Source organism: Kitasatospora sp. GAS204B (assembly GCF_029892155.1).
GTDB lineage: Bacteria > Actinomycetota > Actinomycetes > Streptomycetales > Streptomycetaceae > Kitasatospora.
This window is the reverse complement of record NZ_JARZAG010000011.1, coordinates 1-111,118: the sequence shown is the minus strand read 5'-3', so window position 1 is coordinate 111,118 and position 111,118 is coordinate 1. Positions and strand designations below refer to the sequence as shown.

104 protein-coding genes, 1 pseudogene and 1 riboswitch (1 of these 106 cut by a window edge) are annotated in these 111,118 nt (G+C 73.2%); of the genes and pseudogenes, 55 read left to right on the top strand and 50 right to left on the bottom strand.

Annotated features, from left to right (window positions below; genetic code table 11):
- Window positions 1-558 carry the 3' portion of an ATP/GTP-binding protein gene (locus tag P3T41_RS17170; protein WP_280690741.1) on the top strand. The gene continues 78 nt to the left of window position 1, outside the view, so 558 of the gene's 636 nt are visible here — the last part of the coding sequence; the start codon falls outside the window, past its left edge; its stop codon occupies window positions 556-558.
- A 12-nt stretch (window positions 559-570) separates the two neighbouring features.
- On the top strand, window positions 571-2,031 hold the full coding sequence (locus P3T41_RS17165) for a cytochrome P450 (protein WP_280690740.1): 1,461 nt from the start codon (window positions 571-573) through the stop codon (window positions 2,029-2,031).
- A gap of 6 nt (window positions 2,032-2,037) precedes the next feature.
- Here P3T41_RS17165 and P3T41_RS17160 read toward each other — a convergent pair whose 3' ends face one another.
- From P3T41_RS17160 to tdh, 4 genes are all read right to left on the bottom strand, one after another.
- The gene (locus P3T41_RS17160; protein ID WP_280690870.1) at window positions 2,038-2,928 is read right to left on the bottom strand and encodes a Gfo/Idh/MocA family oxidoreductase; all 891 of its coding nucleotides are present in this window, start codon (window positions 2,926-2,928) and stop codon (window positions 2,038-2,040) included.
- Window positions 2,929-2,983: 55 nt separating this feature from the next.
- A complete protein-coding gene (locus P3T41_RS17155) occupies window positions 2,984-3,895 on the bottom strand; it encodes a LysR family transcriptional regulator (protein WP_280690739.1) in 912 nt (303 codons plus the stop codon).
- 73 nt (window positions 3,896-3,968) lie between these two features.
- Window positions 3,969-5,162 carry a glycine C-acetyltransferase gene (locus tag P3T41_RS17150; RefSeq protein WP_280690738.1) on the bottom strand — a complete coding sequence of 398 codons (1,194 nt, stop codon included), beginning with the start codon at window positions 5,160-5,162 and terminating at the stop codon, window positions 3,969-3,971.
- An 8-nt stretch (window positions 5,163-5,170) separates the two neighbouring features.
- Window positions 5,171-6,202 (bottom strand): L-threonine 3-dehydrogenase, encoded by a 1,032-nt coding sequence (gene tdh / locus P3T41_RS17145; RefSeq protein ID WP_280690737.1) that lies wholly within the window; start codon window positions 6,200-6,202, stop codon window positions 5,171-5,173.
- Between the two features lie 234 nt (window positions 6,203-6,436).
- Between tdh and P3T41_RS17140 the strand changes: the two genes are divergently transcribed.
- Window positions 6,437-7,090: a GNAT family N-acetyltransferase gene (locus tag P3T41_RS17140; RefSeq protein WP_280690736.1), complete on the top strand. Its 654-nt coding sequence runs from the start codon at window positions 6,437-6,439 to the stop codon at window positions 7,088-7,090.
- Window positions 7,091-7,123: 33 nt separating this feature from the next.
- Here the strand turns inward: P3T41_RS17140 and P3T41_RS17135 are convergent, their stop codons facing one another.
- Window positions 7,124-7,897, bottom strand: coding sequence for an enoyl-CoA hydratase-related protein (locus P3T41_RS17135; protein ID WP_280690735.1), 774 nt, complete (start codon window positions 7,895-7,897; stop codon window positions 7,124-7,126).
- A 294-nt stretch (window positions 7,898-8,191) separates the two neighbouring features.
- Here P3T41_RS17135 and P3T41_RS17130 point away from each other — a divergent pair, with 294 nt between their 5' ends.
- Window positions 8,192-9,349 (top strand): MFS transporter, encoded by a 1,158-nt coding sequence (locus P3T41_RS17130; protein ID WP_280690734.1) that lies wholly within the window; start codon window positions 8,192-8,194, stop codon window positions 9,347-9,349.
- A gap of 478 nt (window positions 9,350-9,827) precedes the next feature.
- Here P3T41_RS17130 and P3T41_RS17125 read toward each other — a convergent pair whose 3' ends face one another.
- Complete coding sequence (locus P3T41_RS17125) at window positions 9,828-11,009, bottom strand: 8-amino-7-oxononanoate synthase (protein WP_280690733.1); 1,182 nt, start codon at window positions 11,007-11,009, stop codon at window positions 9,828-9,830.
- A gap of 106 nt (window positions 11,010-11,115) precedes the next feature.
- Between P3T41_RS17125 and P3T41_RS17120 the strand changes: the two genes are divergently transcribed.
- The gene (locus tag P3T41_RS17120) at window positions 11,116-13,611 is read left to right on the top strand and encodes a DEAD/DEAH box helicase (RefSeq protein WP_280690869.1); all 2,496 of its coding nucleotides are present in this window, start codon (window positions 11,116-11,118) and stop codon (window positions 13,609-13,611) included.
- Between the two features lie 50 nt (window positions 13,612-13,661).
- Here P3T41_RS17120 and P3T41_RS17115 read toward each other — a convergent pair whose 3' ends face one another.
- A complete protein-coding gene (locus P3T41_RS17115; protein ID WP_280690732.1) occupies window positions 13,662-14,531 on the bottom strand; it encodes a hypothetical protein in 870 nt (289 codons plus the stop codon).
- Window positions 14,532-14,793: 262 nt separating this feature from the next.
- Between P3T41_RS17115 and bioB the strand changes: the two genes are divergently transcribed.
- The 3 genes from bioB (at window position 14,794) to bioD (ending at window position 18,181) form a co-directional block, all read left to right on the top strand.
- Window positions 14,794-16,053, top strand: coding sequence for a biotin synthase BioB (gene bioB / locus P3T41_RS17110; RefSeq protein ID WP_280690731.1), 1,260 nt, complete (start codon window positions 14,794-14,796; stop codon window positions 16,051-16,053).
- Between the two features lie 8 nt (window positions 16,054-16,061).
- A complete protein-coding gene (locus P3T41_RS17105; RefSeq protein ID WP_280690730.1) occupies window positions 16,062-17,357 on the top strand; it encodes an adenosylmethionine--8-amino-7-oxononanoate transaminase in 1,296 nt (431 codons plus the stop codon).
- A gap of 86 nt (window positions 17,358-17,443) precedes the next feature.
- A complete protein-coding gene (gene bioD / locus P3T41_RS17100) occupies window positions 17,444-18,181 on the top strand; it encodes a dethiobiotin synthase (protein ID WP_280690729.1) in 738 nt (245 codons plus the stop codon).
- 24 nt (window positions 18,182-18,205) lie between these two features.
- Here the strand turns inward: bioD and P3T41_RS17095 are convergent, their stop codons facing one another.
- Window positions 18,206-18,631 (bottom strand): GNAT family N-acetyltransferase, encoded by a 426-nt coding sequence (locus P3T41_RS17095; RefSeq protein ID WP_280690728.1) that lies wholly within the window; start codon window positions 18,629-18,631, stop codon window positions 18,206-18,208.
- A 42-nt stretch (window positions 18,632-18,673) separates the two neighbouring features.
- The gene (locus tag P3T41_RS17090) at window positions 18,674-19,399 is read right to left on the bottom strand and encodes a 50S ribosomal protein L11 methyltransferase (protein WP_280690727.1); all 726 of its coding nucleotides are present in this window, start codon (window positions 19,397-19,399) and stop codon (window positions 18,674-18,676) included.
- Between the two features lie 335 nt (window positions 19,400-19,734).
- Between P3T41_RS17090 and P3T41_RS17085 the strand changes: the two genes are divergently transcribed.
- Entirely contained in the window at window positions 19,735-20,892 is a 1,158-nt protein-coding gene (locus tag P3T41_RS17085; RefSeq protein ID WP_280690726.1) for an ROK family protein, read from the top strand.
- Window positions 20,893-20,988: 96 nt separating this feature from the next.
- Here P3T41_RS17085 and P3T41_RS17080 read toward each other — a convergent pair whose 3' ends face one another.
- A complete protein-coding gene (locus P3T41_RS17080) occupies window positions 20,989-21,747 on the bottom strand; it encodes a GntR family transcriptional regulator (RefSeq protein ID WP_280690725.1) in 759 nt (252 codons plus the stop codon).
- A gap of 309 nt (window positions 21,748-22,056) precedes the next feature.
- On the opposite strand from P3T41_RS17080, the gene P3T41_RS17075 reads away from it, so the two are divergent.
- Complete coding sequence (locus P3T41_RS17075; protein WP_280690724.1) at window positions 22,057-22,872, top strand: exodeoxyribonuclease III; 816 nt, start codon at window positions 22,057-22,059, stop codon at window positions 22,870-22,872.
- An 86-nt stretch (window positions 22,873-22,958) separates the two neighbouring features.
- Here P3T41_RS17075 and P3T41_RS17070 read toward each other — a convergent pair whose 3' ends face one another.
- Window positions 22,959-23,516, bottom strand: a complete 558-nt coding sequence (locus P3T41_RS17070) for a MarR family winged helix-turn-helix transcriptional regulator (RefSeq protein ID WP_280690723.1) — start codon at window positions 23,514-23,516, stop codon at window positions 22,959-22,961.
- A gap of 89 nt (window positions 23,517-23,605) precedes the next feature.
- Between P3T41_RS17070 and P3T41_RS17065 the strand changes: the two genes are divergently transcribed.
- From P3T41_RS17065 to P3T41_RS17045, 5 genes and pseudogenes are all read left to right on the top strand, one after another.
- Entirely contained in the window at window positions 23,606-24,355 is a 750-nt protein-coding gene (locus P3T41_RS17065; RefSeq protein WP_280690722.1) for an SDR family oxidoreductase, read from the top strand.
- A gap of 75 nt (window positions 24,356-24,430) precedes the next feature.
- The gene (locus P3T41_RS17060; RefSeq protein ID WP_280690721.1) at window positions 24,431-25,342 is read left to right on the top strand and encodes an NADP-dependent oxidoreductase; all 912 of its coding nucleotides are present in this window, start codon (window positions 24,431-24,433) and stop codon (window positions 25,340-25,342) included.
- A 161-nt stretch (window positions 25,343-25,503) separates the two neighbouring features.
- Entirely contained in the window at window positions 25,504-26,490 is a 987-nt protein-coding gene (locus tag P3T41_RS17055; RefSeq protein ID WP_280690720.1) for an SDR family NAD(P)-dependent oxidoreductase, read from the top strand.
- Between the two features lie 62 nt (window positions 26,491-26,552).
- A complete protein-coding gene (locus P3T41_RS17050) occupies window positions 26,553-26,924 on the top strand; it encodes a nuclear transport factor 2 family protein (protein WP_280690719.1) in 372 nt (123 codons plus the stop codon).
- A gap of 76 nt (window positions 26,925-27,000) precedes the next feature.
- Window positions 27,001-27,096, top strand: a pseudogene (locus tag P3T41_RS17045) (EamA family transporter); the annotation flags it as partial.
- A 29-nt stretch (window positions 27,097-27,125) separates the two neighbouring features.
- On the opposite strand, the gene P3T41_RS17040 reads toward P3T41_RS17045, so the two are convergent.
- Entirely contained in the window at window positions 27,126-29,225 is a 2,100-nt protein-coding gene (locus P3T41_RS17040) for a SpoIIE family protein phosphatase (protein ID WP_280690718.1), read from the bottom strand.
- Between the two features lie 437 nt (window positions 29,226-29,662).
- Here P3T41_RS17040 and gdhA point away from each other — a divergent pair, with 437 nt between their 5' ends.
- The 4 genes from gdhA to P3T41_RS17020 all read left to right on the top strand — a co-directional run bounded on the left by gdhA (window position 29,663) and on the right by P3T41_RS17020 (window position 36,276).
- Complete coding sequence (gene gdhA / locus P3T41_RS17035) at window positions 29,663-31,021, top strand: NADP-specific glutamate dehydrogenase (RefSeq protein ID WP_280690717.1); 1,359 nt, start codon at window positions 29,663-29,665, stop codon at window positions 31,019-31,021.
- A 183-nt stretch (window positions 31,022-31,204) separates the two neighbouring features.
- Window positions 31,205-31,492, top strand: a complete 288-nt coding sequence (locus P3T41_RS17030) for a DUF3303 family protein (protein ID WP_280690716.1) — start codon at window positions 31,205-31,207, stop codon at window positions 31,490-31,492.
- A 95-nt stretch (window positions 31,493-31,587) separates the two neighbouring features.
- Window positions 31,588-32,406, top strand: a complete 819-nt coding sequence (locus P3T41_RS17025) for a methyltransferase domain-containing protein (protein WP_280690715.1) — start codon at window positions 31,588-31,590, stop codon at window positions 32,404-32,406.
- A gap of 372 nt (window positions 32,407-32,778) precedes the next feature.
- Complete coding sequence (locus P3T41_RS17020; RefSeq protein ID WP_348533665.1) at window positions 32,779-36,276, top strand: BTAD domain-containing putative transcriptional regulator; 3,498 nt, start codon at window positions 32,779-32,781, stop codon at window positions 36,274-36,276.
- On the opposite strand, the gene P3T41_RS17015 is transcribed toward P3T41_RS17020, so the two are convergent.
- The 7 genes from P3T41_RS17015 to P3T41_RS16985 all read right to left on the bottom strand — a co-directional run bounded on the left by P3T41_RS17015 (window position 36,233) and on the right by P3T41_RS16985 (window position 45,147).
- Window positions 36,233-36,943 (bottom strand): helix-turn-helix transcriptional regulator, encoded by a 711-nt coding sequence (locus tag P3T41_RS17015; protein ID WP_280690713.1) that lies wholly within the window; start codon window positions 36,941-36,943, stop codon window positions 36,233-36,235. The genes P3T41_RS17020 and P3T41_RS17015 overlap by 44 nt on opposite strands.
- A 57-nt stretch (window positions 36,944-37,000) precedes the next feature.
- Complete coding sequence (locus P3T41_RS17010; protein ID WP_280690712.1) at window positions 37,001-37,699, bottom strand: hypothetical protein; 699 nt, start codon at window positions 37,697-37,699, stop codon at window positions 37,001-37,003.
- On the bottom strand, window positions 37,696-38,466 hold the full coding sequence (locus P3T41_RS17005; protein WP_280690711.1) for a hypothetical protein: 771 nt from the start codon (window positions 38,464-38,466) through the stop codon (window positions 37,696-37,698). The genes P3T41_RS17010 and P3T41_RS17005 overlap by 4 nt, the downstream gene beginning before the upstream one ends.
- 14 nt (window positions 38,467-38,480) lie before the next feature.
- Window positions 38,481-39,983 (bottom strand): hypothetical protein, encoded by a 1,503-nt coding sequence (locus P3T41_RS17000; RefSeq protein ID WP_280690710.1) that lies wholly within the window; start codon window positions 39,981-39,983, stop codon window positions 38,481-38,483.
- Between the two features lie 37 nt (window positions 39,984-40,020).
- A complete protein-coding gene (locus tag P3T41_RS16995; protein WP_280690709.1) occupies window positions 40,021-40,299 on the bottom strand; it encodes a hypothetical protein in 279 nt (92 codons plus the stop codon).
- The gene (locus P3T41_RS16990) at window positions 40,299-44,750 is read right to left on the bottom strand and encodes an FtsK/SpoIIIE domain-containing protein (RefSeq protein ID WP_348533664.1); all 4,452 of its coding nucleotides are present in this window, start codon (window positions 44,748-44,750) and stop codon (window positions 40,299-40,301) included. Before P3T41_RS16990 ends, P3T41_RS16995 begins: the two co-directional genes overlap by 1 nt.
- A gap of 100 nt (window positions 44,751-44,850) precedes the next feature.
- Complete coding sequence (locus P3T41_RS16985) at window positions 44,851-45,147, bottom strand: WXG100 family type VII secretion target (RefSeq protein ID WP_280690707.1); 297 nt, start codon at window positions 45,145-45,147, stop codon at window positions 44,851-44,853.
- 416 nt (window positions 45,148-45,563) lie between these two features.
- Here P3T41_RS16985 and P3T41_RS16980 point away from each other — a divergent pair, with 416 nt between their 5' ends.
- The gene (locus P3T41_RS16980) at window positions 45,564-46,895 is read left to right on the top strand and encodes an RICIN domain-containing protein (RefSeq protein WP_280690706.1); all 1,332 of its coding nucleotides are present in this window, start codon (window positions 45,564-45,566) and stop codon (window positions 46,893-46,895) included.
- Window positions 46,896-47,222: 327 nt separating this feature from the next.
- Window positions 47,223-48,128 (top strand): class I SAM-dependent methyltransferase, encoded by a 906-nt coding sequence (locus P3T41_RS16975; protein ID WP_280690705.1) that lies wholly within the window; start codon window positions 47,223-47,225, stop codon window positions 48,126-48,128.
- Between the two features lie 6 nt (window positions 48,129-48,134).
- Here P3T41_RS16975 and P3T41_RS16970 read toward each other — a convergent pair whose 3' ends face one another.
- From P3T41_RS16970 to P3T41_RS16945, 6 genes are all read right to left on the bottom strand, one after another.
- Window positions 48,135-49,280: an NAD(P)-dependent alcohol dehydrogenase gene (locus tag P3T41_RS16970; RefSeq protein ID WP_280690704.1), complete on the bottom strand. Its 1,146-nt coding sequence runs from the start codon at window positions 49,278-49,280 to the stop codon at window positions 48,135-48,137.
- The gene (locus tag P3T41_RS16965; protein ID WP_280690703.1) at window positions 49,277-50,680 is read right to left on the bottom strand and encodes an aldehyde dehydrogenase family protein; all 1,404 of its coding nucleotides are present in this window, start codon (window positions 50,678-50,680) and stop codon (window positions 49,277-49,279) included. The genes P3T41_RS16970 and P3T41_RS16965 overlap by 4 nt, the downstream gene beginning before the upstream one ends.
- An 8-nt stretch (window positions 50,681-50,688) precedes the next feature.
- The gene (locus P3T41_RS16960; protein WP_280690702.1) at window positions 50,689-51,444 is read right to left on the bottom strand and encodes a (5-formylfuran-3-yl)methyl phosphate synthase; all 756 of its coding nucleotides are present in this window, start codon (window positions 51,442-51,444) and stop codon (window positions 50,689-50,691) included.
- A 367-nt stretch (window positions 51,445-51,811) separates the two neighbouring features.
- A complete protein-coding gene (locus tag P3T41_RS16955; protein ID WP_280690701.1) occupies window positions 51,812-51,940 on the bottom strand; it encodes a hypothetical protein in 129 nt (42 codons plus the stop codon).
- Between the two features lie 108 nt (window positions 51,941-52,048).
- Entirely contained in the window at window positions 52,049-52,411 is a 363-nt protein-coding gene (locus P3T41_RS16950) for a DoxX family protein (protein WP_280690700.1), read from the bottom strand.
- The gene (locus P3T41_RS16945) at window positions 52,408-52,896 is read right to left on the bottom strand and encodes a cupin domain-containing protein (protein WP_280690699.1); all 489 of its coding nucleotides are present in this window, start codon (window positions 52,894-52,896) and stop codon (window positions 52,408-52,410) included. The genes P3T41_RS16950 and P3T41_RS16945 overlap by 4 nt, the downstream gene beginning before the upstream one ends.
- An 81-nt stretch (window positions 52,897-52,977) precedes the next feature.
- Between P3T41_RS16945 and P3T41_RS16940 the strand changes: the two genes are divergently transcribed.
- Window positions 52,978-53,829, top strand: a complete 852-nt coding sequence (locus P3T41_RS16940) for a LysR substrate-binding domain-containing protein (protein ID WP_280690698.1) — start codon at window positions 52,978-52,980, stop codon at window positions 53,827-53,829.
- Window positions 53,830-53,883: 54 nt separating this feature from the next.
- Here the strand turns inward: P3T41_RS16940 and P3T41_RS16935 are convergent, their stop codons facing one another.
- Window positions 53,884-54,540, bottom strand: coding sequence for an NAD(P)H-binding protein (locus tag P3T41_RS16935; protein WP_280690697.1), 657 nt, complete (start codon window positions 54,538-54,540; stop codon window positions 53,884-53,886).
- A gap of 103 nt (window positions 54,541-54,643) precedes the next feature.
- On the opposite strand from P3T41_RS16935, the gene P3T41_RS16930 reads away from it, so the two are divergent.
- The 3 genes from P3T41_RS16930 to P3T41_RS16920 all read left to right on the top strand — a co-directional run bounded on the left by P3T41_RS16930 (window position 54,644) and on the right by P3T41_RS16920 (window position 57,724).
- Window positions 54,644-55,501 carry a methyltransferase domain-containing protein gene (locus P3T41_RS16930; RefSeq protein ID WP_280690696.1) on the top strand — a complete coding sequence of 286 codons (858 nt, stop codon included), beginning with the start codon at window positions 54,644-54,646 and terminating at the stop codon, window positions 55,499-55,501.
- Between the two features lie 85 nt (window positions 55,502-55,586).
- Complete coding sequence (locus P3T41_RS16925; RefSeq protein ID WP_280690695.1) at window positions 55,587-56,336, top strand: response regulator transcription factor; 750 nt, start codon at window positions 55,587-55,589, stop codon at window positions 56,334-56,336.
- The gene (locus P3T41_RS16920) at window positions 56,333-57,724 is read left to right on the top strand and encodes a HAMP domain-containing sensor histidine kinase (RefSeq protein ID WP_280690694.1); all 1,392 of its coding nucleotides are present in this window, start codon (window positions 56,333-56,335) and stop codon (window positions 57,722-57,724) included. The genes P3T41_RS16925 and P3T41_RS16920 overlap by 4 nt, the downstream gene beginning before the upstream one ends.
- A gap of 121 nt (window positions 57,725-57,845) precedes the next feature.
- On the opposite strand, the gene P3T41_RS16915 is transcribed toward P3T41_RS16920, so the two are convergent.
- Window positions 57,846-58,100: a hypothetical protein gene (locus P3T41_RS16915; protein WP_280690693.1), complete on the bottom strand. Its 255-nt coding sequence runs from the start codon at window positions 58,098-58,100 to the stop codon at window positions 57,846-57,848.
- A 219-nt stretch (window positions 58,101-58,319) separates the two neighbouring features.
- Between P3T41_RS16915 and P3T41_RS16910 the strand changes: the two genes are divergently transcribed.
- The 8 genes from P3T41_RS16910 (at window position 58,320) to P3T41_RS16875 (ending at window position 64,207) form a co-directional block, all read left to right on the top strand.
- Window positions 58,320-59,300, top strand: a complete 981-nt coding sequence (locus P3T41_RS16910) for an FAD:protein FMN transferase (RefSeq protein ID WP_280690692.1) — start codon at window positions 58,320-58,322, stop codon at window positions 59,298-59,300.
- Window positions 59,297-60,052: a ferric reductase-like transmembrane domain-containing protein gene (locus P3T41_RS16905; protein ID WP_280690691.1), complete on the top strand. Its 756-nt coding sequence runs from the start codon at window positions 59,297-59,299 to the stop codon at window positions 60,050-60,052. Before P3T41_RS16910 ends, P3T41_RS16905 begins: the two co-directional genes overlap by 4 nt.
- Entirely contained in the window at window positions 60,049-61,377 is a 1,329-nt protein-coding gene (locus tag P3T41_RS16900) for an NADH-ubiquinone oxidoreductase-F iron-sulfur binding region domain-containing protein (protein ID WP_280690690.1), read from the top strand. Before P3T41_RS16905 ends, P3T41_RS16900 begins: the two co-directional genes overlap by 4 nt.
- Window positions 61,374-61,607, top strand: coding sequence for a ferredoxin (locus P3T41_RS16895; protein ID WP_280690689.1), 234 nt, complete (start codon window positions 61,374-61,376; stop codon window positions 61,605-61,607). Before P3T41_RS16900 ends, P3T41_RS16895 begins: the two co-directional genes overlap by 4 nt.
- A 101-nt stretch (window positions 61,608-61,708) precedes the next feature.
- A complete protein-coding gene (locus tag P3T41_RS16890; protein ID WP_280690688.1) occupies window positions 61,709-62,422 on the top strand; it encodes a hypothetical protein in 714 nt (237 codons plus the stop codon).
- A 212-nt stretch (window positions 62,423-62,634) separates the two neighbouring features.
- The gene (locus P3T41_RS16885) at window positions 62,635-62,892 is read left to right on the top strand and encodes a hypothetical protein (protein ID WP_280690687.1); all 258 of its coding nucleotides are present in this window, start codon (window positions 62,635-62,637) and stop codon (window positions 62,890-62,892) included.
- A gap of 72 nt (window positions 62,893-62,964) precedes the next feature.
- Window positions 62,965-63,729 carry a Mut7-C RNAse domain-containing protein gene (locus tag P3T41_RS16880; RefSeq protein WP_280690686.1) on the top strand — a complete coding sequence of 255 codons (765 nt, stop codon included), beginning with the start codon at window positions 62,965-62,967 and terminating at the stop codon, window positions 63,727-63,729.
- A 97-nt stretch (window positions 63,730-63,826) separates the two neighbouring features.
- Window positions 63,827-64,207 carry a hypothetical protein gene (locus P3T41_RS16875; protein WP_280690685.1) on the top strand — a complete coding sequence of 127 codons (381 nt, stop codon included), beginning with the start codon at window positions 63,827-63,829 and terminating at the stop codon, window positions 64,205-64,207.
- Between the two features lie 37 nt (window positions 64,208-64,244).
- Here P3T41_RS16875 and P3T41_RS16870 read toward each other — a convergent pair whose 3' ends face one another.
- The 3 genes from P3T41_RS16870 to P3T41_RS16860 all read right to left on the bottom strand — a co-directional run bounded on the left by P3T41_RS16870 (window position 64,245) and on the right by P3T41_RS16860 (window position 69,192).
- Window positions 64,245-64,859 (bottom strand): 4'-phosphopantetheinyl transferase superfamily protein, encoded by a 615-nt coding sequence (locus tag P3T41_RS16870; RefSeq protein ID WP_280690684.1) that lies wholly within the window; start codon window positions 64,857-64,859, stop codon window positions 64,245-64,247.
- Between the two features lie 128 nt (window positions 64,860-64,987).
- Window positions 64,988-67,441, bottom strand: coding sequence for a SpoIIE family protein phosphatase (locus P3T41_RS16865; RefSeq protein WP_280690683.1), 2,454 nt, complete (start codon window positions 67,439-67,441; stop codon window positions 64,988-64,990).
- Between the two features lie 107 nt (window positions 67,442-67,548).
- Complete coding sequence (locus P3T41_RS16860; protein WP_280690682.1) at window positions 67,549-69,192, bottom strand: APC family permease; 1,644 nt, start codon at window positions 69,190-69,192, stop codon at window positions 67,549-67,551.
- A 165-nt stretch (window positions 69,193-69,357) separates the two neighbouring features.
- Between P3T41_RS16860 and P3T41_RS16855 the strand changes: the two genes are divergently transcribed.
- The 3 genes from P3T41_RS16855 to P3T41_RS16845 are packed head-to-tail and all read left to right on the top strand — an operon-like array spanning window position 69,358 to window position 72,160.
- Entirely contained in the window at window positions 69,358-69,825 is a 468-nt protein-coding gene (locus P3T41_RS16855; RefSeq protein WP_280690681.1) for a MarR family transcriptional regulator, read from the top strand.
- Entirely contained in the window at window positions 69,825-71,594 is a 1,770-nt protein-coding gene (locus P3T41_RS16850) for an MFS transporter (RefSeq protein WP_280690680.1), read from the top strand. Before P3T41_RS16855 ends, P3T41_RS16850 begins: the two co-directional genes overlap by 1 nt.
- Complete coding sequence (locus P3T41_RS16845; protein ID WP_280690679.1) at window positions 71,591-72,160, top strand: isochorismatase family cysteine hydrolase; 570 nt, start codon at window positions 71,591-71,593, stop codon at window positions 72,158-72,160. The genes P3T41_RS16850 and P3T41_RS16845 overlap by 4 nt, the downstream gene beginning before the upstream one ends.
- 56 nt (window positions 72,161-72,216) lie before the next feature.
- Here P3T41_RS16845 and P3T41_RS16840 read toward each other — a convergent pair whose 3' ends face one another.
- The 3 genes from P3T41_RS16840 to P3T41_RS16830 form a co-directional block, all read right to left on the bottom strand.
- On the bottom strand, window positions 72,217-73,479 hold the full coding sequence (locus P3T41_RS16840) for a hypothetical protein (protein ID WP_280690678.1): 1,263 nt from the start codon (window positions 73,477-73,479) through the stop codon (window positions 72,217-72,219).
- 161 nt (window positions 73,480-73,640) lie between these two features.
- Window positions 73,641-74,240: a hypothetical protein gene (locus P3T41_RS16835; protein ID WP_280690677.1), complete on the bottom strand. Its 600-nt coding sequence runs from the start codon at window positions 74,238-74,240 to the stop codon at window positions 73,641-73,643.
- Window positions 74,241-74,385: 145 nt separating this feature from the next.
- Complete coding sequence (locus tag P3T41_RS16830) at window positions 74,386-74,811, bottom strand: PPOX class F420-dependent oxidoreductase (RefSeq protein WP_280690676.1); 426 nt, start codon at window positions 74,809-74,811, stop codon at window positions 74,386-74,388.
- A gap of 245 nt (window positions 74,812-75,056) precedes the next feature.
- Window positions 75,057-75,223, top strand: a riboswitch (cyclic di-AMP (ydaO/yuaA leader).
- Window positions 75,224-75,225: 2 nt separating this feature from the next.
- On the opposite strand from P3T41_RS16830, the gene P3T41_RS16825 reads away from it, so the two are divergent.
- From P3T41_RS16825 to P3T41_RS16810, 4 genes are all read left to right on the top strand, one after another.
- Window positions 75,226-76,251 carry a transglycosylase family protein gene (locus P3T41_RS16825; RefSeq protein ID WP_280690675.1) on the top strand — a complete coding sequence of 342 codons (1,026 nt, stop codon included), beginning with the start codon at window positions 75,226-75,228 and terminating at the stop codon, window positions 76,249-76,251.
- 67 nt (window positions 76,252-76,318) lie between these two features.
- Window positions 76,319-76,747: a YchJ family metal-binding protein gene (locus P3T41_RS16820; RefSeq protein WP_280690674.1), complete on the top strand. Its 429-nt coding sequence runs from the start codon at window positions 76,319-76,321 to the stop codon at window positions 76,745-76,747.
- 182 nt (window positions 76,748-76,929) lie between these two features.
- On the top strand, window positions 76,930-77,769 hold the full coding sequence (locus P3T41_RS16815; protein ID WP_280690868.1) for a DMT family transporter: 840 nt from the start codon (window positions 76,930-76,932) through the stop codon (window positions 77,767-77,769).
- A gap of 62 nt (window positions 77,770-77,831) precedes the next feature.
- Window positions 77,832-78,683, top strand: a complete 852-nt coding sequence (locus tag P3T41_RS16810; RefSeq protein ID WP_280690673.1) for an isocitrate lyase/phosphoenolpyruvate mutase family protein — start codon at window positions 77,832-77,834, stop codon at window positions 78,681-78,683.
- Window positions 78,684-78,716: 33 nt separating this feature from the next.
- Here the strand turns inward: P3T41_RS16810 and P3T41_RS16805 are convergent, their stop codons facing one another.
- A complete protein-coding gene (locus P3T41_RS16805; protein WP_280690672.1) occupies window positions 78,717-79,313 on the bottom strand; it encodes a cupin domain-containing protein in 597 nt (198 codons plus the stop codon).
- Window positions 79,314-79,447: 134 nt separating this feature from the next.
- Between P3T41_RS16805 and P3T41_RS16800 the strand changes: the two genes are divergently transcribed.
- Entirely contained in the window at window positions 79,448-80,863 is a 1,416-nt protein-coding gene (locus P3T41_RS16800) for an FAD-dependent oxidoreductase (protein WP_280690671.1), read from the top strand.
- A 139-nt stretch (window positions 80,864-81,002) separates the two neighbouring features.
- Window positions 81,003-83,144: an elongation factor G-like protein EF-G2 gene (locus tag P3T41_RS16795; protein ID WP_280690670.1), complete on the top strand. Its 2,142-nt coding sequence runs from the start codon at window positions 81,003-81,005 to the stop codon at window positions 83,142-83,144.
- A gap of 7 nt (window positions 83,145-83,151) precedes the next feature.
- Here P3T41_RS16795 and P3T41_RS16790 read toward each other — a convergent pair whose 3' ends face one another.
- Together P3T41_RS16790 and P3T41_RS16785 are read right to left on the bottom strand one after the other, a co-directional pair.
- On the bottom strand, window positions 83,152-84,771 hold the full coding sequence (locus P3T41_RS16790) for an AMP-binding protein (protein WP_280690669.1): 1,620 nt from the start codon (window positions 84,769-84,771) through the stop codon (window positions 83,152-83,154).
- Between the two features lie 93 nt (window positions 84,772-84,864).
- Window positions 84,865-85,743 carry a DNA-formamidopyrimidine glycosylase family protein gene (locus tag P3T41_RS16785; RefSeq protein ID WP_280690668.1) on the bottom strand — a complete coding sequence of 293 codons (879 nt, stop codon included), beginning with the start codon at window positions 85,741-85,743 and terminating at the stop codon, window positions 84,865-84,867.
- Between the two features lie 70 nt (window positions 85,744-85,813).
- On the opposite strand from P3T41_RS16785, the gene P3T41_RS16780 reads away from it, so the two are divergent.
- From P3T41_RS16780 to P3T41_RS16765, 4 genes are all read left to right on the top strand, one after another.
- Window positions 85,814-86,740, top strand: a complete 927-nt coding sequence (locus tag P3T41_RS16780) for a glutaminase (protein ID WP_280690667.1) — start codon at window positions 85,814-85,816, stop codon at window positions 86,738-86,740.
- Window positions 86,741-86,794: 54 nt separating this feature from the next.
- On the top strand, window positions 86,795-87,493 hold the full coding sequence (locus P3T41_RS16775; protein WP_280690666.1) for a transcriptional regulator: 699 nt from the start codon (window positions 86,795-86,797) through the stop codon (window positions 87,491-87,493).
- A gap of 76 nt (window positions 87,494-87,569) precedes the next feature.
- Window positions 87,570-87,722 carry a hypothetical protein gene (locus P3T41_RS16770; RefSeq protein ID WP_280690665.1) on the top strand — a complete coding sequence of 51 codons (153 nt, stop codon included), beginning with the start codon at window positions 87,570-87,572 and terminating at the stop codon, window positions 87,720-87,722.
- Between the two features lie 4 nt (window positions 87,723-87,726).
- On the top strand, window positions 87,727-88,173 hold the full coding sequence (locus P3T41_RS16765) for an SRPBCC family protein (protein WP_280690664.1): 447 nt from the start codon (window positions 87,727-87,729) through the stop codon (window positions 88,171-88,173).
- A gap of 63 nt (window positions 88,174-88,236) precedes the next feature.
- Here the strand turns inward: P3T41_RS16765 and P3T41_RS16760 are convergent, their stop codons facing one another.
- The 3 genes from P3T41_RS16760 to P3T41_RS16750 all read right to left on the bottom strand — a co-directional run bounded on the left by P3T41_RS16760 (window position 88,237) and on the right by P3T41_RS16750 (window position 91,817).
- Window positions 88,237-89,088 carry an SAM-dependent methyltransferase gene (locus tag P3T41_RS16760; protein WP_280690663.1) on the bottom strand — a complete coding sequence of 284 codons (852 nt, stop codon included), beginning with the start codon at window positions 89,086-89,088 and terminating at the stop codon, window positions 88,237-88,239.
- Between the two features lie 100 nt (window positions 89,089-89,188).
- Window positions 89,189-90,838, bottom strand: a complete 1,650-nt coding sequence (locus tag P3T41_RS16755) for an APC family permease (RefSeq protein ID WP_280690662.1) — start codon at window positions 90,836-90,838, stop codon at window positions 89,189-89,191.
- A gap of 445 nt (window positions 90,839-91,283) precedes the next feature.
- Window positions 91,284-91,817: a DUF6299 family protein gene (locus tag P3T41_RS16750; protein ID WP_280690661.1), complete on the bottom strand. Its 534-nt coding sequence runs from the start codon at window positions 91,815-91,817 to the stop codon at window positions 91,284-91,286.
- A 214-nt stretch (window positions 91,818-92,031) separates the two neighbouring features.
- On the opposite strand from P3T41_RS16750, the gene P3T41_RS16745 reads away from it, so the two are divergent.
- A complete protein-coding gene (locus P3T41_RS16745) occupies window positions 92,032-92,937 on the top strand; it encodes a hypothetical protein (RefSeq protein WP_280690660.1) in 906 nt (301 codons plus the stop codon).
- A gap of 148 nt (window positions 92,938-93,085) precedes the next feature.
- The gene (locus P3T41_RS16740) at window positions 93,086-93,958 is read left to right on the top strand and encodes an SGNH/GDSL hydrolase family protein (protein WP_280690659.1); all 873 of its coding nucleotides are present in this window, start codon (window positions 93,086-93,088) and stop codon (window positions 93,956-93,958) included.
- Window positions 93,959-94,042: 84 nt separating this feature from the next.
- Here the strand turns inward: P3T41_RS16740 and P3T41_RS16735 are convergent, their stop codons facing one another.
- Genes P3T41_RS16735 through P3T41_RS16725 form a run of 3 tightly spaced genes read right to left on the bottom strand, consistent with a single transcriptional unit; the run spans window position 94,043 to window position 97,622 of the window.
- Window positions 94,043-94,684 (bottom strand): bifunctional 4-hydroxy-2-oxoglutarate aldolase/2-dehydro-3-deoxy-phosphogluconate aldolase, encoded by a 642-nt coding sequence (locus P3T41_RS16735; RefSeq protein WP_280690658.1) that lies wholly within the window; start codon window positions 94,682-94,684, stop codon window positions 94,043-94,045.
- Complete coding sequence (locus P3T41_RS16730; protein WP_280690657.1) at window positions 94,681-96,300, bottom strand: D-aminoacylase; 1,620 nt, start codon at window positions 96,298-96,300, stop codon at window positions 94,681-94,683. Before P3T41_RS16730 ends, P3T41_RS16735 begins: the two co-directional genes overlap by 4 nt.
- Window positions 96,300-97,622, bottom strand: a complete 1,323-nt coding sequence (locus tag P3T41_RS16725) for an alanine racemase (protein ID WP_280690656.1) — start codon at window positions 97,620-97,622, stop codon at window positions 96,300-96,302. The genes P3T41_RS16730 and P3T41_RS16725 overlap by 1 nt, the downstream gene beginning before the upstream one ends.
- Before the next feature lie 117 nt (window positions 97,623-97,739).
- On the opposite strand from P3T41_RS16725, the gene P3T41_RS16720 reads away from it, so the two are divergent.
- The 3 genes from P3T41_RS16720 to P3T41_RS16710 are packed head-to-tail and all read left to right on the top strand — an operon-like array spanning window position 97,740 to window position 100,012.
- Window positions 97,740-98,822, top strand: a complete 1,083-nt coding sequence (locus P3T41_RS16720; protein ID WP_280690655.1) for a sugar kinase — start codon at window positions 97,740-97,742, stop codon at window positions 98,820-98,822.
- Window positions 98,819-99,559, top strand: coding sequence for an IclR family transcriptional regulator (locus tag P3T41_RS16715; RefSeq protein ID WP_280690654.1), 741 nt, complete (start codon window positions 98,819-98,821; stop codon window positions 99,557-99,559). The genes P3T41_RS16720 and P3T41_RS16715 overlap by 4 nt, the downstream gene beginning before the upstream one ends.
- Before the next feature lie 45 nt (window positions 99,560-99,604).
- Complete coding sequence (locus P3T41_RS16710; RefSeq protein ID WP_280690653.1) at window positions 99,605-100,012, top strand: RidA family protein; 408 nt, start codon at window positions 99,605-99,607, stop codon at window positions 100,010-100,012.
- A 49-nt stretch (window positions 100,013-100,061) separates the two neighbouring features.
- Here P3T41_RS16710 and P3T41_RS16705 read toward each other — a convergent pair whose 3' ends face one another.
- The 4 genes from P3T41_RS16705 to P3T41_RS16690 all read right to left on the bottom strand — a co-directional run bounded on the left by P3T41_RS16705 (window position 100,062) and on the right by P3T41_RS16690 (window position 102,348).
- A complete protein-coding gene (locus P3T41_RS16705; protein ID WP_280690652.1) occupies window positions 100,062-100,787 on the bottom strand; it encodes a thioesterase family protein in 726 nt (241 codons plus the stop codon).
- An 11-nt stretch (window positions 100,788-100,798) separates the two neighbouring features.
- A complete protein-coding gene (locus P3T41_RS16700) occupies window positions 100,799-101,140 on the bottom strand; it encodes a hypothetical protein (protein ID WP_280690651.1) in 342 nt (113 codons plus the stop codon).
- Window positions 101,141-101,359: 219 nt separating this feature from the next.
- A complete protein-coding gene (locus P3T41_RS16695; RefSeq protein WP_280690650.1) occupies window positions 101,360-101,836 on the bottom strand; it encodes a GNAT family N-acetyltransferase in 477 nt (158 codons plus the stop codon).
- A gap of 86 nt (window positions 101,837-101,922) precedes the next feature.
- The gene (locus P3T41_RS16690) at window positions 101,923-102,348 is read right to left on the bottom strand and encodes an ankyrin repeat domain-containing protein (protein WP_280690649.1); all 426 of its coding nucleotides are present in this window, start codon (window positions 102,346-102,348) and stop codon (window positions 101,923-101,925) included.
- Between the two features lie 523 nt (window positions 102,349-102,871).
- Between P3T41_RS16690 and P3T41_RS16685 the strand changes: the two genes are divergently transcribed.
- The 3 genes from P3T41_RS16685 to P3T41_RS16675 all read left to right on the top strand — a co-directional run bounded on the left by P3T41_RS16685 (window position 102,872) and on the right by P3T41_RS16675 (window position 105,481).
- Entirely contained in the window at window positions 102,872-103,066 is a 195-nt protein-coding gene (locus tag P3T41_RS16685; RefSeq protein ID WP_035840595.1) for a hypothetical protein, read from the top strand.
- Window positions 103,067-103,202: 136 nt separating this feature from the next.
- Window positions 103,203-104,792, top strand: a complete 1,590-nt coding sequence (locus P3T41_RS16680) for a hypothetical protein (protein ID WP_280690648.1) — start codon at window positions 103,203-103,205, stop codon at window positions 104,790-104,792.
- 314 nt (window positions 104,793-105,106) lie between these two features.
- The gene (locus tag P3T41_RS16675; protein ID WP_101384134.1) at window positions 105,107-105,481 is read left to right on the top strand and encodes an RNA polymerase-binding protein RbpA; all 375 of its coding nucleotides are present in this window, start codon (window positions 105,107-105,109) and stop codon (window positions 105,479-105,481) included.
- Between the two features lie 63 nt (window positions 105,482-105,544).
- Here P3T41_RS16675 and P3T41_RS16670 read toward each other — a convergent pair whose 3' ends face one another.
- The 4 genes from P3T41_RS16670 to P3T41_RS16655 form a co-directional block, all read right to left on the bottom strand.
- A complete protein-coding gene (locus P3T41_RS16670) occupies window positions 105,545-106,174 on the bottom strand; it encodes an FxsA family protein (protein WP_280690647.1) in 630 nt (209 codons plus the stop codon).
- Window positions 106,171-107,982 (bottom strand): apolipoprotein N-acyltransferase, encoded by a 1,812-nt coding sequence (gene lnt / locus P3T41_RS16665; RefSeq protein ID WP_280690646.1) that lies wholly within the window; start codon window positions 107,980-107,982, stop codon window positions 106,171-106,173. The genes P3T41_RS16670 and lnt overlap by 4 nt, the downstream gene beginning before the upstream one ends.
- A 157-nt stretch (window positions 107,983-108,139) precedes the next feature.
- On the bottom strand, window positions 108,140-109,777 hold the full coding sequence (locus P3T41_RS16660; protein WP_280690645.1) for an amidohydrolase: 1,638 nt from the start codon (window positions 109,775-109,777) through the stop codon (window positions 108,140-108,142).
- A gap of 44 nt (window positions 109,778-109,821) precedes the next feature.
- On the bottom strand, window positions 109,822-110,262 hold the full coding sequence (locus P3T41_RS16655) for an Lrp/AsnC family transcriptional regulator (RefSeq protein ID WP_266290617.1): 441 nt from the start codon (window positions 110,260-110,262) through the stop codon (window positions 109,822-109,824).
- 272 nt (window positions 110,263-110,534) lie between these two features.
- On the opposite strand from P3T41_RS16655, the gene P3T41_RS16650 reads away from it, so the two are divergent.
- Window positions 110,535-111,008: a hypothetical protein gene (locus P3T41_RS16650; protein ID WP_280690644.1), complete on the top strand. Its 474-nt coding sequence runs from the start codon at window positions 110,535-110,537 to the stop codon at window positions 111,006-111,008.
- Window positions 111,009-111,118: the final 110 nt, after the last annotated feature.

The following is a 111,118-nucleotide window of genomic DNA, read 5'->3' as shown; positions in this document are numbered from 1 at the left end:
GTGGTGATCGTGGGCGGCTTCGGCGTCGGCAAGACGACGCTGGTCGGCTCCGTGAGCGAGATCCGCCCGCTGACCACCGAGGAGACGATGACGCAGGCCGGAGCGAGCGTCGACGACACCGCCGGGGTCGAACGCAAGACCTCCACCACGGTCGCGATGGACTTCGGCCGGATCAGCATCAGCGACGAACTGGTGCTGTACGTGTTCGGCACTCCCGGGCAGGAGCGGTTCTGGTTCCTCTGGAACGGCCTGTTCGAGGGAGCCCTCGGTGCGGTCGTGCTGGTCGACACCCGCCGGCTCGAAGTCAGCTTCGACGTGATCGGGCGGCTGGAGGACCGCGGCGTGCCCTTCGTCGTCGCTGCCAACACCTTCCCCGAGTCGCCGACCCACCCGACCGAGGAACTGCGGGCCGCCCTGGACCTGCCCCCCGAGGTGCCGATCGTCGCGTGCGACGCCCGGAGCCGCGAATCCGGCCGGGACGTCCTGATGGCCTTGATGCGCTACCTGTACGACCTCTCGGCACCGCCGCCACCGACCACGATGCCCGCCTCCCGCTGACCCGGAGATACCGTGACGACCCCGTTCCATGACGACGCCTCCCTCACTCCGCCTCCCGGCTGCCCGGCCCACGGGCTCGGCGCCCACGGCCTCCGGCGGCTCTACGGGCCTGAGGCCGAAGCCGACCCGGCGGGCCTGTACGAGAAACTGCGCGCCGAGCACGGCGAGGTGGCGCCCGTGCTGCTGCACGGCGACCTCCCGGCCTGGCTGATCCTCGGCCACTCCGCGAACCTCACCGCCATGCGTACGCCCTCCCGGTTCTCCCGGGACTCCCGCCGCTGGACGGCGTTCCAGCAGGGCCTGGTCACCCCGGACTCGCCGCTGATGCCGGTGATCGCCTGGCAGCCGCTGTGCGTGTTCGCGGACGGCGAGGAGCAGAAGCGCCTGCGCGGAGCGGTCACCGAGAGCCTGGACCGCTTCGACCGGCGCGGGATCCGCCGCTACGTCACCCGCTTCACCGACCAGCTGATCCAGGACTTCGGACCCAGCGGCCAGGCCGAGCTGGTGGCCCAGTTCGCCGAGCACCTGCCGATGCTCGTGATGACCCAGGTGGTCGGGATGCCCGAGGAGTACGGGCCCCGACTGGTCGACGCCGCCCGGGACTTGATGAAGGGCACCGAGACGGCCGTCGCGAGCAACGACTACGTCGTGGCGACGCTGCGCCGGATGATGGAGCGCAAGCGCGTGGCGCCGGGCGCAGATCTCGTGTCCTGGCTGATGCAGCACAACGCCGGGCTCACCGACGACGAGGTGCTGGAGCACCTGCGGGTGGTGCTGCTCGCCGCGAACGAGACGACCGTCAACCTGATCGCGGACACCCTGAAGCTCGTCCTCACCGACCGGCGGTTCCGCGCCCACCTGTCCGGCGGCCACATGACCCTGCCCGACGCCCTGGACCAGGTGCTCTGGGACTCCCCGCCGATGTCGCTGGTCGCGGGCCGCTGGGCCACCGGCGACACCGAACTCGGCGGACAGCAGATCAAGGCGGGCGACATGCTCCTGCTCGGCCTCGCGGCCGGCAACGTCGACCCGGCCGTCCGTCCCGACCTGTCGGAGCCGCTCTACGGCAACCGCTCCCACCTGGCGTTCGGCAGCGGCCCGCACGAGTGCCCCGGCCAGGACATCGGCCGGGCCATCGTGGAGACCGGCATCGACATCCTGCTGACCCGCCTGCCGGACCTCCAACTCGCTATTCCCGAGGCCGAGTTGACCTGGACCTCGGCCTGGATCTCGCGGCACCTGGTCGAGCTGCCGGTGCGCTTCACGCCGCGGCGGAAGTCCGAGGAGGAGGCGCCGGTCGCCGAAGGTACCGCGCCCACCACACCGCCGGCGACGCCGCCCGCGATGCCCGCCACCCCGCAGCCCGATCCGACGGTGCCGACCGCGCCCGCTGCCGGCCCGGCCGCCACCGCCACCATCCCCCGGCAGCGACGCAGTTGGTGGGACGTCCTGATCGGGAGGTTCCGGCGCTGACAGGCCCTAGTCCCCCACCCGCTCCACGATCAGCTCGCACAACTCATGCGTGCGCAGCGCGTCCTGGGCGTCCAGCCGGCGCCCGGCGCGGACCGCGTCCAGGAAGGTGTGCACGATCTGCTCGATGCCGCGCTGGCGGGCCACCGGGACCCAGTCGCCGCGGCGGCGCACGGTGGGCTGGCCACGGTGGTCGATCACCTCGGCCAGGTTGACCACCGTGCGCTTGGCGTCGGCGCCCGCCACCTCCAGCACCTCCTCGGACGAGCCGCTCACCCGGTTCATCACGCCCAGCGCGGTGAAGCCGTCGCCCGCGAGGGTCAGCACCAGGTGCTCGAGCAGGCCGTCCCGGCTGCGTGAACGGACGTCGACGTGCTCGATCTCGCCGGGGACCAGGAAGCGCAGGGTGTCCACCACGTGGATGAAGTCGTCGAGCACCAGGGTGCGGGCCGCCTCGGGCAGCCCCTCGCGGTTCTTCTGCAGGATGATCAGATCGCGCGGGCGCTCCTTGGCCTGCACATAGGCGGGCGCGTAGCGGCGGTTGAAGCCGACCAGCAGCGAGCGGCCCAGCCGGTCGGCGAGTTCGGTGAGGCGGCGGGCCCCGTCCAGCCGGTAGTCGAGCGGCTTGTCCACGTAGACGTCGATGCCCGCCGTCAGCAGCCGCTCGGCGATCGCGACGTGCTGGTCGGTGGCGGCGTGCACGAACGCGGCACGTGGGCCGTCGGCGATCAGCGCGTCCAGGTCGGTGTAGCGGGCCGGGATCCGGTAGGCGTCGCCGATCCGGTCGAGCTTGGCCCGGTCCCGGGTCATCAGCCGCAGGTCCAGGCCGGGTTCGGCGGCGAGCACCGGCAGGTAGGCCTTCTGGGCAATGTCGCCCAGGCCGATCACCGCGACGGGCAGGGTGGTCAACGGTCGCTCCTGTGGGTAGCTGGGGGTTGGTAGCGGTGGCCGAAGGTCAGCCCAGCTCCGCCGCCGCCTTCTCCAAGGCGCCGAGCACGGGGCGGATCAGCGGGTGCCGCTCCGCGCCGCCGCGCACGGCGGCGAAGACCTTGCGGGTGGCCAGGTCGCTGTCCACCGCGCGGACCGCGACCCGCGAAAGGTCGACGCCGAGCAGCGCCGAGCGCGGGACCAGCGCCACACCGGCCCCGGCCGAGGCGAGCGCGACCACCGCGCTGAAGTTGTCGGAGGAGTGCACCAGGCGCGGCGTGAACCCGGCGTGCTCGCAGGCGAGCAGCACCACGTCGTGGCAGGGGTTGCCGGGGTAGGGGCCGATCCACGGCTCGGCGGCCAGGTCGGCCATCGCCACCGGGCCGGGCCGCCCGGCCAGCCGGTGGTCCAGTGGCAGCACCGCCTCGAAGGGCTCGGCGTAGAGCGGGAATCGGGCCAGCCGCTGGGCGTCGGCCCGCGGTGCGCCGCGGTACTCGACCGCGACCGCGAGGTCGGCCTGCCCGTCGAGCACCATCGGCAGGCTGGCGTCGCCCTCAGCGTCCAGCACCTTGAGCCGCACGCCCGGCGCGCTCTCGGCGAGCGAGCCGATCGCCGGGGCCAGCACCAGCGCGATGCCGGTGGCGAAGGAGGCCACGGTGACCTGGCCGTGCGCGCCGGTCGCGTACGCCGCGAGGTCCGCCTCGGCGCGTTCGAGCTGGGCCAGCACGGCATCGGCGTGGCCGAGCAGGATCTCGCCGGCCGCGGTCAGGCGCACCCCGCGCCCGTCCCTGGCGAGCAGCGCGTGACCGGTCTCCTGTTCGAGGGCGGCCAGCTGCTGGGAGACCGCCGAGGGGGTCAGGTAGAGCGCGGCGGCCGCGGCGGTCACCGTTCGGTGGTCCGCCACGGCACGCAGGGTCCGCAGGCGTCTGGCGTCGATCACGCCTCAATTCTGCCAGCGTTGATCAGCGATTCCTCCCGCCTGCCGGGCGGGGCCCGATGAACAACGCGCCCGGTCAGCTCTCCAGGGCCGCCCGGGCGTCGATGAACGCCGCGACGGCGCGCTCGACGTCCTCGGTGGAGTGGGCCGCCGAGAGCTGCACCCGGATCCGGGCCTGGCCGTGCGGGACGACCGGGAAGGAGAACCCGATCACGTACACCCCGCGCTCCAGCAGCAGCTCGGCGAGCTTGCCGGCCTTGGCAGCGTCGCCGATCATCACCGGGGCGATCGCGTGGTCGCCGGGCAGGATCTCGAAGCCCGCCTCGGTCATCTTCGAGCGGAACAGCGCGGTGTTGGCGCGCAGCCGCTCGCGCAGCTCGTGCGAGGTCTCCAGCAGGTCGAGCACGGTCAGCGAGGCGGCCGCGATCACCGGGGCGAGCGAGTTGGAGAACAGGTACGGACGCGAGCGCTGGCGCAGCAGCGCGACGATCTCGCGGCGGGCCGCGACGTAGCCACCGGAGGCGCCGCCGAGCGCCTTGCCCAGGGTGCCGGTGATGATGTCGACCCGGTCCATCACGCCGTGCAGCTCGGGGGTGCCGCGGCCGCCGGGGCCGACGAAGCCGACCGCGTGCGAGTCGTCGACCATCACCATCGCGTCGTAGCGGTCGGCCAGGTCGCAGATCTCGCGCAGCGGGGCGACGTAGCCGTCCATCGAGAAGACGCCATCGGTGACGATCAGGCGGCGACGGGCGTCCTGGGTCTCCTTCAGGCACTGCTCCAGCTCGGCCAGGTCGCGGTTGGCGTACCGCTTGCGGGTGGCCTTGCAGAGCCGGATGCCGTCGATGATGCTCGCGTGGTTGAGCGCGTCGGAGATGACGGCGTCGCGCTCGTCCAGCAGGGTCTCGAAGACGCCGCCGTTGGCGTCGAAGCAGGAGGAGTAGAGGATCGTGTCCTCCTGGCCGAGGAAGCTCGACAGCCGCGCCTCCAGCTCCTTGTGCACGTCCTGGGTGCCGCAGATGAAGCGGACCGAGGCCATGCCGTAGCCCCAGCGGTCCAGCGCGTCCTTGGCGGCGGCGACCACGGCGGGGTGGTCGGCCAGGCCCAGGTAGTTGTTGGCGCAGAAGTTCAGCACCTCGCCGGCCCGGCCGCCGCCGGTGACCGTGACGGCGGCGCTCTGCGGGCTGCCGATCACCCGCTCCGGCTTGAACAGGCCGGCGTCGCGGATCTCGTCCAGGGTGGCGGCGACGTCTTCGCGTACGGAGTCGAACACAGGGGCTCCTAGAGAGAGGTCCAGTCGAGAATGATCTTGCCGCAGCGGCCGCTCGCCGCTTCGTCGAACGCGGCCTCGAAGTCCTGCGCGGCGTACCGCCCGGTGATCACCGGGATCAGGTCGAGCCCGCCCTCCAGCAGCACCGACATCGCGTACCAGGTCTCGAACATCTCGCGGCCGTAGATGCCCTTGATGGTGATCATCGAGGTGACCACCTTCGCCCAGTCGATCGAGAAGTCCTCGGCGGGCAGGCCGAGCATGGCGATCTTGCCACCGTGCGTCAGGTTGTCGATCATCGAGCGCAGCGCCTCGGGGCGGCCCGACATCTCCAGTCCGACGTCGAAGCCCTCGCGCAGGCCGAGCTTCTGCTGGCCCTCCTCGATGGTGTGCTGCGAGACGTCCAGGGCCAGCGAGACGCCGATCTTACGGGCCAGGTCCAGGCGGTACGGGCTGACGTCAGTGATCATCACGTGCCGGGCGCCGGCGTGCTTGGCGACGGCCGCCGCCATGATGCCGATCGGGCCCGCGCCGGTGACCAGCACGTCCTCGCCGACCAGCGGGAAGGAGAGCGCGGTGTGCACGGCGTTGCCGAACGGGTCGAAGATCGCCGCCACGTCGAGGTCGACCGGCACCCGGTGCACCCAGACGTTGGAGGCGGGCAGCGCGACGTACTCGGCGAACGCGCCGTCCCGGTTGACGCCCAGGCCGATCGTGTTGCGGCACAGGTGGCGGCGCCCGGCCAGGCAGTTGCGGCACTTGCCGCAGACCAGGTGGCCCTCGCCGCTGACCAGGTCGCCCACGTTGATGTCGGCGACCGCCGGACCGAGCGCGACGACCTCGCCGACGAACTCGTGGCCGATGGTCATCGGGGTGCGGATGGTCTGCTGCGCCCAGCCGTCCCACTTGCGGATGTGCAGGTCGGTGCCGCAGATGCCGGTGCGCAGCACCTTGATCAGCACGTCGGCGGGGCCGATCTCCGGCTCCGGGACATCGGTCAGCCACAGTCCGGGCTCGGCCTGCTTCTTGACGAGTGCCTTCACGACTGCGGCTCCTGACGGTGTAACGAGAGGGGGGCCCGGCAACGGCGCCATTCCGCGCCGGGCACGAGCAATGTGCCTGGTGGGAGGGGGCGTGGTCCATCGAGGAATTCTTAACGGCGGCGACAGCTGGGCTTCACGATCGTGCCCGAGCTGCGCCGGGGCCGCCCGGCACCATGCCGGTCCTCACCCGTTAGGGGGAGCTGCCGACCGGCGGAGATCGTTAGGCTTCCTCGTATGACGAGCATTCAGCAGTGCACGCTGGCCGACCTTCTGGACGATGCGGCGCGGGGTGTCTTCCCGCCCTCGGACGGCGGGTTGACCGTGGTGCCGCAGCCGGCTGCGCGCACCGCCGGGGTGCTCTCGTTCAGCGCGCACGCGGTGGTCTTCACCGACGAGGAGCCGGGGTGGGTGCGCGCGGAGCTGGCGAAGGTGACCACCGACCCCCTGGCGGCCCCGCTCAGCCCCGCCTTCCTGACCGCCTTCGCGACCCGCACCGGGCGGGTGATCGGCAACGTCGACCTGGTCACGGTGGCCGATCGCCTGCAGGGCGAGCCGCCGCTGCCGCTGGTGGAGATCGAGGACCGCGAGCACCCCCGGGTGGTGCGGGCGCTGCGCTTCCGCGACGGCGTGCGGGTCTGGACGGTGCCCGGCGGGGTGCTGGTGCTCGGGCGCGGGGTGGCCGGGCGCTGGGAGGCGGCGATCGAGGTGGACGCCGCCGCACGCGGGCGCGGCCTGGGGCGGGCGCTGGGGGTCAGCGCCCGCCACCTGGTGCCCGCGGGCGACGTGGTCTGGGCCCAGCAGGCGCCGGGCAACGCGACCAGCGTGCGGGCCTTCCAGGCGGCGGGCTACCGGCCGGTGGGCGCCGAACTGCTGCTCAGCCTCGGCTGAGCAGCGGCCGGGCAGCGGCTCGGCGGGTCGGTCTCAGTTGAACTTGGCCTTGCCCGGGCCGTCCTCGACGAAGCTGCGCATGCCGATCTCGCGGTCCTCGGTGGCGAACAGGCCGGCGAAGAGCGAGCGTTCCAGGGCCAGGCCGGTGTCGAGGTCGCTCTCCAGGCCGCGGTCCACCGCCTCCTTGGCCGCGCGCAGCGCCCAGGCCGGTCCGGCGGCGAGCTTGCCGGCCCAGTCGAGTGCGGTCTGGTAGACCTCCTCGGCCGGGACCACCTGGTCGGCCAGGCCGATCCGCAGCGCCTCCTCGGCGCGGACCTGACGGCCCGTGAAGATCAGCTCCTTCGCCTTCGACGGGCCGACCAGCCGGGCCAGCCGCTGGGTGCCGCCGGCGCCGGGGATCAGGCCGAGCAGGATCTCCGGCTGGCCGAGCTTGGCGTTCTCGGCCACGATCCGGATGTCGGCGCAGAGCGCCAACTCGCAGCCGCCGCCCAGCGCGTAGCCGGTCACGGCGGCCACCACCGGCTTGGGGATCCGCGCCACGGCGGTGAACGCCTCCTGCAGCGCGCCACCGCGGGCCACCATGTCGGTGTACGACATGCGCTGCATCTCCTTGATGTCCGCGCCGGCCGCGAAGACCTTCTCGCCGCCCCAGATCACCACCGCACGCACGTCGCCGCGCTCGGTGGCCTCCTGGGCGACCTCGCGCAACTGGTCCTGCATGGCGATGTCCAGCGCGTTCATCGGCGGGCGGGCCAGCCGGATGGTGCCGACGGCGTCCGCGACGTCCAGGGTGACGAACCGGGTCATGGGAGGTCCTCCAGGTCCAGGGGTGTTAACGCCAGGGTGGTTAACGACCGTAAACCCTGACACTAGCTGGCCCCGTACCGCTATGGTTCAGGGTGTGTTCCTCCTCTTGGCATAGACCCCGCCCGCGACCGCATCGGTGACGTCCTCCCGGTGCGGTCCTTCGGCGTCCCCTTGGCCTCGCAACTGTCCTGAGGAACTCTCATGTCTTCGTCCGTGTCCACATCCACGTCTACATCCACGCCTTCGCCCACGCCTTCGCCCACGTCTTCGTCCCGCTACCGGGCGCTGCTGCGCGTGCCCGGCGTCGCGTCCGTGTTCGCCGCCGCCCTGGTCGGGCGGCTCTCCTACGGCACCGTCTCGCTCGCGCTGGTGCTCACCGTCCAGCACCGCACCGGCTCCTACGCCGCGGTGGGCGAGGTGCTCGCCCTGTTCGGCCTGACCTGCGCCGCGCTGGCGCCGGTGCGCGCCGGGCTGATCGACCGGCACGGCGCGCGGCGGGTGCTGCCGGTGCTGGCTCTGCTCTACGGCGCGACCCTGCTCGCGCTCGCGGTGGTGCCCGGCCGGCCCGCGCTGCTCACGCTGGCGACCGCGGCCGGCGCCCTCGCTCCCCCGCTCGGGCCGGTGCTGCGCGCCCGTTGGAGCGAACTGCTGGACGGCCAGGGGCTGTTGGAGCGCGCCTACAGCCTGGACGTGGTGGCGGAGGAACTGCTCTACGTCGGCGGCCCGTTGCTGGTGGGGCTGCTCGGCGGCCCTGCGGGGCTGCTGCTCAGCGCGGCGCTGGTGGTCACCGGAACGCTGTGCCTGGCGAAGCTCGCGCCGGCACCCGTACCTGCGGGAGCCCGACCGGCGGGCGGGATGGGGCGGGTACGCGGGATCGGGCGGCCGGTCGCCGTGGCCGCCGCGCTCGGCGCCGCACTGGGTGGCCTCAGCCTGCTGCTGGTGGTCGCGGTCGGTGCGCGGGGGCAGGCCGGCGTCCTCGCCTGGCTGGAGGCGGCCCTGGCCACGGGCAGCGCGATCGGCGGCCTGGCCCACGGGGCGGTCCGCTGGCGCCGCCCGGTGGCGGCGCGGCTGGCGGTGATGGCGGCCGGCCTCGCCGGCGTTCTCGCACTGACCGGCTGCGCGCTGTGGGCGGGCGGGCTCGGCGCGCTGGCCGTGGGCGTCGCACTGACCGGACTCTTCGTCAGCCCGACCCTGGCCACGGCCTACGTGCTGGCCGACCAACGGTCGGCACCGGAGCACCGGACCAGGGCGGGGAGCTGGGTGAACACCGCGTTCAACGCCGGCTCCACGCTGGGCCTGGCGGCCACCGGACCACTGGCGGACCGACTGCCGGCCGCCCTCTGCTTCGGCTGCGTGGCCGCACCGCTGGCGGTGGTCGCTCTGTCCTCGGGCGGCCTGCGTCGGTTCGCCGCTGCGGTCGTGGTCAAGGTGCGGGCTGCCAGGTCGATCTGATCAACCGTCAGACGTGCCGCACGCCGGCCGCGCTTGCCCCAGACGGCCTGCGCCAGCGCGCCGGTGCGGCCGCGATCAGGTGCGGACCACCGGGCCCGCACGCCGGCCGACCCGGGGACGGTCAGGTCCGCACGCCGGCCCACCCGGGGACGGCCAGGCCCGCACGCCGGCCCACCCGGGGACCACCAGGTCCGCACGCCGTCCCGCCCGGGGGCGGCCAGGTCCGCACGCCGTCCCGCCCGGGGACCACCGGGCCCGCACGCCGTCCCGCCCGGGGACGGTCAGGACCGCACGCCAGCCCGCCCGGGGACCACCAGGTCCGCGCGCCGTCCCGCCCGGGGACCACCAAGTCCGCCCGCCCGCCCGGGGACGGCCAGGTCCGCACGCCGGCCCCGGGCGGCCCGTGCAAGTTCACCGCCGCCGTCGCGGCCAACGACCGGTCTGCCGGCTCCGCGCGCCGCCCCCGGGCGGCCCCGCGTCAGTTCGCCGCCGCCGTCGCGACCAAAGTGCGGACTGCCAGGTCGATCTGAGCATCCGTCAGGTCCGCCCGGGCGGTCAGCCGCAGGCGCGAGAACCCGTCCGGCACGGACGGCGGGCGGAAGCAGCCCACCGCGAGGCCCGCGGTGCGGCAGGCGGTGGCCCAGGCGAGGGCCTGCTCGGGGCCCGGGGCGCGGACCGAGACCACGGCGGCGTCCGGGGTGCTGGCCAGCAGGCCGGCGGCGGTGAGGCGGGCGGCCAGGGTGTGGGCGACCTCGCGGGCGCGCTCGGCGCGGTGCGGCTCGGCGCGCAGCAGGCGCAGCGCGCCGAGCGCCGCACCGACGGCGGCCGGGGCCAGCCCGGTGTCGAAGATGAAGGTGCGGGCCGTCTCGATCAGGTGCCTGATCACCCGGCGCGGCCCGAGCACCACGCCGCCCTGCGAGCCCAGCGACTTGGAGAGCGTCGCGGTGGCGACCACGTCCGGCTCCCCCGCGAGCCCGGCGGCCGCCAGCGCGCCGCGACCGCCCGGGCCGAGCACGCCGAGCCCGTGCGCGTCGTCCACCAGCAGCGCCGCGCCGTACGCGCGGGCGGCGGCGGCCAGCGCGGGCAGCGGGGCCGCGTTGCCGTCCACCGAGAAGACGCTGTCGCTGACCACCAGAGCGCGCGGCTGGACCCGGTCGTCGAGCACCGCGGCGACCGCGGCCGGGTCGGCGTGCGGGGCCCGGTGCACGGCGGCCCGGGAGAGCCGGCAACCGTCGATCAGCGAGGCGTGGTTGTAGGCGTCGGAGACGATCAGCGTGTCCGGGTCGGTCAGCGCCGTGAGTGCGGCCAGGTTGGCGGCGTAGCCGGAGGAGAAGACCAGCGCGGCCTCCACGCCGTAGAAGTCGGCCAGCTCGACTTCCAGCTCGGTGTGCAGCTCGGTGGTGCCGGTGACCAGCCGGGACCCGGTGGATCCGCCACCCCAACGCAGCGCCGCCTCGGCGGCGGCCCGGGTCACCTCGGGGTGATGGGTGAGGCCCAGGTAGTCGTTGCTCGCCAGATCGAGCACCGGGTCCTGGTCGGGGCGGCTGCGCAGGGTGCGGGTGAGCCCGGCGCGGGCGCGCAGCTCGGCGGCCTCGTCGAGCCAGTCGAAGACGGCGGCGGGCGCGGCCGGGCGGGTGGCCGCGACGGGTTGCTGGATCATGGGCGGCAGCCTGGCACGGGCTGCCCGGACCGGGCAACGTGCCCCCGCGCACACCGGGGACCTCGCAGGTGAACGGTAGGGTGGGCCGGTGACCCTCCTTGACCTGATGCCCAAGCCCGCCGACGCCGACGCGCTGTACACCACCTTCGCCGCGTGGGCCGAGGAGCGGGGCATCACGCTCTACCCCGCCCAGGAGGAGGCGCTGATCGAGCTGTTCACCGGCGCCAACGTGATCCTGGCGACCCCCACCGGATCGGGCAAGTCGCTGGTGGCGGCGGGTGCGCACTTCGCGGCGCTGGCCGAGGGCAAGCGGACCTTCTACACCGCTCCGATCAAGGCGCTGGTCTCGGAGAAGTTCTTCGACCTGTGCAAGATCTTCGGCACCGAGCAGGTCGGCATGATGACCGGCGACGCGAGCGTCAACCCGACCGCGCCGATCATCTGCTGCACCGCCGAGGTGCTGGCGAACATCGCGCTGCGGGACGGCGCCAGGGCCGACATCGGCCAGGTGGTGATGGACGAGTTCCACTTCTACGCCGAGCCGGACCGCGGCTGGGCCTGGCAGATCCCGATCCTGGAGCTGCCGCAGGCGCAGTTCCTGCTGATGTCGGCCACCCTGGGCGACGTCCGCCGCTTCGAGGCGGACCTGACCCGGCGCACCGGCAAGCCGACCACGGTGGTGCGCTCCACCACCCGTCCGGTGCCGCTCTTCTACGAGTACAAGCGCACCACCCTGCACGACACCCTGGAAGAGCTGCTGACGACCGGTCAGGCCCCGGTCTACGTCGTGCACTTCACCCAGAAGGAGGCGGTGGAGCGAGCCCAGTCGCTGATGAGCATCAACATGTGCTCGAAGGCGGAGAAGGACGCCATCGCCGCGCTGATCGGCAACTTCCGCTTCACCACCAAGTTCGGCCGCAACCTCTCCCGGTTCGTCCGGCACGGGATCGGCGTGCACCACGCGGGCATGCTGCCCAAGTACCGCCGGCTGGTCGAGCGGCTGGCGCAGGCCGGTCTGCTGAAGGTGATCTGCGGTACCGACACGCTGGGCGTCGGCGTCAACGTGCCGATCCGCACGGTGCTGTTCACCGCGCTCTCCAAGTACGACGGGGTCAAGGTCCGGGTGCTGCGGGCCCGGGAGTTCCACCAGATCGCCGGGCGCGCGGGCCGGGCCGGCTTCGACACGGTGGGCCAGGTGATCGCCCAGGCGCCCGACCACGTGGTGGAGAACGACAAGGCGCTGGCCAAGGCGGGCGACGACCCGAAGAAGAAGCGCAAGGTGGTGCGCAAGAAGGCGCCGGAAGGTTTCGTCGGCTGGACCGAGGAGACCTTCGAGCGGCTGATCGCGGCCGAACCGGAGCCGCTGGTCTCCCGGTTCAAGGTCAGCCACGCGATGCTGCTCGCGGTGATCGGCCGCCCGGGCAACGCCTTCGAGGCGATGCGGCACCTGCTCACCGACAACCACGAGGAGCGCGGTGCCCAGCGCCGGCACATCCGCTCGGCGATCGCCATCTACCGCTCGCTGCTGGCCGGCGGCGTGGTGGAGCGGCTGGCGGAGCCGGACGCCGAGGGCCGGATCGTGCGGCTGACCGTGGACCTCCAGGAGAACTTCGCGCTCAACCAGCCACTCTCCACCTTCGCCCTGGCCGCCTTCGAGCTGCTCGACCCGGAGTCGCCGAGCTACGCCATGGACATGGTCTCGGTGGTCGAGGCGACCCTGGACGACCCGCGCCAGATCCTGGCCGCGCAGCAGAACAAGGCGCGCGGCGAGGCGATCGGCGAGATGAAGCGGGACGGGATCGAGTACGAGGAGCGGATGGAGCGCCTGCAGGAGGTGACCTATCCGAAGCCGCTGGAAGAGCTGCTGAACCACGCCTACGAGGTCTACCGCCAGGCCCACCCGTGGATCGGCGACTACCAGTTGGCGCCCAAGTCCGTGGTGCGCGACCTGTTCGAGCGTGCGATGACCTTCGTGGACTACGTCGGCCACTACGATCTGGCCCGCACCGAGGGCATCGTGCTGCGCTACCTGGCCGGCGCCTACAAGGCCTTGGAGCAGACCGTCCCCGAGGACAGCAAGACCGAGTCGCTCAAGGACGTGATCGCCTGGCTGGGCGAGCTGGTCCGCCAGGTCGACTCCAGCCTGCTGGACGAGTGGGAGCAGCTCGCCAACCCGACCGAAGAGGCCGAGGAGGAACGCGAGCTGGAGGGCAAGCCGCTGCCGGTCACGGCCAACGAGCGGGCCTTCCGGGTCCTGGTGCGCAACGAGATGTTCCGCCGGGTGGAGCTGTCCGCACTCGAACACTACGACGCGCTGGGCGAGTTGGACGGCGAGTACGGCTGGGACGCGGACCGCTGGGCGGACGCGCTGGACGCCTACTACGAGGAGCACGACGACCTGGGCACCGGTCCGGACGCGCGCGGTCCCAAGATGCTGCTGATCGAGGAGGACGAGGCGGACGGCATCTGGCGGGTGCGGCAGATCTTCGACGACCCGGCGGACGACCACGACTGGGGCATCAGCGCCGAGGTCGACCTGCACGGCTCGGACGCCGAGGGCCGGGCCGTGCTGCGGGTCACGGCGGTGGACCGGCTGGGCTGAGCCGAGCTGACGGTGCGTCAGCTCCCGACACCCTTCCTGACCGGTCGACCTCAGGACCAGACAAAAGCGATCCCGACCGTGTAGGAGGCAGCGCGGGTCGCCGCGTCCAGGTCCTGCAAGTCCTGCGGGGTGGTCGGGCTGTGCCCGTCGGCGAAACGGGAACTGGTCACGGTGACGTAGTGCCGAACCGCCTCGACCCGCGGCGGCGGCTCGGCCTTCGCGCCGGCAGCGCCCGGCGAGGTGGAGGGCGAGGACGAGGGCGAGGCGGCGGTGGACGAGTTGGCGGTGGACGACGGTGCGCCGGCGCCCGCCAGGCTGCCGTCCGTCTGCACGAACCGAACCAGGTCGTGCTGGCCCCGCATCGAGTTCGCCACGGCGCCGGCGATCCCGTCGGCGCCGAACCTCAGCACCGTCACGCTGGTCTCCACCTTGCCGTCCTGACGGGTGAAGTCGAGCGCGAGGTAGCCCTGGCAGACCGCGCCGTGCAGCAGGGCCTGTCCGGTGTTCTGCAGCGTCTCGGCGCAGTCCCCGCCCTGCCGGGCGCCGGCGTACCAGCCCTTGTAGGTGTCCAGGTCGATCAGCTTGGTCGGCGGGAAGAGCCGCTTGACGTCGAAGGCGGAGGGGTTGTCCGAGGAGGTCGGCGGCGGAGTGCCGACCACCGACGGGTACTTCGTGCCCTGGCTGGTCGGACCGAGGCCCGGCAGCCAGTCGCCGGGATGCGGACGGGAGACCAGCCAGCCGCCGGCACCGAGCACCACCACCGCCACGGAGCCGACCAGCACCCGGCGAGCGCCGAACCGCGAACCCGGCCGGCCCGGTCCGGGTATCCCGTCGGGCTCCTCGGGCTCCTCGGACTCCTCGGGCGCTTCAGCGTCGGCGGAATCGGTGGGTATCGAGTGGTGGTCCCCCGTGGCGGTCATAGCTCCAGATTCTAAGCAGCGCGGCGACCCCTCCGAACAGCCGGGATACGTCGAACGGTCTGTCAGAGAAGCGCCGTGGGCGGTGAACCGGCCGACGGAGCGATCGCACCCGAACCGCCGCCGCGGGCGGATCGCCACGGGGAACGCGTCGCAGGCGAACGACCCCGCCGGACGGCACTGTGACAACTCGCACACCCGCGCGGAGATCTTCTGGTCGATTCGGTATGGCGCGGTTCAAGGTCATCCAGGCAGGATCAGCTTCATGGATCTGCTCGACACCCTCATCGTCAAAGGCGTGAACCGCATCCTCCCCACCCGGGAGGAGGCCCTCGCCGTGCTGGCCACCAGCGACGACGACCTGCTCGACGTGGTGGCGGCCGCCGGACGGGTGCGCCGGCAGTGGTTCGGCCGCCGGGTCAAGCTCAACTACCTGGTCAACCTGAAGAGCGGCCTGTGCCCCGAGGACTGCTCCTACTGCTCGCAGCGGCTCGGTGCCGACACCGGCATCCTCAAGTACACCTGGCTGAAGCCGGACCAGGCCGCCGAGGCGGCCACCGCCGGCGTCAACGGCGGCGCCAAGCGGGTCTGCCTGGTGGCCAGCGGGCGCGGTCCGACGGACCGTGACATCGACCGGGTCACCAGCACCGTGGCGGCGATCAAGGAGCACGAGCCGGCCGTCGAGATCTGCGCCTGCCTGGGCCTGCTCTCCGACAACCAGGCCGAGCGGCTGCGCGCGGCGGGCGTCGACGCCTACAACCACAACCTCAACACCTCCGAGAACACCTACGGCGACATCACCACCACCCACACGTACGCGGACCGGGTGGACACCGTGCAGAAGGCGCACGGCGCGGGCCTGTCGGCCTGCTCCGGGCTGATCGCGGGCATGGGTGAGAGCGACGAGGACCTGGTGGACGTGGTCTACGCGCTGCGTGAGCTGGGCTCGGACTCGGTGCCGGTGAACTTCCTGATCCCGTTCGAGGGCACCCCGCTGGCCAAGGAGTGGAACCTCACGCCGCAGCGCTGCCTGCGGATCCTGGCGATGGTCCGGTTCGTGAACCCGGACGTCGAGGTGCGGATCGCCGGCGGGCGCGAGGTGCACCTGCGCAGCCTGCAGCCGCTGGGTCTGCACATCGCCAACTCGATCTTCCTGGGCGACTACCTGACCAGCGAGGGGCAGGCCGGCCAGGCCGACCTGGACATGATCAAGGACGCGGGCTTCGAGGTGGAGGGCCAGGGCGAGCCGACGCTGCCCCGGCACCGGGCCGACGTGGCACAGCAGGCGGCGCCGACCGGCGGTTGTGGCAGCCACGGCGGCGGCGCGGCGGCGGGTTGCGGCAGCCACGCGGCGGGCGGCGGCTGCGGGCCGTGCGGCGGGCACCAGGCCCCGGCTGCCGAGGCCGCCGAGGTCGGTGCCGCTGCCGGTGCCGAGGAGGCGCCTGCCGCCGAGAACGAGCTGCGCTCGGACCTGGTGCGGGTGCGCCTGCGCGGCGCCGGCACCGAGCTCGCCCCGAACGCCTGAGGCTTGTGATGACGGACACTCCGACCCTGCTCGCACTCGACCGGGCGCACGTGTGGCACCCGTACGGGCCGATGCCCGGCACCGCACAGCCCTACCTGGTCGAGTCGGCCGCCGGGGTGCGCCTGCGGCTGGCCGAACCCGCGGGCGGGCACCGCGAGCTGATCGACGGCATGTCCTCCTGGTGGGCGGCCGTGCACGGCTACAACCACCCGGTGCTCAACGAGGCGATCCAGCAGCAGCTGGGGCGGATGAGCCATGTGATGTTCGGCGGGCTCACCCATGAGCCCGCCGTCCGGCTGGCCGCCACCCTGGTGGACATCACCCCCGAGCCGCTGCGGCACGTCTTCCTCAGCGACTCCGGGTCGGTCGCGGTCGAGGTCGCGATGAAGATGTGCCTGCAGTACTGGCAGTCGATCGGGCGGCCGGCCAAGCAGCGCCTGCTCACCTGGCGCGGCGGCTACCACGGTGACACCTTCCACCCGATGTCGGTCTGCGACCCCGAGGGCGGGATGCACCAGCTGTGGGGCGGGGTGCTGCCCCGGCAACTCTTCGCCGGCGAGCCGCCGGCCGGGTTCGACGAGCAGGTGGATCCCCAGTACGCGGCGGAGCTCGCCGAGCTGATCGAGCGTCATGCCGACGAGCTGGCCGCCGTGATCGTGGAGCCGGTGGTGCAGGGCGCGGGCGGCATGCGCTTCCACTCCCCCGGCTACCTGCGGCTGCTGCGCGAACTCTGCGACCGGCACGGGGTGCTGCTCGTCTTCGACGAGATCGCCACCGGCTTCGGGCGCAGCGGCGCGCTCTTCGCCGCCGACCACGCGGGCGTCTCCCCCGATGTGATGTGCCTGGGCAAGGCGCTGACCGGCGGCTACCTGAGCATGGCCGCCACCTTGTGCACCAGCGAGGTGGCCGATGGGATCAGCCGGGGCGAGGTCCCGGTGCTGGCGCACGGGCCGACCTTCATGGGCAACCCGCTGGCCTCGGCCGTCGCCAACGCCTCGATCGAGCTGCTGCTCGGCCAGGACTGGCAGGGCGAGGTCAAGCGGATCGAGACCGGGCTGCTGGACAGCCTGACCGGCGCCGCCGAGCTCCCGGGTGTCGCGGACGTGCGGGTGCTGGGCGCGATCGGGGTGGTGCAGCTGGACCACCCGGTGAACATGGCGGCCGCCACCGAGGCCGCGGCCCGCGAGGGCGTGTGGCTGCGGCCGTTCCGGGATCTGATCTACACCATGCCGCCGTACGTCACCGGCGGGGAGGACCTCGCCCGGATCGGCGCGGCGGTGCGGGCGGCGGCCCTCGCGGGGTGAACGCCCTGCCGGATGAACGCGCTGCCGGATGAACACCGTGCGGGATGAACACCGTGCGGGATGGACGAGTTGAGCGGAGTAGTGGGATGAGTCGGGTGCTGTTCGTCACGGGCACCAACACCGAGGTCGGCAAGACCGCGGTGACGGCGGCGGTGGCCGCACTCGCGCTGCGCGCCGGGCTGCGCACGGCGGTCCTGAAGCCCGGCCAGACGGGCGTGGCGCCGGGCGAGCCGGGGGACGCGGCGGAGGTGGCCCGGCTGGTCGGCGCGGGCGCCCGGCTGACCACCCGGGAGCTGGTCCGCTACCCGGAGCCGCTCTCCCCGGAGCGGGCCGCGCTGCGGGCCGGGATGCCGTTCGTGACGGTCCCTCAGTTCGCGCTGGCAGTCGAGGAGTTGCGGGAGTCCCACGACCTGGTGCTGGTCGAGGGCGCGGGCGGGTTGCTGGTCCGCTACGACGCCGACGGGCTGACCCTGGCCGACCTGGCGCAGGCCGTCGACGGCGCCGAACTGCTGTTGGTCGCCCACCCCGGGCTCGGCACGCTCAGCATCACCACGCTCACCGCCGAGGCGCTGCTGGCCCGCAAGCTGCCCTGCGCGGGCGTGGTGATCGGCAGTTGGCCGAGCGAGCCGGACCTGGCCACCCGCTGCAACCTGGCCGACCTGCCGGTGGCCGCCAGCGCCCCGCTGCTGGGCGCACTGCCGGCGGGCGCGCCGGACGCTGCGGACTTCACCGCCCTGGCCGCCGCCTCGCTGGCCCCGGAACTCGGCGGGAACTGGGACGCGGCCACGTTCACCGACGCGTTCGCGGTGCCGTTCGCGGGGTAGTCGCCCACCGTCACCGGCCGTCGCCTACTCCCCCAGCGGCTTGACCCAGCGGCGCCACTGCTCCTCGCGGTGGTAGCCGGCGGCGCGCCAGGCATGCTGGCCCAGTTCGTTGTCGACCAGCACCATCGCGTCGGCGCGACGACCACCGAGCGCGGCGAAGCGCCGCTCGGCGGCGGCCAGCAGCGCGGCGCCGATGCCCTGGCGGCGCTGGTCCGGGTCGACGGCGAGGCGGTAGAGGCTGGCGCGCCAGCCGTCCCACCCCGCGATCACGGTGCCGGCCAGCGCGCCGTCCCGCTCGGCGACGATCAGCGCCTCGGGGTCGCGCTCGATCAGCCGGGCCACGCCGGCCGGGTCGTCGGTGATGCTGGTGCCCTCGGCCGCACGGGCCCAGAAGGCGAGCAGGTCGGGAATCTCGGTGGCGCCGGCGGGGCGGATGATCAGATCGGTCATCCACTCGTCCTACCAGTCGCCGACGGTCGGCTTCAGCGCATTTCAGCTGCCGGACAGCCGCCACACCGTGGTGCGCTTGACCGCGCGGTCCTCCAGGTCGGCCAGCACCGGCACGTCGTACTCGGCGAGCGCCGTGAACCGCTCGCGCGGCAGATAGGCCCGCCCCGGGTCGCCGACCAGCACCAGCGCGCCACGGGCGTGCGCGCGCTCCAGGAACGGCAGGAAGCGGGCGGCCATCGCGCGTTCGTAGAAGACGTCGCCGGCCAGCACCACCTCGGCCGGCCCGCCGTCGCCGTCCAGCAGGTCCGCGCACTCGGCCGTGATCCGCACCTCGTTGGCCGCCGCGTTGACCGCGATCGCCGCCACCGCGTAGACGTCGATCTCGGCGGCCCGCACCGAGCCCGCACCGCGCAGCGCCGCCGCCACCCCGACCAGTCCCGAGCCCGCCGCCAGGTCCAGCACGGCCCGCCCGGCGACCAGTTCGGGATGGTCCAGGACATACCGGGCGACCCCGAGGCCGCCCGCCCAGGCGAAGGCCCAGAACGGCGGCGGCAGACCGATCTCACCGCGCTCCGCCTCGGTCCGCTCCCACAGCTCGATCGCCTCGTCCGCCAGGTGCAGGCTGATCTCCGGGACGAACGGCACCGGCGCCAGCCGGGTCTGCGCCCGCACGAACGCCGCGCGGGCTTCAGTCCCCCCGCGCGCCGGTTGCCCGCGCTCCAGTTGCCCGCTCTCCAGTTGGCTGTGGGGTGTGACGAGATCGGACATGGTGCACTCCTGTGCTCGCGCCGGAGTGCAGACCCTAGTGCACTGCGGCCGCCCACCCTGACCGCTCGTCAACCGGACGCATCCCGGAGCAGGCCCGTTCCGCCCGTTCCGCCACGCTGCCGAGCGGTAGGTCAACTTTCGATCTCGAACCGGTCATGAGCTGCGCATTTGCTCGCGAGCGCGATGCCTCGCGGGTACGATCCGGCTGACGCCCTCCGGCGTGCGGCACACTGCGGTGGCGCCGCCGGACGGCCCGTGCGCTGGGGCGACCGGACGTCTTCGCGCACTCGTCACCGCGCGCCAGTGCAGTCGCGCGAACGCGGAAAGGCAGCGTCTTGGCGGATCGGCTCACCGGAGGGGACTCCTCCCTGCTGCGTCGGATCAACGCCGCGGTCACCCTGCGCTCGCTGCGCGACGGCCAGGCCGTCACCCTGACCCAACTGGTCGGCGAGACCGGGCTGTCCCGGCCCACCGTCGAAGGCGTGATCGAGGGCCTGGTCGAATCCGGGCTGGTCGCCGAGGTGGAGCAGGCCCAGGACAACGGACGTCAGCGCGGCCGGCCCGCCCGCTGGTTCCGGTTCCGTGCCGAGGCCGGGCACACGCTGGGCATCGAGATCGGGGTGCACGCGATCCGGGTGGTGCTCGCCGACCTGACCGGACGCCAGCTGGAGAGCCACGCCCGGCCGGTCGACGAGACGCTGGACGCCGAGGAGCGGCTGGGCGCCGTCCGCACCGCCGTCGCCGAGGTGCTGCGCAAGGCCGGCGTCTCCCGGGACAGCCTGTGGGCGGTGGGCGTCGGCAGCCCCGGCATCGTGGACCGGGACGGCTCGGTGCGCCTGGGCACCGCGATGCCCGGCTGGACCGGCCTGGACCTGGGCGCCCGGCTGCGCCGCTCGTTCCGCTGTCCCGTGCTGATCGAGAACGACGCCAACCTGGCCGCCATCGCCGAGCACTGGCAGGGTGTGGCGGTCGGCATGGGCGACGTGGTCTTCGTGCTGGCCGGCCTGAGCCCCGGGGCCGGCTCGCTGATCAACGGCCGGCTGCACCGCGGCTTCGGCGGCGCGGCCGGTGAGATCGGCGCGCTGCACCTGCTCGGCCAGGAGGCGACCCCCGAACGCCTGCTCTCCACCACCGGCAAGCCGCTGGACCCGCTGGACGAGGCGGCCGTCGCCCGGGTGCTCACCCTGGCCCGGGAGGGCGACGAGGTGGCCCGGGTCGCGATGGACCGCTTCCTGCGTCGCCTGGTCCACGACGTGGCGGCGCTGGTGCTGGCGATCGACCCGCAGCTGGTGGTGATCGGCGGCTGGGCGGCCGGGCTGGACGACGTCCTGGAACCGCTGCGCGAGCAACTCGCGCTCTACTGCCTGCGCGCGCCCGAGGTGGCGCTCTCCACGCTGGGCGAGGACGTGGTGGCGCTGGGGGCGCTGCGGGTGGCGCTGGACCAGGTCGAAGAGCAGTTGTTCGCGGTGGACCAGCCGGGCGGCCGGGGGTAGCGGGCCAGGCATCGAGCCAGCGAGACCCAGCACCGAGGCCCGGCGCCGCTGCTGCGGTGCCGGGCCTCGGTGATGTCTGTGGTGCGCGCGGCGACGCTACGACGCCGTACGGACCGGCGCCGCCGGCAGGACCTCCACCAGGCCGGTCTCACCGAAGGTCAGCCGGCAGGTGTCGGCCCGGTAGGTGGAGACCGCGAGCGCCGCCAGCCGGCCGCCCGAGGCGTACTGGGTGGTGACCACCAGCACCGGAGTACCCGGCGGGCGCAGCAGCAGCGCGGCCTCCTCGGCCTCGGCCACGCCGAGCTCGACGGCCCGCGACTCGCCGTCCATGGTCAGCCGCTCCAGCCGGCGCAGCACCGCCCGGCCCTGATCCTCGGCCGAGGCCGCCGCGCCGGACAGCCGGATCTCGGGGACCTGCTCCAGCGCGCTGTCCGGCACGTGCAGCCGCTCGGTGGCGACCGTCTGCCCCTGCTCGACCCGCACCCGGCGCACCGTGTGCACCAGCGCGCCGGCCGGGATGCCGAGCGCCTGGGCGAGCTTGTCGGCAGCCGGCGCGCTCGCGCAGTCGACGGCCTGCCAGGCCTCGCCCTCCTCGCGCCGGCTGACCGGCACGCCGACCCGCGGCGCGGCGACCAGGGTGCCGATGCCACGGCGGCGGACCAGCCGCCCCTCCAGCTCCAGCTGGTCCAGGGCCTGGCGCAGCGTGGCCCGGGCGACCCCGAATCGAGCGGACAGCTCACGCTCGTTGGGGATCACCGCACCGGTGGCGAACTCCGAGTCGATGGCGCGCAGCAGCACCGTGCGCAGGTGCCAGTACTTCGGCTCCGGTACCGCCGCGAGCTGAGCTGTCCCCACCGTGTCCTCCACCCTGTCCGACCGTCGACCGCTGTGGACGGGACTGCCGGCATCCTGAAGGACCGGGGTGGACCCCGGCCGGGGCCTGGCTGGCGTGCCAGGTGAGGGCGCGGGCTTTATCCGTCCTTCTTTATTAAAGGTCTTTGCAGTAAGTGACCCTAGGCGGTTCGCCGGAAGATGGTCAAGACCAATGACACGCCTTGCCAGTGAACGGACCTTGCCGGCGAACAGGCCCTGGCAGCGAACAGGACCTTGACGGCGAGCGGGCCTTGACCGGGCCCCGCCGCCCGAGCCGGGTAGGCTGCCGGGGTGACCGTCGTAACCACTGCCAACGTCAACGGGATTCGAGCCGCCGCGAAGAAGGGCTTCATCGAGTGGCTCGCGGCCACCGAGGCGGATGTCGTCTGCCTCCAGGAGGTCCGCGCCGAGAGCGGCCAACTCCCGCCCGAGCTGCGCGAGTTGCCCGGCTGGCACGCCTTCTGGGCACCCGCTGCCGCCAAGGGCAGGGCCGGCGTCGCCATCCTGTCGCGCGCCGAGCCGCAGCGGTCCCAGATCGGCTTCGGGTCCGCCGAATTCGACAATTCGGGCAGATACCTCGAAATCGACCTCCCCGGCCTGACCGTCGCCAGCCTCTACCTCCCCTCCGGCGAGGTCGGCACCGAGCGCCAGGACGAGAAGGAACGCTTCATGGCGGAGTTCCTCACCCACCTCACCGCCCTGCGCACCCGCGCCGCCGCCGAGGGCCGCGAGGTCGTGGTCTGCGGCGACTGGAACATCGCCCACCAGGAAGCCGACCTCAAGAACTGGAAGGCCAACCAGAAGGCCGCCGGCTTCCTCCCCGAGGAACGCGCCTGGCTCACCCAGGTCCTGGACGAGGCCGGCTACGTCGACGTGGTCCGCCGCCAGCACCCGGACCAGGCCGGCCCGTACACGTGGTGGTCCTACCGGGGGCGCGCGTTCGACAACGACTCCGGCTGGCGGATCGATTATCTGATGGCCAGTCAGAACCTTGCGGACACCTGCGTCTCCGCCCGCGTCGAGCGCGCCGCCACCCATGCTGAGCGGTGGTCCGACCACGCGCCGGTGACCGCCGAGTTCGACCTCGGTCAACTCCCCCAGCGCTGACGGAAGATCGGGCGACCGGTTTCAGCCACCTCGGTCGTCGCACTGCTTGCCCTCGGCGACCGGGCAGGGCCGAGCCCAGCTCGACACTAGAGGTTGTCCGGTGGGGGGAGCGATCCGTGTGTGAGGAGGTTCGTGTACACGGATTCCAGTGCGGTGCTCAGCGGGTCCAGCAGTTCGCGGGGGATTCCACCGAAGAACAGCCGCTTGATCAGTTCGACATGACCGGGAGCGGCTCGCTCCAGGGTGAGGCGGCCCTCGGCGGTCAGGCGGACTTCGGTGGCTCGCCGGTCGGAGTCGGCGGTCGCGAGTTCGACCAGTCCTCGGCTCGCCATCCGCTTCGCGTGGTGGGACAGCCGGCTTCTCTCCCAGCCGATCTGGGCGGCGAGGACGGTGACGGTCAGGCTCGCGGATTCGCTTGCGCCGAGCGCGGTGAGCACGTCCCAGTCGGCGAGGGACATGCGGCTGTCGGCCTGTAGCTGTCGGTTCATCTCATAGACCAGCCGTAGCTGGACCTTGATGTAGGCCAGCCATGCCCGTTGTTGCTCCTCGTCGAGCCATCCTGTGACGGGCTCGGGTACGGGCCGCTTGCGGGGCATCACGTGCAGGCCTTCCTCGGTCCAGCCGTCATCGGCTCGTCTGCTCATTCTCACACCCTCGGCGTGGCGCCGGGAATACTGCGATCCGTCTCGGGCTTATGCTTGACATGTCACGTAATCCCCGAGGGAGGACGACGATGAACCAGCTTGAAGGCAAGACGGCCCTCGTGACCGGCGGCACGTCCGGGATCGGGCTCGCGACGGCCCAGCGCTTCGCCGAGGAGGGCGCCCACGTGTTCGTCACCGGCCGCCGCCAAGCCGAGCTCGACCAGGCGGTCACTTCGATCGGTCACGGCGCGGTCGGCGTCCGCGGCGACGTGTCCGACCTGACCGATCTCGATGCGGTCTACGCGAAGATCGCTCAACGCGGTCGCGGCTTGGACGTCCTGTTCGCCAACGCCGGTGGTGGGTCGTTCGCGACGCTCGAAGAGTTGGACGCCGCGCACTTCGACCAGACCTTCGCCGTCAACGTCCGGGGCACGGTGTTCACCGTGCAGAAGGCTCTGCCACTGCTGAACAAGGGCGCCTCGGTCATCCTGTCCGGCTCGACCGCCGCCACCAGCGGCACCCCCGCCTTCGGCGTCTACGCCGCGACCAAGGCCGCCATCCGATCGTTCGGACGGACATGGGCGGTGGAGCTGGCCGGCCGGAGCGTACGGGTCAACGTGATCGTGCCCGGCCCGACCGAGACCGCCGGCTTGCGCGGCCTGGCCGGCGACGCGGCCCAGGCCGACGGACTCATCGCCCAGCTGGGCAGCGGAGTGCCGTTGGGGCGAGTCGCCCGCCCCGACGAGATCGCCAACGCCGTGCTGTTTCTCGCCTCCGGCCAGAGCAGCTTCGTCACTGGCAGCGAACTCTTCGCCGACGGCGGCGAAGAACAGCAGTAGTCGCACACGCGGGCACCCGCGCGCTCCGCACCACTCCTACGCAGTTCTGACACCACCTTCCAGAAGGAGGAGCTCATGTCACAGGCAGTCCTGCTCACCGATTTCGGGCCCCCCGAAGTACTCAAGCTCGGCGACATCAAGGTCGGCGACCCCGGCCCGACCCAAATCCGCCTGGCCGTGCGCTTCGCCGGTGTCGGGCCCACGGATCTGGCCATCAGGTCCGGGCACCTGCGCAACGTCTTCCCCGCATCGCCTGGCGCGGTGCTCGGCTTCGAGGCCGCAGGGGTGGTCGATGCCGTCGGAAGCGCGGTCACCGATGTCTCGACCGGTGACGAGGTCGCGGTCTTCCTGCCCGGGCTCGGTGGCTACGCCGAACTCGTACTGGCCGACTACTGGGTGCGCAAGCCGCCATCGGTCGACTGGGACGCCGCGGCGGCATTGCCGGCTTCTGGTGAAGCCGCGGTGCGCGTGCTCAATCTGCTGCGAGTAGCACCGGGAGAGACCCTGCTGATGCTCGGTGGCACCGGTTCGGTCGGCACCATCGCCACCCAGCTCGCCGTCGCGCGCGGCGTGCGGGTCGTCGCCGCGGTCCGACGCGATGACTTCGGCGTCGCCGAGAACCTCGGTGCGATCCCAGTCGAGTACGGCGAGCACATGGCCGACGCAGTGCGCTCGGCCGTCGGACAGGTGGACGCGGTGATGGACGCGGCGCGCGCCAGTGACCTGGAAACAGCGGCTGGACTTGCCAGCGCTCCCCGACGCGTCATCACGCTCACCAATCCGAGTGCCGAGCAGCTCGGCGCCACTCTCTCCGGACCGATCCCGGCTGAGATCCCGGCGGCGCTGACGGAAGCGATGGAGCAACTGGCCGACGGCAATCTGATCCTGCGCGACCGAACCGTCAGACCGCTCGCGGACGCCGCGGACGTTCACGCGCAACTGCAGGCCGGGACCCTGCGCAGGAAGGCCGTGCTCGCGGTCTCGTGACCGCCGGCCCGCTCGTCGCTGCCATCGCCACACGGTTGGCGATCAGCCCCCACTGCGCCCGCGCCGAGGTCGACGCGGGCGCCAGCCTCAAAGCCGTCCGTGAGCCGACTTCATCGCCGCACCGCTCGCGTGCGGACAATGGAGACAGGAGAGAACACCCCATGGCACACACACTGCTCACCACGCCGTTCGGAGCAGAGTCGACCGCGCTGGAAGTCGTCAACGGCGTCGACCTGACGGGCAAGCGCGCCATCGTCACCGGCGGCTCATCCGGGCTGGGCCTCGAAACGGCACGTGCACTGGCCTCAGTCGGCGCGGAAGTCACCCTCGCGGTACGCAACACCGAAGCCGGCGAGAAAGCCAGGAGCGACATCGCGGCGACCACGGGCAACCAGAACCTCCACGTCGCACGGCTCGACCTCGCCGACCAGGAGTCCGTCCGGCAGTTCGTGGCCGCATGGCAGGGGCCACTGCACATCCTGGTCAACAACGCCGGCGTCATGGCCATGCCGCTGAACCGCACGGCGGAGGGCTGGGAGATGCAGTTCGCCACGAACCACCTCGGACACTTCGCACTTGCCGTAGGACTGCACGACGCCCTCGCCAACGCACATGGGGCGCGCATCGTGGCCGTCAGTTCCGTCGGGCACATCGGCGGCAACGTCGACTTCGACGACATCATGTTCGACCACCGTCCCTACAACGAGTGGGTCGCCTACGGCCAGTCGAAGACAGCCAACGTCCTCTTCGCCGTCGAGGCGACGAAGCGGTGGGCCGGCGACGGCATCTTCGCCAACGCACTCAACCCCGGCCGTATCCCTTCCACAGGCCTCATGCGGCACATCCCGCAGGTCGACGCCTCCACCGACAGCACCGGCGTCTCCTGGAAGAACGAGGAGCAAGGTGCGGCCACCTCGGCCCTACTGGCGGCCTCTCCCCTCCTCGACGGCATCGGCGGCCGCTACTTCGAGGACTGCAACGAGGCCGGCCCCAACAAGCCCGGTGTTCGCCGCGGAGTGGCCGCGTACGCGCTCGGCGAGGACAACGCCGCACGCCTGTGGCAGGTCTCGCTCGACCTCATCCGCCCCTGGTCCTCCGGCTCTTCGCACTCCGCAACCCTGACGCGTTCGCAGGACCAACAGCACTGATCCCGGGTGGTTCTGCCAGCCGGGCCACAACTCACCCTGCAAGCCGACCCGAAGGACCGCTCATGAACAGCTCCGTCGCCGACCTGATGCGCCGCAACCTTCTCGACGTCTTCAACGAACCGGATCCCGAGCGCCGCAACGCGGCCATCGCGCAGACCTACGCCCAGGACGTCGTGTGGCACGAACCCGACCGCGTGATCCGAGGCCGCGAGGCGCTCGCCCAGCGCGCCACGGAGCTGCGTGCGCAGAGCCCGGACTGGGTCTTCCGGCCCGACGGCCCCGTCTCCGTCAACGACGACCTCGGCCACCTCGGCTTCCAGTTCGGCCCTGCCGGTCAACCGCCCGTCGCGACCGGAATGGACATCGCCCACTGCAAGGACGGCGTCATCGTAGAGCTCTACACCTTCGTCAGCGGGAGCAGCCAACCGTCCTAGCGCGACGGGCCCGAACGCTTCGCGCCCAGCACGCGGGCGCACGAGTCGCATCGCACGAGGTTCACCGGCCAGGCCCCTGCGCCGCGTTCCGGCCCGGTTCTTCGGCCTGTTCATGAGCGTCAACCCCGTGCTGGCCGCCCTGGCCGGTCTCGTCGTCCTCGGTCAAGAGCTGGGAACGCCCGTCGCGGCCGGCGCGTCGGATCAGTCTCGGCCGATCGGTCGGTGGGGGTCGACCTGGGCGATGAGCAGGGCGACGTCATCGTGGCCGTCCGGGTCCCGCAGTGCGGACAGGAGCCGGTCACAGGTCGCCTCCAGCGGGAGCCGGGGCTCGGCGAGCAGATCGAGGAGGGTGCGCAGGCGGCTGTCGATGGGTTGGTCGCGGGTCTCGACCAACCCGTCGGTGTACAGCACCAGCCGGTCTCCGGGCCCGAGTTCGCGGCTGGTGGCCTCGAAGGGGACGCCGCCGACGCCGAGCGGCGCGCCGGTCGGCAGGTCCAGCAGTGCGGGTGCGCGGTCGGAGCGGATCAGGACGGGCGGCAGGTGGCCCGCCATCGCGATGCGGCACTGTGCGCGGTGCGGGTCGAAGACGGCGTAGACGCAGGTGGCGATGGTCTCCTCCAGACCCTGGGTGATGCGGTCCAGGTGGTGCAGGACCTGGGCGGGATCGAGGTCGAGCCCGGCCAGGGTGCGGGTGGCGGTGCGCAGTTGCCCCATGGTGGCGGCGGCGTTGATGCCGCTGCCCATGACGTCGCCGACGACCAGGGCGGTCTTGTCGCCGGACACCGGGATGGCGTCGAACCAGTCGCCGCCGACCTCGCCGGCAGCCGCCGCGGGTTGGTACCGGTAGGCGACCTCGAGGCCGATGGGCTGGGGCGGCTGGTGCGGGAGGAGGTGCCGCTGGAGGGTCAGGGCGGCGTGGCGTTGGCTCTGGTACCAGCGGGCGTTGTCGATGCAGACGGCGGCGCGGGCGGCCAGTTCGCCGGCCAGGATGACGTCGTCGTCGTTGAACGGCAACGGGTGGCGGGTGCGTTTGAGGTCGAGAGCACCGAGGACTTCGCCGCGGGCGATCAGCGGCACGGCAAGGTAGGAGTGCAGGCCGGCCTGGGCCAGCAGGGTGGCGGCCTGGTCGTCGCGGGCGATGCGCGGCAGGTCCCGAGCCTCGACGTGCGCCACCAGGACCGGGCGCCCGGTGGTCACGCAGCGGGTGACCAGCCGGTCGGCATCGTACTTGGCGATCTCGCCGGTGGGGTCGGCGGCCCGAACGGCCTCGGTGGCGTGGGCCGCCGCCACCGCGAGGGCCCGGAACGTCGCGGGCGCCGCGCCGCCGGACACCGTGCCGATCGGGCGGCCGTTCAGGACCGAGTCGAGGACGTCCACCGCCGCGACGTCGGCGAAGTCGGGAACGACGAAGTCGGCGAGCTCTCGGGCGGTCCGGTCGAGGTCGAGCGTGGTGCCGATCCGCACCGAGGCACGGGCGATGAGGGCCAGCCGCCGCCGGGCTTCGGCCGCCTCGGTGGCCGCGCGGTGCTGCTCGGTGACGTCCACCACGGAGGTCGCCAGCCCGAGCACCCGCCCGGCCGGGTCCTCCAGCCGGAAGTACGACGCTCGCCAGGCGTGCTCGACGTCCGGATCCGCCCGCGTGCGGCCGACGGTGAACTCGTCCACCAGCGATGTCCCGCTGGTGAGGACCTGGTGCATCGCGGACTCGATGGACTCGACGTCCAGGAACGGCAGTGCCTCATGAACGGTGCGCCCGAGGTGCTCGCCGGCGGAAAGGCCGTTGATGCGCTCGAGCGCCGGGTTGACCAGCACATACCGCAGGTCGGTACCCAGCACCGCTAGCCCGATCGGGGACTGGGCCACCAGGCGCGCCGACAGTGCCAGGTCCCGCTCGACGCCGCGCAGCGTGGCCTCGTCGGCGGCGATCCCGAGTGCGTACAGACCGCCTTGCCGATCCTGCAGCCGCATGTTGCGGAACTCCATCGGCCGGATGCTGCCGTCCTTGTGCCGCACGGGAAAGACTCCCGCCCAGCTTCCGCTGCCCTCCATGACCTCGACGAACAGCTCCAGGACCGCGCCGACGTGCTCCTCGGCCACCAGGACCTCGGCCGCGTGCCGACCCAGCACCTCCTCGGCGCTCCAGCCGAACAGCTCGTGGGCCTGCGGGCTCCAGAGCACGATCCGTCCGTCCGCGTCCAGCACCGCGGCCGCCAGGCTCAGCACGTCCAGCAGGCCGCCCGCCTCGGACGGGACGACCCCGGCCGGGCCGCGCCGGGCCTCGGACGCATCTCCTGTGCGCATTGCCGGCCCTCCTTCCGCCCACCCGGTGAGCAGCTGCCGCGTCCCGGCCCGGCAGCCGAGCGGCACGCCCGGTCGCCTCGGTGTCCTCCATCGTCTCTCCGCCGGCCGCAACCGGCCCACGGGATAGCTCATCATCGACGACCTGCGGTCCTGACGGAAGGTGTACGCGCAGGACGGCGAGCCGAGTCCCGCACCGGAGGGCGGGGACGGGTCCGGGCCCCCTTCGGCGGTGGGCACCGGACGGCGAAGGACCGCCCAATGAGACGGTGCGCCATAGATATTGAGATGGCTTCAACAAAATGTGACACTACGGTGCCTGGCAGGCAGCGCCTGACACCGTCCGGTTCCGGTGGTCCCTGCCCGCCGCCCGATCGCCGATGTCGTCGCCGGGCAGAACCGCCGCTCCGTCACCGGTACTCGGGAAGGGAACCGATCCCATGTCGGCACGCACCATCGAAAGCACCTCGGTGGAATCCGTCTACGCGGAGATCCTCCGGCGCAATCCCGGTGAATCCGAGTTCCATCAGGCCGCTCGCGAGGTACTGGACAGCCTCGCGCCAGTGCTCGCGGCCCGCCCGGAGTACGCCCGGGCCAAGCTGATCGAGCGGATCGCCGAGCCGGAGCGGCAGGTCATGTTCCGGGTGCCGTGGCTGGACGACGCGGGCGTCGTCCACGTCAACCGCGGCTTCCGGGTGGAGTTCAACAGCGCGCTCGGCCCGTACAAGGGCGGTCTGCGCTTCCACCCGTCGGTGAACCTCGGCATCGTGAAGTTCCTCGGCTTCGAGCAGATCTTCAAGAACGCCCTGACCGGTCTGAACATCGGCGGCGGCAAGGGCGGCAGCGACTTCGACCCGCGCGGCCGCAGCGACAACGAAGTGATGCGCTTCTGCCAGTCGTTCATGACCGAGCTCTACCGGCACCTGGGCGAGCACACCGACGTGCCGGCCGGTGACATCGGCGTCGGCGGCCGCGAGATCGGCTTCCTGTTCGGCCAGTACCGCCGGATCACCAACCGCTGGGAAGCCGGCGTGCTGACCGGCAAGGGCCTGGACTGGGGCGGCTCGCAGGCCCGGACGGAGGCCACCGGGTACGGCAACGTGCTGTTCACCGCCGAGATGCTGAAGAAGCGCGGCGAGGACCTGGACGGCCAGACGGTCGTGGTCTCCGGTTCCGGCAACGTCGCGATCTACTCGATCGAGAAGGCCCAGGCGCTCGGTGCGAACGTGATCACGGCGTCCGACTCGCAGGGCTACGTCGTGGACGACAAGGGCATGGACGTCGCCCTGCTGAAGCAGATCAAGGAGGTCGAGCGCGGCCGGGTCAGCGACTACGCCGAGCGCCGCGGCGGCTCCGCCCGTTACGTCGCCGGCGGGAGCGTGTGGGACGTCGCCGCCGACGTCGCCCTGCCCTCCGCCACCCAGAACGAGCTGGACGCCGAGGCCGCGGCCACCCTGGTGCGCAACGGCGTCAAGGCCGTCTCGGAGGGGGCGAACATGCCCACCACCCCCGAGGCCGTGCGCATCCTCCAGGAGGCCGGCGTCGCGTTCGGCCCGGGCAAGGCCGCCAACGCGGGCGGCGTCGCCACCAGCGGCCTGGAGATGGCGCAGAACGCCGGCCGCGACGTCTGGTCGTTCGCCCAGGTCGAGGACCGCCTCGCAGGCATCATGCGCGACATCCACGACACCTGCTTCGAGACCGCCGCCCGCTACGGCGCCCCCGGCGACTACGTCACCGGCGCCAACATCGCCGGCTTCGAACGGGTCGCGGACGCGATGCTCGCCCAGGGCCTGATCTGACGCTTCAGCCGCTCCGCTCGACCGGCGCCGCACCGCCTCGATGGTGCGGCGCCGTCGTGCCGCACCGGGCAACTCCCCTCTCGTCCCTCCGATGCCTTACCCCGGCTGCCAAGGCCGCCGATCGCGGCCACGATCTGGGGGAGGCACGAGTGTGCCGAAACGCCAACCAGAGGTGGAACGACCATGAGGGTGCTGCTGACGGTCCAGATGGACACCGAGAAGGCGAACAAGGCGATCGCGGGCAAGACGCTGGCCAACACCATGAAGTCGGTCTTCGACCGGATCAAGCCGGAGGCCGCGTACTTCGGAGCGCTGGACGGGATGCGGACCGGATTCGTCGTCTTCGACCTGAAGGAGCCGTCCGACATCCCGAGCGTCGCCGAGCCGTTCTTTCAGGACCTCGGCGCCAAGATCACCTTGACGCCGGTGATGAACTTCGACGATGTCCAAGCAGGCTTGCCGAAGGCCTGACCGCACCGACGAATGGCCCGCACCCGGCACGGGGGGCGGGCCATCGCTCGTTGCCGGGCGCGGCCCGGCCGATAGCCGCGCCTATAGTGAGCGCCATGAGCGACCCGCGCCCCACCTCGGGCTTCCACGCGGCCAACGCCGACCCCTCGGCCACCGACCGGCTGGCCGCCGCGCTGGACGCCCAGGCCGCCAACCCCGGTGTGCGCCGGCTGCGCGAGTGGGCGCACTCGCGCCTCGCCGCGCGCCCCGGCGAGCGGGCGCTGGACGTCGGCTCCGGTACCGGCTCGGAGACCCGGGTACTCGCCGCGGCGGTCGCCCCGAACGGCGCCGCGATCGGCCTCGAACCCCACCCCGGCCTGCGCGCCCTCGCCGAGCGGCGCGCCGCCGACGCCGACAGCCCGGCCCGGTTCCTGGAAGGCGACGCGCTCGCGCTGCCGCTGCCCGACGCCGACCTCGACGTGGTCCGGTGCGAGCGCGTGCTGCAGCACCTCACCGATCCGGCGCGGGCCGTCGCCGAGATCGCCCGGGTCCTGCGCCCGGGCGGCCGGGTCGCGCTGCTCGACACCGACTGGGCCACCTTCGTCCTGCACCCGGCCGCCCCGGAGATCCGCCCCGCGCTGGCCTCCGTCACCCAGGCCACCGCCGCCACCCCGGACGCCGGACGCCGCCTGGCGAGCTGGCTGAGCGCAGCGGGCCTGACCGTCGACGACGTCGGGTCCGACGTCCTCCTGCACGACCCCCGCTCCGTCAGCTGGCCGATCGTCCGCGGGCTCGGCACGGCGGCCCTCGGGCAGAGCCTGATCACCGAGGAGCAGCGCGACCGGCTCTACGCCGACCTCACGGCCGCCGCCGAGCAGGGCGCTTTCCACCTGTCGGTGACGATGTTCGCCGTCGTCGCCCACCGGCCCGGCTGACCGGCCGGGCCGGCTGCGAGGGCGCCTCGGACCACCGCGCCCGGTGGCGCGGCGCTGCGCAGGCCTGTCTGCCTGATCCCCATCGTGCTGTCCCCTTTCCTGGCGAACCCGGTCGGGTGGGGACCGGGTTCGGGGTGCGGGCGACCGAGGCGGCGGCCGTGCGTCCTGCGGAGACGACGGCCGTGCTGTGGCCACCCGCGGGTGGTGCCTCAAGTGCGGTGTTCAAGTGTGGTGTTCAGGTGCCGTGTTGTCAGGCCCGGTGCCTCGGGCCCGACATGACGTGTGGTCCAGACCGAAGTGTCTGTAGCAAGATTTATACCCCCGCGCCGCAGCGGCGGACAGTTCCAGCGCGGGCCTGAAGAGGCCCGAAATATGCCCGCTTCCAAGGGGCATGAGAGCAGGTCAGCGGCCTCGCACCGCACTGCGGCCAGATCACGGTGCCCGAATACTCGCCCGCTGGCACCCGATTGGGCACAAGACCGCAGAAACGGTTGCCCGAACGCGGGTTCGGCCCTGGTCGGGCGCGCTGAGCGAACATGGTCACGGGGCTTGACCCGGGTGTCGGCCTCCGGCGACACTCGGACCCCGATGGTCTGGGTGGGCCGCATTCCCGTGCCGATGGTGATGAAGCGCCACCCGCCGCAGTTCGAGCCGGACACCGTCCCGCTGGACCAGGAGCGGCCGGGACCGACGATCGCGTCGGTCGCCGATGACCTCGGGGATCGACCCGGAGACACTGCGGAACTGGATCCGGGTGCGGCCGACAGAGCCACGCCCCGTGCCGGGGCGCCGACCGCCGCTGCGGGTGGCGGTCCCAGGACCGACGCTGCGCCCTTCCGGTCGCCCGCGACAGCGGCGCGCCTTCCGCCCTTGTCGCAAGCCCGATCGCGACACAGACTACGCAGAGCCGGACCTCGCCTCTTCGCGCGCCGGGCCGGTCAGGACTCTGCTTCCTCAGAGGGAGAGACCGTCATGGAGAACGGTTGCCTGAGTGTCGAGACGCTCGGACCGCTCCGCGCATATGCCGAAGGGCGCGAAATTCTCCTTGGGCCGCCGAAGCAGCGCGCGGTGTTCGCCGTTCTCGCGCTGCGGACCAACAGCGTGGTCTCGCGTGACGATCTGATCGACTACATCTGGGGCGAGGCACCGCCGGCCACCGCGGCCGGCAGCCTGCACACCTACGTGTCCGGTCTACGCCGGACCCTGGCCGGTCTGGGCGCGCCGCTGACCAGCTCGGGATCGGGCTACGCGCTCCAACTCGACCCCGGGCGGCTCGACATCAGAGTGGTCGAGCGGCTGGCGGCACGGGCTCGGACGAGCCGGGCTCAGCGGGACCCGGGCGCCGCGGTCGGGGCCTTCGACGCGGCGCTGGCGCACTGGCACCCCGGCTCGGTGCTCAGCGGGCTGCCGGGTCCGTTCGCGGCCGAGCACCGGACGTGGGTGGCGGATCTGCGGCTGCGCCTGCTGCTCGAGCGTGCCGAGCTGCTGCTGGAGCTCGAGCGACCGACCACGGTGGCCGACCAGTTGCGGGGCCACGTGCCGGACAATCCGTACCACGAGCGGTTGCGCGCCCTGCTGATGACAGCGCTGCGCCAGAGCGGCCGGACCGCCGACGCGCTCGCGCAGTACCACGAGCTGCGCAAGCTGCTCGCCGAGGACCTGGGGATCGACCCGTCGGCCGAACTGCAGTCCCTGTACTCGTCGATGCTGACCGACACCGCCGGGCCGCGCAGCGCCCCGACCGGGCCGGCGGCCGCCGCTCCGGTCCGGCCGGCACAACTGCCGCGCGGCGTCGGCGGCTTCGTGGGTCGCGTCGACTCGGTCCGGCAGGTGCTGGACGTGGCGCGCACCGCGCCCGCCGACGGCGGGGCCGGCGAGGCCGGGTGCCCGCAGATCGTGATGCTGGTCGGCGTGGCCGGGGTCGGCAAGACGGCGCTGGCGGTGCACTGCGGTCATCTGCTCGCCGCCGAGTACCCGGACGGCCAGTTGTACGTGAACCTTCGCGGCTTCGACCCCAAGCAGCCGGCGAGTTCCCCCGTGGACGCCCTGCACCACCTGCTCACCTCGCTGGACGCGGGGACGATCCCGGCGGACCAGGGAGAGCGGGTCGCGCTGTGGCGCAGCATCGTGCGCGACAAGCGCATGCTCATCGTGCTGGACAACGCCGCCTCCGCCGACCAGGTCGAGGACCTGCTGCCGGGTGGCGGTCCGTCCTTCACCGTCGTGACCAGCCGCAACCGGCTCAGCGGCCTCGCGGTCCGGTACTCGGCCCGCCGAGTGACGCTGTCCCCGTTCACCGCCGGGGAATCGTTGCGGCTGCTCTCCGACTCGATCGGGAGCGCTCGGGTCGACGCCGAGACGTCGGCGGCGCGGCGCCTCGCGGAGTTGTGCGACCACCTGCCGCTGGCGCTGCGGATCGCCTCGGAACAGGTGACCGCGGGCCCGCGGTCACGGATCGCCGACCTGATCGCCGACCTGGAGGACGTACGGCGCCGGCTCGACGCCCTGCAGATCCCGGACGACGAGCTGTACTCGGCGCGCGGCGTGCTCTCCTGGTCCTACGCCAGGCTCGACGCCGCGACAGCGCACGCGTTCCGCACGCTCGGGCTGTTCCCCGGAGTGAGCATCCGCGTGGAGGTGGCCGCCGCCCTGCTGAACGTCCCGCCGTCGGCGGCGACCGCGGCGTTGCGGAGCCTGGCCGCGCAGCATCTGGTGGAGACCACCGGCACCAGCTACCGGATGCATGACCTGACCCGGATCTACGCGGAGGAGGTGGCCCGCGGCGGCGAGACGAGCGCGTCACGTCGAGCGGCTCTGGAGCGGGTACTCCGTTGGTACGTAAGGATCCTGACGCGGTATCACCAGTCCACCCAGATCAAGCTCCCGTTCACCGTCGAAGCCGAGACCGAGACCGAAGCCGGGACCGGGACGGAGACCGACAGCGGCGCCCGCCACGAGCCGTTGCGCTTCGACGACCAGAAGGCGTTCGTGGCCTGGTGCGCACAGGAGTGGGAGAACATCGCCCCGCTGGTCCGCACCGCGCAGCGGATCGGCTGCCACGAACAGGCCTGGCAACTGGCCTACCTGCTCTTCGACTACTTCTACGCGACCGGGCAGGCCCGGGAATGGATGAGCACGCTGCAGATCGGGCTGCGCAGCGCCGAGATGACCGAGAACCGGCGCGCCCAGGCGGTCCTGCTCAACCACCTGGGCGTGGCCCACGCGCGGATGGGCCAGAACAGCACCGCGGTGCAGCGGCTCCAGCGTGGCCTGCGGTTGCTCGACGATCTCGGCGACGACGTGCTGCGCACCGGTCTGCTCGGCAATCTGGCCTCCGCGCTTCGGCAGGCCAAGGACTACGCGGCTGCCCTGCCCTACGCCAGGCAGGCACTGCGCCTGGCCCACCGCATCGGGTTGGCGTACTACTCGGCAGGTTGCCTGGACGTCCTGTGCGAACTGCACGCCGAACTCGGCGAGTTCGAGGAGGCGTTGCGGTGCGGGCGCCCCGGTCTCACGGCGGCCCGACGCTGCCGGAACGTGCTGCTGGAGGCCAACATCCTGATCAACCTGGGCGTGGCGGAACTCGGGCTGGACAACGCCGAGCGGGCGCAACGGCATTTCCAGGACGCGCTCTCGGTCTGCGAGTCCAGCGGCGACCGCTACCACGAGGCCGTGGCCCTGTTCGGGCTCGCCAAGGTGTACCGGACGGGATCGGCCCGGCAGGCGGCCCACGGCCTGGCGACCCGGGCGTTGCGGCTGCTGAAGGAACTCGAGGCCGAGGAGGTCGCCGACGTCATGGCCTTCCTCCGCACCCTGGCCGCCGACCTCAGACCGGCAGCAGCGGAGGATGCGGTACGCCGCGCCGGATGACACCGTCGCGCGGGTCGGCCTGCTGACGCTGGTCGACCTGGTGGCGCTGGTCGCCCTGCTGGCGCTGCCGGCGTTGGTGGCGCTGCCAGATCAGCACCGCCTCGACCCGGCTGCCCGCGCCCAGCGACCTGAAGATCCGGTTGATGTGGTTCTTCACGGTCTTCTCGCTGACGTTCAGCCGTGCGGCGATCTCGCTGTTGCGCGCGCCGCGGGAGACCAGGGCCATCACCTCGTGCTGACGCCGCGACAGGGCGACCACCGGACTGTCGGCGTCGGGGGCCGGCTCCGGCGCCGGGTGCGGCCGGCCCTGCGGGGCAGGAAGCTCGGCCCTGGGGCGGCCGCCGACCTCGACGACGCTCAGCCGGTACTCGGCGCAGAGCCGGCGAGCGGGCGAGGCACCGGCCGGGGCGCCGGCCCGGGCGGTGGGGGCGGCCACCCGCTCCAGCGCGGTCCCCACCGCGGACCGGTCCGTGCCGGCCGCGCCCACCGCACCGATCGCACCCATCGCCGGTCGGACGGTGACCTCGACGAAGGGCATGCTGACGATGTCCACGGCCAGGTTCTTGCTGGCGAACACCTGCCGGATCTGGGCCAGGATGTCCGGGCTGGTGATGGCGATCCGCACGCTGGTCGGACTGACCGGCGCGGACGTGGCGACGAGTGTCATACGCCCAGCGTGGCGGAGCCGGCTTCATACTTCCTTCAGACCCGGTTCAGAGGGAGTTCACGGCTCGGCACCCACGGCCGTAGAGCCCGCGCCCGACTCCCCGGCCGCCTGGGCCACTTCGGCCAGCTGGGCGAGCACCTCGTCCTCGGTGGGGACGTCGACGCGGTCCGCCCAGCGCAACGTCGACACGATCATGTCGAAGAGCAGCACGACGGCCTGCACCGGCGCGGCCTCGACGTCCCCGTCGGTCAGCACCGTGAAGGTCAGCAGTCCCCACACGCCGGGCGCGTCCGGATTGGACACGTAGTACGAGACCCGCCAGGACGGTGACTTGCGCCGGAGCCGGCCGCTGTCGATGACCGAGGCCACCCGCACCGCCGGGGCACCGCCGATCTCCAGGTAGGTGCCTTCAGAGCCGGCGTCGCTGAGGATCGAGGCCAGCAGCTGCTCCGGGTCCTCGCTCTCGTCCTCGCCTTCGAGGACGGTCACCAGCATCGATCCGGGCAGCCGGATGCCGCTGAACTCCTGCAGCGGCAGCAGGACCGAACGGGCGCTCTGCCGGGTGGCCTCGTCGGTCGCCTCGATGAGTTCCTTGCGCAGCATCCGGCGCCACGGACCGGCCTTGTCCCGTGGCAGCGAGTCGGGCAGGTGGTGCTGGATCACATCCTCGATGACCCGGCGGCGCAGCGTACTGGTGTCAGGCGTGGTGGGAATCTGTACCCAGCCGTCCGGGAGGACGAGTTCGAAGTCGATCATGCCGGCCCTCCCCCGGTGGCCGCGACCTCGGTGCCCGTGACTTCGGCGGCCGTGACTGCGGTGCCCGCGACGAATCCGAGCCGGGCCGGGCCCCCGTCGGTCGGAACGCATTCGTCGGCTATCTGGTGCATCAACTGCTCGACTCCGTTGCCGATCAAGGCCATCAGTCCCATCTCGAAGACGAGCGTGGTCAGCGTGACGTCGATGCCGACGCTCGGCGCGCCGCCGGTCGGTGGCACGTCGAGGCGGAGCGCGGCGTGGACGCGGGCGTAGGCGGCGCCCTCCTCGCTGCGGCACAGGGCGAACACCCGTAGCCCGTCACCGATCGAGGTGGTCACGTAGTCGACCACGGGCTCGCGCGCGTCGCCCTCCATGCCACGGGCGCCGACCAGGTGCATGAGGTAGTTGGGATCCCCCGTCACGGGCCCGGTGAACTCCACGACCACCGGGACCGGCGCCCACCTGGGCCGGCCGTTCACGAACGCCGCGCCCCAGGCCAGCCGGGTCCAGGCGGGCAGTCCCTCCGCGCGTTCCAGTAGCCAGCGGGCGGCATCACGCCCCAGCATCTCCGAGGTGAAGGGGAACTCCGCCCCGGCGTCGGCGGGCCAGGCCGCGCGCGCGGCGGCCAGGCCCTCGGACGTCCACTCCTCGAACAGAGCCGCCAGGCGCTCGATCCACGCCTCGTCCGCCGGCTCGCCCGGTCGCACGGTCGGCACCCACTCCCAGTGCCACGGCTGCCGCGTCAGTGCCAGCAGATCCTCGCTCATCGTCCCTCCCTCGCTCACGTGGCAGGCACCTGGCCCGGCGGGTTGACCGCGGGGATCCAGCCCATCAGGCGCCCGCCGGTGTAGATGAATCCGGCACCGATGCCGAACGCGCCGTTCAGGCCACCCCAGGCGAACCAGAGCGGCGAGATGTTGCCGAGGCCGCCCGCCTTCATGATGGCCGAGAGGTCGAGGGGGCCTTTCAGACCGGTGATGATGGCCGCGAAGTCCTTGCCGAACTTCGCCGGATCACTGAACAGGGTGGCCCACATGTCGCCGGCGCCCTTGAGTTGCTCCCAGGCCGAGGCCCAGAACCCGGTGTCCGGGGTGATGACACCGAGCTTGCCCAGCACCCAGTTGGTGGCCGGATTGTTGAACCAGTCCGACAGGTTCTTCCAGTCGGCGGCCGCGTTCGGGCCCGCCGGCTTGGGCGCCACCGGCTTGGGCAGCACCGGCTTGGGCAGGTTGTTCGGCCCGAACGGCCTGGAGTAGTTCGGTACCGGGCGGGGCTGGTTGCCCGGCCCGAACGGCCTGGAGAAGTTCGGGACGCCACCGCCGCCGCCTCCGCCGCCGGGTGGCCGCAGCGGCACCATCTCGATGTTGTTGCCACCCCCGGTCACGATCGGCTTGGGCACCTTACCGCCGAGGGCGGCGGCGGCCTTGGCGCCGGCGGACAGCCCCTTGCCGATCAGCGAGATGGCGGCGCCGGCGCCGGCCAGGCCCAGCCCGACCACCCCGAGGATGACGTCGACGACGCTGCCCTTGCCGTCGTGATAGAGCACGATGTTGGCGACCAGCGTGACCGCGCCGGCCACCACTCCGGCGATGACCAGCACGTCCACACCGGGGATGAGGATCGCGAGGGCGGCCAGGATCATGCCGATGATGGCGAAGATCTGGCTGATCTTGGCCATCACGGCGTCGAGCTTGTCCTTGTAGGAGTCGGTCAGCCCGTCGTCGTAGTTCTTGCAGTTGACCGCGTCACCGAAACGCTTGCCGGCCACATTGAGCGCGTCCAGCGCGTTGTTGAGCCGCGTCTTCGCCGCCGCCAGCTTCCCGTCCGCGTCGGACTGGGCCTTGCTCTTGTCGGTGGCCTTCTGCTGCTCCGCGGGAGTGGTGGTGCCGTCCGAGCTCTTCTGCGGATCCGGCATCCCGTTCGCCTTGGTCTGGGCGTTCTTGGCCGCTTCGGCGTCCGTCAGCGCACCGGCGGTCTCGCTGAGCCCCCGGTCCAGATCCGGCTCGTACTTGTTGATCTCGTTGGCGACGTCGTGGTAGCGCACGGCGGCCTTGCTGAGCCGGTCCTTGAGCGAACTCGCCCCGGACTTCAGCCCCGCGACGTACTGGCCGGCGAGGCTGTCGCTGTTGGCGTCGACGATCTGCCCGAGCTTGGCGGTCGTGTCGTCGATGGTCGAGGCGATCATGGCGTAGCGCTTCTGCGCCGCGACCACCACATCGGGGTCGGCGTGGACCGGGTCCGAGTGCAGGTCCAACGGCGCCCAGTCGAGGTTTCTGACGGACATTCAGTTCTCCTTGGCCTCTTTCAACTTGACCACCACGTCACTTGTTCTGGAACGTGTCCATCAGCTGCGTCTCCGCCTGCGACCAGGAGTCGTCGACCTTGCTCACCTTGTCGCGCAGGGCCTTCATGTCCTTGACCATCGCGTCGCGGTGAACGGTCCAGTTGTCGGCGAAGTCACCCATCGAGAGATTGGCGTTGTGCTGTCCCCAGAGCCCCTTGTCGTCGTTCTGGAAGTCCAGCGCCCCCTCGAACTGGCCGATCAGCGAGTTGAGGTCGTTGACCAGGTCCTGCAGGTCCTTCACCACGAGGTCTGCCATCACTGCTCCTGGTTGTCGTGGACGAGATTGTCGTGGACGAGACTGTCGTGCGCGGATTTGTCGGGCGCGGGCTTGTCGGGTTGAGCAGGCGCCGGCAGCGGGATCCGGGCGGCCAGCAGGCTGCCGCTCCCCAGGTGCACCAGGGCCGCGCCCGGTACGACCCGGGCGGCGACCTGGGAACGGGACAGCCGGACGCCCACCAGGTCGCCGTCGCCCATGTTGGGCGGCGACAGCAGCACCCCGCGCCGGTTCTTCTTGACCTCCGCCTGCCAGCCGGAGAAGCCGTTCGCCACCGAGGCGATCTCGCCGCCGATGATCACGCCTCGCCTGCTGCCGGAGGCCTTGCGGACGAACGTCTTCAGCCAGTCCCGGCACGGCAGGTCCCGCCACACCTCGGCGTCGTCGACCACCAGCACCACCGGACCGGCCCCGGGGTCCAGCAGTTCGGCGAACTCGGCCTCGGTGGGGGCGTCGTCGGTGAGGACGCCACGCACTCCGGGCCGACCGGCGAAGCCGCGCAGCGGGGAGTTCATGGGGGCGCCGATGACCACCTCGCACCCGCCGCGCAGCAGCGACTCGGTCATCACGCCCAGGGCCGTGCTGCGCCCGGACCGGGACGGCCCGGCGACCAGGAAGGTCGGCTGATCGCCCAGCAGATCGGCCCCGACCGGCTCCACGTCGTCGCCGGCGACCCCGATCAGTGCCCACATGGGGGCCGGGGTCCCGACCATCTCCCATGCCTGCTCGAACGGCAGTTGGGTCGGCAGCACCGCGATCCGGTTGGGCCGCACCGACTTCGGGACGCCCGCCTCGCGCTCGACGAGCCGTGCCGCCAGCGCGTGCACCGCGGCGACCTGCGCCGGGCCCGCCGGGTCGGCCGCCAGCAGCGCGACCTGGGTCTCGATCGCGCTGACCGCGCGGTACCCGCGGCCCGGTGGCAGGTTCTCCGGGATCTTCCGCGGGTTCAGCCCGGCCAGGCTCGCGTCGCTGCGGTCCGACAGCCGCAGCACCAGCTTGTCGTCACAGAGTGAACTCATCCGGCCGCTCAGCAGCATGTGGTCACCGGCGATGACCACGTGCACCCCGGCGCTGGCGCCTTCGCGGTGCAGGGTCTGGATCAGGTCGGTCAGCGCCCCGTTGTCGTACTCGCTGAGGGTGCCCATGAACCCTTCCCAGCGATCCAGCAGCAGCACGATGTGGGGCAGCCGCTCGGACTCCGGCCTGGCCGCTCGTTGCTCGGCCACGTCGGCGAAGCCGCCCTCACCGAGCAGGCGCTGACGCTCCTGCACCTCGGCGTGCAGGCGCTTGAGCAGCCGGGCGGCCCGGTCGCTCTCGGTGCGCTGCACCACCGCACCGCAGTGCGGCAGCCTGGAGAGCGGAAGCAGGGCGCCGTTGCCGCAGTCGAGCCCGTACAGGTGCAGGTCGGCGACGCTGGAGGCGCTGGCCGCGGCCGCCGCGAAGGTGCGCAGCGCCGCGGAGCGCCCGGAGCGCGGCGCCCCGACGATGTGCAGGTGCCCGAAGGTGGCCAGGTCCACCGTCACCGGCTCCTGGCGCTGCTGCGCCGGCAGGTCCTGGACCGCCCAGGAGAACGACGGATTCCCGCTCGCACCGCCGACCGGCTCCGTCGCCAGCTCGACCACCGGCGACAGTGGCAGCGGCGGTAGCCACGGGCGGCGCTGCGGGGCGATCCCCTGCATGTCGTTGGCCTGCCTGATCGCCGTCACCAGGACCGACAGGTCGGTCACCTCGTCGGTCTCGGTCGCGCTGTGCGGGCGTTGCGGCGCGGGCAGTCCGAGGTCCAGCCAGGAGACCGGCTGCAGGAACGGCGGGGCCACCGCGGCCGCCCGGTCGGCCAGCGGGCGGCGGCCGCCCACCCGGCCTGTCTGGAACGGGATCAGCGAGCTGTGCCCGAGCCGGGCGAAGGCCCGCCCCGGGGTCGCCGCCGAGATGTTCGCGGCCTCCCGGGCGTCGATGACATCGGTGCTCTCGCCGGCGTCGGTCACCCGCAGCGCGACCCGCAGGTTGGTGTTGGCGCGGATCTCCGCCGAGACCACACCGGACGGGCGTTGCGTCGCCAGGATCAGATGGATGCCCAGCGAGCGGCCGCGCTGGGCGACGTTCACCAGGCCGCTGACGAAGTCGGGCAACTCGCGCGCCATGGAGGCGAACTCGTCGATGACGATGAGCAGGCGCGGGATCGGCGCCAGTCCGGGGCGCCGGCCCGCGTAGTCGATGTAGTCCTCGAGGTCCTTCGCGCCGGCGGCCGCCAGCAGGTGCTCGCGCTGGGTCAGCTCGGCGCTCAGCGAGGTCAGGGCCCGTTCGACGAGATGCGTGTCGAGGTCCGTCACCAGGCCGACGGTGTGGGGCAGTTCGACGCAGTCCTTGAACGCGGCGCCGCCCTTGTAGTCGACCAGGACGAAGGTCATGGCGTCCGGGCGGTTGGCCACGGCCAGTGAGGCCACCAGCGTCTGCAGGAACTCCGACTTGCCGGAGCCCGTGGTGCCGGCCACCAGGCCGTGCGGGCCGTGGTTGACCAGGTCGAGGGCGAACGGGCCGTTGAGCGAGTACCCGACCACGGCCTTGGTGCTGCGGCTCGAGGAGCGCCAGCGGGCGGCGATCGCGGCGGCGGTCGGGTCCTCGAGACCGAGGACCTCTAGCAGGCGCGCGGCGCCCGGCAGCGCGGCCTCGCCCTGGGTCTCGCTGACATCGCGCAGGGGCGCCAACTGGCGCCCGGTCTCCGCGTACCAGCTGTCCGCCACCTCGTCCGCGCGGATCCCGTCGATCTGCGCGGCGCGCTGCTGGCGGAGCGCGGCCGGCCGCGCCTCGCCCCCGACGACCACGGTCGCGCACTCCTCCGGCAGGGTGCGCTCGTCGGCGTCCACGCAGATGCTGTAGACGCCGACCGCGGGTCCTTCCTGAAGGATCGTCACCACTCCGGGCAGCGCCCGCAGCCGGCGCGCGCCGTCCATCACCACGACGACGTCCGGGTCGGCGAGCACGGCCGAAGCGCCGGCGTTGAGGCGCACCTGCTGGCGGGCGGTGATGAGCTCGATCAGCTCGGCGACCCGGTGGCCGAGCGTCTCGGCGTCCGCGCCCACCAGCGCCAGGGCCTGCTGCCCCAGCATCGGCCGGGTGTGCGGCAGCCAGGCCGCCCACTGCCACAGGGGTTCGCCCGCCGGGTCGGTCAGGACGTACAACTGCACGTCGCGCGGGCTCTGCAGGACGGCCAGTTGACCGACCAGCCAGCGGGCCATCCGCCGCGGCCAGCCGTCCGGCCCCGCGACACCGACGACTCCGGTCTGCGCGATGGAGAAGTTGACGGGCACGTCCTGCGCCGCACGCAGGTCCCGGTGGCGCTGGGTGCCTTCGCCCTCCTCCACGACGATCCCGGTGGGCAGGTCGGCGACGCCGACCCGGACCAGCAGGTGGTCGGGATCGGTGCGGCGGCGCTCCCAGAGCCGGGCCCGCGGGCCGGTCGCGATGACGAGCAACTCGGCCGGGTCCGGGCTGGCGGCGCGGCAGTCCAGCCGCTCCTGATCCAGCGCCGCCGCGATCTCGGCTTCGGTGGCCGCGAGTTGGACCTGGTACTCGGCCAGCTGCCGCCGGTTGCCGAGCTTGCCCTGACGGCGCCCGTTGAGCCAGTTCGCGATCATCATGACCGGCGACATCCCCGCCATCATCAGGAACATCGCGTTGTGCGTCATCACCGCGATCAGGCCGCCGCCGACGGCGGGCAGACCGGCCGCCAGCCACGGCAGCGCGCTCGGGGCCGCCGGCCTGGGCTGGGTCGGGATGCGAAATGCCGTGCGCTGCACCGGGGGTAGCAGCCGAGGGGGGCGGTTGTAGTCCAGGTACTCACCGTCGTGCGAGGGTTCGACGACGGCATCCGGGCGCAGCAGCGGGTGCGCCTCCAGGATGGTGTCCCCGACCAGGAGTTGGACCGTCTCCCGCCAGCGGACCTCGTGGTCGGGCATCGGGGCTCGGTTGAGCAGGGCGGCGGGCGCGACAGCGCGCACGTGCACCGACGCGTCCAGCGACACCCGGACGATGGCGGCCACCGCCGCCGGATCACCGCCCTTGGTGACCTGGACACCGGCACCGGTGCGGATCCGGTGCTCGCCCGCGTTGAGGTACCAGACCCGCCCGGCGCCGGCGCCCGCCACCACCCTGATGGTGACCAGGCCGGCGCGGCGGCTCGGGAGCGGCCCCGGCCGGCCGAGCCACAGCACGGTGCCGTCGTGGATCCCGCTGCCCGCCAGGGGCTGGGAGAGGTCGAGCAACTGATCGGCGAGATAGATCGCCGTCACGGGCGAGTCGCCGATCGGCGGGGCCTGCGACACATCGAGGCTGTCCAGCAGGTTCTTGACGACGTCGCGCAGGAGCGTGGTGGGATCGGCGTCCACGACCACGTCGGCCGACCAGTCCGGACGCCGGGCAATGGTGATCATCATGGGCATGGCTCCCAACCCCTCATGAGTCCGAGCACCCGCGCCGCCAGTACGGCCGACGCGGGGCACACGTGCGGATGCCCGGCCAACTCCGGGCCAGAGGCTACTTGTTGAGGGAGCCCGAGAGCTGGGTGTCCATGTCACGCATCGCGGCCACGGCCTTGTCGAGCCACTGCGACAGCTGGTCCAGGGTGTCCATGGCCTGCGTGGCCGAGGAGTTGAACTCGTTGTGCACCTCGTCGAAGTGGCCCGACGCCTGCTCGGTGACGAAGCCGTTGCTGGTCAGGTTGTCGACGATGCTCTTGCACTGGTTGAGCTTGTCGTCGATGTCGGCCTTGTTGTTCCGCATGGTGGTCGCGGTGTCCGACATCTCCTGATAGGTGACGTTCAGGTTCGCCATGGTGTGTGTCCCTTCTGGTGTTGCCGAGCGTCTCGACAGGCCTCGACAGGCAACGACACGTTCGGCACCGACGCCGTCGATGCTAGGAACGGACCCGAGGGCGGTCCAGAACCCCCGCTGCCGGCTTGGGCCCTGGGGCCCAAGCCGGCCCGGTGCTCGGCGTTGACACCACTCGGCCGGGAAGAGCACCGTTCCGGGGAGGCCGAATTCCCCGTGCGCGCCGGTCGATTCGGCGCGGCTCCCGACGATGCGGCTTTGACGATGCGGTTCTTGACGAGGAGACACAGGTGACACTGCTGAGCCGACCCGCTGAACGCGTTCCTCGCCGCGGCGACTGGCTTGCCCGGATACGCAGGTCGCGACGGGCCGAGCCGCGGTCGGGGCTGGGCCCGCGGGCCGATCACGGCCTGTGGACCGTGGACCGGGTCGTGCGCGTCCTGGCCACCGCCTGCGACCGCGAGAACCGCGCCGTGCCGGTGGCCCACGCCGTCGTCGTCGGGCCCGACACCGTCTGGCTGAGCCTGAAGACCCCCGACGAGCGGCCCCCCGCCGGATGGACCGCCAGTGACGGCGGCCGGACCTGGCAGGCTCAGCTGCGCCGGCTGCAGAGCGAGAGCGTGGCGGAGTCGCTGACCGAGCCGTACCCGCGGCTGGTCTCACTCGGCCACACCAGCAAGGGATTCGTGCTGCTCAACCTCAGCCAGGTCGGCGGGATCATCAGCCTGGAGGGCGACGCCCAGCAGGCGAGGGCCCTGGCCGAGGACTGGACCCGCGAGCTCACCACGAGCCCGTGGTCACGGGGTGTGCAGGTGGTCCGGATCGGGTTCAAATCCGGCGGCGCGGAGCGGTTGGGATCCACCGACGCACCGGCGCTGACCGACGGCGATGCCGCACTGGCCGACGAGCGCGGCGGGGTGGCGCTGCTGATCGGCCTGCCCGGCGGCCGGGACCGCGAGTTCATCTACCGGCTGGCCGACAATCCGCAGGGCCCCTGGTCGGTGGTCGTCGTCGGCCGCGTCGACCATCCGCGGTGGCGGTTCACCATCGACTCCGCCGGCGTCGTGGACACCGGCCTGCTGGACGAGCCCGTGATGCGCCGGCTGGATTCGGCCATGGACGCGCCCGCCCACGAGGAGGCCGACACCGATCCGGTCGGCGGAGCGGCGGGCGGAAGCGGCCCGCGCGAGCGGCGGTTCACCGGCTGGTGGATCGCCGCGGCGACCGTGGTCGTCGCCTGCCTGGTGGGCGGCGCCCTCGTGCTCACGCTGAAGGGCTCCCCGTCGCATTCGCCCTCCGCACCCGTGGCCCAGGCCTCCCACAACCAGGGACCCGCCGCTTCGAACCCGGCGAGGACCACGACGCCCGCGAGCCCGGGGGCCGGCGGCGCGCCGACCGCGCTGGTGAACCCCGGCACCGGCAAGTGCCTCAGCGGCGGGGCGGGTACCGACGGCACACCGCTGGCCCTCGCGGCGTGCGACGGCAGCGCGACCCAGAAGTGGGCCGCCGGCGCCAACGGCACGCTCCGGACGGGCGCCATCTGCATGGACGCCGCCTGGGGCGCCACCACCCCCGGCACGGTCGTGCAGGTCGCGAACTGCAGCGGCAACCCGGCGCAGCACTTCGCCGTCAACGGTGGCACCATCTACTCCGCCCAGGCCAAGCTGTGCGTGGGCGAGGTGAACGGCGGCACGGCGGTCCAACTGCTGCCCTGCGACCAGAGCGCGGCCCAGGCCTTCAAACAGGGCTGACCGCCGCCGTTCCACGGCGGGCGCTCCGGCGGTACGCGCCGGAGCGGTGCGCGATGTCGAGCCGCTGGGGCTGCTGTGGGGGCCGAGTGGCTGGTATCTGGCGGCACTGAGCTCCGGAGAAGGCGTGTTGATCCCGCAGTGCGCCAGGCCCCGCAGCGGGCAGCACAGTGCGGGGCACCCTGGGGCCGTGTGGGCGAGATTCACTCGATCAGGTGACTCCGATTGGCTTTTCGTGCGGGGGGCGATCGTCGGCCGGATAGTGAGGAGTCCGTCGGCGCTCGCTCTCCTCGCTGTTCCTGGTCTCAACTCGCCCCCAAGGGAGGACACATGGTCGGCACAGCGGATCGGAGCACCGGCGTTGAAGGCGTCGCAGGGGGTGTCGGCCTGACCGCTCTCATGGTCGCCGCGGCACGGGCGATCGAGACCCACCGCCACGACACCCTGGCGCGGGACGTCTACGCGGAGCACTTCGTGCTCGCCGCACCGGCGTCCGCAGGCTGGCCGGTCCGCATGCACCAGGTTCCGGACGGGGACGCGAACCCGCTGTGGGGGAGATTCGCGCGGTACTTCGGTCTGCGGACAAGGGTCCTCGACGACTTCCTCCTCCGATCGGTACACGCGGGCGCCCGCCAAGTGGTACTGCTCGGGGCCGGGTTGGATTCGCGGGCGTTCCGACTCGACTGGCCTGCCGGCTGCGTGATCTTCGAGATCGACACGGAAGGCGTGCTGGCGTTCAAACACGAGGTGCTCGGCGGGCTGGCGGCCACCCCCAAGGCCGCACGCGTACCGATCCCGATCGATCTGCGCGCCGACTGGGTCGGAGCGCTGACCGCTGCCGGCTTCGACACGGCCGCACCGAGCGTCTGGCTGGCCGAGGGGCTGCTGTTCTACCTGTCCAACGCCGCCGAGACGTATCTCGTCGACACGGTGGACCGGTTGAGCACGGGGGGAAGCGCTCTGGCGTTCGAGGCCAAGGTCGACATCGACTTGCTGGAATACCGCGACAACCCGCTCTACTCCTCGACGAAACAGCAGATCGGCGTCGACCTCCTCAACCTGTTCAACGTGGAGCCGCGGCCGGACTCCGCGGGTGATCTGGCGGGCAGAGGCTGGTCCACCTCGGTCCACACCCCGTTCGACTTCACCCGCCGGCACGGACGCGGCCCGCTGCCCGAGCAGAACGACGCGCTGGCGGGCAACCGGTGGGTGTTCGCGAACAAGCCCAGGCCGTAGAGCAGTTCATCCGCTCGTTCGCTCCGGGACCAGGACGGGTTTGACCACGCGGCCCGCGTCGCAGTCGCGTTCGGCCTCATTGATGTCGGCGAGCGGGTACGTGCGGATCAGCTGGTCGAAGGGGAACCGCCCGGCCTGCCACAGCCCGGTCAGCCGCGGAACCAGCAGTCCCGGCACCGCGTCCCCCTCGCAGATGTGGGAGATCCTCCGACCCCGGTCGAGTGCCCCCGGCTCGAGCGGCAGCGTGGTGTGGAGCCGTGCCACCAGGCCGAGGTGGCCGGTCGGGCGAAGGGCCCGGAGCGCGTCGTTGATGAGTCGGGCGGAGCCCGTGGTGTCCAGCGCGAACTGCGCGCCGCCGTCCGTCAGTCGCCGGATACGGTCGGGCAGGTCGGGCTGGGAGGGCAGCTCGGGCTGGGAGGGCAGCTCGGCCGAGCCGGCGCGCAGCGGGATCGCGCCGAACCGCTCGGCGAGCGCCAGCCGTTCGGGGTGCCGGTCGACGGCCACCGCCACCGCCCCGGCGGCGGCGGCCGCCATCACCGCGGCCAGACCCACCGCGCCCGCGCCGAAGACCGCGATCGTGTCGCCGGGGCCGAGGCCGAAGGAGTTGAAGACCGCTCCGGCGCCGGTGAGGAAACCGCAGCCGAGCGGGCCGAGCAGTTCGATGGGCAGCGAGGAGTCGACCCGGACGGCGTTGCGGGCCGGGACCATCGCGTACTCGGCGAAGGAGGACTGGCCGAACCACCGGGGAGCCAGTTCGCCCCCGGCCGCGTCGGTGAACCGCTCCGCGTTCTCCTCGCGCCCTCCGAAGAGGTTGAGCGAGGCGAAGGAGTCACAGTAGGCGGGGGCCGCGCCCAGGCAGTTCCGGCAGTGTCCGCAGGAGTCGAAGCTCAGCACCACGTGGTCGCCCACACTCAGCCCGGTGTCCGGGCCGCCCGTCTCCACCACGACCCCGGCCCCCTCGTGGCCGAGCACCGCCGGCAGCGGTGAGCGGCCCGCTGAGCGCCGGACCGCGAGATCGGTGCGGCACATCCCGCAGCCCGCGATCCTGACCAGGATCTCGCCGTCGGCCGGCCCCGCGTTCAGGATCACCTCCTCGACGGCGAATCGGCTCTCGTGCGAGCGCAGTACCGCCGCGCCGAACCTCCTCGTCACGCCTCCTCCGGGCGGTGCACGACGAACGGCCTGAGGTTCCCGTAGAGCCCCCACGGCCCGCCCGCGACGCCGACACCGCTCTCCTTGATGCCGGCGAAGGGCTGAGCGAGGGACAGTTCGGCGTGGTGGTTGATCCACGCCGTCCCGCACTCCAGCCGGTCGGCCACCGCCTCGGCCCGGTCGAGGTCGGTTCCCCATACCGAACCGCCCAGCCCGAAGCCGGTGCCGTTGGCCGCCTCGACGGCTTCGTCGAGGCTCCCGTACGGCAGCACCGGCAGGACCGGGCCGAACTGCTCCTGCGTCACCACCGGGCTGTCGGACGGGACATCGGCCAGGATCGTCGGGGCGAAGAAGTAGCCCGGTCGGTCCAGCCGGTGACCACCGGCCACGGCTCGGGCGCCGGCTGCCAGAGCCTGGGCCGTGTAGCGCTCGACCCGGGCCAGCTGGGGGGCGTTGTTGACCGGCCCCAGCTGCGTACCCGGGTCGAGCCCGGCTCCGACGACGGCGGTCTTCGCACGCTGTGCGAGGGCCTCGACCACGTGGGAGTAGAGCCGGGCCGGGACGTAGACGCGTTTGACCGCCATGCAGACCTGCCCGCAGTTGCGGAACGCCGCCCAGAACAGCCGGTCCGCGATCCGCTCCACATCCACGTCCTCCAGCAGGATGGCGGCGTCGTTACCGCCCAGCTCCAGGGTCACCCGGGCGAGCGAGGCCGCCGCGCCCTCAGCGACGGCCCGACCGGTGGGAATCGAACCGGTGAAGGTCACGTGGCGGATCCCCGGATGGGACGCGAGGCGGGCGCCGAGGGGTTCGCGACCGGTGACGATCGTCAGTACGTCCTCGGGGAGCGCGGTGGAGATCACGGACCCCAGCAGCCGGGTGGCCAGGGGTGTGAACGGGGAGGGCTTGAGCACCGTCGTGTTGCCTGCGGCGAGCGCGGGCGCGAACTTCGCCGACGCGAGCTGGAGGGGAAAGTTCCACGGAACGATCGCGGCGACGGGCCCGAGCGGTCGCCAGCGGACCTCGCTGCGTACCGGCCGACCGTCGGTGATCGGCTGGGGCGAGGGGGCCAGCTCTGCGAAGTAGCGCAGGCGGGCCGCCGTGCGGGCGATCTCCGCGTACGACTCGGCCAGCGGTTTGCCCTGTTCACGGGTGAGCAGCGGAGCGAGGTCGGTCCCGGCCGCCTCCACGGCGTCGGCTGCCGCGAGCAACGCGGTGGCACGGGCGACGGGGTCGGCCCGCCAGCTGCGCCAGGCCTCGTGGGCCCGGCCGACGACGGCGTCCAACTCGTCCGGCTGCTGGTCGGGAGCCTCGTCGAAGGCCTCGCCCGTTGCCGGATCGACGACGGCGAAGCGCTCGGTGCGGGTCCCGGGCGCGCGCCCGGGCTGACGTGTCGGCATGCCGGCAGTCAGCTCGCCTCGGCGACGCCGGCTGCGGATTGCCGGGCATGCCGGTTCATCTCTGCCCGGAAGGCGGCCACCAACTGCGGCTGAATCCTTCCGGTGTTGCGGTCGCCCCCCTCGCAGACCGCCCCGCGCACCCCCACGATGTCCGTGCCGATGCGGGTCAGCGCGCCGAGGTCTGCCACCTTGACGCTGCCCGCGAGGGCAGCGAGCAGATCGGCCTGGTGGGCCAGCCGGACGAACTCCGCACAGACGTCGGGCGGAACGTGGTCGAACAGCCGTGTCCCGTCCTTGATCGCGGTATCGAGCATGGCCGCGTCACAGCCGGAACGGCGGGCGATGTCCGGCAGCGCCAGCGGGTTGACGCAACCGATCCGGTGGGCGTCGGCGTAGCCCGAGGCGACGACGAACGCGTCCGGCCGATAGTCCTTCACTGCCCGGACGACCCCGCGCATGACATCGATGGCCTGTTCGGGCGTCGTGCATCCGTAGAGGCCGACCTTGATGTAGGTCGCTCCGGAGACAGCCGCACCGAGCGCCGCCTGGGCCACCGTGCCGGGCTTGTACGGTACGTCTCCCACGGTGGCGGACACCGGCTTGTCAGCCGGGACCGCGTCGCGGATCTCCCTGATGACCCACGGGAAGTTCGCGCCGAGCGAGCCCTCCTCAGGCCTCTTGACATCGACGATGTCAAGGTGCTCCGCCGCCTTCGCACAGTCGATGGCCTCCTCGACGCTGTCCGGGGAGATGAGAAGCAACAACGTGGGTTCCTTCCACCGCGTGCCCACCGGCCAACGGGCAGGTGCACGGAGTCGCCTGAATCACTTGCGGTCCGCTCATCATTGCCGCGGCCCGTGACCATCGGTAGGGCGCACGGAATCCGGACGGCTCACTGCCACGACGTGTCCACCCTCCAGTGCGCCGTCCACGCCGGTCCGAACCAGCCGCGCGCAGGTGGTGCCCGCTCGCGGAACTCGGTACCGGAGGACGGCGCCTGCACCGCGCCGAGCGCACGGCCGGGCTCTGCGGGGACTGTTCGGGCCCCCACGGCTCCCCGCCGAGTGGGCCGTCGAAGTCCCGGCGAAAGGAGCCGATCGGCAACCCGCTTCGCCCATCCGGCGATCACGCTCAGGAGGACGCGATCGGGAACGTGTCCAGCAGCACGATCAGCAGGACCAGCACCGCGACGGCGAGCAGCACGACCAGCACGGCCGGCCAGCGATGGGCGAGCCGGTGGGCGGGGTCGATCCTGGTCATGACCACCACTCCTGGTCGCCGCCACGGGTGCCGGGCTTCGCTTCCATATGTTCATCGTAGGAACGGCACTTCACGTGCGGCAACCGGCGCAGTCCGAGGGTCCCGGAGTCACAGCCAGGTCGTCGCCAGCCAGCTGGTCACGGCCGCGGCGAGCAGGAGCGCGAGGTTGAGGGCGACCTGGCGGTCGCCCATCCTCAGGTGGACCCTGGTCGCGCCGATCTGCAGGACCACGAACCCGATGGCGGCGGCCGGCGCCAACCAGGGCGCGATGCCGGTCAGCGGCGGGAGGATCAGCCCGGCCGCACCGAGCAGTTCGATCATCCCGATCGCCCTGACGGCCGGCATCGGCGTGCTGTCCACCCAGGCCATCATCGGCCGGAGCTGCTCACGGTTCCGGACCACCTTCACTCCGCCCCCGTAGAGGTAGAAGAGCGCGAGCAGGCCGGCGACGATCCAGTAGGCGACGTTCACGAGACGGCGGGCTCGGTGGCGTACCGGCTCATCGTCGCGAGGTGCGCCTGTGGGGTCAGCGCCTGACCGCCGGCGATCATGTCCCGCAGGTCCCGGAAGTACTGCACGTAGCTGTCCGGCGTGAACGTGCTGAGCATGACGGCCGGTTGGTCGGTCAGGTTGGCGAAGGTGTGCGGGGCGCCGGGCGGGACCATCACGAGGGTTCCCGCCGGCGCGTCGTAGTCCGTCTCGCCGACCGTGAAGCGCACCGTGCCGGAGATGATGTAGAAGCCCTCGTCGTGCTGGGCGTGGCGGTGCTGCGGCGGTCCGGGCGTGTGCGGCGCGAGAACGGATTCGGCGATCCCGAGGCGGTGGCCGGTGTTGCTGCCGTCTTCGAGGACGCGCAGGCGCGTGGTGCCCAGGACGATCGTCTCGCCGTCGCCCGGCCCGACCACCGAGACGGCGGGGTAGGCGATCGGCTCGCTGGTTTGCGGTTCATCGGTCATGCTTCGATTCCACCGCCAGGGCGGTGCGGCCGTCCAAGACCTGTTCCGTACCGTCGATACCGTACGGGTATCGTGGCGGGCATGGAGCTACGCACGCTGCGCTACTTCATGGCGGTCGCCGAGGAACTCCACTTCGGCCGGGCCGCCTCCCGGCTGCACATGAGCCAGCCACCGCTGAGCCGGGCGGTCAAGCAGCTGGAGACCGAGCTCGGCGCCGCACTGTTCGACCGGTCTTCCGCCGGCGTCACGCTCACCGCGGCGGGCGCGGTGCTGCTCGACGACGCGCGCGCCCTGCTCGACCAGGCCGACCGGGTCCGGGTACGCGTGGCCGCGGCGGCCGGCACCGCGACCATCACCGTCGGCTTCCTGGGCGACAGCACCGACCCGGACGCGACCCGGCTGGCCGATGCCTACCGCCGGCGGCACCCGCACGTCGAGGTCCGCATCCGCGAGACCGACCTGACCGATCCCACCTGCGGGCTGCACGCCGGGCTGGTCGATGTCGCCCTGACCCGCGGGCCGTTCGACGAGACCGGCCTGATGGTACGTCAGCTGCGCGCCGACCCGGTGGGAGCACTGTTGCGCACCGACGATCCGCTGGCCCGCCGCGACCGGCTGAAGCTGGCCGACCTGGCCGACCGCCGCTGGTTCCGGTTCCCGCAGGGCACCGACCCCGGCTGGCAGTCGTACTGGAACGGCGGGGAGCCTCGCCAGGGCCCGGTGGTGCGCGCCGTCCAGGAATGCCGGCAAGCCGTGCTCTGGAACGGCACGGTCGGCATGACCCTGCTGGACCACGAGCCGGCGGCGGGGCTCACCGTGGTGCCGCTGATCGACATGGCGCCGAGCCGTGTGGTCGCGGCCTGGAACGAGGGCGACCCGAATCCACTGATCCGCTCGTTCGTCCAGATCGCGACCGCCGCGTACCAGAAGTAGCGTTCCCCGAAGTGGCGTTCCGGCCCCGCCGGCCCGCTCCTGCGCGGCCTCTTCCTACGCCGCCGCGACTGCCGCCGCCACCTGCACCGTGCCCGACACCAGCTCCACCGTCCGCCCCGCCAGCGGCGGCGGGTCCGCCAGGAGCGCGGCGAGCACCGCCGCCACGTCCTCGCGGGGGACGGCGCCGCGGCCCGTCGAGTCGGCCAGCCGGACCAGCCCGGTAGCCGGCTCGTCGGTCAGCCGGCCGGGGCGAAGCACCGTCCAGTGCAGGCCGTGCCGCCCGCGCAGGTCGTCGTCGGCGGCGCCCTTCGCCCGCAGGTACGCGCCGAAGACCGGGTCCGCGCCGTCCCCGGCGCGGGCGTCCGCGCCCATCGACGACAGCATCAAGTAGCGTCGCACACCGGCCAGTTCGGCGGCGTCGGCGAGCAGGACGGCGGCGCCCCGGTCGACGGTGTCCTTGCGGGCGGCGGTGCTGCCGGGCCCGGCACCGGCGGCGAAGACGACCGCGTCGGCGCCGTCCAGCACCTTGGCGAGCTGCTCGGGCGCGGCGGTCTCCAGGTCGAAGAGCACCGGCTCCGCACCCTGCCGGCGCAGGTCGTCGGCCTGTTCGGAGCGGCGGATCAGGCCGACCGGCTGGTCGCCGCGGGCGGCGAGCAGGAGTTCGAGGTGGAGCGCGACCTGGCCGTGGCCACCGGCGATGACGATTCGCATGCCCGCCACGGTACCGGGCGGCGCGGCGCCGACCGTGGACCTGACGGACCGTCAGCGTGGTGGCCGGACGAACCGCAGGCAGGACGGGGTGCAGGATGGGGGCATGAACGACCGGACACCTGACAGCGCACCCGACGATGCCGCCACCCGCTACCTGCTCGACAACCGGCAACGCGAGGCGGGCCAACGCTTCGCCGCGATCGCCGAGTTGTTCGACCCGTGGACGCTCACCCACCTGGAGCGGCTCGGGCCACTGCGGGGTTGGCGCTGCTGGGAGGTCGGCGCGGGCGGCCCTGCGCTGCCCCTGGCGCTGGCCGAGCGGGTCGGGCCGAGCGGGCGGGTGCTGGCCACCGACATCGACACCTCCTGGCTGGCCGACCTCGACCCACCGGCCGGGCCACCGATCGAGGTGCGCCGTCACGACGTGGTCCGCGACGCCCCGCCCGAGGGGCGGTTCGACCTGGTGCACGCCCGCCTGGTGCTGGTGCACCTGCCCGAGCGCGCCGCGGTGCTGCGGCGGTTGGCCGCCGCCGTCCGCCCCGGCGGCTGGTTGGTGGTGGAGGACGCGGACCCGGCGCTCCAACCGCTCGCCTGCCCGGACGAGCGGGGACCAGCCGAGGAGCTGGCCAACCGGATCCGGCGCGGCTTCCGCACGCTGCTGGCCGAGCGCGGCGTCGACCTCGCCTTCGGGCGCACCCTGCCGGCCCTGCTGCGCGGGGCGGGCCTGCACGAGGTGCGGGCGGAGGGCTACTTCCCGGTCACCTCGGCGGCCTGCCGGACCCTGGAGGCGGCGACGGTCCGTCAGCTGAGCGAGCAGCTGATCGCCGGCGGGCTGGCGACCGGCGCCGAGATCCAGCGCCACCTCGACCGGCTGGCGAGCACGGCACCGGACCAGGAGCTGGACGTCACCACCGCCCCGCTGATCACCGCCTGGGGACGGCGCGCGACGGACGAGGCGTGACGGCGACGACGGGGGCGGCGAAGGCGGCGTGACGGCGACGTGGACCGCGACCGGTCCGCGAAGGGTTCGGCCCTAGGCTGGGAGCATGCACGACACCACTCCCGGCCACCCCGCCGAGGCTCCCGGCGCCCCGGCCGTCCGTGTCCTGGTGGTCGAGGACGACCCCGCGATCTCCCGGTCGCTGGTCCGCGGCCTGGCGCGGGCGGGGTACGCGGCGGGCAGCGTGGACACGGGGCAGGCGGCACTGCGCCAGGACCCGGTACCGGACGTGGTGCTGCTCGACCTCGGGCTGCCGGACCTGGACGGGGTGACCGTCTGCCGGCTGCTGCGGCGCCGCTCGGACGCGGCGGCGATCATCGTGGTGACCGCGCGCGGCGAGGAGGGCGACCGGGTCAGCGCGCTGGACGAGGGGGCGGACGACTACCTGGTGAAGCCGTTCGGGCTGGCCGAGTTGCTGGCCCGGATCCGCGCGGTGCTGCGCCGCACCCGGCCGATCGGGCCAGAACTGCTCAGCCACGGACCGCTGACGGTGGACCCGCGCACCCGCAAGGTCACCGTGCACGGCGGCGAAGTGGCGCTGACGCCCAAGGAGTTCGACATCCTGGAGTGCCTGGCCGTCGACCCGGGGCGGGTGGTGACCCGCCAGGAGATCCTGGAACGCGCCTGGGACGAGCACTGGTACGGCCCGACCAAGGTGCTGGACGTCCACATGGCCGCGCTGCGCCGCAAGCTCGGCGTGCCGGGGCTGGTGGAGACCGTCTACGGGCGCGGATTCCGGCTGGGCGTGGGTGAGGGCGCGACGCCGGACACCGCGACCGGCACCCAGCGGTCATGACCCGGCGGATCGCGCTGACCGTCTCGCTGCTGGTCGTGGTGCTGCTGGTGCTGGCGGTGGTCCCGCTCGGCATCCTGCTGACCGAGCGCGAGGAGACCTCCTTCCGCAGCTCCGCCGAGGCCGCCACCCGGGCGATCGCGTCGGCGGCCGAGGAGCACCTGTCCGACCAGAAGTCCGAAGAGGCGATGCTGCGCCTGCTGGACGACGCCCAGCGGGACGGCGGCTGTGCGGCCGTCTACGACGCCACCGGAGCGCAGATCGCCCGCACCTCCTGCGGCACGGCCACCGGCGGCGTCGTCCCGTCCCTGGTCGGCGCCGTGCTCGCGAGCCCGAACGCCGCCGGCAGGTCGGACTCGCCGCAGACCCGCACGGCGCGCGCCGACGACCGCCTCACGGTCGCCGTGCCGGTCGGTGACACCGACGACGCGGTGGGGGTGGCCGTGCTGACCCGCTCCACCGACCCGCTGGACGACCGGATCGCGGTGATCTGGAGCTGGCTCGCCCTGATCGGCGTCGGCGGCATCCTGACCGGGACGCTGGTCTCGGTCCGGCTGGCCCGCTGGGTCGGCCGGCCGCTGCACGAGGTGGACCTGGCCGCGCGCCGGCTCGGCGAGGGCGAGCTGGCGGCGCGGGCGCCGGTGGAGCGCGGACCGCAGGAGGTCCGGCGGCTGGCGGCGACGTTCAACACCATGGCGGCGCGGACCGAGACGCTGGTGCACGGGCACCGGGCGGTGATCGCCGACGTCTCGCACCAACTGCGCACCCCGCTGACGGCGTTGCGGCTGCGGCTCGACCTGCTGGCGGACGGACCCACCGGGGCGGACGGCGAGACGGCGGCGGAGCTGGCCGGGGCGCAGGAGGAGATCGCCCGGCTCTCCCGGCTGGTGGACGGGCTGCTCGCGGCCGCGCGGGCGGAGAGCGCGGTGCCCAAGCCGGTCACCGTCCGACTGGCCGAGGTGGCCGCCGAGCGGGTGGCGGCGTGGGAACCGCTGGCGACCGAGCGCGGGGTGGCGCTCAGCACCAGCTGCCCGGCGCGGCTGGCCGCCTCGCTCGGCGGCGGCGACCTGGAGCAAGTGCTGGACAACCTCCTCGCCAACGCGCTGGACGCGGTCCCGGCGGGCGGTCGGGTCCGGATCGAGGGCGCGGCCGCCGGGAGCGGCCGGGTGCTGCTGCGCGTGGTGGACGACGGCCCGGGGATGACGGCGGCGGCGCGGGAGGCGGCGTTCCGCCGCTTCGGCAACCCGGAGGCGACCGGCACCGGCCTGGGGCTGGCGATCGTGCACCGGCTGGTCACCGCCAACGGCGGCGAGGCGCGGCTGGCCGACACGCCGGGCGGTGGCCTGACGGTCGAACTCGAACTGCCGGCCGCCCGGGCGGCGAGCGGCTGACCTGGCCTTCTCTCGGTCTTTACGAGTTGTGAAGGTCTTCTGAACGGGTTCCCGACAGGTCGATGGGGACTCTGGAGGTGGACGGACCCCGAGGAACCCGAGGAGCCCCCTTCATGAGCGCTCAGCACCCGACCCCGAACCGGCGCGCGGTCCGGCTGCGCCGCTGGGGGCTGCGCCGGGTCGGCGCGGCGACCATCGGCGCCGGGGTGGCCGCGGCGGCGGGGTCGGTGGTGCTGGGCACGGGGTACGCGCACTCGCTGCCGGGCAGCACGGCGGTGGTGCCGGCGGCGCGGCCTTCGGCGGTCGCGGCCACCCCGACGCCGACCCCGACGCCGAACGCGACCCCGGCTCCGACTCCGACTCCGACGACACCCATGCCCACGACCGCACAGACATCCGCACCAGCTCCTGTCCCGTCCCAGGCGAGCCCGACAGCAGCGGCCCGGCCGACACCGCCCCCGCAGCCGGTGCCCGTCCAGCCCACGCAACCGGTGCAACCCGTACCGCCGCTCCAGCCGCCCCAGCAGCCACCGACTGCGGTGGCGCCCACCCCGCAGCAGCCCCAGCCGCAGCCGACCACCACGTCGAAGGCGTCATGAGCCGCGCCGCCCCGGCCATCGACCGCTTCGCCGCCCTCGGGACGACCGCCGTGCTGCTGGTCACCGACCCGGAGCGGCTCGCCGCGGCCCGGCAGGTGCTCACCGCCGAGCTCGCGGCGATCGACCTGGCCTGCAGCCGCTTCCGCGCCGACTCAGAGCTCTCCGGAGCGAACGCCGCCGCCGGGCAGCCGGTGACGGTCGGACCGCTCTTCGCCGAAGCGCTCGACGCCGCGTTCCGGGCCGCCGAGCTCACCGACGGCGCGGTCGACCCGACCGTGGGCCCGGCGCTGGTCGCGCTGGGCTACGACCGGACCTTCGCGACCGTGCGTCCCGAGCAGGTCGGCCCGGCGCTGCCAGTGCGGCCGAGCGGCTGGCGCAGCGTCGAGTGGGCGCCGGCGAGCCGCCGCCTGCGGCTGCCACCGGGCTGCGCGCTCGACCTGGGCGCCACCGCCAAGGCGCTGGCCGCCGACCGAGCGGCCCGGCGGGCGGCCCGGGCGACCGGCTGCGGGGTGCTGGTGAACCTCGGCGGCGACCTCTCGGTGGCCGGTCCGCCGCCGGCCGACGGCTGGCGGGTGCGGATCGCCTACGGGCACCCGGAGCAGCACGACAGCGACGGCGACGACCGCGGTGACAGCCCCGTGGTCGCCCTGCGCGGCGGCGGCCTCGCCACCTCGGGCATCACCGCCCGGACCTGGCGGCGCGGTGGCCGGTTGCTGCACCACATCGTCGACCCGGCCACCGGCGACGTGCCGCCACCCGTCTGGCGGACCGTCAGCGTGGCCGCCGCGAGCTGTCTGGACGCCAACACCGCCAGCACGGCGGCGATCGTGCTGGGCGAGGCGGCCCCCGGCTGGCTGCGCGAACGCGCCCTGCCCGCCCGGCTGGTGCGCACGGACGGCGCCGTGCTCCGGCTCGCCGCCTGGCCCGCCGAAGACCAGCCCACCGAGGACCGCCCCACCGACGGAGGTCGCCGATGACGAGCACGGTCCTGCTGGCCGCCGCCGGACCCAGCCCGCTCTGGTACGCCACCCGCGCGGGCGGCACGGTGGCGCTGCTGCTGCTCACCGCGACCGTGCTGCTCGGCATCGTGGCCGGCGGCCGGTACGCGCCCAAGCGGATCGCCCGGTTCGAGATCGGCGCGCTGCACCGCAACCTCTCGCTGCTGGCGCTGGCGTTCCTGCTGCTGCACATCGTCACCGCGATCGCCGACAGCTACGTGCACTTCGGCTGGATCGACGCGGTGGTCCCGTTCGCCTCCTCCTACCGGACGCTCTGGGTGGGCCTGGGCGCGCTCGCCTTCGATCTGCTGCTCGCCGTGCTGCTGACCAGCGCGGTGCGGCTGCGGATCGGGCAGCGGCGCTGGAAGGCGGTGCACTGGCTGGCGTACGCGAGCTGGCCGCTGGCCCTGTTCCATGCGGCCGGGACCGGGACCGACACCCGGCTCTCGCTCCAACTCGGCCTCTACGCGGTCTGCTTGCTGGCCGTGGTCGGCGCGGTCTGGTGGCGCCTGTACCGGGCGGGCCCCGGCCACCGGGCCGCGCGCTGGTGGGGCGCGGTGGCGGCGGCGGCCGTCCCCGCCGTGCTGACCGTGTTCCTGGCCACCGGGCCGCTGCAACCAGGTTGGTCGCACCGCGCACTCGCCCCCGCCACGTCGACCGTCAGCACGGCGACCGTCAGCACGGCGACCGTCAGCACCTCGACCGGCCTGATCTCCCGGGAGCTCGGATGACCCAGACCACCGAACTGCGGCAGAGCACCGAACACCGCCTGCTGCGCGGCTGGTTCGAGACGGGCGGCCCGGCCGACCTCACCGAGCACCTGCGGCGCTACGGCCCTGCCCCGCTCCCGTCCGAGCGCGGCGCCCGGCAGGCCCGTGCGGCGCTGCTCCAAACCGTCGAGCAGGCCGGCCTCACCGGACGCGGCGGCGCGGCCTTCCCCACCGGACGCAAGCTGCGCGCGGTCGCCGAGGGGCGCGGTCGCCCTGTGGTAGTCGTCAACGGCATGGAGAGCGAGCCCGCCAGCCGCAAGGACGAGGCGCTGCTCGACCTGGCTCCGCACCTGGTCCTGGACGGCGCAGCGCTGGCCGCCGCCGCCGTCGACGCCACGGTGGTCCACCTCTGCCTGCCGCGCGGCAGCGCCCGCGCCACCCAGGTGGACCGGCTGACCCGGGCGGTCGCGGAGCGGTGGCGGGCCGGGCTGGACCGGATACCCGTCGAGGTGCACCGGCTCCCCCACCACTACGTCTCCAGCGAGGAGACCTCACTGGTCCAGTGGCTGAACGGCGGCCCGGCCCGCCCGCTGGCCACACCGCCCCGCCCGTTCGAGAAGGGGGTGGACCGCCGCCCGACCCTGGTCGACAACGTGGAGACGCTGGCCCACCTGGCACTGATCGCCCGCTACGGCCCCAGCTGGTTCCGCAGCACCGGGACGGCCGACGCGCCGGGCACCACGCTGCTCACCGTCTCCGGCGCCGTCCACGCGCCCGGGGTGCACGAGTTGCCGCTCGGCACGCCGCTGGGCGCCGTGCTGGCCGCGGCGGGCGGGACGAGCCGGCCGCTGGGCGCGGTGCTGGTCGGCGGGTTCTTCGGCAGCTGGCTCAGCGCCGAGCAGGCGCCGGCGGTGCCGTTCGCCAGGCCCGAGCTGGCCGCGCTGGGCGCCGGGCCGGGCGCGGGGGTACTGGTGGCGCTGCCGGCGGACTCCTGCGGGCTGGCCGAGACGGCACGGGTGCTCGGCTTCCTCGCCGCGCAGAGCGCCCGGCAGTGCGGGCCGTGCCGGTTCGGCCTGCCGGCCGTCGCCGCCGACTTCCACCAACTGGCCTGGGGCCGCCCGGACGCCGAGCTGCCCGCCCGGCTCCCGCACCGGGTCGAGCTGCTCGCCGGACGGGGCGCCTGCCGCCACCCGGACGGGGCGTCCCGGCTGGCCGCGACGGCGCTGGCGGTCTTCGCCGCCGACGTGCGGCGCCACCTGGAGACGGGTCCGTGCCCGGGCGCGGCACTGCCACCGGTGCTGCCCGTACCGGGCGGGCCGGCAGCCGACGAGGTGGGCTGGCGATGAACCGTCACCACCGGCTCGCCATCGACCGGATCGCCTGCGACGGGCGGGGCCTGTGCGCGGAGCTGCTGCCCGAGCTCATCGACCTGGACGAATGGGGCTACCCGGTCATCCATGGCCAGGCCGTGCCCGCCGACCTGCTCGGCCACGCCCGCCGGGCGGTCGCCGCCTGCCCGGTCCTGGCCCTGCGCCTGGAGCGGGCGGCCGGCGACCGCCCGCCACCGGCCGCCTGAACCATTTCTTAGTCGATGACCCGTCAGACTGCTGCACGCCCCCGGGGAAGGCACCCGCGGTGGCGACCGATCCGCTCCGCCGAGCACCCCAGGGAGCCCTCGTGCCACCGACCAGCAGCGCGCCTTCGCACCTCGCCCCGCAGCGCGAGCCCGGCGGGCCCGGCGATCCCGCCGCGCCCGGCGCCGGCACGGGCGGGCGCCCGCTCGGCAACCAGCGGCTCACCGCGCTGGTGGGCACCCTGCTGCTGGTGCTCTTCGCCGCCCAGGGCGTCACCATCCTGTCCGTGAGCCGGCTGCTGACCTGGCACTTCATCTTCGGCCTCACCCTGATCGGCCCGGCCACGCTGAAGCTCGGCACGGTCTGCTACCGAGCCGTGCGGTACTACACGGGCGCCGCCGCCTACCGCCGCCAGGGCCCGCCGCCGCCGGCCCTGCGGCTACTCGGCCCGGCGGTGGTGGTCACCACCGCCGGCGTGCTGGCCACCGGCACCACGCTGGCCCTGACCGGCGAGCGCACGGTCGACGGTCTGCCCGTGCTCTTCCTGCACAAGGCGTTCTTCTACCTCTGGCTGGCGGCCATGGGCCTGCACGTGCTGGTCCACCTGTGGCGCCTGCCCAGGCTGATCGGCGCCGACCTGCGCCGCCGGCCCTCCGGAAGAGCCGCCGTGGGCACCGGCCACCGCGCCGCCGCCCGCCGCGCCGCCGAACACGTGCCGGGGCGGGCCCTGCGCTGGCTGCTGCCCGTCCTCGCCCTCGCGGTGGGCATCGGCCTCGCGATCGCCGGCGCTCCGCTCGCGGGCCGTTGGGGCAACTAGGGCCTCTCTTACGGATCTTGTCGGCTGTGACACCAGCGGCTGACGCCGCGGGGCGCGCGGCTCCCCCAGCCTGGCGGCTGGGGGAGGGATGCCCGGCGTCGCGCGCCCGGCAAGATCCGTAAGAGAAGCCCCAGCGCTGCGCCTACCGGGACTTCACCCTCGCCCTACACCCGCCGTCGCAGACTGGTGGCAGACGCAAGGAGGTGCGCGGCATGAACACCCTGCGCGACACAGGCCTGGCCCGGTCGGCCGGTTGGACCCGCCGGATCGGGGCGGGCGCCGTGCTGCTCTGTGCGGCGCTCGGGGTGTTCTTCGCCCACGCCGTGCCCGGCCAGGCGGCCGGTGGCAGCAGCCCGGCCCCCGCCGGCGACACGCCGTCCAGCACGCCCTCGACCTCACCGCTGCAACCCCCGGCCCAGCCGCCGACCTCCGGCAGCGGCCCGGTGCACGCGCAGACCCACGCGTCCTGACTCGGACCGCCCCACCCCCACCGACCGTGAAACGATTGGCCCGGCCCGCCCCCGCGCTGGCATGCTGGCCGCGTGGAGAGCGCGCGGAAGCCCGAGATCTCGTTGATCGTCGCCCCTGAGCTACGACTGTTCCTCGCCTCAGGTCGGCGCCAGGCGGACCGCACCCTGGTCCGCACCGACGGCGCCTCGACCCTGGGCCACGTCGTGGAGTCGCTCGGCGTGCCGCTGACCGAGGTGGGCGCACTGCTCGCCGACGGGCGTCCGGTGCCGGCCGGGCACCTGCCCGAGCACGGCGCGCAGATCACCGTCCAGGGCGTGACGCGACCGCAGCAGGTGCCGGGGCCGCTGCGCTTCCTGCTCGACGTCCATCTCGGCACGCTCGCCCGCCGGCTGCGCCTGCTGGGAGTTGACGCCGCGTACGAGAACCCGGACATCGGCGACGCCGCGCTCGCCACCCGCTCGGCCACCGAGCGGCGGGTGCTGCTCTCGCGCGACCGCGGGCTGCTGCGGCGCCGCGAGCTGTGGGCGGGCGGGTACGTGTACAGCCACCGGCCGGCCGAGCAACTGCGCGACGTGCTCTCCCGGTTCGCGCCACCACTGGCGCCGTGGACCAGGTGCACGGCCTGCAACGGCACGCTGCACGAGGCCACCAAGGACGCGGTGCAGGAGCAGCTGCTGGACGGCACCGAGCGCTCGTACGGCGCGTTCGCCCGCTGCGGCGACTGCGGGCAGGTCTACTGGCGGGGCGCTCACCACGCCCAGCTGACCGCCATCGTGGACGAGGCGCTGCGGGAGTTCGGCCCGACGGCTCAGCCGCTCCCCACCCCTGCGCACTGAGGGGGCTGTCGCCGACCGCCGCCAGCGGCTACTCTCCAGTAACGAGATCAGCTGCCGAGACCGGGTAGCGAGATCCGCCGAGCCCTGGAGTGACCCCATGCCCGCTTCCGCAGAGCGCTCCGCCCGGGTCCTCGGCGGCCTGCTGATCGGGGCCGGCATCACCCACTTCGTCGCGCCCAAGCCGTACGACGCGATGGTGCCCCGTGCGCTGCCCGGCGCCCCGCGCCGCTGGACGTACGCCAGCGGCGTGGCCGAACTCGCCATCGGAGCGGCCGTCGTCGCACCGCGCACCCGGCGGCTCGCCGCCCTGGCGGCGGCCGGACTCTTCGTGGCCGTCTACCCGGCCAACGTCAAGATGGCCTACGACGCGCGCCACCGGCCGACCCCGCAGCGCGCGGCCACGCTCGCCCGACTCCCGCTCCAGGTACCGCTGGTGCGCTGGGCCCTGCGGGTGCACCGCGCCGGGCACACTGGCTGACGCCAACTGGCGGTCTCTGCACGGCTTCGATCAGGCGTCATACGCCGCACGCTAACTGACGGACCGTCAAGGCCGTGCGGTGCGCGCCGTGGGCCGCGACCGCCAGCATCAGATCCTCCGTCACCGGCCAGGCCACGGAGCCGGGTTCCGAGCCGATCGGCAGCGCCGAGCAGGGCCCGGGCGGCCAGCTCGACGGCGCCGCCCCGACCGGGCGCAGCAGACCGGTGCCGCCGCCCAGCCCCTGGCCAACCGCCTTGGCCAGCGCCTCCTTCCGGGTCCAGAGCCAGAGGAGGGCGGCCGAGCGCTGGTCCGGGTGCTGTCCGGCGACCCAGGCGGCCTCGGCGGCCGGGAACCAGCGCCGCGCCAAAGCCCCGTGGGCGAGCGGCCGGATCCACTCCACGGCCACGCCGACCCCCGCCACCCCGTCCCCCGCCGCCACGGCGACCACCCCGCGCAGCCGGCTCACGCTCACCGCCACGCCCGCCACGCCTTCGATCACCAGCCGCCCCGACGCGGCCCGCCCCAGCCGCAGCCGCCCGACCGGCGTCCCGGTCCGCTCCGCCACCAGCCGCAACACCAACTCCCGTGCGGCAGACCGCTCCTGGCCAGCGACCCGGGTCAGCCACACCTCCACCTCGGCAGCCTCACTCATCGACCGCCGCCCGCCGCACCGTCAGGTATCGCCGCTGAGGTCGCGGTCACCAGCACCTCCGGAGGACGGCATACGGGGGAGACGACATGATAGAGCGTCAGCAGCCTCGTGGCAGCCGATCCCGCGGCTCACCCGCCCGGCAGCTCCTGCTCGGTCCAGATCGTCTTGCCCGAAGCCGTGTACCGGCTCCCCCAGCGGTTGGTCAGCTGCGCCACCAGGTAGAGCCCGCGCCCGCCCTCGTCGGTCAGCCGGGCCCGGCGCATCCGCGGCTGGGTGCTGCTGCCGTCCGAGACCTCGCAGGTCAGCGTGTCCGCGCGGATCAGCCGCACGACCACCGGGCCGCCGGCGTAGCGGATCGCGTTGGTCACCAGCTCGCTGAGCACCAGTTCGGTGGTGAAGGCCAACTCCGCCAGCCCCCAGTCCTCCAGGGTGCTGGTGGCGTCCTCACGGACCTTGGCCACCGCCGCCGGCTCCGGCTCCACCGACCAGACGGCGGTGTCCGCCGCCGCGACGGCCTTGGTGCGGGCCAGCAGCAGGGTGACGTCGTCCTGCAACCGGGTGGGCGGCAGGCCGGCGATGATCCGCTGACCCGTCTCGGGCAGCGGCAGGTCCTGGGCCAGCACGACGGCCAGCCGCCGGGTCAACTCGGCCATCCCGGCGTCGATGTCACCCTCGCCGCGCTCGATCAGGCCGTCGGTGTAGAGCGCCAGCACGCTGCCGGGCTCCAGCTCCACCTTGACCGACTCGAACGGCAGGCCGCCGACGCCCAGCGGCGGGCCCGGCACCACCGGCAGGAACTCGGTGCTGCCGTCCGGATGCGCGACGGCGGGCGGCGGGTGGCCGGCGCTGGCCACGGTGCAGGTGCGCGACACCGGGTCGTAGACGGCGTACAGGCAGGTGCCGCCGAAGGAGGCGGCCTCGGGCCGGGAGCGCGCGCTGCCACTCTGCTCCACGGCCGGCTCGGCGACCACCCCGTACCGGGTCGGGTGCAGGCCGTCGGCCTCCAGGTCGTCCTCGTCGTCGGCCGCCAGCGCGGCTTCCACCAGCAACTGGGCCACCAGGTCGTCGAGGTGGACCAGCAGCTCCTCGGGCTCCAGGTCCAGGTCGGCCAGGGTGCGCACGGCGGTGCGCAGCCGTCCCATGGTGGCGGAGGCGTGCAGGCCGTGGCCCGTGACGTCGCCGACCACCAGCGCCACCCGGGCGGAGGAGAGCGGGATGACGTCGAACCAGTCGCCACCCACCCCGCCGACGGTGTCGGTGGGCAGGTAGACACTGGCGGTGCTGACGGCGGCGACCGAGCGGACGGCCGGCGGCAGCAGGCTGCGCTGCAGGCCGATCGCGGCGCGGTGCTCGCGGGTGTAGCGGCGCGCGTTGTCCAGCGCGAGCCCGGCGCGGGCGGCGGCCTCCTTCAGCAGTGCGTGGTCCTCCTCCTCGTAGGCCTCCTTCCAGCGGTCGCGGCGCACGCTGATCCGGCCGAGCAGCACGCCGCGGGCGCTCAGCGGGGCGGTGAGCCGCCAGGGCTCGGCGAGGGCCCCGAGCACCCCGACCTCCTCCCTGCCGTCCGGGCCGACCAGCACCGTCTCGCCGTCGGGGCCGACCAGCACGGTGTCGCCGGGGGCCGGCAGCGACTCGGGCGGGCCGGCCACGGCGGTGCGGCGCAGCAGCAGCCGCCCGTTCGGGTCCGGGGCGGGTTCCTCACCGCTGAACACGGCGGCGGCGATCTCCACGCTGGCCACGTCGGCGAAGGTGCCGGTCAGCGCCTCGGCGAGCTGTTTCGCGCTGTCGGTGACCGAGAGCGAGCGGCCGATGGCGGCGGTGACCTGGTGCAGCAGAGCCAGCCGGCGCCGGGTCCGGTACTCCTCGGTGATGTCGTTGAAGAGCGCGGTGAGCCCGATCACCTCGCCGTCGGCGCCCTGCAGGCGGAAGGCGGAGATCGCCATCATCCGACCACCGCGCGGGTCTATCACCGTCCTGGCCAGCTCCTCGGCCAGCACCAGCGGCCGGCCGGTCTCCATCACCTGCCGCAGGTGCTGTTCCACGGCGGCGGCGTCCTGGGGCTGCAGGAAGTCGGCGAGCCGGCGCCCGCTGAGCGCGACGGGCATGCCGGAGTAGGGCAGCAGGTGGGTGTTGGTGCGCACGATCCGCAGGTCGCGGTCGAAGACCACCAGGCCGAACCGGTCCTGGAGGAAGAGCTCGCGGGTGAAGGCCTGGTCCTGGCGCCAGCGGTCGGCGGTGGCCGCGGGGGCGCCGAGCACCACGTAGCGGGCGGCCGTGCGGTCCCCGCCGGCGGCGCCGCGCAGCGCCAGCAGCCGGACCTCCAGGTCGAGCAGCCGGCCGTCCCCGGTACGGACCTGCACCCGCCCGGCCCAGGCGCCTTCGGGCTCACCCAGCTTGACCCCGTCCAGCGCCCCGGCGGGTTCGAGCCGCCCGGCGAGCAGCTCGCGGACCAGACGGCCGCGCAGCACTCCGGCGGGAAGGGCGAGCAGCGCCTCGGCTGCCGCCGTGCAGTCCAGGATCCTGCCACCGCCGTCGACCAGCACCCCTGCCACACCGTCGAGGAACGGGAAGCGGGAGTCGTCCATACCGTCCACCTCGCCCGGTCAAGCCCTCCCCTCATCCTCCACCGGGAGGCCGCCGCCGGCGTCTCGGCGCTCCGGAACGCCACCGACTTTTGCCCCCATGACAGCGATCAGTGCCCGCCGGCGTCCAGCACCTCGACGTCCGCGATGTTCCGCTCGATCTCCTCGGCCGGCAGCGCGACGGCCATCGCCCAGTAGTAGATGACCAGCGAGAAGGCGGCGATCACCGCGATGTCCCACCAGAGCGGCAGGTTCTTCTGCGCCCCGACCCCGAACTGGCCCTGCCAGGAGGCGACCCCCAGGCCGACCAGGTAGACCGGCAGCCACTGCCCGGCCCGGAAGTCCATCCGGGGCGCGCGCGGGAGCCGCTTGACCCTGGCGTAGGCCGCGTACGAGCCGAGCAGCAGGTAGCCGATCAGGATCGAGGCGCCCAGCCGCCAGAGGGTGTCCCAGCCGGCCCAGTAGATGACCAGGCCCGCGACGACGAAGGCGATCGGCGAGACGACCTCCCCGGCGGGCAGCCGGAAGGGTCGCTCCAGGTCCGGGAACCGCTTGCGCAGCACGCCGAAGGCCAGCGGCGCGCCCGCGTACATCAGCACCACCGCCGAGGTGATGAAGCTGACCAGCTTCTGCCAGCTGGGGAACGGCAGGAAGCAGAGCACCCCGGCCACGAAGGCGATCAGCAGGCCGATCCAGGGCACCGCGCGCCGGTCGGTGGCCTGCAGCGTCTCCGGCGCGTAGCCGTTGCGGCTGAGGCCGTAGGTGATCCGGGAGCTGGAGGTGATGTAGACCAGGCCGGTACCGGCGGGCGAGATGATCGCGTCGATGTAGAGCACGGTGGCGAACCCGCCGAGGCCGATCACGGTGGCGAGCCCGGCGAACGGGCCGCTGATCCCCGCGTAGGTGAGCTCGCCCCAGCCGCCGGTGATGGCGGATCCCGGCACGGCGCCGATGAAGACCACCTGGAGCAGCAGGTAGACCAGGCTGCCGATGAACACCGAGCCGAGCACCGCGCGCGGGATGTCCCGGCGCGGGTGGGTGCTCTCCCCGGCCCACTGGATCGCCTGCTCGAAGCCGAGCAGCGCGAAGATCACCCCGCTGGTGCTGATCGCCGACAGCACACCGCGGGCGCCGAACGGCGCGAAGCCCTGCGAGCTGAAGTTGTGGCCGTGGAACTCGGTGGCGGCGAAGATCACGATGGTCACCACCGGGATGGCGACCTTCCACCAGGTGGCCGCGCTGTTGGTGCGGGCCAGCCACTTGACGCCGAAGAAGTTGATCCCGACGAAGAGGGCGAGCAGCGCGGCCGCCACCGCGAAGCCTGATGCGGTCAGCGTCGAGTCCTTGGGGTGTTGCAGGCCGTCCGCCCAGCTCCAGTGCCGGGCGTAGCCGATCATCGCCTGCACCTCGATCGGCGCGATGGTGGCGGCCTGCAGCCAGGTGAACCAGCCGAACGACATCCCCGTGAACCCGCCGAAGGCGTAGTGCGGGTAGCGCGCGGTGCCGCCCGCCACCGGGAAGAGGCCGCCGAGCTCGGCGTGCACCAGGGCGAGCAGCACGATGGCGACCGTGCCGACGATCCAGGAGATGATCGCGGCCGGCCCGGCCGCCTTGACGGCCTTCTCGGCGCCGAAGAGCCAGCCGGAGCCGATGATCGCGCCGACCGAGGCCCAGAGCAGGCCGATCATGCCCACCTCGCGACGCAGGGCGTGCCTGGGGGACGAGCGCTGGGGCGCCGGGGCGGGCGTTGCCATGGCTGCGGCCTCTCTCGAACGACGGTGGGTATCGCTCCGACGCTGCCGCAGATCCGGCCCCGCCCGGTGACTTCGGGCCCGCGACACGACGGGACCGCCAACCGTCCGGGCTAATGAGGCAGCGGGGGTAGTTACGGCAGATTGATTAAGCTATTGTTATTACTTATGCAGACCACACCACCACTCGCCGCGGATCCACCACCCGGAGACAGCCCGGAGGAGCTCGCGGCGACGCTGCGGCTGATCGTCGGCCGGATCGCCCGCCGGGTGCGGCAGGCCCACATCTCGGGGGACCTGGCGCACTCCGAGGTGTCCGTGCTGGCCCGGCTGGACCGGGAGGGCGCCAATTCGCCCGGTGCGCTCGCCGAGTTGGAGCGAGTGCGCCCGCAGGCGATGGCCACCACGCTGGCCGGGCTGGAGGAGCGCGGCCTGGTGAGCCGGCGACCGGACCCCAGCGACGGCCGCCGGGTGATCATGACGCTCACCGGAGCGGGCCGCCAGGTGCTCACCGAGCGCCGCTCGGAGTCGGTGCGGCTGCTGGCCGCCACCCTCGGCACCGAGTTCACCGACGAGGAGCGGCAGCAGCTGCGCGCCACGCTGCCGCTGCTCGAACGCCTGGCGGAGGGACTGTGATGCCGGCGACCGCGATAGCCAAGGAGCCGGACGGCGGGCGCTACAAGTGGATCGCCCTCTCCAACACCACGATGGGCGTGCTGATCGCGACCATCGACGGCTCGATCGTGATCATCTCGCTGCCGGCGATCTTCCGCGGCATCGGCCTGGACCCGCTGGCTCCCGCCAACATCGGCTACCTGCTCTGGATGATCCTCGGCTACACCCTGGTCACCGCCGTGCTGGTGGTGGCACTCGGACGGCTCGGCGACATGTTCGGCCGGGTCCGGATGTACAACCTGGGCTTCGCGATCTTCGCCGCCGCCTCGCTGGCCCTCTCGCTCGATCCGCTCAAGGGCGGGGGCGGGGCGCTCTGGCTGATCGGCTTCCGGATCGTGCAGGCCGTCGGCGGATCGATGCTGACGGCGAACTCGGCGGCGATCCTCACCGACGCCTTCCCGACCCGCCAGCGCGGCATGGCCCTGGGCATCAACCAGATCACCGCGCTGATGGGCATGTTCCTCGGCCTGCTGGTCGGCGGCGTGCTGGCCACCATCGACTGGCGCGCGGTCTTCTGGGTCAGCGTGCCGGTCGGGGTGCTGGGCACCTTCTGGTCGTACCGCAGCCTGCGGGAGACCGGCACCCGCAGGCCCGGGCGGATCGACTGGGTCGGCAACCTGACCTTCACCGGGGGCGCCGCCTGCCTGCTCGCCGCGATCACCTACGGCATCCAGCCCTACGGCGGCCACCCCACCGGCTGGACCAACCCCTGGGTGCTGGGCGGCCTGGGCGCCGGCCTGGCGCTGCTCGCCACCTTCTGCGTCGCGGAGACCCGGATCGCCGAACCGATGTTCCAGCTGCGGCTGTTCAAGATCCGCGCGTTCGCCGCCGGGAACCTGGCGGCGCTGCTGATCGCGATCGCCCGCGGCGGCATGCAGTTCATGCTGATCATCTGGCTGCAGGGGATCTGGCTGCCGCTGCACGGCTACTCCTTCGAGCGCACCCCGCTCTGGGCCGGCATCTTCATGCTGCCGCTGACCGTCGGCTTCCTGCTCGGCGGTCCGATCTCCGGCTACCTCTCCGACCGGTACGGCGCGCGGCTCTTCGCCACCAGCGGGCTGCTCCTGGTGGCCGCCGCCTTCATCGGCCTGATGCTGCTGCCGGTCGACTTCCCCTACCCCGCCTTCTCGGCCCTCCTGCTGGTCAGCGGGATCGGCCAGGGCATGTTCTCGGCGCCGAACACCTCGGCGATCATGGGCAGCGTGCCGCCGGAGCAGCGCGGCGTGGCCTCCGGCATGCGCTCCACCTTCCAGAACTCCGGCACCGCGCTGTCGATCGGCCTGTTCTTCTCGCTGATGATCGTCGGCCTGGCCGGCTCGCTGCCGCACGCGCTGCAGAGTGGCCTGACCGCGCAGCAGGTGCCGCCCGCGACGGCGCAGCAGGTGGCCGGGCTGCCGCCGGTGAGCACGCTCTTCGCCACCTTCCTCGGCAAGAACCCGATCGGTCAGCTGCTCGGCCCCAGCGGCGTACTGCACAGCCTGCCGGCGGCCAACTCGCAGGTGCTGACCGGCAACCGGTTCTTCCCCGAACTGGTCTCCGGCCCGTTCCACCACGGCCTGGTCACCGTCTTCAGCGCGGCCGCCGCGCTGGCCCTGATCGGCGCGCTCGCCTCGGCGCTGCGCGGCCCGCGCGCCGCCAGGAGCGGCCAGGCCGGAGCCGGACAGCACCCCGACTCGGACCGGGCCGGCTCCGACACCAAGACCCCCGCAGTGAAAGGACCTCAGCGATGACGCAGCACCCCGCGAACAGCGCCCTGCTGGTGATGGACGTTCAGCGGACCATCGTGGACCGCTTCCCCGCCCCTGAGTACCTCCCCCGGCTGGCCGGCGCCGTCGAGGCCGCCCGCGCCGCCGGGATCCCGGTGATCTACGTGGTGGTCGGCTTCCGGGCCGGCCACCCGGAGATCAGCCCCCGCAACAAGACCTTCGGCGCCCTGCGGCTCAGCGGCGCCTTCACCGACACCGACCCCGGCACCCAGGTCTCGGACGAGGTCGCGCCGAAGGACGGCGAACCGGTCGTCACCAAGAAGCGGGTCAGCGCCTTCGCTGGCAGCGACCTCGCCCTGGTGCTGCGCGCCGGCGGGATCGAGCACCTGGTGCTGACCGGCATCGCCACCAGCGGCGTGGTGCTCTCCACCCTGCGCGAGGCCGCCGACCTCGACTTCGGCCTCACCGTGCTGGCCGACGGCTGCCTGGACGCCGACCCCGAGGTGCACCGGGTGCTCACCGAGAAGGTGTTCCCCCGGCAGGCGGAGGTCCTGGACATCGAGGCGTGGGTGACGAGCCTCGGCATGTGACGGCATGGAACGCCGCTGCCGACCGGCGCGCGCCGGTCGGCAGCGGCGTTCACGTCCTAGACGCCAGGAGTACGCGGTGGAACGGGGATTCCGACCTGCGCCGCGAGCGAGTCGGCCAGTGCCTCGCGGCGAATCCGCCGGTCGACGTAGAGCAGCCCGTCGGTCAGCGGCGTGATCGGTGCGGTGAGCACCGTCGCGACGCCCAGGCCCAGCAGCACGAAGGCGATGCAGAAGACCACGCCGAAGGCCGAGGGGCCGCCGGACACGGTGTCCCCGTACTGGTCGACCCGATCGCCGGCGGTGAGGCCGAGCCCGATCACGCCGATCACCCAGGCCGGGGCCAGAATCGCCTGGCTGACGAAGGATCCGATCATCCGGATCAGGTACGGGATGCCCAGACTGCGCCACCAGGCGCCGTGGTTGAGCGTCCAGGCCCGGCGGATCGCGGCGACCGGGCGCCGGTTCTCCAGCACCACCACCGGGACCAGCAGGGTCAGCCGCACCCCGGCGTAGCCGCCGAGCCCCAGCACCACCAGCAGCAGGAGCACCGCCAGCACGCCGAACACGGCACCGCTGTCGGTCAGCAGCCCGAGCACGGTGGCCGGCACCAGCGCGACCAGCACCGCGGCGAGCCCGGCCGCGGCGAGCAGCAGCTGGGCACCGAGCACCCGCCACAGGTGGGGGCGGGCCTGCGACCAGAGCTGACCGGCCGTCACCGGGCGGCCGACCACGGCGTGCCGCAGCACCGCCGCACTCGACACGCTCGCCACCAGCGAGAACGCCAGGAAGCAGAGCAGCAGCAGGAGCCCGCCGACGATGGCGAGCACGCCGATGGTGAAACCCTGGCTGTCGGTCGGCTGGGCCGCGGTCTGGTCCGACAACTGCTGGAAGGTCCCCGAGGTCAGCAGGTAGCCCACGGTGCCGTAGACGGTGAACAGCACGGCGGCGGCCGCCAGCACGCCGAGCAGCGGCAGCAGCAGCGGCTTGACGTAGCGGCGCATGGTGGTGAAGACACCGCTGAGCACGTCGCCGAGCCCGAGCGGGGCCAGCGGTATCACCCCGGGCTTGGGCGGCGCGGGCCGAACGCCCCAACCCGCCCAGGGCGGCGGCCAACCACCCGGCGCGGCGCCGGGGTACGGGCCCTGGTAGCCCTGAGTGGCTTGGTAGGCCTGCTGGTACGGCGGCGGTGGCGGCGGGTACGGGCCGGCGGCGCCCGGCCGGTCACTCGGCGCCGCCGCGTCGGCCTGCCCGCCGCCCGGCTGCCCCGGCGCCGGATCGGGCTCCGGATCCGGCGCCCGCCACACGTCATCGCCGCTCATGCTCTGCTCTCCCCCTGTACCGCACAGTGCCGTTGTCTCGCGCCGGCCGGGTGTATTCGGCCCGCGGACCCCAGAGCGTACGGGAGAGCCGCCACGGCAGGCACGACCGGGGCGGCCGGTCGGCGGCCGGGTGGCTCGGCGGATCGACCGGGCCGGCGCGGTCAGCCGGTGCTGTACCAGTCCCAGGGCAGCGCCCCGTGCTCCGGCAGCTGCGGCTCACGCGAGTTGATGGTGATCAGCGGGCGGTCCTTCCAGACCGTCGCGTCGTTGGACCGGCGGCACATCTCGGTGCGCGCGTGGTCGGTGTTGGCCACCAGCACCAGGACCGTCTCCTTGCGCAGCCGCTCGAAGACGGCCTGATCCGGGTCGTCCAACGCGGTCCGCAGCCGGGCCCGGTCGGCCAGCCGCAGCCGCCCCCGGTCACCGTAGCCGAGCGGGCGGACCTCCGCGGTGGTCCTGGCCACGCCGCGAGCGAGCGTCAGCAGCGGCAGCAGGGTGGGGATCCGGCCCGGATCGGTGACGCCCTCGCCCTGGGCCGCGCGGTAGACCGCCAGGCCGAGCAGGGTCCGCACCGCCGCCAGATCGCCGCCGGCCACCCGGGGGTCGTATCTGGCCGCCCAGTTGGTCAGCCCCCGGGCCCAGTACATGGCCACGTCCAAGGCGGCCGCCTTGCCCATCAGCGCGGCGTCCACCTCCCACCACCAGTGCGGATCGCCCTCGGCCGCCTCGATGGCCGGCTCCAACTCGTGCACAGCCCTCACCTCGCTCCCGGTGCGCCCACCGCATCCCGGTCGGGCGCGCGTGCCCCCTATGGTGCGGTGGTGCGCGGCGCGATGTCCGCCGATCGGGCAAACCCGCTCGGCCGGGCGGGTGGGCAACTCCCTTGCGCCGCCCGGCCGTCCAGCGTCAGGGCGTCTGGCCGTACAGGTGCTCGACGTGCAGTTCGACCACCAGCCGGCGATCGCGGACCATCGCCGCGCGGTACTCGTCCCAGTCCGGGTGCTCGCCTGACAGCGTGCGGTAGAGGTCGACCAACTCCTCGACGGTGGCGTCGTCCTCGGCGGCGGCCACCGGCGTCAGCTCGGCGGTGCCCTCGGCCACCGCCCAGGTCCCGTAGTCCGGGCTGGTCGCGTACAGGCTCGCCCGCGGGTCGCGGGCCAGGTTCTTCGCCTTCACGCGATCGGCGGTGATCGAGACCCGGATCAGCTCCCGAGCCGGGTCGTACGCATAGCGGACATTGGAGAGCTGGGGCCGCCCGTCCCGTTTCAGGGTCACCAGCACGCCGGTCCGTTGGGCGGCGAACAGTTCACGGATCTTGACTTCGTCGGCCATCGGCCTCTCCTCAGCAACTGAAGCAACTGATCGGCTGTTCCACCGCCAAACTAGCGGGCCGGGAGGCGAATCGGCCGCGACAGCGCGCGGTGTTCCCGGTACGGAGCATCGCCCAGCTGCCGTGATTCGCGTGTGACGTGTGCGATGCGGGGTTGTTATCAGGGTGATGATCCGTCTAGTCTCCCCAGCAACCCGTCACCGTGCGGGCACCCGGACGCGGTACGCCGAGTCCTGCCCAACGCGCTCCCGGGACCACGACACACCTCTGGGCAGGGGCGGGGGACCCAGGATTCATGCCGTCCCCGTACGGCTCGGGGTGAAGCCGTCCGCCGGATCCGTCCGCGCGAACGGCCGGGCCAGCCTCCGGTCCGAACCCGACAGCTCACCTCGCAGGCGTGCGGAGAGGGATCTTCCATGGGCATATCCGGGGTGTTCTCCGGTCCGGGCCGCCACCGTCGGCCGAGCCAGGCCGACCGCGCAGTGGCCGTCGCGACCGTGGCCGGCGCCGGTCTGGCCCTGCCACTGCTCACGGCCACCGGCGCGCACGCCGCCCCGGCCACGGCCTGGGACACGGTGGCCCAGTGCGAGACCGGCGGCAACTGGAGCGCCGACACGGGCAACGGGCACTACGGCGGGCTGCAGTTCACCCAGCAGGACTGGGTCGCCAACGGCGGCGACCGGTACGGCGCGGTGGCCTCGCACGCGACCGAGGCGCAGCAGATCAAGGTGGCCGAGCAGTTGCTCGCCGGCCAGGGTCCGGGCGTCTGGGGGAACTGCGCGACGGTGGCGGGGCTGACCGCACCGACCGCCACCTCCGTGCCCACACCCGCGCCCACTGCGTCGACGTCCGCGCCCACGACCGCACCCCCGATCACCGACACGCCGACCGCGCCGGTGATCGGCGTGTCGATCGGGCCCAGCACCTCGACGGGCACCTCGACCAGCCCCCTGCCCGGCTCCGCGCCCACGTCGACGGCTGCGCCGACCCAGGACCCGGCCGCCCCCGGCACCACGGCCCCGGCGCCGGCGCCGGCCGCGCCCGGCACCACCAACGCCGCCGCGCCCACCGCCAGCCCGACCCCGCAGGCGCCGACCAGCTCGCCGACCCCGGCAACCCAGGCCCCCGCGGCGCCGACCCAGGCCCAGAGCAGCACTCCCCCGGCCGGCACCGCGACCACCCCCGCCACTGGCACGCCGAGCACCGCCCCGACCAGCGCGCCCGTAGCCGATCCGACCACCCCGGCAACCCCGGCCGCGCCCGGCACCCCCCAGTCCCCCGCCGCCGGCCAGGGCTACACCGTCCAGCACGGCGACAACCTCTGGACCATCGCCCAGAGCCACCACCTCGACACCTGGCAGCACCTCTACCAGGACAACCTCGGCACGGTCGGCACCAACCCCGACCTGATCTACCCCGGTCAGCAGCTCCAGCTGCCCTGACGGACCGTCAGCCCCGTGCCCGGCGCCCCTGGCGCCGGGCACCTCGGGCAGCCGTCAGAATGGACCCATGTCACGACGCCCCACCAGGCCCCGCCCGGCCCCCGCCCCCGCCACGCCGGACCGCTGCCCGTGCGGACTGCCCGCGAGCTACGCCGACTGCTGCGGCCGGCTGCACAGCGGCCTGGCCCAGGCGACCACCGCCGAGCAGCTGATGCGCTCGCGGTTCAGCGCCTTCGTGGTCGAGGACGCCGCCTACCTGCTGCGCAGCTGGCACCCGCAGACCCGGCCGCCGGCCGTCGACTTCGATCCCCGACTGCGCTGGCAGCGGCTGGAGATCCTGGGCAGCACCGAGGGCGGCCCGTTCCACCAGGAGGGCACGGTGGAGTTCGTCGCCCGCTACCAGGAACAGGGCCTCTCCGGCAGCATGCGGGAGAAGAGCCGCTTCGTGCGCGACCAGGGCGTCTGGGTCTACCTGGACGGCGTGGTCGCCGACTGAACCGTCCTGCCGTCCTCGCCGGCGCCCTGCCGGGGGCCCGCGGGCGGCCGCTAATTGCCTGGCCGCCCCGGCAACCCCGGGCTAGCTTGGCCCGCATGGACCAAGGCGCCCCCTCCGCAGTCACCGCCCCTACCGCTGCCCCCACCACCGCCCCACCCGGTGCCAAGCTCAACCCCAAGGCGATGGCCGCGGCCACCGTCACCGTGCTGCTCTGGGCCTCGGCCTTCGTGGCGATCCGTTCGGCCGCCGCGCACTACGGCCCTGGTGCGCTCGCGCTGGGCCGGCTGACCGTCGGCTCGATCGCGCTGCTGGCCGTCTGGGCCATCCGCCGCGAAGGCCTGCCACCCCGCGCCGCCTGGCCGGGCATCGCGCTCTCCGGGCTGCTCTGGTTCGGCCTCTACATGGTCGCGCTCAACTGGGGCGAGCAGAAGGTCGACGCCGGCACGGCCGCCATGGTGGTGAACATCGGCCCGATGCTGATCGCGCTGCTGGGCGGTTGGCTGCTGCGCGAGGGATTCCCGCGGCAGTTGATGGTCGGCATGGCCGTCTCGTTCGCGGGCGCGGTGGTGGTGGGTCTCGCGCAGTCGGGCGGCAGCGGTTCCTCGGTGCTGGGCGTGCTGCTCTGCCTGGCCGCCGCCCTGCTCTACGCGGCCGGTGTGGTGGCCCAGAAGCCCGCGCTGCGGCACGCGACTGCGCTGCAGGCCACCGCCTTCGGCTGCCTGATCGGCACGGTGGCCTGCCTGCCGTTCTCCGGACAGCTCGCCGGCCAGCTCGGCCACGCCCCGCTGTCGGCCACGCTCAACCTGGTCTACCTGGGCCTGTTCCCCACCGCGCTCGCCTTCAGCACCTGGGCCTACGCGCTCTCCCGCACCACCGCCGGCCGGATGGGCGCCACCACCTATGCCGTCCCGGCGCTGGTGGTGGTCATGTCCTGGGCGATCCTCGGCGAGGTGCCGGCTCTGCTGAGCCTGGCCGGCGGCTGCCTCTGCCTGGGCGGCGTCGCCCTCGCCCGTCGGCGCTGACCGTCGGCACAGCGCTCTTCTGACATACCGTCAGCTGACTACTCATCAGCAGAGGACTCCCCGTGCAGCTTCCCATCACCCCTGACGACCAGCGCCGCCGCGCGCACGCCTTCCGCGACCTGCACGCCGGCCCCGGCGCCTTCGTCGTCGCCAACGCCTGGGACCAGGGCACCGCGCGCCTGCTGAGCGCCCTGGGCTTCACCGCGGTGGCCACCACCAGCGCGGGGCTGGCCTTCGCGCTCGGCCGCACCGACGGCGCGAACCTGGTCACCCGCGAGGAGGCGCTGGCCAACGCCCGCGCCATCGTCACCGCCACCGACCTGCCGGTCTCCGCCGACCTGGAGAACGGCTTCGGCGCGAGCCCGGACGCGGTGGCCGAGACGATCCGGCTGGCCGCCGCGACCGGACTGGTCGGCGGTTCGATCGAGGACGCCACCGGCGACCCCGCCACTCCCATCCACCCGTTCGAGCAGGCCGTGGAGCGGATCCGGGCCGCCGTGGCGGCGGCCCGCGAACTCGACTTCCCGTTCACGGTCACCGCCCGCGCCGAGAACTTCCTGCACGGCCGGCCGGACCTGGACGACACCGTACGCCGCCTGCGGGCCTTCGAAGCCGCCGGCGCCGACGTCCTGTTCGCGCCCGGTCTGCCGGACGCCGAGGCCGTCCGCACCGTCTGCGCCGCCGTCGACAAGCCGGTCAACGTGCTCGCCGCCGGCCCGCTCGCCAAGTTGACGGTCCGTCAGCTCGCCGAGCTGGGTGCCCGCCGGATCAGTGTCGGCTCGGCCTTCGCCCGGGTCGCCCTGGCCGCCGCCCAACGCTCCGCCGCCGAGATCCTGAACACCGGCGGCTTCGCCTCGTTCGCCGACGCGATGCCGATGTCCGAGGCCAACTCCCTGATGAGCGACCAGCTTTGACGCCCCCCCGACGGACGACTCCCGGTCGACCAGTCAGGACCGCTCGACCGGGACTTCGGCGGGCGTCGGCGGGCTGATGATCCAGAGCACCTCGGTGGCGGTGGCCGCGGTGTTCACCAGACGGTGCGGCACCGAGGTGGCGTACTCGATGCTGTCCCCGGTCGTCAGGACGTGCTGCTCGCCGTCGAGTTCGAGGCTGACCTCGCCGCTGAGGACCAGCAGGATCTCCTGGGCGTCGCCGTGGGAGTACGCGGTGTCGCCGGTGCTGGCCCCGGGCTCGAAGTCGGCGCTGTAGACCTCCAGATGACGCAGCGGCGGCTGCGCGATCATGAACTTGCGCGAGCCGGCCTGGACGCCCACCTCGGGTCGGTCCGCGCGCCGCAGGACCTGGTGCCGCGCCGGCTCGCCGCTCTCGAACAGGTCGGCGACCGAGATGTTGAGTGCCACGGCGATGCGACGCAGCGAGCCGACGCTCGCCTCGGTGCGCCCGTTCTCCAACTGGCTCAGGAAGCTGGGACTGACCCCGGCCGCCTCGCCCAGCGCACGCAGAGTCAACCGGCGCATCTGCCGGTAGTCCCGTACCCGGACACCGACGTGCGATTCGCCGTTCCCCCCGGACGATCGCGTCATGACCACCATCCCTCGATCTCTGCGGCCCTTGCCACCACTTAACGCCGATGCTAGCTTCACTGAACTTCTTGTTCAATGCAGCTGAACCTCGACTCCCACCAGCATCGACCGGAACAGATCGGAAGCAGGTTCCCGTGGGCACAGTCACCACCACCAACGGCGGCGTCTCCTTCTGGTACGCCTCGCTGGGCGCGCCAGAGCCCCGCCGGCCACTCGACGGTTCCACCGAGGTGGACGTGTGCGTGGTGGGCGGCGGCTACACCGGCCTGTGGACGGCCTACTACCTGAAGAAGGCCGATCCGAGCCTGCGGGTGGCGGTGCTGGAGCAGCGGTTCTGCGGTTACGGCGCCTCCGGCCGCAACGGCGGCTGGCTCTACGGCGGGTTCGCCGGCCGCGCGGCCTTCGCCCGCAGCCACGGCAAGGACGCCGCGATCCGCATGCAACAGGCCATGAACGCCTCGGTGGACGAGGTGATCAGGGCCGCCGACGCCGAGGGCATCGAGGCCGACATCGTCAAGGGCGGGGTGCTGGAGGTGGCCCGCAGCCGGCCACAACTGGCCCGTCTGCAGGCGTTCGTCGCCGAGGAGCACGCCTTCGGCCAGCAGGACCAGTTGCTGCTCTCGGCCACCGAGGCCGCCGAACGGCTCGCCGTGGCCGGCACGCTGGGCGCGAGCTGGAGTCCGCATGGCGCCCGGATCCAGCCGGCCCGCCTGGTCAGAGGCCTGGCCGCCACGGTACTGGGCCTCGGCGTCGAGGTGTACGAGGGCACCACGGTCACCGAGATCCGGCCCGCCGGCGCCGAGCGGCAGGCCCAGGCCGTCACCGCGCGCGGGACGGTCTCCGCCCGGTTCGTGCTCCGGGCCACCGAGGGATTCACCGCGGCCCTGCGCGGCCAGCGGCGGACCTGGCTGCCGATGAACTCCTCCATGATCGTCACCGATCCGCTGCCGGCGTCGTTCTGGGAGCAGGTCGGCTGGCAGCGCCGGGAGACCCTGGGCGACCTGGCGCACGCCTACATGTACGCCCAACGCACCGCCGACGACCGGATCGCACTCGGCGGACGCGGCGTGCCCTACCGCTTCGGCTCGCGCATCGACCACGACGGGGCCACCGCCCAGCGGACCGTCGACGAGCTACGGGCGATCCTGACCGCCTTCTTCCCGGCCGCCGCCGACACGCGCGTCGCCCACGCCTGGTCCGGGGTCCTCGGCGTCCCACGCGACTGGTGCTGCACCGTCGAGCTGGACCCGCGCACCGGCCTGGGCTGGGCCGGCGGCTACGTGGGCAGCGGGGTCACCACCGCGAACCTCGCCGCCCGGACCCTGCGCGACCTGGTCCTGCGGGAGACCTCGGCGGCCGGCGAGAGCGAGTTGACCACGCTGCCCTGGGTCGGCCACACGGTCCGCCGCTGGGAGCCGGAGCCGCTGCGCTGGCTCGGCGTGCACAGCATGTACACCGCCTTCCACGCCGCGGATCGCCAGGAACGCGACGGCCGGCCCACCACCTCGCCGATCGCACGAGTCGCCGACCGGATCGCCGGCCGGCACTGAACCCGCACGGCAAGCCCCGAGAACGCCGCGGCGGCCGCCGCCTCCCGTTAGGCCCTTGGGCCGTGCCCCGGTGGACCCCGGCCTGACCCGGTGGAAAGCTCGAAGGACCAGCTTTCCCGTGCGTCCGAGGAGCACCGGCATGTCCGAGCGAGCATCATCCCGGGCCGGCGCGGCCGGACAGGTCACCGCCGTCGATCGGCCCGAGCAGGTGCGCAACGTGGTCCTGGTCGGCGTCAGCGGGGCCGGCAAGACCACGCTCACCGAGTCGCTGGCGCTGGCCGCCGGGGAGCTGCCCCGGGCCGGGCGGGTGAGCGAGGGCACCACCGTCTCCGACCACGAGGAGATCGAGCACCAGCAGCAGCGCTCGGTCCGGCTCGCCCTGGTGCCGGTCGGCTGGCGGGACGTCAAGATCAACCTGCTCGACCCGCCGGGCCACGCCGACTTCGCCGGCGAGCTGCGGGCCGCGCTGCGGGCCGCCGACGCGGCGGTCTTCGTGATCTCGGCGACCGACCCGATCGGCGGTCCGGTGCGGGCGCTCTGGCAGGAGTGCGCGGTGCTCGGCCTGCCCCGGGCCATCGCGGTCACCCATATGGATGCGGCGCGGGCGGACTTCGACGAGGTACTGAAGAGCTGTCAGGAGGCCTTCGGCGCCGGGCACCCGGACTCGGTGCAGCCACTGGACCTGCCGGTGCGCAGCGAAGGGCAGGTGCGCGGCACGGTGGAGCTGCTCTCCGGCGAGTTCCACGGTCAGGGCCGGACTCACGGCCAGGCGCAGACCCAGGGCCGGGCGGAGTCGGCGCCGGCGACCGGTCCGGCCCGGGAGCGGCTGGTGGAGGCGATCGCGGGTGAGGACGACGAGCTGCTCGAGCGCTACCTCGGCGGCGAGACGCTGGACGAGGACGCGCTCACCCGGGGGCTGCGCGGCGCGGTGCTGCACGACGCGATCCACCCGGTGCTGCCGATCACCGAGGACGGCACCGGCGCGGTCGACCTGCTCGACCTGATCGTCTCCGCCTACCCCGCCCCGAGCGACCGGCCGCTGCCCGAGTTCACCGACGGGAGCGAGCTGCCGGGCGACCCGCGCGGCCCGCTGGTCGCCCAGGTGATCCAGAACACCGGCGACCCGTATGTCGGCCGGCTGAGCCTGGTGCGGGTCTTCTCCGGCACCCTGCACCCGGACAGCCCGCTGCACGTGGCGGGCCCGGACGCCGCCGAGCAGCGCGCCGGGGCCGCCCACCAGGCCGCCGACGAGCGGATCGCGGGCCTGACCAGCCCGTTCGGCAAGCAGCAGCGCCCGGTCCCGCACGCGGTGGCGGGCGACCTGGTCTGCGTCGGCAAGCTGACCGGCGCCAGGGTCGGCGACACCCTCTCGGACCCGGCCGCCCCGGCCACGCTCACCCGGTGGGAGCTGCCGGAACCGCTGCTGCCGATCGCGATCGCGGCCCACAGCCGCAGTGACGAGGACAAGCTGGCCCAGGGCCTGTCCCGGCTGGCCGCGCAGGATCCGACCGTCCGGGTCGAGCAGAACCCCGACACCCGCCAGCTGGTCCTCTGGTGCACCGGCGAGGCACATGCCGGGGTGCTGCTGCACCTGCTGAGCGCGCAGTTCGGCGTGCAGGTCGAGCAGGTCGAGTACCAGGTGGCGCTGCGCGAGACCTTCGGCGGGTCCGCCACCGGGCACGGCCGGCTGGTCAAGCAGTCCGGCGGGCACGGCCAGTACGCGATCTGCGAGCTGCTGGTCGAGCCGCTGCCCAGCGGCAGCGGCTTCGAGTTCGTCGACAAGGTGGTCGGCGGCGCGGTGCCCCGCAACTTCATCCCCTCGGTGGAGAAGGGTGTCCGGGCCCAGCTGGCGAACGGCGTGGGCGAGGGCTACCCGCTGGTGGACGTCCGGGTCACGCTGGTGGACGGCAAGGCGCACTCGGTGGACTCCTCGGACGCCGCCTTCCAGTCGGCGGGCGCGCTGGCGCTGCGCGACGCGGCGACCCGGACCACCGTGCGCCTGCTGGAGCCGGTGGCCGTGGTCGGCGTGCTGGTACCGGACGAGTACCAGGGCGCGGTGCTCAGCGACCTGTCGGTGCGCCGGGCACGCGTGCTGGGCACCGAGCCGGCCGGGCCCGGGCAGAGCCTGCTGCGGGCCGAGGTGCCCGAACTGGAGCTGACCCGCTACGCGGTCGACCTGCGCTCGCTCTCGCACGGCACCGGCTCGTTCACCCGCAGCCCGCTGCGCTACGACCCGATGCCCGCCGCGCTCGCGGACCGGGTCGCCAAGGCGCGGGACTGACGGACCGTCAGCCCTGTTGGGCGAGCAGCCGCACCGCCTCCTCGCGCATCTCCACCTTGCGCACCTTGCCGGTCACGGTCATCGGGAAGGCGTCCGCCAGGTGCACGTACCGCGGGATCTTGTAGTGCGCCAGGCGCCCCGTGCAGTACGCCCGCAGCATCTCGGCGGTCAGCCCGGGGGCACCGGTCCGCAGCCGGATCCAGGCCATCAGCTCCTCGCCGTACTTCTCGTCCGGCACCCCGACCACCTGGACGTCCAGGATGTCGGGGTGGGTGAGCAGGAACTCCTCGATCTCCCGGGGGTAGATGTTCTCGCCGCCCCGGATCACCAGGTCCTTGATCCGCCCGGTGATCGCCAGGTACCCGTCCCGGTCCATCACCGCGAGGTCGCCGGTGTGCATCCAGCCCTCGGCGTCCAGCACCTCGGCGGTGCGCTCGGGCTGCTCCCAGTAGCCGATCATCACCGAGTAGCCCCGGGTGCACAGTTCGCCGGGCGTGCCGCGCTCCAGGGTCGCGCCGGTGGCCGGGTCGATCACCTTGACCTCCAACTGCGGCCCGACCCGGCCGACGGTGGCGATCCGCTGCTCGAAGCCGTCCTCGCGGCGGGTCTGGGTGGAGACCGGGGAGGTCTCGGTCATGCCGTAGCAGATCGACACGTCGCGCATGTGCATCCGCTCGATGACCTGCCGCATCACTTCGGCCGGGCAGGGCGAGCCGGCCATGATGCCGGTGCGCAGCGAGCTCAGGTCGTGGTCGGCGAAGCCGGGGTCGTCGAGTTCGGCGATGAACATGGTCGGCACGCCGTAGAGCGAGGTGCAGCGCTCGGCGGCGACGGCGGCCAGGGTGGCGGCGGGGTCGAAGGTCGGGGCCGGGATGACCACGCAGGCGCCGTGCGAGACGGCCGCCAGGTTGCCCATCACCATGCCGAAGCAGTGGTAGAACGGCACCGGGACGCAGATCCGGTCCTGCTCGGTGTACTCGCACAACTCGCCGACGAAGTACCCGTTGTTGAGGATGTTGCGGTGCGACAGGGTGGCGCCCTTGGGGAAGCCGGTGGTGCCCGAGGTGTACTGGATGTTGATCGGATCGTCGGCCCCGAGCTCGGCCGCGACGGCCGCCAGCGCCGCCGGGTCGCCCGCCCGCCCGGCGCCGAGCAGCCCGTCCCAGGAGTCCTCGCCGATCAGCACCACCTCGCGCAGCTCCGGGCAGTTCGGCCGGGCCGCCGCCAGCATCGCCGCGTACTCGGAGGTCTTGTAGGCGGGCATCGCCACCACCACGCCGATCCCGGACTGGCGCAGCACGTACTCGAGTTCGTGGGTGCGGTAGGCCGGGTTGATGTTCACCAGGATCGCGCCGATCCGGGCGGTCGCGTACTGCACCAGCACCCACTCGGCGCAGTTCGGCGACCAGATGCCGACCCGGTCGCCGGTCCGCACGCCGAGCGCGAGCAGCCCGTGCGCCACCGCGTCCACCTCGGCGGCGAGTTGACGGTAGGTCCAGCGCCGGCCGCTGGGGACGTCGACCAGCGCCTCGCGCTCGCCGAAGGCGGCCACCGTGCGGGCCAGGGCGGCACCGATCGTCTCGGTCAGCAGGGGGCGGTCGGTGGCACCGTGGGCGTGGCTGAGCATCGGCAGCTCCAGGACGGGCGACGGGACGGGTGAGGGTGGGAACCGGGAAGCGAGGCTGCCATACCCCGCAGCGTCACCGCCATACCCTCGCCGTCACTTGAGCAGCCGGGAGAGCCGCCGGTCGGCCAGCGGCTTGCCGCCGGTCTGGCAGGTCGGGCAGTACTGCAGCGCCGAGTCGGCGAACGAGACCTCGCGGATGGTGTCCCCGCAGACCGGGCAGGGCTGACCGGCCCGGCCGTGCACCCGTAGGCCGATCTTCTTCTCCGCCTTCAGCTCCCCGGCGGCCAGCCCGCGCGAGCGCTCGACGGCATCGCGCAGGGTGTCGCCGATCGCCCGGTGGAGGATCTCGGTCTCCGGCTCGGTGAGCTTGGCCGCCAGCTTGAAGGGCGACATCTTCGCGACGTGCAGGATCTCGTCCGAATAGGCGTTGCCGATGCCCGCCAGCACGCTCTGGTCCCGCAGCACGCCCTTGAGCTGGCGGCGCTCACCGGCCAGCAGCGCGCGCAGCGCGGCGAGCGTGAACGCGGGGTCCAGCGGGTCGGGGCCCAGGCGGGCGATGCCGGGGACTTCGGCCGGATCGGCGACCACCGAGACCGCCAGGCCCTTCTTGGTGCCGGCCTCGGTCAGGTCGAAGCCCGTGGTGGGAGGGTCCACCAGGCGCACGCGCAGGGCCAGCGGTCCCTTGCCGGGGTGCGGCGGCTCGGCGGACATCTTCCGCTGCCAGCGCAGCCAGCCGGCCCGGGCCAGGTGGATCACCAGGTGGAGTTCGTCGGCGCCGCCGCCGGCGGTGATCACCAGGAACTTGCCGCGCCGCCCGACCGCCGTCACGGTGCGGCCCTCCAGCGCGGTGACCGGTGGGTCGTAGGTCTTGAGCACGTTGACGGCGACCGGGTACACCCGGTCGATCTCGCGGCCGACCAGCTGTTCCGCCAGGAAGGCGCTGAGCGCTTCGACTTCGGGCAATTCCGGCATACCATCCAGTCTGCCGCCGCAGCGGTGGGGGCCGCTGGTCGACGCCGCCGCGTCGTGAAAAAGTGCTCATATGCTTTATGACCGGATCGACTACCAGCTCGAACTCCAGCGCGCCGTGGACGCCGCCCGGCCCGTGCTGACCACCGGGCGGGTGGCCGACTACATCCCCGCGCTCGGCGCGGTCGATCCGGCCACCTTCGGGCTGGCCCTGGCCACCGTCGACGGCGAGCTGTACGGCGCGGGCGACTGGGAGGCGCCGTTCTCCATCCAGTCCATCTCCAAGCTCTTCACCCTCGCCCTCACGCTGGCCACCGGCGGCGAGGGGATCTGGCACCGGGTGGGCCGCGAGCCGTCCGGCACGCCGTTCAACTCGCTGATCCAGCTGGAGTCCGAGCAGGGCATCCCGCGCAACCCGTTCATCAACGCGGGCGCCGTGGTGGTCACCGACCACCTGCTCACCCTCACCGGGGACGCCGGCGGCGCGGTGCGCGAGTTCCTGCGCGCCGAGTCGGGCAACCCGCTGCTGGACACCGACCCGGCGGTGGCCGCCTCCGAGGCCACCCACGGCCACCGCAACGCCGCGCTCGCCCACTTCATCGCCAGCTACGGCAACCTGGAGAACCCGGTCGACGCGGTCCTCACGCACTACTACGCGCACTGCGCGATCAGCGCCAGCTGCCGCGACCTCGCGCAGGCCGGCCTCTTCCTGGCCCGGCACGGCCTGCGCGCCGACGGCAGCCGGCTGCTCTCGCGCAGCGACGCCAAGCGGATCAACGCGGTGCTGCTGACCTGCGGCACCTACGACGCGGCGGGCGACTTCGCCTACCGGGTCGGGCTGCCGGGCAAGAGCGGGGTCGGCGGCGGGATCCTCGCCATCGTCCCTGGGCGCGGCGCGCTCTGCGCCTGGGGACCGGCGCTGGACCGGGCCGGCAACTCGGTCGGCGCGGTCACCGCGCTCGACGCTTTCACCACGGCCACCGGCTGGTCCGTCTTCTGACGACACGTCAGCGGTGTCGACCGCCGGCCGTGCTCGCGCCGATACCCTGCTGCCATGACGCCGACGCCCCGCGAGGCCCTGCTGACGATCCGCCGGGAGCTCGCCCCGGCCGAACACGACAACCGCCTGGTGCCCCGGATCGAGCAGGGCCTGGCTCCGCTCTCGACGCTCGCCGAACTGGCCGGGCAGCAGTACCGGATCCTGCGCAGCGACCGGCGCAGCTTCCTGGTGCTGGCCGCCCGCTGCGCCGACACGCCCGCCGGCGGCTACTTCGCCACGCTGGCCGACGGCGAGTCGCTGGCCCTCACCGCACTGACCGCCTTCGCGGCCGCCTGCGGCCTGGACCAGGCGGCGCTGCCCGCCCGCGAACCGCTGGCCGGCTGCCAGGCCTACCCCGGGCAGGTCGCCTGGCTGGCCCTGAACGGCGAGCCGACCGCCATCGTGCTCGCGCTGGCCGCCAACTTCGCGGCCTGGGGCCACTACTGCGCGATCACCGCGCGGGCGCTGCGCCGGCACTACGGCTTCTCCGACGCCGCCTGCGCCTTCTTCGACTTCTTCGCCACGCCGGCCCCCGAACTGGACGACGAGGCACTGGCGGTGGTCACGGCCGGCGGCTTCGACGAGACCCGGCTCGCCGAGGGCCGCCGCTACGGACGGTTGCTGCAGGACTACGAGTTGATGTTCTGGAACACCCTCGCCGACCTCTCCCCCGCAGCCGTTGCCGACCCGGACCCGGGCCTGGGCCTGGCCTGAGGCCGGTTGCCCACGGTAGCCGACGGGCGCACGCTGGACTAAGACCGACCGCCCCTGAATTCCAGGGAGGCAACTGATGTCCACCGTCAGCCCGCACCGTGCGGACACCGAGCCGGACGACACCGAGGCCGAGGACTTGAACGCGCTGGAGGGTGTCACCTCCGATCAGGTCCAGCACGCCCAGGACGAGTCCCGCGCGGAGGGCGAACCCTACGAGGACGCGGAGTGAGCGGATGAGCACGCTGGAAGAGCAGATCGACGTCGACGTCCCGGTCCAGGTGTGCTGGGAGCAGCTGCACCGGATCCACCAGTACCCCGAGTTCGTGGCCGGCCTGCGGCATGCGCACCCGCACGGCAGCCACCGTGCCCACTGCGACATCGAGGTGGCCGGCGCGGAACGCGTCTTCGAGACCGCGATCACCGACCACGGCGAGAACCAGGTGATGAACTGGCAGACCCTGGACGCCGCCCACCTTCGCGGCACCTTCGCGCTGCGGTCGCTGGAGAACGGTACGACCCGGATGCAGGTACGGGTCGAGTACGACCCGGAAGCCGTCCACGAGGTCTACGGCGGCCCGCACGGCTTCGCCCAGTCACACGCCATCGAGGAGACCATCCGCGGCGACCTGGCCCAGTTCAAGCGTCTGGTCGAGGAGGACCGCCCGCTGCCCGGCAGCTGATCCGAAGTGGTCGGCGGTGCGTCGCAGGTCGCACCGCCGACTTGCGACGCACCGACAGAGGCCCTAGCCGGCGGTGCGCTCGGCGGTGACGAAGCTGCGGTTCGAGCTCAGGTAGTCGGCGGGGCGGCCGTAGCCGACGGCCAGCTCGGCGCGGTCGTGGCGCTCGGCCTGCCATCCGTGCCGGTTCAGCCAGCTGATCGGGTCCTCGTCCAGGCCGCCGCGCCACAGCGCGTAGACGGCGCTCAGCTCCGGGGCCGGCGCCATCTCCTCGGCCGGGCCGCCCGGCTGTGCGGGCTCGTTGCTGCCGCGCCCGTGGGTGAGCGCCAACCGGCTGCCCGGGGCGCTGAGTTCGCCGATGGTGCCGAGGATCGCGGCGACCTCGTCCGAGCCGAGGTAGACCAGCAGCCCCTCCAGCAGCCAGACGGTGCGCACCGCCGGGTCGAACCCCGCCCCGGCGAGCACCGTGGCCCAGTCCTCGCGCAGGTCGGCGGCGAGCACGGTGCGCTCCACCGGAGCGACGGCGCCCTGCTCGGCCAGCACGCGCTCCTTGAAGGCCAGCACCGGCGGCATGTCGAGCTCGAAGACCCGCGTGCCGGCCGGCCAGGCGAGCCGGAAGGCCCGGGTGTCCAGCCCGACGGCGGGCACCACCACCTGCGCGCAGCCTTCGCGGGCGGCACCCAGCAGGTAGTCGTCGAAGAAGCGGGTCCGGACGACCAGGTGGCGCGCCATGGCGATCAGCGCGGGCGAGCGGTTCGGCCGGGGCGCCAGGGGCGGCTGCTCGCCGGCGGCGACGACGAAGGCGGCCGCGTACGGGTCGTCGAACAGGCGGTCCGGCCGGGCGCTCTCGAACGCGCGGGCCCGGGCCACGCCGATCGCGGTGCGGCCGACCCCCTCGGGAATCTGATGGGCGGTCATGGCGGGCATGCTACGCGGCCCTTCTGACAGCGGAACGCCGTCGGGCGCACCCTGGGGGTAGGGGTGCGCCCGACGGCGTTCAGCGATCAGCGGCGGACGGTCAGTGGCCGCCCTCGTCGACGACCTCGATCGTGCCGATGTTGCGCTCGATCTCCTCGGTGGGCAGCGCGACCGCGCGGGCCCAGTAGTAGATGCCGAGCGAGAAGGCCGCGACGACCACCATGTCCCACCAGAGCGGGATGTCGTTCAGGCCGCCGAAGCCGCCGAGCTTGGAGATGACCCCGAGGCCGATCAGGTAGACCGGCAGCCACTGCGCGGACTTGAAGTTCATCTTGGGCGCGTCCGGCAGGTTCTTCGCGATCGCGTAGGCCGCGTAGGAGCCGAGCAGGACGTAGCCAAGGACGATCGCGACGCCCAGGCGCCACAGCGTGTCCCAGCCGGACCAGTAGATGATCAGACCGGCGACCACGAAGGCGATCGGCGAGATGATCTCGGCAGCCGGGAGCACGTAGGGGCGCTCGCGGTTCGGCAGCCGCTTGCGGAAGACGCCGAGGGCCAGCGGGGCACCCGCGTACATCAGCACGCTGGCCGAGGAGATGAAGCCGACCAGCGCCTGCCAGCTCGGGAAGGGCAGGAAGCAGATCACACCGGTGATGAAGGCCATGATCAGGCCGAACCACGGCACGCCACGGCTCTCGGTCTTCTCGAAGATCTTCGGCGTGTAGCCGTTGCGGCTCAGGCCGTAGGAGATCCGGGAGGTCGAGGTGGTGTAGATCAGGCCGGTGCCACCGGGCGAGATCACCGCGTCGATGCGCAGGATGAGCGCCAGCCAGCCGAGGCCGATGACGGTCGCCAGGCCGGCGAACGGACCCTCGATGCCCTGGTAGGCCAGGTGAGCCCAGCCGTGGACGAAGGAGCTGCCCGGCAGCGCGCCGATGTAGACGACCTGCAGCAGGGTGTAGATCAGGGTGCCGATCACGACCGAGCCGATGACGGCGCGGGGGATGTCCTTCTTCGGGTTCTTGCTCTCACCGGAGAGCTGGATCGCCTGCTCGAAGCCGAGCAGCGAGAAGATGATGCCGCTGCCGCTGATCGCGCCGAGCACACCCTTGACGCCGTACGGCAGGAAGCCGTGCGAGGTGAAGTTCGACGGGTGGAAGTTGGTCAGCGCCAGGATGAAGATCACGAACAGCGGGACGGCGACCTTCCACCAGGTGGCGGCGCTGTTGGTGCGGGCCAGCAGCCGGACGCCGAGGAAGTTGACGGCCACGAAGGCGGCCATCAGCACGACCGCGACGACGAAGCCGGTGACGGTCAGCGTGCCGTTGGTGTGCTGGAGGTCGCCGAAGAAGCTGACGTACTTCTTCCAGTAGGCCGAGTAGCCGATCATGGCTTCGACCTCGATCGGCGCCACGGTGGCCGCCTGGAGCCAGGAGAACCAGCCGAAGGACATGCCGGCCAGGCCGCCGAAGGCGTAGTGCGGGTAGCGCGCCGTCCCACCCGATACCGGGAAGAGACCGCCCAGCTCCGCGTGGACCAGCGCGAGCAGCACGATCGCGACGGCCCCGATCCCCCACGAGATAACTGCCGCCGGCCCGGCGACCATGACGGCGTTCTTGGCGCCGAAGAGCCAGCCGGAACCGATGATCGAGCCGACTGAGGCCCAGAGCAGGCCTACCAGCCCGATGTCCCGGCGGAGCTTGGTACCGCTACCAGTGCCGGACGACGTTATTTTGTCAACAACTGCCATGTGTGGGGACCCTCTTCAAAGATGGCGGGTGAGAGTGCGGTGAACGCTAGCGGGCCATTAAGGATCTGCAAAGACCCCTCAGCCGAATAGTTACGTTCACCGGGCACCCCGCCGCCCCTTTGGCGCTCCAATTCGGGCGTTCGCACCAAGGCTGAGCGGATCCTGAGTGTGGCAGGATCGCTGCAGGTCAGCGGCGTCACGGCAGTTGACCACTTACAGCCCAGCAGGTCGAGACCAATATTTGAGCTTCATTTGAGCCTTCTCGGACCTTGCTGCATTATTGTCGGCCCACGCGGTCATATTTTTCATAATCGCTGTATAGCTATAAGGTGCGCCGGGGGTGCCAATCGGCGGCCCGGGAATCCGGGGCACCCGCCGCTTCGCAAGCCCCCGGCAGTGTTTGACGCCCCATCAGCTGCGGGCTCCGAGCCCGGTCGACCCCGGCTCAGCGGCCGTCGGCGACCAGGGTGATGTCCTGTTGCTGCACGGCGAGGAATTCGGGCATGGGCACCAGCGGGCCCTCGGTGAGATGCACAAGCGTCGCCTCCACCCGGGCGGGGCCCGGCCTGGCGTCGAGCGCGTACGGCTTCTCCTGGCTGGACCAGCGGTGCGGGCTCCCGTCGCAGGTGGCCCTGGTGCCGTTGCCGATGCTGCGGGACTGGTCGCCGATCCGCAGGCTGCTGCTGACGAAGACCGCCCCACCGGTCAGACAGCGGTAGCTGCCGGAGAGCGTGACGGTGCCGTCCGACCCGACGGTGCCGACCGCGTCCACGGCCACGGCCCCGCCGCCGGTCGGGCCCGCCGGACCGGCGGCCGGACGGTTGATCGGGGCGTTCGGCGGACCGGCGACCGCCCCGTTGACCGCGCCGGCGGGGGCGGCACCGGCCAGCAGCGCGAGCACGGCCGCGCCGAGCAGCCCGGCGGCGCCCGATCTGCCGGGACGGGGGCGGAGCCGGATCGAAGCGGGAGCAATCCGCATGACTACCTCCAGTGATGGGCTGCGCGCACTCGGTGATGGCGCGTCGCGCCTACAGCTATCTCCTCCGGTCAGGCGGGCCGCGCATTCTCACCCGTTCAGCGCGTGTCAGCCCCCGGCCCGGGGAGCCCCTTGCCCCACCACGGCGACCTGCGGCAGGCTCGGGCACCAGGGACACATCGCCGTGCCCCGCCGCGACCCGAAGGACGAGCCCCCGATGACGATCCCTCAGACCCCCCAGAGCGTGATCCCCCCGCTCTTCGCCGGGCTCTGCGACGACGCGGCGATCTTCCCGCCCGGCGACCTGCCGCTGCCGCAGGCCGTGCCCGCCCACCTGGCCCACCGCACGGCCTGGTACGCGGAGCTGGTCGGCCCCTTCCTCTGCGGCGCCGGGCGGATCGGCGCGCTCCTGGAGCAGTTGGGCGACGGCGCCGAGCACCCGGGCCTGGGCACCGACCCGCTGGCGGTCGGCCTGATCGTGCCCGACGGCAGCGCGGGCCTGGAGCCGGCGCTGCGCGCGGTGGCGGCCGACCCGCGCCTGCGGATCGCCGGCATCGAGGTGCTCGCCGACCAGGACGGCACCGCCGCCGAGGGCGTGCGCAAGGTCCGCACCGCGCTCGACAAGCTGCTGCCCGAGTACGCGCCGGGTGTGGACGCCGCCGTCGAGGTGACCCGCGGCCCCGAACTACTGCTCGCGCTGGACGAATTGGAGAGCAGCCCCTACCGGGCCAAGTTCCGCACCGGCGGCACCACCCCCGCCGCCTTCCCCGGCGAGCTGGAGCTGGCCTCCTTCCTCTACGCCGCGGTCTACCGACGCCTGGCCTTCAAGTGCACGGCCGGCCTGCACCACGCGCTGCGGCACGACGACGCGGCCACCGGCTTCGCGCACCACGGTTTCCTCAACGTGCTGCTGGCCACCCACGCGGCGCTCGAGGGCGCGGAGCACGGCGAGCTGGCCGCACTGCTGAGCGAGCGGGACGGCGAGCTGATCGCCGAGAAGCTCACCGACCTCAGCCACCAGCAGGCCCAGGCCGCCCGGGCGACGTTCACCGCCTTCGGCACCTGCAGCATCGCCGAGCCACTGGCCGACCTGCTCGCGCTGGGCCTGGTCTCGCTGCCCTGATGGCGGTTGCGGTGACGGGTAACGATTCATGATCGGCGGCGGCTGACCGTTCCGCAGCTCTTACCCTCCCCGATACCAGGCAGTAACCTCGCCGGGTTCGACCCGCGCGCCGCCACCCGGGCCGCGCCGGGTCGCCTCGGGAGGGTTCATGCGTTCTCGTCTCAGCCGCCGCCTGCGCGCGGCAGCCTGTGCCACCGCGCTCGGCGCCACTCTGCTCGGCCTCGGCGCCGGCCCCGCCTCGGCCGCGGCCCCCAGCACCCGCTACTACCTGGCCCTGGGCGACTCGCTCGCGGCCGGCTACCAGACCCTGCCCGGCGGCGGCTCCGAGGTCGGCCACGGCTACGCCCAGGACCTCGCCCGCACCCTGGGCCAGCGGGCGCAGAGAGCCGGTCACCCGTTCTCCTTCACCGACCTCGGCTGCCCGGGCGAGACCACCGGCTCGATGATCAACGGCGGCTGCCCCTACCCCCACCCGTACGCGGGCCCCCAACTCGACGCCGCGATAGCTTTCCTGACGGCCCATCGGCACGACGAGCTGACCGTCACCCTGGACATCGGTGCCAACGACGTGGACGGCTGCGCCACCAATGGCAACCTGGACGCCGCCTGCGCCGCCAAGGGCATCGCCACCGCCGGCTGGGACCTCAACACCATCCTCAGCAAGCTGAAGGCGGCCGCCGGCCCGCGGACCACGTTCGTCGGCATGAACCTCTACGACCCGTTCCTGGCCGCCTGGATGACCGGCACCCAGGGCAAGGTGCTGGCCGGCCTGTCGGTGCCGCTGGCCGACACCCTCAACGGCACCCTGGACTTCGTCGACGCGCTGCACGGGGTGCCCACGGCCGACGTCGCGAAGGCGTTCAACACCAACTCGCTGCTGCCGCTGGTCCCGTTGGACGGCCAGCAGGTGCCGCTGAACGTGGCGCGGATCATGACCTGGACGAACATGTCACGTGGCGACATCCACGCCAATGACACCGGGTACCAGGTGATCGCGGACGCCTTCCTGGCGAAGCTCTGAGCTCTCCTGACCGGCCGTCGGCGCCTCGTCCCGCTGCGGGACGCCGACGGCCGCCCGCGCCCCGGGTCACCCGGGTCACCCGGGTCACCCGGGTGCGCCACCCGCCAGCGCCGCCGAGAACGCGCGGGCCCGGCGGGTGAGTTCCGCCCAGTCGCCGGCCGCCACCGCCGCGGCCGGGACGACCTCGCTGCCCGCGCAGACGGCGAGGGCGCCCTGCGCGAGAAAGGCCGTGGCGTTGGTGCTGTCCACGCCGCCGGAGGCGATCAGCGGCAGGTCGGGGTAGGGACCGCGCAGGTCCTTCAGGTAGCCGGGGCCGAAGGCGCGGGCGGGAAAGATCTTGACGGCGGCGGCGCCCAGGTCCACGGCCTGCGCCACCTCCGTGGGGGTGAGCGCGCCGAGGAACACCGGCACGCCCGCCTCGCGTGCCACCTGCGCCACCTCGGCGCGGCAGGCCGGCGTCACCAGGTACTCGGCGCCCGCGGCGATGCCGGCTCGGGCCTGGTCGGCCGTCAGCACCGTGCCGAGGCCGAGCCGGCAGCCCGTGTCCGCCGCTGCGGCGAGGGCGAGCTGGTCGACCACGTCCGGTGTGGTGCAGGTGAGTTCGACCCACCGGACGCCGCCCGCCAGCAGCGCGGCACAGAGCTCGGCGGCGTCCGGTATCACCGGCGCGCGCACCACCGCGATCACCCGGTCGGCGGCGAGTGCGCTCCTGGAGCCGCTCGTCATCGAACCAGCCCGCCCGCCACGCGCCGCAGCGTCCGCCCCGGCAGCGCGCCGGTCGGGCGGCCGTCGCGCAGCACCGCCGTGCCGTTGACGTAGACCTGGTGGATGCCGGCGGCCGGCCGCCGCGGGTCCTCGAAGGTCGCGCGGTCCGCCACCGTCTCGGGGTCGAAGAGCACCAGGTCGGCGTGGTGGCCGACGCGGATCGTGCCGCGCCGCTCCAGGCGCAGCCGGCGCGCCGGGCGGCCGGTCATCCGGGCCACCGCCTGCTCCAGGGTCAGCACGCCCGACTCCCTTGCGTAGTGGCCCAGATAGCGGGCGAAGGTGCCCCAGGCGCGCGGGTGCGGCCGGGCCCCGACCAGCAGCCCGTCACTGCCCACCGTGTGCGCGGGGTGCCGCATGATCGCGCGGACGTTCTCCTCGTGGCCGACGTGCTGCAGGATCGTGGTGCCCAACTCGTCGGCGCGCAGCAGCTCGAAGAAGATCTCGCTGCCGCCGCACCCCCGTTCGGCGGCCAGTTCGGCGATGGTCCGTCCGACGGCGGCGGTCAGCGAAGCGTCCCGGACGCCGGAGATCTGCACCGTGCGCCAGTCCGCGACCACCCCGTGGCACCCGTCGCTGCCCTGCTCCTCCAGCGCCAGCCGGATCCGCTCCCGTACCCCGTCGTCCGCGAGCCGGGCCAGGGTCGCCTCGGGACCGCCCTCGGCCGCCCAACTCGGCAGCAGGGCGGCCAGCGTGGTGGAGCCCGGCAGGTAGGGATAGCTGTCCAGGGTCAGGTCGCAGCCCTCCGCGAGGGCTACGTCGAGCAGGGCCAGCAGCTCCCCCGCCCGTCCGGCGTTGACGCCGAAGTTCATCGTGGCGTGCGCGAGGTGCAGCGGGCAGCAGGAGCGGCGCGAGATCTCCAGCATCTCCGCGTAGCCGTCCAGCGCCCCGGCTCCGTAGGACCGTTGGTGCGGTGAGTGGTAGCCACCGTACTCGGCGACCACCGCGCAGAGCGCGGTGAGCTCGTCGGTGTCCGCGTACATCCCCGGCGGGTAGCTGAGCCCGCTCGACATTCCGACCGCGCCCTCGCTCAGCCCCTGGGCCAACAGCGCCCGCATGGCGTCGAGTTCGCCCGCCCTCGGGGCCCGCCGCTGCCAGCCGAGCACCAGCGCGCGCAGCGTGCCGTGTGGCACCAGGTAGCAGGCGTTGACCGCGATGCCATGGCCGTCCAGGCGGTCCAGGTACTCCCCGACGGTCCGCCAGTTCCACGCGAGGTCTTCGGGATCACCGTTCCAGCCGGCGAGTTGGCGTCGCAGCGCGGGCCGGGTCCGCTCGTCGACGGGCGCGTAGGAGAGTCCGTCCTGGCCGAGGACCTCGCAGGTGACCCCCTGGGTCACCCGGGACGGGTGGTCGGGCTCGACCAGCAGCCGCAGGTCCGAGTGGCTGTGCATGTCGATGAAGCCGGGCGCGAGCACCAGTCCGTCCGCATCGACGGCCGCACCACCCGCCGGGCGCGGACCGAGCGCTGCGGCCTCGCCGATCTCCGCGATCACCCCGTCCCGGACCAGCACGTCGGCCCGGTGGCGCTCGGCGCCCGTGCCGTCGACCACCGTGGCGCCGCGGAAGAGCAGCGTGGACATCAGAAGAACGTCCGCACCAGGTCGACCACCTTGGGCCGGTGGGCCGAGGTGTCGTCCAGCACCGGGATCAACGTCCACTTGTCGAAGGCGGTGCACGGGTGCGACAGGCCGAGCCGGACCACCTCGCCGACCTCGGCGTCGCTGTCCCGCAGGAACGCGTGCTGGTCGTTGAGCGCCGTCACCACGCCCTTCAACGCCCGCCCGTCACGCACCAGTTGCGGCTCCGGCAGGCCGTCGTCGTACGGGAAGTCGCGCTTGCCGCCGTCCAGCAGCGCCAGCCCCGACTCGGGCCGGGAGAGCACTCGCGCCCATCCGTGCAGCGCCGCACGCAGCGGCTCGTCGCCCGCGCCGCGCACCAGCGGGGAGACCCCGCGGTAGAAGCCGTCGTCATGCGCCAGGTAGGCGCCCGACCGGAGGACCACCGTGGTGTCCGGCTGCGCGCCGAGCGGGGCCAGCACCCGGGCGACCTGGTCGAAGTAGGCACTGCCGCCGGCGCTCACCAGCACCCGCTCGCCCGCCGCGAAGAGGCCTTCGCCGCGCAGCGCGTCGTGCAGCTCCACCAGCCGCAGCAGGTAGGTCTCGACGGCGGCCAGGCCGCGCGGCGTGGCGTCATGGGCCAGCGCGCCCTCGTAGCCGCCGACGCCCGCCAGGCGCAGCATGGGCGCCGCCGCGACGGCCCGGGCCACGTCGAGCGCGGTCGCCAGGTCCCGCACCCCGGTCCGCCCGGCCGGGCCGCCCAGCTCGACCAGCACCTCGACCGGCCGCCCCGCCGCCACCCCCGCGGCGCGCAGCGCCTGGTCCATCAGCCGCACCGCCGCCACCGAATCCACCCAGGAGCTGAACCGGAAGGCCGGGTCGGCCGCCAACTCCTTTGCCAACCAGGCCAGTCCCGCCGGATCGAGCAACGTGTTGGCGAGCAGCACCTCGCGCACCCCGAAGGCCCGGGCGACCCGCAGCTGCGGCAGGTTGGCCAGCGTGATCCCGTAGGCACCGGCGTCCAGCTGGGCCTGCCAGAGCGCGGGGGCCATGGTGGTCTTGCCGTGCGGGGCGAGCGCCACACCGGCCCGCGCGCACCAGTCGGCCATGGTGCGCAGGTTGTGTGCCAGGGCGCCCGCGTCCAGGGTCAGCAGCGGGGTGGCGAACTGATCCAAGGTCGGTTCGGTCGCCAGGTACTGACTGACCGTCAGTCCCCAGGCGGCCGGCGGCAGGGCCTTGAACCGCCAGTCCAGACGCTCTGCGGCCAGCTCGGCCACCTTGGCCCGGTCGATGACCGCCCGCCCGGCTGCAGCTGCCTCGCCCGCCACCCCTGCCGGTTGCCCCATGACTTCGCCACCACGCTTCTCACCTCGGACATTGCGTATGATGCAACGCCCTTTGCATATGCTGTCGTTGCCGTTCTAACATGCGGGACGACAGCGGTCAACGAAGGGGAGGGCCTGGTGACTGCAGTGCGGGGAGCCGCGACAGCGGCGCAGGCGCTCTGCCTCGGCGAGTCGATGGCGGTCCTGCTCCCGGATCGCCCGGGACCGCTGGAGACCGTCGACGGCTTCCGCCGCACGGTCGGCGGCGCCGAGTCCAACGTCGCCTGCGCGCTGGCCGCCCTCGGCATACCGACCGCCTGGCTCAGCCGGGTCGGCGCGGACGGCTTCGGCCGCCGCCTGCTCGTCGAGTTGGCCGCCCACGGGGTCGACACCTCGGCCGTGGTGATCGACCCGGATCGACCAACCGGCTTGTACGTCAAGGAGGTCGGCGGCGCCGCCGAGCACCCGCACGACCTCGGGCCCGGCAACAGCCGGCTGCACTACTACCGCACCGGCTCGGCCGCCGCCGCCCTCGGCCCCGAGCTGCTCGAGGACCCCGCCGCCGCCGAACTGCTGGCCGGCGCCCGGCTGCTGCACCTGTCCGGCATCACCGCGGCGCTCTCCGACAGCTGCCTCGCCCTGCTCCGCGCCCTGCTCGCGGCACCGCGCGCCGGACGGCTGATCAGTTTCGACCTCAACTGGCGCCCCGCGCTCTGGCGGCACCGCGATCCGGCGGTGCTGCCGGAGCTGCTGGACGCCGCCGATCTGGTGCTGCTCGGCGCGGACGAGGCCGAGCAGGCGTTCGGCACCGGCACCCCGGACGAGCTGCGCGCCCTGCTGCCCCGCCCCGCGACGCTGGTGGTCAAGGAGGCCGGGCGAGCGGCGACGGCGCTCGCCCGGGACGGGCGCCGGGTGACCGAACCGGCGCTGCGGGTCGAGGTGGTGGAGCCGACCGGCGCGGGCGACGCCTTCGCGGCCGGCTACCTGGCCGGCACGCTGCGCGGACTCGACCAGCGCCGACGGCTGCGGCTCGGCCACCTGGCGGCGGCCACCGCGCTGACCTCGCCGGGCGATCAGGGCACGCTGCCACCACCCGCGCTGGTCACGGCACTGCTGGCGGCCGACGAGGCGCAGTGGGCGGCCACCCGGGTCGGCCCGGCGGGCGTCGACTCCCCCGTGACGGCGCCGTCCCCCGACCCGTCCGAGAGCGGTGACCGATGAGCCAGACCGTGCGACGGGCGCTCACCCTGCTGACCGAACTCGCCGAGGGCGAGCGCTCGCTGGAGCAGCTGGCGGCGCTGCTCGAGGTGCACAAGACCACCGCGCTGCGGCTGCTGCGGAGCCTGGAGGAGTCCCGGCTGGTCCACCGGGACGGCGAGTACCGCTACCACCTGGGTGCGGGGCTCTTCGCGCTCTCCAGCCGGGCGCTGGAACAGCGCTCGGTGCGCCGGGTGGCCACCGCCCACCTGGCCGAGCTGAACGCGGCCACCGGACAGACCGTCCACCTGGCGGCGTTGGAGGGCGGCGAGGTGGTCTACATCGACAAGTACGAGTCCCGGCAGCCGGTCCGGATGTACTCCAGGATCGGGCTGCCGGTGCCGATGCACTGTGCGGCGGTCGCCAAGGTGCTGCTCGCCGACCTTCCACTGACCGAACGTCAGACGATGGTCAGAACACTGGAGTTCACCCCCTTCACCGAGCGCACCCTGACCACCCCGAAGGCACTGCTGGCCGAGCTGGCCCAGGTCGCGCAGCAGGGCTGGGCGCACGACCGGGCCGAGCACGAGCCGTTCATGAACTGCGTGGCCGCACCCGTCCGGGACGCCACCGGACGGGTGGTCGCGGCCGCCTCGCTCTCGGTGCCTGATCTGGTGCTGCCCTACGAGCAGGTGCTGGAGCTGCTGCCCCGGCTGCTCGTCACCACCGCCGCGATCTCCACCGACTGCGGCGCCCCGTAAGAGAGGCCCTGGCCCCCTCCCCACCGACCGAAGGACAGAGCGGCGATGAGCGAGAAGACCGAGATCCGCACCGACCAAGCCCCGGCCCCGGCCTGGGTGTTCTCCCAGGGCGTCCGCAAGGGCCCGATCCTCCAGGTCTCCGGGCAGGGCCCGCAGGACCCGGAGACCGGCGCCTACCTCCACGAGGGCGACGTCCAGGCGCAGACCCGGCGGACCCTGGAGAACGTCCGGGCCGTCCTGACAGCGGGTGGGGCGAGCGTCGCCGACGTGCTGGTGTTCCGCGTCTACCTGACCGAGCGGGCGCACTTCGCGGCGATGAACGAGGCCTACGCCGCGTTCCTGGCAGAGCACCTGCCGCCCGGCGCGGTCAAGCCGTGCCGCACCACGGTCTTCGTCGGACTGCCGCACGAGGCGATGCTGGTCGAGATCGACGCGCAGGCCGTCCTGGACTGAGGACCGGACCCGCGGCCGGGGGGGCGGGCCGGCCGCGGCGGGTGCGTGCTCACACCTCGCAGAGCACCCGGCCCGGCCCCCGGCCCGGCAGCGGCACCTTGCGGGCCTGGCCGCCCGGACCGCGCCGGACCGCGCCCTGACGGGCCGGCAGCGAACGACCCGACAGCGGCTTGCTGCGGGCCATCACCGACGGGGTGACCGCCGGCCGGGGCGACGGAACCACCGGACCCACAGGCGGCAGCACCGTCGGAAGCACAGCTGTGACCACAGCCGGAACCGAGGCCCTGCCCGGCACGGTCGCCGACCCGGCAGCGGTCCCGCCGGCCGGCGAAACGCCTGACGCGCCGCCCGACGGAATATCCGTCAGATAATCGGAGAGGAAGCGCCGCTCCGACTGGCTCAGCTTGCGCGACCGCCCGGAGACCCGATCCCGGGCCACCACCACGGTGCGGGCCGTCATGTAGGTGAACGGACCCCGGCAGACGTCCACCCGGATCTGCGCGGAACTGCGGCCGAGCCGTTCCACCATCAGCCGGACCAGCAGCGGGTCCGGTCCGTGGTGCAACTGTTCCAGATAATCGATCTCGTGCCGCGCGATCAGGAATCCGGCCGAAAAGAGCGAATCCCGCACCGCCCGGGCGTGGTGGTGGAAAAGATCGTAGATTCCCTCCTGGATGTAGCCGACCAACCGGGCGTTGTTGATGTGCCCGTTCTGGTCGACATCGGCCCACCGGGTCGGGCAGCGCAGGACGTGGGCGTTGCGGTACGTCGTCATCGGAGCCCCGCTCACCGTTGTGCCTGGGCCTGGGCCTGGGCCTGGGCCTGGAGCCGGGCGTCGGCGGGACGGCGCGGGACGGCGAGCGCCTGCTGCAGGCGCTGGTGGTAGTCGGCGCTGGTGTCGCGCATCCGCCCGGTGGTCCAGCCCTCCTCGGCCGCCTCGGCCGCGATCCGGACCACCAGGGAGTCCAGCGCCTTGTCCACCGCCCGGCACAGTTCGGCGGCCGCCGCGATGCGACCCTCGATGTTTCCGGACCCACCCCGGACAGGGAATTCGGCGAGCGCGTTCACGGCGAGCTGGACTCCGTCGGCGGCGGCCGCACTGCTTTCCGGCTGGCAATTGTCGTGCACGGTGTCTCCCGGGAAATAGCGGATGGGCAGGGACGAGTGCTCCCGGTTTTCCGGAAGCACTCGAAGGCGCAGCGGGGAAGACGCTAGCCCAGCCCACCCGCTCCATTCGCGGTTTATCCGCCACCCGGTGGTACGACCCCACGACCGGAGTAGGGATAATTCACCGACATCAGTCAAGTAACCGGCCGATCGGCGGCATCGGTAACCACCGAACGGAGTTCAGGCGGCCAGCTCCTTGCCCAGGCAGATGCACTCGGGAGCGTCCCGGTAGATTCCGAACTTGGTGATCGGCAGGTAGCCCTCGGCCTGGTACAGCGCCACGGCCTCCGGCTGCTCGGTGCCGGTCTCCAGCACCAGGCGCCGCCGCCCGGCCTGGTGGGCCAGCGCCTCCAGGTGGCGCAGCACGCTGCGCGCCAGGCCGCGGCCGCGGGCGGTGGGGACCACGAACATCCGCTTGAGCTCGGCGTCGCCGTCGCGCAGGAAGGCGTGACCGCCGTCCTTGGCGCGCCAGCCCCCGCAGGCGACCGGCGCGCCGTCCAGGTAGCCGACCACGAAGATTCCGTGCGGGTCGGTGAAATGCTCGGCCCGCATCTCGGTGCGGTCGATCTCGCCGTACCGGCGGATGTACTCCTGCTGGACCTCGGCGGTCAGCAGTTCGGCGTCGGGGTGGTCGTACCCGGTGATGCGAAGCTCCATGGCCGCCAGGATAGCGACCAACCCGATCATCCGATGATTCGATGTTTGGCCGGAAAGGGCCGAGCACGAAGGCTCGACCGGAAAGCTCAGCGCCCCCCGAAGCGGGCCAGCAGTTCCGCCTTGCCGAACATCTGGGCGGTCTCGAAAGCCGAGGGCTGCCCCGCATGCGGGTCCGCGCCGCCCTCCAGCAGTGCCTCCAAGGCCTCGTCGGCACCCTTGAAGACGGTGCCGGCCAGCGGTGTCTGGCCGCGGTCGTTCGCCTGGTTCGGGTCGGCGCCACCCGCCAGCAGCAGCCGGACGACGGGGGCGTGGCCGTGGTAGGCGGCCAGCATCAGCAGGGTGTCGCCGCGGTCGTTGGCGAGGTTCACCGGCGCCCCGGCGGCCAGGAAGGCGCCGAGCGCCTCGGCGTCGCCGCCGCGGGCGGCGTCGAAGATCCGGCCGGCCAGCTCGATCAGCTCGGCCTCGTCGGGCTCCTCGGTGGTGGGCGGCAGGGATTCGGACGAGTCGGCCATCACGGGCCCTTTCGAGTAGGGAGCGAAGCTCGGGGTTCAGGTCGCGGCCGGGGAGTGCCTCCCGGGGCGGCGGTGCGGCCACCGGAACCGTAGCCGTCCGTGATCGTCCGGGCCAGTGACCGTCCGCGATCCGGCCACCCGGCGGCGCCCGGCACGGCAGAGCGCGGCACGACTCCCCGGCGCGAGGCCCCGGACGCGACCCGGCGGGACCGTGGGCACGCCACCGTTCGAGCGAATTCGGCGCGTCGCCCGACGGTCGTCCCCGCCACCTCCGACGCGCGCGAAAGTCCGTGAATTCCGTCCGCCGGGCCAGCGCCGGGCGCCCACCCGAACCTTCGTTCCCGCCTCCGGCCTGCGGCTTCGAGCGAAGACCACCCATTTGCTCCGTTCCGTCATCTATTACTTTTTGTCAGGATTGGGGCACTCTCCGTGACACTGTCCCCTGTATGGCCTCGCGGACCACCCCATCGCTGCCATGCCCCGGCAGTGGCACCCCGTCCCGCCTCACCGAGGAGCAGTCCCCGTGATCCTGTCCATCTCCGGCATCGTCCTGTTCGGCACCATCGCGTTCCTCTTCTTCCGGCGGGACGGGCTCAAGGTCTCGCACGCCTTGGTCTGCGCCCTCTTCGGCTTCTACCTCGCGGGCACCGCGATCGCCCCGAGCATCCAGGCCGGCGGCGCGAGCCTGGCCAACCTGCTCGGCGGCATCAAGTTCTGAGCCGCACGTCTGCGGAACCGCACGACATGAGCGGCGGCCCGGGCGCGGTCCCACCGCCCCGGGCCGCCGCTCGTGTCGCCCACCCCTCGCCCGCCTCGTCCCAAGCCCGTCCGACCCGCCCGGGGAGTCCAGGACCATGTCCCTCAACCGCCACCTGACCCGCGGCCGCGACCTCGCCCGCACCGCCGGCGACCACGCCGCCGACATGTTCGCGCCGCTCACCCTGATCGGGCGCGGCCTGCGCCGGCACGCCGGCTGGGCCAAGGCCCGCTGGCACGCCACCCCCAGGGAGCGGCGCGGCCCCACCCTGCTGCTCACCCTGGCCGCCCTGGTCGGCGTGGTGCTGCTGCCGCACGGCCCGGTGCTCGCCGTGATCGCCCTGGTGGCCAGCGCCGCCTGGAAAGGGCGGGAGCCCAAGGTGGCGCCGCCGCCGGTGCCCGACCCGGTCGAGGTGAAGCTGCCCGCCCTCTACGCCGCCCTGACGCCCTACCTGGCTTCACCGGACGACGCCTGCCCGCTCTACCGCCCCGACGGCGACTACCAGGACGCCTTCGCCGGCTGGGCCTTCGACTCCGAGGGCCGGCTGGCCGCGCTGGAGATCGGCTATCCCGCCTACTTCACCGACACCGAGCCCGCCGCCCGGGCCCGGATCGAGCAGGTGGTGCAGAGCAAGGCGGGCCGGGCCCGGGAGTACCGCTTCGACTGGGAGCACGAGTGCAACCGCCTCCAGGTCACCGCGCTCTCGCCGCTGCCGCAGGACGTGCCCGCGCAGACCTGGGTGACCACGCCCGGTGAGATCGTGCTCGGCTTCACCGACGTGCAGACCACCCAGCGGTCGATCCCGGTCGCCCAGGACGGCGGCGCCGGCCACCAGCACCCGGTGATCTGGCGCACCGGCCCGCGCTCGGCCGAGCCGCACCTGCTGGCCCTGGGCACGGCCAGCGCCGGCACCTCGACGCTGCTGCGCACCGTCGCGCTGCAGGCGCTGGCCCACGGTGACCTGCTGGTGATCGACGGAGCCGGCACGGGCGAGCACGCCTGCCTGGTGAACCGCCCCGGCGTGCACACGGTGGAGACCAGCCTGCACGGCGCGCTGGCCGCGCTGGACTGGGCGGCCCAGGAGACCGAGCGCCGGCTGGCCGCGCTGAACGCCGCCCGCTACCGGGGCGAGCCCGCCCCGGCGGATGCCACCCGCCCGCTCTGGCTGCTGCTCGACCACCCCACCGAGCTGAGCGAGCTGGCCCAGGCCGAAGGCCGTCCCGATCCGCAGGACCTGCTGGAACTGCCGCTGCGCCAGGGCCGGGCGGCCCGGGTCACCGTCGTCGTGGCCGAGTCGATCGAGGCGCTCGACCGGCTCTCGCCGGCCCTGCGCTCCGCCACCCGGGCCCGGGTGGTCCTCGGCGGCCACCACCCGCAGGACCTGCACCGCGCGCTCGGCGTCCCGCTCGACCTGGTCCCGGCCACGCAGACCCCGCCCGGCCGCGGCTACGCCCGGATCGGCGCCCAACCGCCCGCCCGGCTCCAGGTGCCCGCCACCGTCGACCCGCTCGACGAGGAGGCCCCGGCCCGGCTGCGCGACGCGGTGATCGCCCTGCTCCCGCACCGCGACACCCGGATCGAGGCCGCCGCCCCGCCGGTGCCCGCGCACCAGCCCCAGGTGTCGCCCGCCGCGGAGCCGCGGACCGAGGCCGGCGCCACCCGGGTCGAGCTCGGCAAGTCACGCTGAGCGCCGGTGAACTCGCCGCGAACCAACCGACTGGGCTGTGCGAGCTGCGCGAATGGCCAATTCGGCGACACCACCAGTACGCTCCGGCAAGCCAGGAAAGTGATTCGGTCACAAGGCGCGAAATTGATGACACCCAGGGTGATATCCCTGTCCAGATGTGACAAATCGGACGGAGATGGGTACAAACAGGGACGGCACGACAGACGACGCATGTCCCCGGTCGGGAATCTTCGTCGGAAGCCGAGCGTTGACCGAACGACGAAGACAGCGACCCCAACTAGTCCTGTGGGCCATAAGCCCTGGAGGCACGATTCATGAGCGAGCGAGCTCTCCGAGGCACGCGACTCGGCGCCACTAGCTACGAGACCGACCGTGGCATTGATCTGGCCCCCCGCCAGACCGTCGAGTACGCATGTCAGAACGGACACCGGTTCGAGGTGCCCTTCTCCGTCGAGGCGGAGATTCCCTCGGTTTGGGAGTGCCGGTTCTGCGGCACCGAGGCCGTCCTGCTCGACGGTGACGAGCCGGAAGAGAAGAAGACCAAGCCGACCCGGACCCATTGGGACATGCTGATGGAGCGCCGGACGCGCGAGGAGCTGGAGGAGGTGCTGGCCGAGCGGCTGGCCGTACTCCGCTCCGGTGGGATGAACCTCGCGGTGCACCCGCGGGACACCCGCAAGAGCGCCTGATCCCACAACGCGAGGGGCCCCGATCCATTCGGATCGGGGCCCCTCGCGTTGTGCCACACGCGATCAGCGGTCGAGCGGCGGGCGCGGGTCGTCGTCCTGCGGACGCCGAGGGCCGGCGGGGTCGTCGGCCGGATCGACCACCTCGCCCTGGACCACCTTGCCGTCGGGGCGGTGGATCCGCATCTGCTCCTGCAGCCGCAGCGCGTCGGCGAGCGGGTCGCCGACCGGCGCCGAGCGCGCGGCACGACGGGCCAGCCGGCGGCCGGCCCCCCGCCAGAGCCCCCGGGTCGGCGGGAAGAGCACGGTCAGGCCGAGCAGGTCCGAGAGGAAGCCCGGCACCGCGAGCAGCAGCCCGGCCAGCGCCAGCAGACCGGCGTTGCCACTCGGCGGCCGACGCTCGCCCGTGCTCCCGCCCTCAGCCGGGCTCCCGCCCGCACTGCCGCTCCCGCGCTCGAACGGGGTGCCGGCGGTGGCGGCGCGCACCGCGTCCAGGCCGGCCCGCTTGATCAGCCGGAACCCCACCACCAGGCCGAGCAACAGCAGGACCAACACCAGCAGCCAGGTCGTCGCCGTGGCGACCTGGATCATCACCCAGATCTCCAGCACCATCCAGGCGGCCAGCAGCAGGGGCAGAAAACGGCGGCGGCGCCGGTCGGGGCGGCCGGCCGTGGTCGGGTTCACGTGCTGTGTCACGAAACGGACAACGGTTCGGCGCCCGCCGGTGTTCCGGTCTCCGTCCCGCTCCCGCCGCCGCTGCCGCCCCGACCGCCGGTGGCACGCCCGCGACGCCCGCGACGCTCGATCAGCACCGCCGAACCACAGGCCAGCAGCCCGATGATGGAGATCGCCCACTCCGGCGCGGCGCCCACCCGGTCGGCGAGCGTCTTGCTGTCACGCAGCGGCACATCGGCGCTCAGCGCGGCGGGGGTCAGCTCGGCGGTGCGGCTCTCGATACTGCCGTCCGGGCGGATGACGGCGCTGATCCCGCTGGTCGCGGCGATCAGCACGGCCCGGCCGTGCTCGACCGCGCGCAGCCGGGACATCGCGAGCTGCTGGTCGGGCTGGCCGCTCCTGGCGTAAGTGGCGTTGTTGGTCTGCACGACGATCACCCGGCCGCCGTCGTCGACGGTGTCCCGGACGATCTCGTCGTAGGCGACCTCGAAGCAGATCACGTCGCCGATCCTGGCCGGGCCGAGCTGCATCACGCCGGTGCCCTTGCCCGGGTAGAAGTCGCGGGCGACCCGCTGCAGCCGGGTGATCACCTTCATCAGGACCGAGCGGAACGGCACGTACTCGCCGAACGGCACCGGGTGCTGCTTGGTGTAGTGCGCGCCGGGACCGCTGAGCGGGTCCCAGACGATGCCCTCGTTCTGCACGTGCTGCGCGTCAGGGCCGTCGACCAGGGCGCCGACCAGGGTGGGCACGCCGATCGAGCGGACCGCCTCGCTGATCGTCTCGTAGGTGAGCGGGTCGCCGTACGGGTCGAGGTCGGAGGAGTTCTCCGGCCAGATCACCAGTTGGGGCTTGGGCACCTGGCCCGCGTCGATCTGCTCGGCCAGCTTCTCGGTCTCGGCCGCGTGGTTGTCCAGCACCTGCATCGGGCGGCCGAGGAAGTCCATGCCGGGGTGCGGGACGTTGCCCTGGATCAGCGCGACCCGGGCGCTGGCCGGGCCGCCGGCGCTCTGGCCGGCGGTGGGCACCGGAACGGCGAAGCCGCTGACCGCGATCAGCGCGGCGCAGGCGCCCGCCCCGGCGGGCAGCAGCACCCGGCGGGACATCAGCGGCGCGGCCGGCCCGGCGACGGGCCCAGCGGCCGGCCCGGCGACGGCCCCGGCCGCACGACGGGCGCGCAGCCGGCGCAGCACGGGCAGCGCGAGGTAGCCGAGCAGCGTGCCGGTCAGCGCGACGGCGAAGCTGACCAGCACCGCGCCGCCGAGCGCGGCCAGCGGGGTGTACGGGCTGGCGGTGTTGGCGAAGGCGAGCCGGCCCCACGGGAAGCCGCCGAACGGCAGCCGGTCGCGGGCCCACTCCTCGGCCACCCAGAGGCAGGCCGCCCAGAGCGGCCAGGCGCGCAGCCGCGAGGTGACGGCCAGCGCGCCGCCCAGCGCCCACAGGAAGGCCGCCTCGGCGGCCGAGAGGCCGACCCAGGCGTCGGAGCCGATCACCCGGATCCAGACCAGCAGCCAGAGGAAGAACGGGAATCCGAAGGCGAACCCGGTCCAGGCGCCCTGCCGGAAGCTGCGGCCGCGGGTGAGCAGCGAGAGCGCGGCCACCGCGAGGATCGACAGCGGCCACAGGTCGTAGGGCGGGAACGCGGCGGCCAGTGCCAGCCCGGCCGCCGCGGCCAGCGCGCTACGGCGCCAGCCGGCCCGCACCTTGGCGCGCAGCCGGCCGAGCCGACCGGTCCGCGCGACCTGGCCCTCCCCCGGCGCCTGCGGGGCCTGCGCGGTGGCCGTCCCGTCGTCCGGGTCGGGCGAGTCCGCGTCGACGGGCAGAGCCACCTGGGCACCATCTCTCTGGCTGGATCGGGCGACGGCTGGATCGGGCGGCGGCCGGATCGGGCCGCCACCGACCGGGTTTTCGGACACCGGCGGTCAGCACGACGGTACCTGCCGCCGGCCGCTCACCGGAAGTCGCGGGACTGTGAGAATCCGCAGGTCAGCGCGCGGGTTCGGACAGGAACACGGTCCGCCCGCGGACCACGGTGCGCAGGCAGGTCGGCAGCTCGGTGCCCGGGGTGAGGTCGGGCAGCCCGGGCGTGCCGGAGCGCGGGTCGGTGGACCAGCCGGCCACCCGGGAGTCGGGCGCCTGGACCACCAGCTCGCCGGTGCGCCACACGGCGTAGCTCGCGGGAGCACCGGGGACCAGCACGCCCTCCTGGTCCCGGCCGATCGCCCGCCAGCCGCCACGGGTGTGGGCGGCGAACGCGGCGCGCACCGAGATCCGGTGCTCGGGGGTCTGGTGGAAGGCGGCCGCCCGGACCGTGCCCCAGGGGTCGAGCGGGGTGACCGGTGCGTCCGACCCGAGGGCGAGCGGCACGCCGGCCCGCAGCAGCGCGGCGAACGGGTTGAGCCCGGCCGCCCGCTCGGCGCCCAGGCGCTGGACGTACATGCCCGCCGGACCGCCCCAGGCGGCGTCGAAGGCGGGCTGGACGGAGGCGGTCAGACCGAGTTCGGCGAAGGCGGCGATCGCCTTGTCGTCCAGCGCCTCGGCGTGCTCCACCCGGTGGCGCAGCGCCTTGACCCGGGCGAGGCCGAGCCGGTCGGCGGCGGTGCGGACACCGTCGAGGACGGCGGCGAGCGCGGCGTCGCCGATCGCGTGGAAGCCGGCCTGCAGGCCCGCCTCGGTGCAGGCGGTGACGTGGTCGGCGATCTGAGCGGCCGTCAGGTAGGCCGTGCCGTGCTGGTCCGCGTCCTCGGGGGCGTCCAGGTACGGGCTGTGCAGGCAGGCGGTGCGGGAGCCGAAGGCGCCGTCCGCGAAGAGGTCGCCGCCGGCGCCGACCGCGCCGAGCCGCCGGGCGGTCTCGACGCCGCCGCGCTCGCTCAGCTCGCCCCAGTAGCCGTAGACCTCGGGGCCCTGGTGCTCGGCGGCCAGCGCGAGCAGGGCGGCCAGGTCGCGCTCGGCGGAGATCTCCGGGCCGGCGCACTCGTGCAGTGCGGCGATGCCGAGGGCGGCGGCGCGCTCCAGGGTGGCGAGTTGGGCCACCCGGCGCTGATCGTCCGTCAGTTCGGCGAGCGCGGTGCGGCGCACGGCGTGGTGGGCGTCGCGGGTGAGCGGGGCGCTCGGGTGGTGGCCGGGCAGCTCGGCGAGCCCCGGGGTGCGGGCCCGCAGGGCGGAAGTGGCGAGGGCGGAGTGCACGTCGGTGCGCGAGAGGTAGAGGGCCGCGCCCTGCGCGGCGGCGTCCAGCTCCGCGAGGGTCGGCGGGCGGCCTTCGGGCCAGCGCGTCTCGTCCCAGCCGTGGCCGATCAGCACGCCCTCGTGCCGGTGGGCGCGGGCGTGGTCGGCGATCCGGCGCAGCGCCTCGGGGAGCGAGGGGCAGCCGGTCAGGTCCAGGCCGGTGAGCGCCAGGCCGGTGGCGGTGGCGTGCACGTGGGCGTCCACGAAGGCGGGGGTGACCAGCGCACCGGCCAGGTCGACGACCTCGTCCGCGACGCTCGCGTAGGCGTCGGCAGCGCCCTCGCTGCCGACCCAGGCGATCTGCTCGCCTTCGATCAGCATCGCGGTCGCGAAGGGGTCGGCCGGGCTGTAGACGGTGCCGCCGCGCAGCAGCACGGTGCGGGAGGTGCGTTCGGTCATGAGGGACAGTCTGCACCCGCCGGAGCGGCTCGCCCGACCTGGCCCTACAGCCGGGGCGGGCGGGCCTCGTACGGCGTGGAGAGGACCACGGTGGTGCGGGTGGAGACTCCGGCCGCGGTGCGGATCCGGGCCAGCAGGTCCTCCAGGTCGCCGGGAGCCCCGACCCGGACCTTGAGGATGTAGTTCTCGTCCCCCGCCACGCTGTGGCAGGCCTCGATCTCGGGCAGCGGGGCGAGCCGGTCCGGCACGTCGTCAGGGGCGCTGGGGTCGAAGGGTTTGACCGAGATGAAGGCGGTCAGCGCCAGGTCGACGGCGTCCGGATCGATGATCGCCGAGTAGCCGCGGATCACCCCGCGCTGCTCCAGGCGGCGGACCCGCTGGTGAACGGCCGAGGTGGACAGGCCGGTGGCCTTGCCCAGGTCGGTGTAGCTCATCCGCCCGTCCTGGACGAGCAGCTGGACGATGCGCTGATCTAGATCCTCCACAAGGCGCAAACCTACCCGACGACCGGCGTACGCCGAATACGGACGACTGCGCTCCGCACAGGGCGCGCGGCGCACCGGTGCGCGCCGGGGGTGCTCCGGCCTGCCGGACGGGTCGCACCGGAGCGCTTCTGGCATGTGCCGGTGGAATGTGGCGAAGGCCACACCGGCGTGCGTCACCCCGCGCCGACCTGCAGGGTTATCGACCCCTGGAGCCGGGAAAGGCTGCTGGTGGCCCGGGCCGAGTCGGCCCGTCCCGATCCAAGGGGGATCACATGCCTGCAGCTGAGCAGCGCGCCTTCGGCGCCGACAGCACCCTGACCTCGAATGACGAACCGGAGGGCGAGGATCGCACCTCGGGCCTCGGCTTCGCCCCGGGCGCCGACCCGGGCGAGGCCGAGACCTGGGAGATCATCCGGGTGCACTGCCCGGAGTGCCAGCGCCCGATCGCCCTGCTGGGCGATGAGGAGCTGCTGCCGCAGCACGCGGTGCTGCGCACCGCCTGGCACCCGTTCTCGCCCGCGCTCTGCCCCGGATCGGGGCTGCTCGCCGACGACCTGGAGGAGTGCGCCGCCGAGCCCGGCGAGCCGGCCGACGCGCTGGCCGCGCTGCTCACGCTGCCGACCGAACTGGACTGGCGCACCCAGCCGTTCTCGCACGCGATCGGCCCCGGCCCGGCGCCGCTGAAGCGGCTCGCCGACCGGGTGCCGTCGATGCGCCAGCCACAGCGGGGCCTGGTCCGGCACTGAGACCCGCATCGGGCCGGGGGGGGGGGGGGGGGGCCCGCCCCCCCCCCCCCCCCCCCCCCCCCCCCGCGGGGGCCCCCGGGGGGGGGGGGGCGGGGCCCCCGGCGCGGCGG

What these genes read in the sequence shown, in the direction of transcription:
- P3T41_RS16975 (WP_280690705.1), top strand. Translation starts at nt 47,223, where the DNA reads ATGGTCGGCACAGCGGATCGGAGCACCGGCGTTGAAGGCGTCGCAGGG.
- P3T41_RS16785 (WP_280690668.1), bottom strand. Translation starts at nt 85,743, where the DNA reads ATGCCGGAATTGCCCGAAGTCGAAGCGCTCAGCGCCTTCCTGGCGGAA.
- P3T41_RS16875 (WP_280690685.1), top strand. Translation starts at nt 63,827, where the DNA reads ATGCCCGCTTCCGCAGAGCGCTCCGCCCGGGTCCTCGGCGGCCTGCTG.
- P3T41_RS16925 (WP_280690695.1), top strand. Translation starts at nt 55,587, where the DNA reads ATGCACGACACCACTCCCGGCCACCCCGCCGAGGCTCCCGGCGCCCCG.
- gdhA (WP_280690717.1), top strand. Translation starts at nt 29,663, where the DNA reads ATGTCGGCACGCACCATCGAAAGCACCTCGGTGGAATCCGTCTACGCG.
- P3T41_RS17010 (WP_280690712.1), bottom strand. Translation starts at nt 37,699, where the DNA reads ATGATCGACTTCGAACTCGTCCTCCCGGACGGCTGGGTACAGATTCCC.
- P3T41_RS16825 (WP_280690675.1), top strand. Translation starts at nt 75,226, where the DNA reads ATGGGCATATCCGGGGTGTTCTCCGGTCCGGGCCGCCACCGTCGGCCG.
- P3T41_RS16815 (WP_280690868.1), top strand. Translation starts at nt 76,930, where the DNA reads ATGGCCGCGGCCACCGTCACCGTGCTGCTCTGGGCCTCGGCCTTCGTG.
- P3T41_RS16680 (WP_280690648.1), top strand. Translation starts at nt 103,203, where the DNA reads ATGTCCCTCAACCGCCACCTGACCCGCGGCCGCGACCTCGCCCGCACC.
- P3T41_RS16840 (WP_280690678.1), bottom strand. Translation starts at nt 73,479, where the DNA reads ATGAGCGGCGATGACGTGTGGCGGGCGCCGGATCCGGAGCCCGATCCG.
- bioD (WP_280690729.1), top strand. Translation starts at nt 17,444, where the DNA reads ATGAGTCGGGTGCTGTTCGTCACGGGCACCAACACCGAGGTCGGCAAG.
- P3T41_RS17135 (WP_280690735.1), bottom strand. Translation starts at nt 7,897, where the DNA reads ATGACCCGGTTCGTCACCCTGGACGTCGCGGACGCCGTCGGCACCATC.
- P3T41_RS17120 (WP_280690869.1), top strand. Translation starts at nt 11,116, where the DNA reads ATGCCCAAGCCCGCCGACGCCGACGCGCTGTACACCACCTTCGCCGCG.
- P3T41_RS16730 (WP_280690657.1), bottom strand. Translation starts at nt 96,300, where the DNA reads ATGTCCACGCTGCTCTTCCGCGGCGCCACGGTGGTCGACGGCACGGGC.
- P3T41_RS16780 (WP_280690667.1), top strand. Translation starts at nt 85,814, where the DNA reads ATGCTTTATGACCGGATCGACTACCAGCTCGAACTCCAGCGCGCCGTG.
- P3T41_RS17105 (WP_280690730.1), top strand. Translation starts at nt 16,062, where the DNA reads ATGACGGACACTCCGACCCTGCTCGCACTCGACCGGGCGCACGTGTGG.
- P3T41_RS17025 (WP_280690715.1), top strand. Translation starts at nt 31,588, where the DNA reads ATGAGCGACCCGCGCCCCACCTCGGGCTTCCACGCGGCCAACGCCGAC.
- P3T41_RS16915 (WP_280690693.1), bottom strand. Translation starts at nt 58,100, where the DNA reads ATGGGTGTCGTCGGAGTCGGAGTCGGAGCCGGGGTCGCGTTCGGCGTC.
- P3T41_RS16955 (WP_280690701.1), bottom strand. Translation starts at nt 51,940, where the DNA reads ATGACCAGGATCGACCCCGCCCACCGGCTCGCCCATCGCTGGCCGGCC.
- P3T41_RS16910 (WP_280690692.1), top strand. Translation starts at nt 58,320, where the DNA reads ATGAGCCGCGCCGCCCCGGCCATCGACCGCTTCGCCGCCCTCGGGACG.
- P3T41_RS16775 (WP_280690666.1), top strand. Translation starts at nt 86,795, where the DNA reads ATGACGCCGACGCCCCGCGAGGCCCTGCTGACGATCCGCCGGGAGCTC.
- P3T41_RS16895 (WP_280690689.1), top strand. Translation starts at nt 61,374, where the DNA reads ATGAACCGTCACCACCGGCTCGCCATCGACCGGATCGCCTGCGACGGG.
- P3T41_RS17095 (WP_280690728.1), bottom strand. Translation starts at nt 18,631, where the DNA reads ATGACCGATCTGATCATCCGCCCCGCCGGCGCCACCGAGATTCCCGAC.
- P3T41_RS16995 (WP_280690709.1), bottom strand. Translation starts at nt 40,299, where the DNA reads ATGGCAGACCTCGTGGTGAAGGACCTGCAGGACCTGGTCAACGACCTC.
- P3T41_RS17115 (WP_280690732.1), bottom strand. Translation starts at nt 14,531, where the DNA reads ATGACCGCCACGGGGGACCACCACTCGATACCCACCGATTCCGCCGAC.
- P3T41_RS16760 (WP_280690663.1), bottom strand. Translation starts at nt 89,088, where the DNA reads ATGACCGCCCATCAGATTCCCGAGGGGGTCGGCCGCACCGCGATCGGC.
- P3T41_RS17140 (WP_280690736.1), top strand. Translation starts at nt 6,437, where the DNA reads ATGACGAGCATTCAGCAGTGCACGCTGGCCGACCTTCTGGACGATGCG.
- P3T41_RS16650 (WP_280690644.1), top strand. Translation starts at nt 110,535, where the DNA reads ATGCCTGCAGCTGAGCAGCGCGCCTTCGGCGCCGACAGCACCCTGACC.
- P3T41_RS16990 (WP_348533664.1), bottom strand. Translation starts at nt 44,750, where the DNA reads ATGATGATCACCATTGCCCGGCGTCCGGACTGGTCGGCCGACGTGGTC.
- P3T41_RS16805 (WP_280690672.1), bottom strand. Translation starts at nt 79,313, where the DNA reads ATGACGCGATCGTCCGGGGGGAACGGCGAATCGCACGTCGGTGTCCGG.
- P3T41_RS16965 (WP_280690703.1), bottom strand. Translation starts at nt 50,680, where the DNA reads ATGCCGACACGTCAGCCCGGGCGCGCGCCCGGGACCCGCACCGAGCGC.
- bioB (WP_280690731.1), top strand. Translation starts at nt 14,794, where the DNA reads ATGGATCTGCTCGACACCCTCATCGTCAAAGGCGTGAACCGCATCCTC.
- P3T41_RS16745 (WP_280690660.1), top strand. Translation starts at nt 92,032, where the DNA reads ATGACGATCCCTCAGACCCCCCAGAGCGTGATCCCCCCGCTCTTCGCC.
- P3T41_RS16945 (WP_280690699.1), bottom strand. Translation starts at nt 52,896, where the DNA reads ATGACCGATGAACCGCAAACCAGCGAGCCGATCGCCTACCCCGCCGTC.
- P3T41_RS16930 (WP_280690696.1), top strand. Translation starts at nt 54,644, where the DNA reads ATGAACGACCGGACACCTGACAGCGCACCCGACGATGCCGCCACCCGC.
- P3T41_RS16725 (WP_280690656.1), bottom strand. Translation starts at nt 97,622, where the DNA reads ATGGGGCAACCGGCAGGGGTGGCGGGCGAGGCAGCTGCAGCCGGGCGG.
- P3T41_RS17030 (WP_280690716.1), top strand. Translation starts at nt 31,205, where the DNA reads ATGAGGGTGCTGCTGACGGTCCAGATGGACACCGAGAAGGCGAACAAG.
- P3T41_RS16935 (WP_280690697.1), bottom strand. Translation starts at nt 54,540, where the DNA reads ATGCGAATCGTCATCGCCGGTGGCCACGGCCAGGTCGCGCTCCACCTC.
- P3T41_RS16750 (WP_280690661.1), bottom strand. Translation starts at nt 91,817, where the DNA reads ATGCGGATTGCTCCCGCTTCGATCCGGCTCCGCCCCCGTCCCGGCAGA.
- P3T41_RS16870 (WP_280690684.1), bottom strand. Translation starts at nt 64,859, where the DNA reads ATGAGTGAGGCTGCCGAGGTGGAGGTGTGGCTGACCCGGGTCGCTGGC.
- P3T41_RS17060 (WP_280690721.1), top strand. Translation starts at nt 24,431, where the DNA reads ATGTCACAGGCAGTCCTGCTCACCGATTTCGGGCCCCCCGAAGTACTC.
- P3T41_RS16705 (WP_280690652.1), bottom strand. Translation starts at nt 100,787, where the DNA reads ATGACGACGTACCGCAACGCCCACGTCCTGCGCTGCCCGACCCGGTGG.
- P3T41_RS16715 (WP_280690654.1), top strand. Translation starts at nt 98,819, where the DNA reads ATGAGCCAGACCGTGCGACGGGCGCTCACCCTGCTGACCGAACTCGCC.
- P3T41_RS16710 (WP_280690653.1), top strand. Translation starts at nt 99,605, where the DNA reads ATGAGCGAGAAGACCGAGATCCGCACCGACCAAGCCCCGGCCCCGGCC.
- P3T41_RS16905 (WP_280690691.1), top strand. Translation starts at nt 59,297, where the DNA reads ATGACGAGCACGGTCCTGCTGGCCGCCGCCGGACCCAGCCCGCTCTGG.
- P3T41_RS16770 (WP_280690665.1), top strand. Translation starts at nt 87,570, where the DNA reads ATGTCCACCGTCAGCCCGCACCGTGCGGACACCGAGCCGGACGACACC.
- P3T41_RS17015 (WP_280690713.1), bottom strand. Translation starts at nt 36,943, where the DNA reads ATGACACTCGTCGCCACGTCCGCGCCGGTCAGTCCGACCAGCGTGCGG.
- P3T41_RS16850 (WP_280690680.1), top strand. Translation starts at nt 69,825, where the DNA reads ATGCCGGCGACCGCGATAGCCAAGGAGCCGGACGGCGGGCGCTACAAG.
- P3T41_RS16900 (WP_280690690.1), top strand. Translation starts at nt 60,049, where the DNA reads ATGACCCAGACCACCGAACTGCGGCAGAGCACCGAACACCGCCTGCTG.
- P3T41_RS16865 (WP_280690683.1), bottom strand. Translation starts at nt 67,441, where the DNA reads ATGGACGACTCCCGCTTCCCGTTCCTCGACGGTGTGGCAGGGGTGCTG.
- P3T41_RS16830 (WP_280690676.1), bottom strand. Translation starts at nt 74,811, where the DNA reads ATGGCCGACGAAGTCAAGATCCGTGAACTGTTCGCCGCCCAACGGACC.
- P3T41_RS16920 (WP_280690694.1), top strand. Translation starts at nt 56,333, where the DNA reads ATGACCCGGCGGATCGCGCTGACCGTCTCGCTGCTGGTCGTGGTGCTG.
- P3T41_RS17090 (WP_280690727.1), bottom strand. Translation starts at nt 19,399, where the DNA reads ATGTCCGATCTCGTCACACCCCACAGCCAACTGGAGAGCGGGCAACTG.
- P3T41_RS16860 (WP_280690682.1), bottom strand. Translation starts at nt 69,192, where the DNA reads ATGGCAACGCCCGCCCCGGCGCCCCAGCGCTCGTCCCCCAGGCACGCC.
- P3T41_RS16755 (WP_280690662.1), bottom strand. Translation starts at nt 90,838, where the DNA reads ATGGCAGTTGTTGACAAAATAACGTCGTCCGGCACTGGTAGCGGTACC.
- P3T41_RS16735 (WP_280690658.1), bottom strand. Translation starts at nt 94,684, where the DNA reads ATGACGAGCGGCTCCAGGAGCGCACTCGCCGCCGACCGGGTGATCGCG.
- P3T41_RS16795 (WP_280690670.1), top strand. Translation starts at nt 81,003, where the DNA reads ATGTCCGAGCGAGCATCATCCCGGGCCGGCGCGGCCGGACAGGTCACC.
- P3T41_RS16765 (WP_280690664.1), top strand. Translation starts at nt 87,727, where the DNA reads ATGAGCACGCTGGAAGAGCAGATCGACGTCGACGTCCCGGTCCAGGTG.
- P3T41_RS17070 (WP_280690723.1), bottom strand. Translation starts at nt 23,516, where the DNA reads ATGAGCAGACGAGCCGATGACGGCTGGACCGAGGAAGGCCTGCACGTG.
- P3T41_RS17005 (WP_280690711.1), bottom strand. Translation starts at nt 38,466, where the DNA reads ATGAGCGAGGATCTGCTGGCACTGACGCGGCAGCCGTGGCACTGGGAG.
- P3T41_RS16940 (WP_280690698.1), top strand. Translation starts at nt 52,978, where the DNA reads ATGGAGCTACGCACGCTGCGCTACTTCATGGCGGTCGCCGAGGAACTC.
- P3T41_RS16695 (WP_280690650.1), bottom strand. Translation starts at nt 101,836, where the DNA reads ATGGAGCTTCGCATCACCGGGTACGACCACCCCGACGCCGAACTGCTG.
- P3T41_RS16740 (WP_280690659.1), top strand. Translation starts at nt 93,086, where the DNA reads ATGCGTTCTCGTCTCAGCCGCCGCCTGCGCGCGGCAGCCTGTGCCACC.
- P3T41_RS16845 (WP_280690679.1), top strand. Translation starts at nt 71,591, where the DNA reads ATGACGCAGCACCCCGCGAACAGCGCCCTGCTGGTGATGGACGTTCAG.
- P3T41_RS17055 (WP_280690720.1), top strand. Translation starts at nt 25,504, where the DNA reads ATGGCACACACACTGCTCACCACGCCGTTCGGAGCAGAGTCGACCGCG.
- P3T41_RS16855 (WP_280690681.1), top strand. Translation starts at nt 69,358, where the DNA reads ATGCAGACCACACCACCACTCGCCGCGGATCCACCACCCGGAGACAGC.
- P3T41_RS17125 (WP_280690733.1), bottom strand. Translation starts at nt 11,009, where the DNA reads ATGATCCAGCAACCCGTCGCGGCCACCCGCCCGGCCGCGCCCGCCGCC.
- P3T41_RS17040 (WP_280690718.1), bottom strand. Translation starts at nt 29,225, where the DNA reads ATGCGCACAGGAGATGCGTCCGAGGCCCGGCGCGGCCCGGCCGGGGTC.
- P3T41_RS16985 (WP_280690707.1), bottom strand. Translation starts at nt 45,147, where the DNA reads ATGGCGAACCTGAACGTCACCTATCAGGAGATGTCGGACACCGCGACC.
- P3T41_RS16820 (WP_280690674.1), top strand. Translation starts at nt 76,319, where the DNA reads ATGTCACGACGCCCCACCAGGCCCCGCCCGGCCCCCGCCCCCGCCACG.
- P3T41_RS17000 (WP_280690710.1), bottom strand. Translation starts at nt 39,983, where the DNA reads ATGTCCGTCAGAAACCTCGACTGGGCGCCGTTGGACCTGCACTCGGAC.
- P3T41_RS16690 (WP_280690649.1), bottom strand. Translation starts at nt 102,348, where the DNA reads ATGGCCGACTCGTCCGAATCCCTGCCGCCCACCACCGAGGAGCCCGAC.
- P3T41_RS17065 (WP_280690722.1), top strand. Translation starts at nt 23,606, where the DNA reads ATGAACCAGCTTGAAGGCAAGACGGCCCTCGTGACCGGCGGCACGTCC.
- P3T41_RS16675 (WP_101384134.1), top strand. Translation starts at nt 105,107, where the DNA reads ATGAGCGAGCGAGCTCTCCGAGGCACGCGACTCGGCGCCACTAGCTAC.
- P3T41_RS17050 (WP_280690719.1), top strand. Translation starts at nt 26,553, where the DNA reads ATGAACAGCTCCGTCGCCGACCTGATGCGCCGCAACCTTCTCGACGTC.
- P3T41_RS16790 (WP_280690669.1), bottom strand. Translation starts at nt 84,771, where the DNA reads ATGCTCAGCCACGCCCACGGTGCCACCGACCGCCCCCTGCTGACCGAG.
- P3T41_RS16885 (WP_280690687.1), top strand. Translation starts at nt 62,635, where the DNA reads ATGAACACCCTGCGCGACACAGGCCTGGCCCGGTCGGCCGGTTGGACC.
- P3T41_RS17020 (WP_348533665.1), top strand. Translation starts at nt 32,779, where the DNA reads ATGCCCGCTTCCAAGGGGCATGAGAGCAGGTCAGCGGCCTCGCACCGC.
- P3T41_RS16660 (WP_280690645.1), bottom strand. Translation starts at nt 109,777, where the DNA reads ATGACCGAACGCACCTCCCGCACCGTGCTGCTGCGCGGCGGCACCGTC.